Raw genomic sequence first — 111,777 nt, 5'->3', positions numbered from 1 at the left:
ACCGCTGGCGAACACCACACCGAACAGGAAGTCGTTCCAGATCTGAGTGAACTGCCAGATCAGGCAGACCATGATCGTCGGCACCGACATCGGCAGCAGGATGCGCCCGAAGATGGTGAAGAACCCCGCGCCATCCAGCCGCGCGGCACGTACCAGGGCATCGGGAATGCTCACGTAGAAGTTGCGGAAGAACAGCGTGGTGAAGGCCAGGCCATAGACCACGTGAACCAGCACCAGCCCCGCGGTGGTGTTGGCCAGGCCCAGCTTGCCGAGGGTGAATGACGCCGGCAGCAGGATCACCTGGAACGGCAGGAAGCAGCCGAACAGCAGCAGGCCGAAGAACAGCTGCGAGCCACGGAAGCGCCACATCGACAACACGTAGCCGTTCAGCGCGCCCAACAGCGTAGAGATGACCACCGCCGGCACGGCAATCTTCACCGAGTTCCAGAAATAGCCGCCGACGCTGTCCCAGGCGCTGATCCAGCCGGCCAGGGTAAAGGCCTCCGGCAACGACAGCAGATTGCCAGCACGGATGTCGGCCGGGGTCTTGAAGCTGGTCAGCAGCATGACCACCAGCGGAACCAGATAGACCGCACAGGCCAGCAGCAGGGTTGCATGGATCATCAGGCGGCTGGGGCTGAAGGGCTTGTGCCCGACGACACTAGTCATGGCGCTTGTTCCTCAGTTCCGAATACAGGTAGGGCACGATGATGGCCAGCACGGCGCCAAGCATGAGCATTGCGCTCGCCGCCCCCAGGCCCATCTGGCCCCGGGTGAAGGTGTGGGCGTACATGAACATCGCCGGCAGGTCGGAGGCGTAGCCGGGGCCGCCGGCCGTCATCGCCGCGACCAGGTCGAAGCTCTTGATGGCGATGTGGGCAAGGATCATCAGCGCGCTGAAGAACACCGGGCGCAGGCTCGGCAGCACGATGCGCAGATAGATGCTCGGCAGGCTGGCGCCGTCGACCTGCGCGGCGCGCACGATCGACTGGTCGACCCCGCGCAGCCCGGCGAGAAACAGCGCCATGACGAAACCGGAGGCTTGCCATACCGCGGCAATCACCAGGCAGTAGACGACCCGATCCGGGTCCACCAGCCAGTCGAAGCGAAAGCCTTCCCAGCCCCAGTCGCGCAGCAGCTTGTCCAGGCCCAGGCCCGGGTTGAGCAGCCATTTCCAGGCCGTCCCGGTGACGATCATCGACAGGGCCATGGGGTACAGGTAGACGGTGCGGATGAAGCCTTCGCGGCGGATACGCTGGTCGAGCAGCACAGCCAGCAGCACGCCGATCGCCAGGCTGATGGCGATGAACAGCCCGCCGAATGCCAGCAGGTTCTTGCTGGCCACCCACCAGCGGTCGTTTTCCCACAGCCGCAGGTATTGCTCGAGCCCGACCCACTTGTAGCTCGGCATGAAGCGCGAGTTGGTGAACGACAGGACGAAGGTCCAGAAGATGTAGCCATAGAAGCCGACCAGCACGATCAGCATGCTCGGTGCGAGCACCAGCCTGGGCAGCCAGTTCTGCAGCGCATCGAGCGGCGAGGCCTTGGCGAAGACAGCGGTTGAGCTCATGGAAGCCGCTCCGGTGAAGTGAATGTCGTCCCGCTGGCTTTCTTTCGAGTGCAGGTCGCCGTGGCGCCTGGGGCACCGGGTGAAAGCCAGGGGGGATGGGGCCGCGCCAGGCGGCCCTGTGCTTACTGGACGGCCTGGATGGCGGCCGCCAGTTGCTGCACGGCCTTCGCCGGATCGGCGTCCGGATCGTTGAAGAAGTTGGTCACCACGTCGAACACCGCGCCCTGCACGTAGCTGGAAGCGGCCATGCCGTGCGCCAGGCTCGGCTGCAGGCCAGGCCCCTTCGCCGCCTCCTTGAAGTCGGCCATCGACTGTTGGGCGCAGCTGTCAAAGGCGCTCATGTCCTCGTCCAGACGCACCGGGATCGAACCCTTGTTCTGGTTGAAGAACTGCTGGAACTTCGAGCCGAGCACGGTTCGCGCCAGGTCCTGCTGGGCCTTGCGATCTTCTGCATCGTTCAGCTTGAACATCGCCAGCGAGTCGACGTTGAAGGCGAAGCTGCCCTGGGTTCCAGGGAACGGCAGGCACTGATAGTCCTTGCCGGCCACCTTGTTCGCCGCGGTCCACTCGCTCTTGGCCCAGTCGCCCATGATCTGCATGCCGGCCTTGCCGTTGATCACCATGACGGTGGCCGCGTTCCAGTCGCGCCCGGCGGCATCGGCATCGATATAGCCACGCAGCTTCTTCAGCGCCGCGAAGGCCTCGACCATCTTGTCGCCGGTGAGCGTCTGGCGGTCGAGTTCGACGAACGCCTTGTGGTAGTCCTGCGGGCCGAGGACGCTGAGCACGATGTCCTCGAACACGGTGCCGTCCTGCCAGGGCTGGCCACCATGGGCGATGGGCACGAAGCCGGCCGCCTGGAGCTTGTCGGCGGCAGCGAAGAATTCGTCGAGCGTCTTTGGAGGCTTCGCACCGGCCTTGGCGAACACCTCGGGGTTGATCCACAGCCAGTTGACGCGATGTACGTTGACGGGCACGGCCACATAGGCGCCGTCGTACTTCATGATGCCGGCGATCTGCTTCGGCAGGATCTCGTCCCAGTTGTTTTCCCGGGCGACGTCGTCCAGTTCGGTGAGCAGGCCCAGTTCGCCCCACTCCTGGATATCCGGCCCCTTGATCTGGGCCGCGGCCGGCGGGTTGCCGGATACCGCGCGGGTCTTCAGCACGGTCATGGCCGCTTCGCCGCCACCGCCGGCGACGGCGAAATCCTTCCAGGTGTGGCCCTGGTCTTCGACCAGTTGCTTGAGGGTGTCGGCCGCGCGCTTCTCGCCGCCGGACGTCCACCAGTGAAGCACTTCGACTTCGCCGGCATGGGCAGCGAACGGCAGGAGGGACGCCAGGGAAACGGCAGCGGCAAGACGGGTGATCGCTTTCATTGCTTGGTCCTTTCTTGTTGTTATCCGAGGCAAGTCGATGCTTGCGTTGCCTGGATTCTAGGCACGCCCGCTGCGCGCTCGGGTAACGAAGGGGCGGGAGTTGGTCACAGGCTCGTTACATTCATGCAGGTCGGGTCACCGCGGCAGCGCCAAGGTCACCCGCAGGCCGCCCTCACGCAGGTTCTGCAGGCTCACCTCGCCGCCGTGGGCGTGCGCGATGTTGCGTGCGATGCCCAGCCCCAGACCGTAGCCCTGCTGCTGCGCCGCCAGCCGGAAGTGCGGCTCGAAGATCTTCTCCAGACGCTGCTCGGGTACGCCCGGCCCCTCATCATCGACATGCAGGGTGAACAGTCGCCCGTCGTCTTCGATACGCAGATGCGCGCGCTCGCCGTATTTGAGTGCGTTGTCCAGCAGGTTGCCAATACAGCGCTTGAGCGCCAGCGGTTTGCCGGGATAGGGCGCCACCGCCCTGCCCTCCAGGGTCACCCGGCCATTGCCGGCGGGTGCCAGATAGGGTTCGGTGACGGTATCGAGCAGCAGGTTGAGGTCGACCGGCTCGATGTTCTCGTGGATATCGGTGTCCTTGACGCACTGCAGCGCGCCCTTGACCAGCAGCTCGAGTTCATCCAGATCGCGGCCGAACTTGGCCTGCAGCGCCTCGTCCTCCAGCAGCTCCACGCGCAGGCGCAGGCGGGTGATCGGCGTGCGCAGGTCGTGGGAGATGGCGCTGAACAATTGGCTGCGCTCGTTCAGGTAGCGGCCGATGCGCTCGCGCATGCTGTTGAACGCGCGGCTCACCTCCACCACCTCGCTGCCGCCATGCTCGGGCAGCGGCTCCACTTCGCTGCCCAGCGACATCTCCCGCGCCGCCCGTGCCAGGCGCTTGAGCGGGCGACTCTGCCAGTGCACCAAAAGACCGATGAACAACAGCAGAAAGCTGCTGGTCAGGACGATGAAGCCGATCTGCTGCGCCGGCAACCCCTCCTGCTCCAGGCTGACGTAAGGCGCCGGCATCAGCGAGGCCAGGTACAGCCACTCGTTGTCGGCGATCTGGATTTGCGTCACCAGCACCGGTGGGTCCAGCGGTTCGAGACTCAGTGCGTAGTGCGCCCAGGAGCGGGGCAGTTCGTCCAGGCTGATCTCGCCATTGAAGATTCGCAGGTCGTCGGGGCTGACGAACTGCACCGAGAGGTCGATCGCCTTGCCCAGGCGCTGGCGCAAGGCGCCTTCCACCGCCTGCAGCACGGCCCGTTTGCGTGGCGTCTCGGGCAGCACCTGCATGTTCAGCGGGCGCTCGTTGAGCGAAACGAAGAAGCGCGTGCCACCCATGCTGCGTAACTGATCGAGCACCAGCGGGCGATAGCCCAGCGGCAGGGAGCGGAAGTAGCTGACGCTCGCGGCCATGGAATGCGCCAGGCTCCGGGCAGCGGTGAGCAGGCCCTCCATCTGGCTGGCCCGTAACTGCGACACCCAGATCACGCTCGACAACGCCTGGGCCAACAGCACCACCAGCAGGGTCAGCAGCAACATCCGGCCGAGCAGCGAGCGCGGCACCGGCAGCCGCCAGCGCCGCCTGCTCGGCTCGGCGCTCGCCTGCTCCCCGCTCACGCGCGCTGCCCGTCGCCGCATGGCACCACCTGCGCCGCCAGCAGATAACCCGAGCCACGCACGGTACGGATCAGCCGGGGTGCCTTGCCGGTATCGCGCAGGCGCTGGCGCAAACGGCTGACCGCCATGTCAACGATGCGCTCGAGCGGCATCACTTCCCGGCCACGGGTCGCGTTGCCGATGGTGTCGCGATCGAGGATCTGCATGGGATGGTCGAGAAACAGCTTGAGCAGGGCGAAGTCGGCGCCGGAGAGAAATACCTCCTCGCCATCCAGGTGATGCAGCCGATGGCTGACCAGGTCGAGGCGCCAGTCATCGAAAGCCAGGACATCGCCGGCCGGCCGCTCCTGGGCGAACTGGGCGCGGCGCAGCAGCGCCTTGATCCGCGCCAGCAGCTCGCGCGGGCTGAACGGCTTGCCGAGGTAGTCGTCGGCGCCCAGCTCCAGGCCGATCACCCGGTCGGCCTCGTCGGAGCTTGCGGTCAGCATGATCACCGGCATCTGCGCCAGACGCTGATGTTCGCGCACCCAGCGGCAGAGGCTGAAGCCGTCTTCGTCGGGGAGCATCACATCGAGGATCACCAGGTCGGCGGGCTGCTCCTGAAGTGCCAGGCGAAAGCCGGCGCCATCGCCCACGGTACGCACCTGGAAACCGGCGCGGCTCAGGTAGGTTTGCAGCAGCTCGCGGATCTCCTGGTCGTCGTCGACCAGCAGAATGGATTTTACGGGTTGGCTCACGTCCATACCTTCTTGTTATGAACAACACGCGTAGCTTAGCGCGCCGCCCCGGGCCGGCGAACCGCCACCGCCCGTTGCTTGCGTCCCACTCAGGCGAGGCCGGCCTGGCGCCCTTCCATCGCCTGCTGCAGTGCTTCGCCGGCACCCAGCAACCCGGGATATTCGGCACGCACCAGCCACACCGGGATGTCGTCGAAATAGCGGCTCATCAGGCCCTTGTCGCGCAGGCAGCGGGCAAAGCCGCTGGCCAGGAAGAAGTCCGCGAAGCGCGGCACCATACCCCCGGCGATGTAGACCCCGCCTCGCGCGCCCAGCGTCAGCACGTTGTTGCCGGCGACGCGGCCGAGGAAGCAGCAGAACTGTTCGAGCACCTGTCGGGCATAGGGCTCGCCGGCCAGCGCGGCCTCGGTGACCTCGGCAGGCGAGGCCAGCACCGCTTCGCGCCCGTCGAGGGCACAACTGGCGCGATAAAGCGTGAGCAGGCCGCTGCCGCTGAGAATGTTCTCCGCACTGACATGCCCCTGCTGGCGATGCAGGTGCTGCCAGAGTTCGGCCTCGCGCAAGCTGCCGATCGGCAGGTCGACATGCCCGCCCTCGCCCGGCAAGGCGCGCCAGAGACCGTCGCCGAGTGGCAGCAGGGTACCGACGCCGAGCCCGGTGCCTGGCCCGATCACCAGCCGGGGGCGCTCGGGATCGGCACTGCCGGGGCAGACCTCGGTCAGCTCCTCGGGACGTACCCGAGTCATGCCCAGTGCCATGGCATAGAAATCGTTGATCAGCAGCAGTTCGCTGAGGCCGAGCTCACGACAGAAATCCGGTCGGTTCAGCCGCCAGTGGTTGTTGGTGAAGCGGAACTCGTCGCCGCGCACCGGGCCGGCACAGGCCAGGCAGACTGCGTCGACCTCGGCAAGCGTCTGGCCAAGGTCCTCCAGATAGGCACGGATCGCCTGTTGCGGCGTGGCGAAATCCGCCGTTGCCAGCACCCGTACCGCTTCGAGCCGCTGCTCGCGCCACAGCGCGAACCGGGCATTGGTGCCGCCAATGTCGCCAACCAGACCAAGCTTCACTTCAGCGTCTCCAGGCTGGAGGTGAAGGCGCTGGCACCGCGCTCCGCGGTGCTGAAGGCACCGCGCATGAAGGCGAACAGCTCGCGACCGCAACCAATGCCCTTGTCCTCGGGCGCCGGCGCGGCCTCACGGACGGCCCACTCGGAGGCATCGAGCAGCACGTCGAGGGTGCCCTTCACCCCGTCGACGCGCACCAGGTCGCCGTCGCGCACCTTGGCCAGTGAGCCACCGTCTATCGCCTCGGGGCACACGTGAATGGCGGCCGGCACCTTGCCGGAAGCCCCCGACATACGCCCGTCGGTCACCAGAGCGACCTTGAAGCCGCGATCCTGCAGCACTCCGAGGAAAGGCGTGAGTTTGTGCAGTTCCGGCATGCCGTTGGCCCTTGGGCCCTGGAAACGCACCACCGCGACGAAATCGCGTTCCAGTTCGCCGGCCTTGAAGGCCGCCGCCAGCTCGGCCTGGTCCTGGAACACCCGCGCCGGCGCTTCGACGATCTGATGCTCAGGCGCCACGGCCGACACCTTGGTGACACCGCGGCCAAGATTGCCGACCATCACCCGCAGGCCACCCTCGGGCGAGAACGGTCGGTCCGCCGGCCGCAGAATGCTTTCATCCAGGCTCTGCGAGGTGCCCTCGCGCCAGGCCAGCCGGCCATCGTCGAGGTAGGGCTCGCGGGTATAGCGACGCAGGCCATGCCCGGCCACGGTATTGACGTCCTCATGCAGGAGGCCGGCCTCAAGCAGCGTCCGCACGAGGAAACCCACCCCCCCTGCGGCGTGGAAGTGGTTCACATCGTCCTTGCCGTTGGGGTAGACCTTCGCCAGCGTCGGCACCACCTCGGAGAGGTCAGCCATGTCCTGCCAGGTGAGCTGGATACCGGCCGCCTGCGCAATGGCGGGCAAGTGCAACGTGTGGTTGGTGGAGCCGCCGGTGGCATTGAGCGCCACCACCGAGTTGATGATCGCCTTCTCGTCAATGATCTTGCACAGCGGCAGGAAGGAGCCGCTCTGCCGGGTCATGCGCGTAACCTGGCGTGCGGCCTCGCGGGTAAGCTCATCGCGCAGCGGTGTGTACGGATTGACGAACGAGGAACCCGGCAACTGCAAGCCCATGATTTCCACCACCATCTGGTTGGTGTTGGCCGTGCCGTAGAAGGTGCAGGTGCCTGGGCTGTGGTAGGACTTCATCTCCGAATCGAGCAGCTGCTCGCGGGTCGCCTTGCCCTCGGCGAACAGCTGGCGTACCTCGGCCTTCTCCTTGTTCGGGATGCCCGAGGGCATAGGCCCGCCCGGCACGAATACGGTCGGCAGAAAGCCGAAACGCAAGGCACCGATCAGCAACCCCGGCACGATCTTGTCGCAGATGCCAAGGCACAACGCCGCATCGAACATGTTGTGCGACAGCGCGATCGCCGTGGCCATCGCGATCACTTCGCGGCTGGCCAGGCTCATTTCCATCCCGGCCTCGCCCTGGGTCACGCCGTCGCACATGGCCGGCACCCCGCCGGCGAACTGGCCGACCGAACCGATGTCACGCAGCGCCTGCTTGATGATCTCGGGAAAGTGCTCGTACGGCTGGTGCGCCGATAGCATGTCGTTGTAGGCCGACACGATCGCAACATTGGCCTCGTCCATCAGCCGCAGGCGCTGCTTGTCCGTCGTCGAGGCGCAGCCTGCGACCCCATGAGCGAAGTTGGCGCACTGCAAACGGCCTCGCTGCGGCCCTTCGCTGGCAGCCGCTCCCATCATCGCCAGGTAGCGTTCGCGGGTGGGACGGCTGCGTTCGACCAACCGTTCGGTTACCTCAAGCACACGAGGATGCATGTCACGACTCCGCATTTGTTATTAACTTTTAAAAAATTCTGCCAGCCATCTTGCGGCATTTCCACCTTTCGTTTGCATATTTGTTGTTTAAAACAAGAAAAACGCCAGGGCGGCTTTCAAAGCACATCAGGCGTGGGTTTTGAACCGCATCGGTCGGGCAAGCGAGCTGGCCGCGCTCCGGATGCGCCGAGGCGCACTGCGTTTGCATTCGCCTGCCTCTAACCATAGGCCAGAGCGCCCAAGGCGGCGGCTTCACCCGACAACCCTGGCAGCACCCGCACACCGGGGGCAGTGCCAGCGGCGAACGGGCGCGGCGACGCCATGGCGAGTTCGACAGGGAAACGCGGCAGATATTCTGACCGCGAACACATGAACGCAGCGTCAGCGGTGCTCGCCGCTCTCGCCAGAGCTGGCCGGAACGGCATCGCCGTCCGGCTCCGCGTCCGCCTCGTCTGCCGATGGTTCCGCCGGCGCAAGGTCGTCGAAGTCGGTCTTCAGGCCCGTCTCCATGTTGTCCAGCTCAGCCAGCAGCGTGCGGAAACTGGTCTGCTCGCGCTCGCTCTGCGCTGGCGATTCGTCCGCAGCCTGGTCGGCTCTGGCCTGCAGCGAAGCCGGCACCGCGGCGTCGTCATCCTCGAGCACGGTGCGCGGCCCGAGCTCCATCTCACGGAGCACGGCCAGCGGAGGCAGCTCATCGAGATTCTTCAGGTTGAAGTGATCGAGAAATGCCTTGGTGGTGGCGAACATCGCCGGTCGCCCCGGCACGTCTCGGTGACCAACCACGCGCACCCACTCGCGCTCGAGCAAGGTCTTGATGATCTGGCTGTTGACCGCAACCCCGCGAATGTCCTCGATCTCGCCGCGGGTGATCGGCTGGCGATAGGCGATCAACGCCAGGGTTTCCAGCAGCGCGCGCGAGTAACGCTGCGGGCGCTCCTCCCAGAGGCGACCGACCCAGGGCGCGAACCGCTCGCGCACCTGCAGACGGTAGCCACTGGCGACTTCCTTGAGTTCGAAGGCCCGCCCGCGACAGGATCTTTCCAGCACCTCGAGCGCCTTCTTCAACTGGGCCGATGAAGGCCGCTCGGCCTCCTCGAACAACTCGGCCAGCCGCTCCAGTGATAGCGGCTTGCCGGCGGCGAGCAGAAAGGCCTCGAGCAGCGAGGCAAGCTCCTTGGGTTCGCAAAGATCCAACGATCGGTTACCTCGGCTGGTCAGTCGCTGCGACTGCGGACATGGATGGGCGCGAAGGGCTCATTCTGCACCAGCTCGACGAGCGATTCCTTGATGAGTTCGAGCACGGCCATGAAGGTCACCACCACGCCGAGCCGCCCCTCCTCCACGGCGAACAGCTCGACGAACGGGACGAAGCCGCCACCTTTCAGGCGTTCGAGCACCTGGCTCATGCGTTCGCGCGTCGACAGCGCCTCACGGGTCACCTGGTGGCTCTCGAACATATCGGCACGGCGCAGCACTTCGGCCATCGAAACCAGCAACTCCTCCAGGCTCACCTGTGGCAGCAGCTTGCGCGCCCTCGCCTCGGGTGCGTCCAGCCGCGGAACATGGAATTCGCGACCGAGACGCGGCAAGTCGTCGAGGCCTTCGGCCGCCGCCTTGAAGCGCTCGTATTCCTGCAGCCGGCGGATGAGTTCGGCGCGCGGGTCCTCCTCCTCGTCCGGTGCCTCGCTGGACCGCGGCAACAGCATGCGCGACTTGATTTCCGCCAGCATCGCCGCCATCACCAGGTACTCGGCAGCCAGCTCCAGGCGCACCGACTTCATCAGCTCGACATAGCCCATGTACTGTCGGGTGATCTCGGCGACGGGGATGTCGAGTACATCGATGTTCTGTTTGCGGATGAGATAGAGCAGCAGGTCGAGCGGCCCTTCGAAGGCCTCGAGAAAGACTTCCAGCGCATCCGGCGGGATGTAGAGATCCTGCGGCAGCTCGGTAACGGCCTCGCCGTAGACCAGCGCCAGCCGCAGCTGTTCGCCGGGCGCGGCGTTCTCGGCCTCCTGCCGATCGGTAGCGATCGTCTGCTGCATGCGGTCTCCCGGGCGCTCGCCCGACTCAGCGGTGGTTCAGGCCCATGGCCTGGCGAACCTCGACCAGCGTGTCGCGTGCTTCGTCACGCGCGCGCTCGGCACCTTCGGCAAGAATGCTGCGCACCAGGTCGGGACTCTGTTCGTAATCCAGCGCCCGCTCGCGGAGCGGTGCCAGCTCGGAGGCGATCGCGTCGATCAGCGGCGCCTTGCATTCCAGACAGCCAATGCCCGCACTGCGGCAACCCTGCTCGGCCCATTGGCAGACATCGCTGGACGAATGGGTCAGGTGCATCGGCCATACCGGGCAGCGCGTCGGCTCACCGGCATCCTCGCGATGAACACGCGCCGGATCGGTCGGCATGCGCCGGATCTTTTCGTCGATCTGCTGCGGCGTATCGCGCAGAAAGATGGCGTTGCTGCCGGAGTTCGACATCTTGGCGCCATCCAGGCCGGTGAATCGCGGCGTGTCGCTGAGCACCGCCCGCGGCTCGGGCAGGATCAGCTTGCCGCCGCCCTCGAGAAAGCCATACAGGCGCTCGCGGTCGCCGATGGTGATGGTCTGCTGCTCCTTGACCAGCGCCTGCGCGGTATTCAGGGCCTCGACGTCACCCTGCTCCTGGTAGCTCTTGCGCAGGCTGAGATACAGGCGCGACGCCTTCTTGCCGAGGCGACGGATTGCCGCCTCGGCCTTGAGCTCGAAATCCTCTTCCCGGCCGTAGAGATGGTTGAAGCGCCGGGCGATGTCACGCGCGAACTCGACGTGCGGCAACTGGTCAGCGCCAACCGGGACCAGCCCTGCACGGTAGAGCAGGATGTCCGCCGCCTGCAGCAGCGGGTAACCCAGAAAGCCATAGGTGTCGAGTTCACGGCCCTGCAGGCGCTGCTGCAGTTCGCGATAGGACGGCACGCGCTCGAGCCAGCCAAGCGGGCAGATCATCGACAGCAGCAGATGCAGCTCGGCATGCTCGGGCACGTGCGACTGCACGAACAGCGTGGCGGAACTGGGGCTTACACCGGCAGCCAGCCAGTCGATCGCCATCTCCTGCAGGTAGCGGTTGATGTCCGCGCTGCTCTCGTAATGCGTGGTCAGTGCGTGCCAGTCGACGAGGCAGAAAAAGCAGTCGTATTCGTGTTGCAGCCGCGTCCAGTCCTTCAACACTCCATGGTAGTGGCCCAGGTGCAGCGGGCCGGTCGGCCGCATGCCCGAAACCAGGCGCCGCTGAAAATCGATCGAACTCAAAATGCTGTCCTTGTCGCTAATCGAACTGCCTGCATGTGGAATGTCACAGCATGAACGGAGCCGGATCGCCGGCACCGACGCGCAGCACCTCCGGCTGATCGTCCACCAGACTGATGACAGTCGAGGCTTCGAGACCACCGTAACCGCCATCGATGATCAGATCCACCTGGTGCTCGAGCACGTCGCGCATCTCGTAGGGATCGCTCATCGGCAGTGTCTCGCCGGGCAGGATCAGGCTCACGCTCATCAGCGGCTCACCCAGTTCGGCCAGCAGCGCCTGCGCAATCGGCTTGTCCGGCACGCGCAGACCGATGGTGCGCCGCTTGGGATGCAGCAGCATGCGCGGCACCTCTCGGGTGGCCGGCAGGATGATGGTGTAGAGCCCGGGAAGGTTGGCCTTCAACAGACGAAAGGCAGCCGTATCGACCTTGGCGAAGACGCCGAGCTGGGACAGATCGCGGCAGGCCAGGGTGAAGTTGTGCTTGTCGTCCAGCTGACGAATCCGGCGAATGCGCTCGATGCCCGCCTTGTTGCCGATGGCGCAACCGATGGCATAGCTGGCATCGGTCGGATACACCACTACGCCGCCGTTGCGGATGATTTCCACCGCCTGCTTGATCAGCCGCGGCTGCGGATTGTCGGGGTGAATCTGAAAGAACTGACTCATTGCTACTCCCTGTCAGCCGGCCGCCGAAAGCCGGCTGTGGCCAAAATGCCGCCACAACGGCGATAGATCATCCGGCAGCGCGCGATACAGCCCCAGCTCCGACCATTGCCCCGGCCCGTGAAAGTCACTGCCGGCCGTTGCCATCAGGCCGAACTCGCGCGCCAGTATCGCCAGGCTGCCAACCTGCTCGGCCGGCTGCATGCCGTTCGATACCTCCAGCGCGTGGCCACCGGCCTCGGCGAAGGCGATGACCAGCCGCCGCCGCTTGCTGCGGGTGAACTCGTATTGCCAGGGATGCGCGAGGCTCACCCAGGCACCGGAGTCGAGCAGGGTGGAGACCGTCTGCTCCAGCGCCGGCCAGTGCTGTTTGACGTCGCCAAGCTTGCCCGCCCCGAGCCATTTATGGAACGCCTCGCCACGGTCACGCACATGCCCGGCACGCACCAGGGCCTCGGCAAAATGCGGGCGGGCAGGCGCGTTGCCGCTGTCGCCCAGCTCCTGCTGAATTGCGCGAGCGGCTTCGAGCATGCCGGCCATCCCCTTGTTCTCCAGGCGCTGCGCGATCAGGCGCGCCCGCTGCCAGCGCCCCTCGTGCAATGCCGCGACGGCCTGTTGCAGCGCCGGTGCCTGTGGCTCGAAGCCATAGCCCAGCACATGAATGGTAGCCCCGTTCCAGAGGCAGGACAGCTCGATGCCCGTGACCAGCGAGAGCCCCAGGCCATCGGCTGCCTGGCGCGCTTCGGCCAGGCCGTCGAGCGTGTCGTGATCAGTCAACGCCAGCAGACGCACACCTTGCGCCTGGGCACGGGCGACGACCGCGGCTGGCGCCAGCGTGCCATCGGATGCCGTGCTATGGCAGTGCAGATCGACGGTCATCAAAGCAGAACTCTCCAGAGGGCCGGGCGCCCGGCGCCACAACAGGTAAACAGGCGCCGAGTTTAACGCCGGGCGCTACGGCTGTCCGATCCGGCTGCGGGCGGACGCCTTGCAGGTTCGACCAGTGGTGCGCACAGAGGTGCGACCATGGCGCCAGAGGCGCTTCGCCGCGGCAACTTTTCCGCGCCGGTCGGTTTGCTATTATCGCCGCCTCTCACCTCTCGCGCCTGCCCGCCGTGGCCGGCCGCCGAACCCAAGGAGTCACCATGCTGTATGCCATCATCGCTACCGACGCCCCCGGCTCGTTGAAGGACCGCCTTGCCGCCCGCCCCGCCCACCTTGCCCGCCTCGAGCAGCTCAAGGAGCAGGGGCGCCTGGTGCTGGCCGGCCCGCACCCGGCCGTCGACAGCAACGACCCCGGCGAAGCGGGCTTCAGCGGCAGCCTGGTGGTCGCCGAGTTCGACTCCCTGGAGGCGGCACGCGAGTGGGCCGAGGCCGATCCGTACAAGGCCGCCGGGGTATACAGCGACGTGCTCGTCAAGCCCTTCAAGAAAGTGCTGCCCTGAGCCGATAGCGGACCAAGCCGGCGCATCACCTCGATGCGCCCACCCCGGAAAGGAGTCCCGATGCGCCCCGCTCCGCTACTGATCTCGTTGGCCCTGGCGTCTGCGCCTGCCCTGTCCTTTGCGCAAGAGGCTGTAGAAGCGCCGGTCCCCGCGCCTGAAACAGCCGAAGCGAGCGCTCCGCAGGCGCCCCCCGCAGCCGTGGTGCCCCAGGTACTCGATTTCGACATCGAGGCGACCCGGGCTTCCCTCGCGCGCCTGCGCCAGGAGAACCAGCGCCTGAAACTGCAGCTGCAGGCCTCGCAACAGGCGCCGGCCGCACCCGCGCCGCTGCTGGGCGACGATCAACAGTGGTTCGTGACCGGCGCGGCGGTCGGTGTGATCAGCTTCATCCTCGGATTGCTGCTCACCCGTGGCCGCCGGCGACGCGAATGGCTGAACTGACCCGACGACCATGACCGAACTTCTGCTGATCGACGACGACGAGGAACTGTGCGAACTGCTCGGCAGCTGGCTGACCCAGGAAGGCTTCGCGACCCATGCCTGCCATGACGGCCAGAGCGCACGCAAGGCGCTGGCCGAGCGCCAGCCCGCGGCGGTCGTGCTCGATGTGATGCTGCCCGACGGCAGCGGCCTCGAACTGCTCAAGCAGTTGCGCAGCGACCACCCGAACCTGCCCGTGCTGATGCTTTCGGGCCGCGGCGAGCCGCTGGATCGCATTCTTGGCCTTGAACTCGGCGCAGACGACTACCTCGCCAAGCCGTGCGACCCCCGCGAGCTGACCGCCCGGCTACGTGCGGTGCTGCGCCGCAGCCAGGCACCGGCTGCGCCGACGCAGCTGGAGCTTGGCGATCTCTGCTACAGCCCGGCGCGCGGTGTTGCCAGCATCGACGACCAGGACATCAGCCTTACCTTGTCCGAAGGCCGGATTCTCGAAGCGCTGCTTGCACAACCCGGTGAACCGCTGGACAAGCAGGCCCTCGCGCAGCTGGCCCTGGGCCGCAAGCTCACGCTTTACGACCGCAGCCTGGACATGCACGTCAGCAACCTGCGACGCAAGCTCGGGCCACACGCCGATGGCCGGCCGCGGATCGTCGCGCTGCGTAGCCGTGGCTACCTGTACGCGCCCTGAGGTCTTTACCCAGGCTTTACCGAGCGCTGACCGCAGCTGACCTTGCGCCCCCTAGACTGGGCTCCATCCGGTGCAGACGCCCGACTACGGCACGCGGCACCGGCCCCCAGAAAGGAGAATGACATCATGCGCAAATCCCTGACCGCCCTACTGCTCGTCGCCGCCCTGCCCACCCTTGCCTTTGCCATGCCTGATGCCGGCCACGGCGAGCGCCAGGGCAAGCGCGCCGGTCACCTGTTCGAGCAACTCGATCTCAGCCGCGACCAGCAGCGCGAAATCCGCCAGCTGATGGGCCAGCAGATGAAGGCTCGCCACGAGATCACCCAGCGCTACCTCGACAAGCTCCCGGCCGCCGAGCGCAAGGCCATGCAGGACGAGTTGGCCAGCAGCCAGGACAAGATCCGTCAGCAGATTCAGGCCCTGCTCAAGCCGGAACAGCAGAAGCAGTTCGACGACATGCAGCGGAAAATGGAAGCAAAACGTGCCGAGCGCGAGGCGTTTCTCAAGTGGAAGGCCGAACAAGGCGCGAAAAGCTGATCGATCCATCATTCTGACCGCCCGTCGTCGAGCAGCCGCTGAGGTGGCTGCGTCGGCGGCGGGCTTTGCCGTGGAGGCCGACCGTGCGTTCCCTGTTCTGGCGAATCTTCGCTACCTTCTGGCTGGCTATCGCGCTGGTCGCCGGCCTGGCCCTGCTGCTGGGCCATGCATTGAATCAGGACGCCTGGATCCTCAGCCGGCACCCCGGGGTGAACCGACTGGCCCCGACCTGGACGGCGGTCTACGAGATGCACGGCCCCACGGCCGCTCAGCTGTATCTCGAGGAGCACCGCCGACGCTTCGGCGTCGACGTTCAGGTGCTGGCCGAGAACGGCCAGCCGGTGATCCGCGGCACCTTTCCGGCACGCGCGGCGATCTTCGAGGCACGCCAGAGCCGTCGCGACCAGAGTCTGCCCTGGCGCCGCCTGACCGACGACTACACCAGCCCGGCCACGGGCGCGACCTACCTGTTCATCTATCGCATTCCCTATACCGAATTGCAGGCCTGGCACCGCGGCAGCCTGCTCTGGCCGGTCAGCGCGCTGGTGATCGCACTGGTGGTGCTCGCCGGCTTCAGCCTGCTGCTGACGCTGTCGATCACACGTCCACTCGACCGATTGCGCGGCGCCGTCCACGACCTGGGCCAGACGACCTACCAGCAGAACTCACTGGCGCGGCTCTCGCGTCGCCGCGATGAGCTGGGCACGCTGGCGCGCGACTTCAACCGCATGGGCGCACGCCTGCAGAGCCTGATCAGCAGCCAACGCCAGTTGCTGCGCGACGTGTCGCACGAGCTGCGCTCGCCACTGGCCCGCCTGCGCATAGCGCTGGGACTGGCCGAACGCGCCACACCCGAGGAACGCGAAGTGTTGTGGCCGCGCCTGCGGCGCGAATGCGACCGTCTGGAGGCGTTGATTCAGGAGATTCTCGAGCTGGCCAGGCTGGACGCCGACCCCGGCGATCGCGTCGCGATTGCGCTCGAGCAGCTCTTCGAGCAGCTCAGGGAAAACGCCCGTCTGGTTGCACCAGGGCAGCGCATCGACAGCCGGATCGAGCCGGGCATCGCCCTGCGAGGCTGGCCGGACATGCTCGAACGCGCCCTGGACAACCTGTTGCGCAACGCCCTGCGGTTCAACCCGGAGGGCGAACCGATCGAGATCAGCGCGAAAACCATGGGCGACAACCTCGAACTGACCATCCGCGATCATGGCCCCGGCGTCGACGAGGATCACCTGCCGCAGCTCAGCGAACCTTTCTTCCGCGCTCCCGGACAGACCGCCGCCGGCCACGGCCTGGGCCTGGCCATCGCCCGTCGCGCGGCCGAACGGCATGGTGGCAAGCTGCTGCTGAGCAATCATCCGCAGGGCGGTTTCGTCGCCACACTGCAGCTGCCGCTCAGCGCGGCGACAAGCGCATGAGGGTCAGCTCGACGCGCCTGGCCACGGCGAAACGAAATCGACCGGATCGAGCTCCGGCGCGGTGCGCACGCGGCCTTCTGGCGAACCCAGGTAGATAAAGCCCAGTAGACGCTCGTCGCCGCCGAGGCCGAGCCGGCTGGCCACCTGCGCATCGAAGGCCAGCTCGCCGCTGCGCCAGATTCCGCCGAAGCCCAATGCCTGCGCTGCCAGCAGCAGGCCATGTGCGGCACAGCCGGCAGCCAGCAGTTGCTCGCTGTGTGGCACCTTTGGGTGCTCCTGCAATCGTGCGATCACCGCCACCAGCAAAGGCGCCCGCAGCGGCATGCGGCGCGCCTTTTCCAGAGCCTCGTCGGAGGCCTGTGCATCGCGCTGGCGTACTGCCTCGGCGAACACCTCTCCGAGCCGCTCACGGCCCTCGCCCGCGATGGTAAGAAAACGCCAGGGCCGCAGTTGCCCGTGGTCCGGGGCTCGCAGGGCGGCACGGAACATCAGATCGAGTTGCTCGGCATCGGGAGCCGGCTCGCACAGGCGCGCCACCGAAACACGTTTGAGCAGCAGGTCGAGCGCTTCCATCTCTAACTCCTCGGTACGTTGGCCGACATTCTAGTGGTGCCGGCGGCAACAGGTACAACCGCAAGGAGTCGGGCAATGCCTCAGGCGACGCGATCCGGTGACAGATGAGGCTGCAGCGGCGGCACCAGCGGCGGCAGGCCATGCGCCGCGCGTGCCGCATCGCAGCGCTCGTTCGGCTCGCCGTTCTCCCACGCTGCCTGGAACTCGCGGCAGGGCGACGAGCGCTGCTCGTAGACCGTGCAGCGCACGCCACAGCCCACCTCGCCGAGCAGGCTGACACAACGGGCCGGCTTGCTCTCGGTGCCACGCATGGCCACGTGGAAGGGGCTGATCTGTACCGTCAGATCGTCCGGCACGGTACCGCCGGAAGAGGCGCACTCGCCCCAGAAGAAAGACACACGAAAGTGCGCGCAGCAGGCGCCGCACGTAAGGCAGGGATTGTTCGCGGACATGGAAGTGACTACGAGGAAACCGGAAAGGGCCGGCGCCCGAGCGCGCTATTCTAGCCATCGGCAAGCACTTGGGAAGGCCCCGCCGCTGAAGAAAAATTCTCCCGCCGACAGGAAGCGCCGAGCGGTTTACTGGCGCAGCCGCGCAGGTAGAATGTGCGGCCTCGTTTATCCAAGCCGAGCCCCTCAATGGCACTGCCGACGCTGCGCACTATCGGATTCATCCTCGGCATTTTCCTCGTCACCCTCGCGGCCAGCATGAGCGTTCCCATGGGCGCGCTGCTGGTGTTCGATCGCACCGAGGAGCTGGACGCCTTTCTCTGGGCCAGCCTGATCACCTTTGGCTGCGGTTTTGCGCTCATCGCGCCGGGCAAGCCGGACAACGCCAAGCTGCGCCCGCGCGACATGTACTTCCTGACCACCATGAGCTGGCTGGTGGTCTGCTGTTTCGCGGCGCTGCCGATGATGCTGCTGCAGCACATCAGCTATACCGACGCCTTCTTCGAGACCATGTCGGGCATCACCACCACCGGCTCCACCGTGCTGTCCGGGCTCGACAGCGCATCGCCCGGCCTGTTGATGTGGCGTTCGATCCTGCACTGGCTCGGCGGTATCGGCTTCATTGGCATGGCGGTGGCGATCCTGCCGTTGCTGCGCGTCGGTGGCATGCGCCTGTTCCAGACCGAATCCTCAGACTGGTCGGAAAAGGTCGTGCCGCGCTCGCATGTCGCCGGCCGCTACCTGATCGCCATCTATGTGAGCTTCACCGCTGCGGCTTTCATCGGCTTCCGCCTGGCCGGCATGAGCAACTTCGATGCGATCAACCACGCCATGTCGACGGTTTCCACCGGGGGGTTTTCCACCTCGGATGCCTCGATGGCAAAGTTCAGCGCCGCCTCGCACTGGGTCGCGGTGGTCTTCATGATCCTCTGCAGCCTGCCGTTCACACTGTATGTGGCAATGCTGCGCGGCCACCGCACCGCGTTGTTGCGCGACGAGCAGGTTCAGGGGTTTCTGGTGATCGTAACCGGGGCCAGCCTGCTGCTCACCGCCTGGTACTGGGTCAATCATGACGAGTCGCTGATCGACGCCCTGCGCATGGTGACCTTCAACGTGGTTTCGGTGGTCACCACCACCGGCTTCGCAGTCGGCGACTACAGCCTCTGGGGCGGCTTCGCGATGATGGCGTTCTTCTACCTGACCTTTCTTGGCGGCTGCTCGGGCTCGACGACCGGCGGGCTGAAGATCTTCCGCTTCCAGGTCGCCTATGTGCTGCTGCGCGCCAACCTGCGCCAGCTGATCCATCCGCGCGCGGTGATCTCGCAGCAATACAACGGCCACAATCTGGACGAGGAAATCGTCCGCTCGATTCTGACCTTCTCGTTCTTCATCACCATGACCATCGGCCTGCTCGCCCTGGCGCTGGCGTTCCTCGGGCTGGACCTGGTCACTGCGCTGACTGGCGCCGCCACGGCGGTATGCAACGTGGGCCCCGGGCTGGGCAACATCATCGGCCCTGCCGGCAACTTCTCCACGCTGCCCGACGCGGCCAAGTGGCTGCTCGCGGCCGGTATGCTGCTTGGCCGGCTAGAGATCATCACCGTGCTGGTGCTGCTCACGCCGGCGTTCTGGCGTCACTGACGAGGGGCTTCGCCGGCCTCCTGCCCGCGGCGGAACAGGCGCCCGCCGAGACTGACCAGCGCGAGCAGCAGCGCTCCGGCGAGCACACCGAACAATGCGTTCAGCAGCGTCGGCAGCAGACCGCCGAGAACGCTCCCGACATAGGGAATGGCCAGACTCTGCTCGGCACTGTTTTCGATCCAGTGATGCACGGCGCCGATGCCGTGGCTGAGAATGCCGCCGCCAACCATGAACATCGCCGCGGTGCCGACGACCGACAGCGTTTTCATCAGCCAGGGCGCCAGCGCCAGAATGCCGCGCCCGATGCCCTGCAGCGCTGCGCTGCCGGCCTTGCTCAGGGCCAGGCCAAGGTCATCCAGCTTGACGATGCCGGCGACCAGGCCGTAGACGCCGAGCGTCATGATGATTGCGATTCCCACCAGCACGACCACCTGCTGCGACAGCGGTGCATCGGCCACGGTGCCGAGGGTGATGGCGATGATTTCCGCGGAAAGGATGAAGTCGGTGCGCACCGCACCGCTGATCTTGCGCTTTTCGAAGGCGACCATGTCCACCGCCGGGTCGCACAGCGCCTCCCTCGCGCGGTTGCGCGCCTCGCCGTCATCGTGCAGGAAGCGGTGCGCGAGTTTCTCGAAGCCTTCGTAGCAGAGAAAGGCGCCGCCAAGCATCAGTAGCGGCGTGATCAGCCAGGGCGCCAACGCGCTGATGACCAGGGCCGCCGGCACCAGGATCGCCTTGTTGCGCAGCGACCCCTTGCACACCGCCCAGACCACCGGCAGCTCGCGGTCGGCGCGAACGCCGGTGACCTGCTGGGCGTTGAGGGCCAGGTCGTCGCCCAGCACGCCAGAGGTTTTCTTGGCGGCGACCTTGGTCATCACCGAGACGTCGTCGAGAATCGAAGCGATATCGTCGAGTAGAGCGAGCAGACTGGAAGCCAATTGATCACCACGTCGAAAGGGTCAGAGGAAGCGCCATCGTCAGCGCCTGACAGTTGATATGGCCATTGTGCCCGACGCAGGTTCCTCGCTGTCGCCGCGCAGCGCACGGTATTCACCCGGTGTGAGCCGGTACCAGCGTTTGAAGGCGCGAAAGAACGCGCTCGGGTCGGCAAAGCCGAGCAGGTAGGCTATTTCCAGCAACGCCATGTCCGCCTGCGCCAGGTATTGCCCGGCCAGTTCCTTGCGCGTTTCGTCCAGCAATTGCTGGAAGCTGCTGCCCTCCTCCTGCAGCCGTCGCTGCAAGGTGCGCTCGGACAGATGCAGCGCTTGCGCGACCGCCTCGCGGCGCGGCTCGCCGCCAGGCAGCAACCGGCACAGCACCTGTCGTGCACGATGGGTGGTCGGGTTGCCGGCGAAGCGTGCCAGGTAATCGCCAGCGAAACGATCATGCAGTTGCGCCAGCGCCTCGTTGGCCGTGGGCAGCGGTCGCTCGAGGTCTTCGGCGGCGAACACCAGACGATAGTCTGGCCGGCCGAACCGCAAGGGGGCCTGGAACAACTGCGCATAACGCTGCTGGCTGGCCGGCGGCTCGTCGCGGAACTGCACCTCCAGCGGATGCAGCGCGTCGCCGGCCAACCAGCGACAGAAGGCCAGGCAGCCAGCCAAGGACGCTTCGCCGGCCTGCCGGCTGGCCGTCAGCGTGTCGCCATGAACGGTCAGCGCCAGGGCATAGGCGCCACCCTCGCGACACAAACGCAAGTCTGCGCCCTCGGCAATGATCCGCTGATAGCGCACCAGCCGCTCCAGGCCCTCCTTCAGCGTCCGACTGGCCATCAGCGCATAGCCCACCACATGCAGACAGCCCGGATGGGTGACCTGCGCCAGGTTCAAGCCAATGGAAGGGTCGCCGGATCGCTCGACCGCGCGCCGCCAGAGCCGGGTCATGTCGTCCTGAGCTATGCGTCCGTCGGGGTCGGCCAGGACGCCGTAGTCCAGGCCGAGCTCGGCGAACAGGCTGCGACTGTCGAGACCGGCACGCTCCAGCGCCAGGGCAATGGCGCCGGCCCAGCTCGAGGACGTGGTGCGTAACTGCTTCATTGTTCTTGTTCCGTCGTACGGTCGGTCGCGGTGCCACAAGGCTACTAAACTGGCACCGGCAGCCACTGGCCTGCAAGCCTGTCGTTGTTAGGGTTACAGGGCCTACCCGACGCGCCGCGTGGCGGCGCCATAACAACAGGAGGTTGCCATGAGCACCCAGACCGCCGAGCGTTTCGCCAGCTTTTCCGAGTTCTACCCGTTCTACCTTGCCGAGCACAGCAACCGGACCTGCCGTCGCTTGCATTTCATCGGCAGTCTTCTGGTGCTGGGCATCCTTGGTTATGCGCTGGCTTCGCAACAATGGCGCTGGCTTCTGGCGATGCCGCTGGCCGGTTATGGTTTTGCCTGGGTCGGCCACTTCCTGTTCGAGAAAAACCGCCCGGCCACCTTCAAGTACCCGCTGTACAGCTTCATGGGCGACTGGGTGATGCTGCGCGACATGCTGATCGGTCGCATCCGCTTCTGACCGGCCGTCAGCGCAATCGGCGCTGCCCGTTTGGCGAGCGGACGGCCCTTGGTTATCATCGCCTGCGCGGTGGCGCGGCCGCTCTGGATCGAAGCTTGCATTCGACGACAGGATGACCGCATCGCACATCCAGACCGTCAGAGATTCGTCGCGGATGGCGATCGAGCGCCGACACGAAGGCGTCGTTAACTTCAGGGAAGCAAGCTAGATGAGCACCATCTCGGCCGAACGCCGGCACGGCCTCGCCACCCGCACGTTGCGTGAATACTATTCGCGCGTCCTGGCCTATCTGGCCTGCGCGGCAACGCTAGCCGCCGGCACCTACACGCAGTTCTTTTCGCTCGACCTGCTGTGGATGGTGCCCTACGCACTGCTCTATCCGCATCTTGCCTACCACCTGTCCTACCGTTTCAAGCGCGACCACGCCGAACGCACCTCGCAGGTCCTGCTCTGCCTGGACGCTTTCAATGCCGGCGCCGGCGTCGTGCTGCTCGATTTCGCGGTGGTGCCAAGCCTGATGTTCATGCTTACCCTGTGCTTCAGCGCGCTGGTGGTGGGCAGCCTGCGGCACCTGCTGCTCGCGCTGCTCTGCGCGACGCTGGCCATCGCCGCCGGCTGCCTGCTGACGCCGGTGCAGCTGCTCGGCACCACGCCGCCGCTGGTCTCGCTGGTCAGCGTGCTGGTCACCTCGCTGTACATCTGCGCCACGGCGTACTACGTCCACCAGCAAGGTATCCGGCTGGCCCAGGCGCGCACCGAGATCGAACTGGAACAGGCCAAGGCCGCCCGCCTGGCGCGCAATCTCGCCAAATACCTCTCGCCTCAGGTATGGGAGTCGATCTTTTCCGGCAAGCGCAGCGTGAAACTGGAGACCCAGCGCAAGAAGCTGTCGGTGTTCTTTTCGGACATCAAGGGCTTCACCGAACTGTCCGAGGAGCTCGAGGCCGAGGCGCTGACCGACCTGCTCAACAACTACCTCAACGAAATGTCGAAGATCGCGCTCAAGTACGGCGGCACCATCGACAAGTTCGTCGGCGACTGCGTCATGGTGTTCTTTGGCGACCCCACCAGCCAGGGCGCGAAGAAAGATGCGGTGGCCGCGGTCTCCATGGCCATCGCCATGCGCAAACACATGAAGGTGCTGCGCCAGCAATGGCGGGCGCAGGGCATCACCAAGCCCATGGAAATCCGCATGGGCATCAACACCGGCTACTGCACGGTCGGCAACTTCGGCGCCGATACCCGCATGGACTACACCATCATCGGCCGCGAAGTGAACCTCGCCAGCCGGCTGGAAAGCGCGGCCGAAGCCAGCGAGATCCTCATCTCCCACGAGACCTATTCCCTGGTGAAGGACGTGATCATGTGCCGCGACAAGGGACAGATCAGCGTCAAGGGCTTTTCCCGCCCGGTACAGATCTATCAAGTGGTCGATTTCCGCCGCGACCTGGGCGCAACGTCCAGTTTCGTCGAACACGAACTGCCGGGCTTCTCGATGTACCTGGACACCAACGGCGTGGAGAACTTCGACAAGGAGCGCGTCATCCAGGCGCTCAACCAGGCCGCACAGAAGCTGCGCGACAAGGTCATTCTCTGAGGGAAACGGCGCTACACTCGGCGCCTTGCCCCCAGGAGACCCTGAAGGTGAGTGCCATCCTCTCGCTGCGTCGCTACAAGCACGATGTCATCGCCCACAGCCACGATCATGTCCAACTGGTATTCGGCCTGCGCGGCCGGCTGGACATGGAGATCGCCGGCCGCGGCAACCCGGTGATGCAGCAGATGGTCGCGGTGATTCCGCAGACGACGCACCATGCCTGCGGCAGCCCTGCCGGCAGCGACTGCCTGGTGCTCGACATTCCGGACGATGCCTGGCTCGAACGCCTGGGCGCGGCGACCGAACCCAGCCGACGACTGCTCGAGCGCCCCGCCGTGCACTGCCTCGCTCCGTCGCAACAGCCTCTGCTGGACTGGCTGGCACGCAGCGCAGTAGGCGACCCCCTGCTGGCCAGCCAGGGCGCCGCGCTGCTGCTGACGCTGCTCGCCAACGAGACCTCCAGCCAGATATCTGGCTCCGAGCAGCCGCTCCTGCAGCTGTTCGGTTTCATCGATCGCCACCTGGCCCATCCGCTACAGGTCACAGACCTGGCACGGCAGATCGGCCTCTCGCCTTCGCGGCTGCATGCACGCTTCCTCGCCGAGACCGGCAGCACGCCAATGGCGTTCATTCGCCAGCGCCGCCTGCAGCGCGGGCGCCAATTGCTGCAGACAACGAGGCTTCCGGTCGGCGAAATCGCCGCGCGGGTCGGCTACGCCTCGCAAAGCGCCTTTACCGCAGCGCTGGCGCGCGCGTTCGGCGACACACCGCGCGCACTGCGCCGCGAGGCGCGCGACAAATAGCAGGACTGGCGCGACAGACCCGCATGGCCCGGCCTGCCACCATGCGGGCTCCCATGAAAGCAGGAGAACAGCCTTGGAACTCATCGACTGGGCCGACTTCGAACGCGTCGACCTGCGCGTCGGCACCATTCGCAGCGCCAAGCCCAACAGCCGGGCGCGCCAGCCGACCTACGTGCTGGAGGTCGACCTCGGCCCGCTCGGCATCAAGACGTCCAGCGCGCAGCTGACGGGGCATTACCAGCCCGCCGAGCTGATCGGCCGCCAGGTGCTGTGCGTCTGCAACTTCCCGCCCAAGCGCGTCGCCGGAGTGCGTTCGGATGTGCTGATCACTGGCGTGCATGACGCATCCGGCCGGGTAGTGCTCGCCGGGTTCGACCTGCCGCTGCCGGCGGGAGCGCGCCTGGCATGACCCCGCGCACCGCCCTGCTGTCGATCCATCTGGGCGCATTGATGTTCGGCCTGTCCGGGATCTTCGGCAAACTCGCCGGCAGCGCCCCGCTGATGATCACCTTTGGCCGCGGCGCCTTCGCGGTGGCGATCCTGCTGCTGGTCGCACTGCTGCTGCCGCGTAGCGGTGAACGCCCGGACTGGCGTCGCTGCCTGGGTCTCGCCGCTGGAGGGTTGCTGCTCGGCGCGCACTGGCTGACCTTCTTCATCGCGGTCAAGGTCGCGGGCGTGGGCATCGCCACCCTGGGTTTCGCCAGCTTTCCGGCCTTTACTGTGCTACTCGAAGGCGTACTGTTCCGCGAGCGCACGCGCCCGGCCGAGTACGCCATGGTCGGCCTGGTGTGCATCGGCCTGTTGCTGGTCACGCCGTCGTTCGAGCTCGCCAGCACCGCGACCAACGGCCTGCTGTACGGCGTGCTGTCCGGCTTGCTGTTCGCCCTGGTGTCGCTGCTCAACCGGGCCGTGACGCGCGGCATCGACCCGGTGCAGTCGGCGCTCTGGCAGAACCTGACGATAGCGCTCGTCCTGTTGCCCTTCGCCGGCCCGGCAGTCACCAGCGTGCCGCCACGCGACTGGCTCTGGATCGCCTTGCTCGGCGTACTCTGCACCGGCCTGGCGCACAGTCTGTTCGTGGCCAGCCTGAAGGTGCTCAAGGCCCGCACGACCTCGGTGATCTTTGCGCTCGAGCCGGTCTACGGGATCGCCATCGCCTGGTGGCTGTTCGCCGAGCAGCCGAGCCTGCGAATGCTCGCCGGCGGTGCGCTGATCATCGTCGCGAGCATTGTCACCAGCCGCCTGAAGAGCTCGTCACCCCCAGAGCCGGGCGTTGCCTGAGCGAATCAGGGGCGGTCGTTGTGACCGAGCGAACGCCCCGGATCGATCTGGTCACGCACCCGCTGCTTGAGCACCTTCGCCTCGGGGAATCCGCCGTCGAGCTTGCGCTCCCAGATCTCCCGGCCATCGCAGGTGATGCGGAACACACCGCCCGTGCCGGGCTCCAGGCAAACGCGACCCAGATCATCGGCAAAGGTCGAGAGCAGCTCCTGCGCCAGCCAGGCCGCCCGAAGCAGCCACTGGCACTGGGTGCAATAGGTGATGACGATTTCCGGTCTTGCGGCAGCCATGGCACGGCTCCTCTCGTGGCGGGGGACCTATAATGCCCGACCTCCGCCCTCTCCTGCTCTCTGGGTCGCGCCATGTTCCGCTCGCTGATGATCCTGCTGTTCTGCTGTCTGCCCGCCCTCTCGAACGCGCAGGATGCGCCGAGGACCGGCCTGGTCCTTTCCGGCGGCGCGGCGCGGGGGCTCGCCCATATCGGCGTGCTCAAGGCACTCGAGGAACAGGGCGTGCGCATCGATGCCATCGCCGGCACCAGCATGGGCGCCGTAATCGGCGGGCTCTACGCCTCCGGGTATACGGTAGCCGAGCTGGAACAGCTGGCCCGAACCCTGGACTGGCGTCAGGTGCTGTCCGATGATCCGCCCCGCCCGGACGTCCCCTTCCGACGCAAGCAGGATGACCGCGACTTTCTGGTCAAGCGCAAGCTGAGCTTCCGCGACGATGGCAGCCTGGGCCTGCCGCTGGGGGTGATCCAGGGGCAGAACCTGGCGCTTCTGCTCGAGCGGCTGCTGGTTCACGTGAGCGACACGCGTGACTTCGATCGCTTGCCCATCCCGTTCCGCGCGGTGGCCACCGACATCGCCAACGATCAAAAGGTGATCTTTCGCAGCGGCCATCTGCCCCAGGCGATTCGCGCCAGCATGTCGATTCCCGCCGTGTTCGCCCCGGTGGAAATCGAGGGCCGCCTGCTCGTCGATGGCGGCATGGTCGACAACATCCCCATGGATGTCGCCCGGGACATGGGCGTCGATCGGCTGATCGTGGTGGACATCGGTACCCCGCTGATGCCCCGTGACGAGCTGCTCACCGTGGTCGACGTACTCAACCAGTCGATCACCATGATGACGCGACGCAACTCCGAGGCCCAACTGGCAACCCTGCGCAGCGAGGACCTGCTGATCCAGCCACCGCTGGCGGCCTATGGCTCGACCGATTTCGGCAGCACCGAACAGCTGATGGATGCTGGCTACCGCGCCACGCGTGCACTGGAAGGTCGCCTGGCCGACTGGCGCAGCCCCACCGGCGGCAACCCGGCACTGACACTGGCGCGCAGCGCCGAGCCGCGCGCACCGGAGATAACCGCGATTCGCATCGAGAATGACTCCAAGGTCTCGGACGCTGTCATCCGGCGGCACATCCGTCAGCCGCTCGGCGAGCCGCTGGACCTCGGCGACCTGCAGAAGGACATGGGCACGCTCTATGGCCTGGACTATTTCGAGCAGGTCGAGTATCGCGTCGAGCATGGCCGGAGCGGCAACACCCTGGTGGTCAATGCCAAGCAGAAACGGGCTGGCACCGACTATCTGCGACTAGGCCTGAACCTGTCCGACGATTTCCACGGCGACAGCGTCTACAACATCGGCGCGAGCTTTCGCAAGAACGGCATCAACCAGCTCGGCGCCGAGTGGCTCACGCGCCTGCAACTGGGCGATCGCCAGGAGCTGTTCAGCGAGTTCTACCAGCCGCTCGATGCCGGCTCACGCTGGTTCGTCGCGCCCAATGCCTTTCTCGAGGCGCAGAACGTCGAGGCCATCCTCGACAATGATCCGATCGCCGAATACCGCCTGCAGCGCTATGGCTACGGCCTGAATCTCGGGCGGCAGATCGCCAACAACGGCGAGATCCGCTTCGGCATTGGCCAGGCCTGGGGCGATGCCGACGTGCGGATCGGCGAACGCGATCTGCCCGACTTCAGTTTCAGCGAGGGTTATTACGAACTCCGGTATTCGTTCGACACGCTCGACAATGTCGACTTCCCGCATGAGGGCGAAGACATCGGCCTGACACTGCGGCAATACACGCCGGGCCTCGGCTCGGATGAGCGCTATCGGCAGTGGCAGCTGCGGCTGGACAAGGCCCTCAGTCACGGACCGAACACCTGGGTGCTCGGTGGCCGCTACGGCCGCACGCTGGACGACGCCGAGGTGGTCACTTCGAGCTTCCTGCTCGGCGGTGCGCGTCAGCTGTCGGGTTTTCGCCAGGATGCCGTCGCCGGGCAGAACATCAGCCTTGGCCGGGTCGTTTACTACCGGCGCATGACGCCACGCGCATTTCTGCCGCTGGACTTCCCCGTGTACCTCGGCGCCTCGCTGGAGCGCGGCCGGGCTTGGAACGAGGGCAACGCGTTCGATAGCGGTTATATCAACGCCGGCAGCGTCTTTCTGGGCTACGACACGCCATTGGGCCCACTCAACATCGGCTACGGCGTGAACGACGAGGACGAGCAGGCGCTTTACCTCGACCTCGGCCGCAGCTTCTGACTCAGCGCTTGTTGAGGTTGGCCAGGATGCGTGCGTGGACCTGCTGGCATTTGCGCAGGTCCTCCTCCGGGATACCGGCGAACAGCTCTTCGCGGACCTGCGTGGAGATCGCTTCGATCCTGCGGATCAGCGGCAGCGCCGGCTCACCGAGGGAGATCCGCTTGGCGCGCCGATCCTCGGGCGAAGCCTGACGGTGCACCAGGCCCTGCGCTTCGAGACTGTCGAGCAGGCGTGCCAGGGTCGGCCCTTCCACGGCGACGCTCTGCGCCAGCTCGCGCTGGGTGGGGAGATGATCAAAACGGGCGAGGTGCAGCAGAACCAGCCAACGGGCCTGTGAGAGGCCCAGGTCGGCCAGACGCCGATCCAGTTCGGCGCGCCAGCCACGCGACAGTTGAGCCAGCTGCATGGCAAAGCGGTGTTGCTCGGTAAACATGAGGTCTGGGTTTCCAGAATTGCTAATTATTAGCGAGCTAACCACAGCCTCGAAACGCAGGCAAGACTACCAATGGCGTGATGCAATCAGCGCCAATGGCCACCCACCGCTGCAGCGCGCTACAGATCAGGCGTAGCGGCACATTGCTCCTGCAGGCCTGACGCAGCCGGTTACAGTTCGAACTCCGCCTGCAGGGCCGCACGCACGCAATACAGCACCGCATCGGGCACGCGGCCGGTGAATAGCGGGGCCACCTCGGCGACGCCGGGAAGCTCGCCTTCGCCGTCGAGAAAAGCCGCCTGGATCTCCTCGAGCAGCGCCTCGGGCAAGTCGAGCGCCTGCTCCAGGCTCAGCTGCTGCGCACTGATGGCTTCGGCCAGCATGGCGTAGACATTCTTCTCGGTGCAGTCGAGCTGCCGCGCGATCTGCGTTGGCGTCATGCCGGAGCGAGCCAGCGAAATGAGCTCGTGGCGCAGATCGCCGGCACTTCGCTCGACCTTGGCACCGCCCTGCAGCACATCGAGAAACGCCTGGCCGTAGCGCTCGAGCTTGCGCGCACCGACGCCGCTGACCCCAGCCATGTCGGCAAGCGTGCGCGGGCCGCTACGCAGCATTTCCAGTAGCGTCGCATCCGGAAAAATCACATAAGGCGGCACGCCATGCTCTTCGGCCAGTTTGCGACGCAAGCTGCGCAGCGCTTCCCAGGTCTCGCGCTCCTCCTGGCGGACAAGGCTGCTGGCGGGGCTGGCACCGCTGCGCGGCGCCTTGCTCGCAGCGGGTTCACGGCGCAGCTCCAGGCGCACCTCGCCACGCAGCAACGGCCTGCAGCTCTCGCTCAGGCGCAAACCGCCGTAGCCCTCGAGATCGACGTCCGCCAGACCGCGTGCGACCAGCTGACGAAACAGCGTGCGCCATTCGCCTTCGGAGAGCGTCTTGCCGACGCCGAACACCGAGAGCTGCTGATGGCCGAAGCTGCGGATCTTCTCGTTGTCCTTGCCAAGCAGGATGTCGACCAGATGGCCAACCCCATAACGCTGTCCGCTGCGGTAGATCGCCGACAGCGCCTGACGAGCCGGCTCGGTGGCATCCCAGGTCTGCACACCGTCGACGCAGTTGTCGCAATGGCCACAGGGCTCGGCGAGCACCTCGTCGAAATAGGCCAGCAGTGCCTGTCGCCGGCAGCGGGTCTCCTCGCACAACGCCAGCATGGCGTCGAGCTTGTGCAGCTCGACGCGCTTGTGCTGTTCATCACCTTCGGAATTGGCCAGCATCTGTTTGAGAAAGACCACGTCCTGCAGGCCATAGGCCATCCAGGCATCGGCCGGCAGGCCATCGCGCCCGGCGCGCCCGGTTTCCTGGTAATAGGCCTCCAGCGACTTGGGCAGGTCCAGGTGAGCGACGAAACGCACGTTGGGCTTGTCGATGCCCATGCCGAAGGCAATGGTTGCCACCATGATCAGGCCTTCCTCATTGAGAAAGCGCTTCTGGTGATAGGCGCGCAACTCGTTGGGCAGCCCCGCATGGTAAGGCAGCGCCGGAAAGCCCTGGGCGGAAAGAAACTCGGCGACCTCCTCGACCTTCTTGCGCGACAGGCAATAGACAATGCCGGCATCGCCGCGGCGCTCGGCGAGAAAGCCCATCAGCTGCTTGCGCGGCTGATCCTTGGGCAGGATGCGGTAGAAGATGTTTGGCCGATCGAAGCTGGACAGAAAGCGCTCGGCATCCTGCAGATGCAGGCGCCGAACGATCTCCTCGCGGGTCCGCTTGTCGGCAGTGGCCGTCAGCGCAATGCGCGGCACCTCGGGAAACAGCTCGGCAAGCTGGCCAAGCTGCAGGTACTCGGGGCGGAAATCGTGGCCCCACTGCGACACGCAATGCGCTTCGTCGATGGCGAACAGCGCAATGTTCAGTCGCTGCAGAAAGGCCAGCATGCGCGGCTGCACCAGGCGCTCGGGTGCCAGGTACAGCAACTTGATCTCGTTGCGGCGAATACGCTCGGCGATATCACGCTGCGCGTCGGCCTCGAGCATGGAGTTGAGCGCTACCGCCGGCACGCCGAGTTCATCCAGCGTGGCGACCTGATCCTCCATCAACGCGATCAACGGCGAGACCACCACGGCCAGCCCGTCACGCAACAGCGCCGGAACCTGGTAGCACAGCGACTTGCCCCCGCCGGTCGGCATCAGCACCAGGGCGTCGCCGCCACGGGCGACCCGCTCGATGATCGCCGCCTGATTGCCGCGAAAGGCGTCGTAGCCAAAAACGTCTTTGAGGATGCGTTGTGCCTGGTCGAGCATGCCGGTCTCCGAAACAAGGCGCGCAGTATACGTCAGGTGTCGCCCCGGGTCCGTCGACGGGCTGCCGCCGGTCGTGCCGCAGCCTTCGCATAGCGCTCGTCGGGCCGGCGAGTGGCCTCTGCTTCGCGGCTCGTCTAGAATCCGCCTGAATTCGTCCCCAAGGTAGTTCCCGATGTCTTTCGCTGAGCAACTCACCCGCCTGCAGGTCTTTCTCGACGCCGACGACCTGCACGAGGAAGCACTTGATTACATCGCCGCACATGGCTACCTGACCGCCCTGTCCATCTGCTCCGAGCAGGTACCGGAGCGCGAGTGGATCGACGCGCTGTTCGCCGAGCCGCCGCACTATCAGGACGACACCGAGCGCGAGGCCATCGAGGCCACGCTGGTTCAGCTCAAGGCGCACATTGCCCGCCAGCTCGCCAGCGACGAGGACATGGAGCTTCCCTGCCAACTCGACCTCGGTGACGAGCCGGACGAATCCGACCTTCGCGGCTGGTGCATCGGCTTCATGGAAGGCGTTTTCCTGCGCGAGGAAGCCTGGTTCGAGGAGGCCGAAGAGGAAGTCAGCGAATTGCTGCTGCCGATCATGGTCGGGTCCGGCCTGTTCGATGAGCAGCCTGAGTTCGCCGAGATCGCGGCCAGCTCCGAACTGGTGGCCGAGATGGTGTCGCAAATTCCGGAAATCCTCACCGCGCTGTACCTGATCTGCCATGCGCCCGAGGAAAAACCGGCCCTGCTCAAGCCTCGGCGCCACTGACACAAGGCCAGCGCCATGGCCCACCGCGACGTGCAGCGCTATCGCAACCCGGTGTTGCGCTATGCGCTGCTGACGGTAGGCTGGCTGGCGGTTGGTCTCGGGGTGATCGGCATCTTTCTGCCGGTCCTGCCTACCACTCCCTTTCTCTTGCTTGCCGCCGCCTGCTTCGTGCGCAGTTCGGAGCGGTTCTACCTGTGGCTGGTGAACCATCCGAGCCTGGGGCCCTGGTTTCGCGATTACCTGGAAGGCAATGGCATTCCGCTACGCGGCAAGGTCTACACGCTCGTGCTGATGTGGGCCAGCATCGGCCTGTCATGCTGGCTGGTACCGCTGTTCTGGGCACGTATCGGCATGCTGCTTAGCGCGTCACTGGTGACGCTCTACATCCTTCGCCTGAAGACACTGGACGTTTCTGCCCGCCCCTGAGTCGCTAGCCCGGCGCATCGGGGTGATGTCGCCGGTAAAGCTCCTCGCCCATTGCACTGATCTGCCCGTCGATCAGAGCGTCGAACGGCCGCAACAACGCATCGAAGCGCTGCGTACCTTCCAGCAGGTTTAATGCGGTCGCGATCGCCTCCACTGTCGCCAGCGCGCCAGGCTCTGGCGCCTTGCGCAAACGATAGCGCGAGGCCAGCCCTTCCGGCAGGGCAATGCGCGGCAGCGCCGCCAGCCAGGGATTCAGATAGAGCAGCTTTCTCGCCTTGCGCCAGGTGCCATCGGGTACGATCAGGCGCAGCGGCCCGGCGGCAACCAGCGACGACGGCGCGAGCGCATCATCGGCAGGGAACAACAGGTAGCTTGGCAACTCGTCCGCTGGCGGCGCAAAGCTCTCGCCAACGCGCAGCTCGGCATTGCGCAGCCCGAGCGCAGCCAGGCGCGCCGTATTGAGCGCATGCCGTGCCTCGCTTGGGTGCTGCAGGATCAGGACCTGCACGTGGCTCTCGAGCGATGGAATCAGCGCACACAGACAGCGATCGGATGGGCGTTGGCAGCGGGAGCAGGACGGTCGGGACATGGTTCACCTCGGCGGCGAGTCTGCCACAGCCGGGCCGGAGCCGGCAGAGCGTCTATGCTTGCAGCCGCACCCTTCGCCGAGAATCCGCATGATCACCGTCCACCATCTGGAACATTCCCGCTCGCACCGCGTGCTCTGGCTGCTCGAGGAGCTAGGGCTCGCCTACGAGCTACGCCGCTATGCGCGCGACCCGGATACCCTGCTCGCCCCGGCCGACCTCAAGGCGGTGCACCCGCTCGGCAAGTCCCCGGTCGTGACCGATGGCGACCTGACTGTCGCCGAGTCTGCGGCGATTCTGGAGTACCTGCTGGATGCGCATGATGAAGGCCGTCTGCGGCCTTTACCGGGTACGCCGGCTTATTTGCGCTATCGCTACTGGCTGCACTATGCCGAGGGCTCGGCCATGCCGCCGTTGCTGCTACGGCTGGTATTCGATCGCGTGGCGCAGGCGCCGATGCCGTTCTTTGTCCGACCTATCGCAAAGGCGATCGCCACCAAGGCCAACAAGGCCTTCATCGGCCCGCAGTTGGACCTGCACCTGGATTATATGGAGGCCGAACTGGCCAAGACCCGCTGGTTCGCCGGCGACGAATTCAGCGCGGCCGACATTCAGATGAGTTATCCGATCGGAGCGGCCGCTGCCCGGGCCGGCCTGAACGAGAGCCGCCCGCGACTGATGGATTATCTGGCACGCATCCAAACGCGTCCGGCTTACCAACGGGCAACCGAACGCGGCGGACCGCCAATCCCCGGGCAGTGAACGCCGGCCGCGGCGGCGGCAACTCAGCGGCGACGCGGCCGGGCGGCGGCGCGCTGGGCACGTACCGGGATCGGCTGCATGCGCGGCGGCTCGACCAGCCCGAGGGTGACTGCCATTTTCCAGATGATTTGATTGAGCCGTGCTTTCATGGTCGAACCCTCCTGCTTGAAACGGGTCACAGCGCAGCCATGCTGGCTTTTACCGAGCATAATCCAAGTTTCGATGCCTCGCCTGTTCCTTTTCGCGCTACGGCGGCTCGTGCCCCGGCGTTGTATTACCGGCCTTTTCAATTGCGACCGGCGGACGGCCCAGGCGTTCAGCACCTCTTCAACCGGCGAGCCTCATCACTGTCTTTCGCCGCGCCGGCGATAAGGAAAGACGTCGATCACCTTGCCGGCCAGAATCGCCTGTTGCAGGCCTTTCCAGTAATCCGCGTCGTACAGTTCGCCATGCAACTGGGCGAACAACTGCCGTAGCCGGGCATCGGTAAACAGAAAGCGCGGGAATTCCTCGGGAAAGACGTCGTTCGGCCCCACCGAGTACCAGGGTTCGGAGGCCAGCTCGTCCTCCGGGTAGCGCGGCGGCGGGATATGACGGAAGTTCACTTCGCTGAGGAAACAGATCTCGTCGTAGTCGTAGAACACCACGCGTCCATGGCGCGTGACGCCGAAATTCTTCAGCAGCATGTCGCCGGGGAAGATGTTCGCCGCCGCCAGCTGCTTGATCGCCAGGCCGTAGTCATCCAACACCTCGCGCCGCTGCTGTTCACTGGCCGTTTCCAGATAGATATTCAGCGGCGTCATGCGTCGCTCCGTCCAGCAGTGCCGCACCAGCACGCTGTCGCCCTGGACCTCGACCGTCGACGGCGCGACCTCGAGCAGCTCGGCCAGGCACTCGGGCTCGAACTTCGCTTTGGGAAAACGGAAATCGGCGAACTCCTGCGTATCGGCCATGCGCCCGACCCGATCGACACTCTTGACCAGCCGGTACTTCTCGATGACCGTTGCGTGGTCGACCATCTTCGTCGGCGAGAAGCGGTCCTTGATGACCTTGAATACCGTGGTAAAGCCCGGCAGCGTGAACACACTCATCACCATGCCACGCACGCCTGGGGCCATCACGAAACGGTCGTCCGTATTGGCCAGGTGATTGATCAGCGCCCGATAGAACTCCGACTTGCCGTGGCGATAGAAGCCGATCGAGGTATACAGCTCGGCGATGTGCTTACCCGGCAGGATCCGCTTGAGAAAACCGATGAACTCGGCCGGGACCGGCACCTCGACCATGAAGTAGGAGCGCGTGAAGGAAAAGATGATCGACACTTCCGCCTCGTCCGTGATCGCACCGTCGGCAATGATCCCCTCGCCTTCGCGGTGGATCAGCGGAATCGCCAGCGGCCACTGCTCGTCGGGGGTGAAGATACGCCCGATGAGATAAGCGCCCTTGTTGCGGTAGAGCACCGAGACGAACAGCTCGACCGTCAGCTCGGGGTCCTTGCACACCCAGTCGGGCAGCGATTCGCACAGCTGCGCATGCAGCTGACGGAGATCGCTGGCCCGGTCGACATAGGGCACCGCGAACGCGTAGTCGTCGAGTATCCGTTCGAGCACGCCAAGCAGGTCGCCGTTCGGCCTGTAGCTGCGCGTCTGCGCCACCCGTTCGCGTCCGGTCGCCGACGGCCGGGTGGTGTGGATGAACATGGTGCCATCGCTGATGCAGTCGTGGCTGAACAGCCCGCAGAAGATCGAGTTGTACCAGGTCTCCGACAGCTCGTCGTCAAAGCGCGGATCGATCAGTTCTATGTAGGCGCTCTTGACCTGCGGCCAGCGTTCGACCTGCAGCAACTCGTCACGCGCGAAGGTCGCGAGCAGCCCGTCGCGCGTCTCGCTAACCTTCTTTTCATAGAGGTTGATCCGCTCGGCGGAGGCGCGCTGCGCCTCCTGCCAGTGAGCGCCTTCGAAGCGCGCCCGCGCGCCCTCGGTGATCAGGCGAAAGCACTCGCGATAATCGTCGAAGCCAAGGAGTATCTGCCGGGCAATCTCGGTCGCGGGCCATTGCGTCGCCATGCGGGAACCTCAGGAAATCATCAGCCGAGCTTAGCCAGCCATCGGCGGCCCGAAAAGCCGGAACACGACGAACCCGGCCAACGGGCAGCGACAGCCGGCCGCTGCGTGTTTACTGCACCAGTTCCTGCTCGCTGAACATGTCGGCAAACAGCATCGAGGACAGGTAGCGTTCGCCGGAGTCGGGAAGGATCACCACGATATTCTTGCCTTGCATCTCCGGCCGCTCAGCCAGACGCACCGCGGCGGCCATCGCGGCGCCACCGGAAATACCACAGAGAATGCCTTCCTCGCGCATCAGGCGCAGCGCCATGCTCTTGGCTTCCTCGTCGTCGACCTGCTCAACCCGGTCGACGATCGACAGGTCGAGATTCTTCGGCACGAAGCCGGCGCCAATGCCCTGGATCTTGTGCGGGCTGGGCTTGACCTCTTCGCCCGCCAGGGTCTGGCTGATCACCGGCGAGCCGCTCGGCTCGACCGCGACGCTGAGAATCTGCTTGCCCTTGCCGTGCTTGATGTAGCGCGAGATGCCGGTGATGGTGCCGCCGGTGCCAACCCCGGCTACCAGCACGTCGACGCCACCGTCGGTGTCGTTCCAGATTTCCGGACCTGTGGTCTTTTCATGGATCGCCGGGTTGGACGGGTTCTCGAACTGCTGGGGCATGTAATAACGCGTCGGATCGGATGCGGCGATCTCCGAGGCCTTGTCGATCGCGCCCTTCATGCCCTTGGCCGGCTCGGTCAGCACCAGCTCGGCGCCGAGCGCCTTGACCACCTTGCGCCGCTCAAGGCTCATCGAAGCCGGCATCGTGAGAATCAGCTTGTAGCCTCGCGCCGCCGCGACGAAGGCCAAGCCGATGCCCGTATTGCCCGAGGTCGGCTCGACGAGGGTCATGCCGGGTTTGAGCCGGCCACTTTCCTCGGCATCCCAGATCATTCCCGCGCCGATGCGGCACTTGACCGAATAGGCGGGGTTACGGCCTTCGATCTTGGCCATGATGCTGACGCCCTTGGGCCCTAGGCGATTGATCATGACCAGCGGCGTATTGCCGATCGAACGTGCGTTGTCTGCGTAGATGCGGCTCATCGGGTGTCCCTTCAGAAGAATCAGATCAGGCCGGAAAGCCTATGCCCAGCCGGGGCGGTCGTCCAGCCGAACTCGCCCCAGCCCCATGCGGTCCACCGAGGGAACCCGAGCCGTCGGATCTGCCATGAAACGCCGCTATCTACCCCTTTGGCTTGTCGCCGCCCTCGTCCTGCTGTTGCTCGTACTGCACCTGGCGCTCCCGGTACTGGTGCGCAACTACCTCAACGAAACGATGGCCGAGATGGGCGATTACAGCGGCCATGTCGACGATGTCGACCTGGCCTGGTGGCGAGGCGCCTATCCTTTGCAAGGCCTACGGATCGAAAAGCGCGACAAGCAGGTGCAGGCCCCACTGTTCAAAGCGCCCGAAATCGACATTGCGATCAGCTGGCGCGCGCTGTGGCAGGACCGCGCGATCGTCGCCGAAGTCACCTTCGAGCGCCCCGAGCTCAATTTCGTCGATGGCGGCGACAAAGGTGAGTCACAGAGCGGTGAAGGCGTCGACTGGCGCGACAAGCTCGAAGAGCTGCTGCCGATCACACTGAACGAAATCCGCGTGGTCGATGGCCAGGTGTCGTTTCGCAACTTCGCATCCGACCCGCAGGTGCACGTCTACGCCAGCGATGTTGATGCCTCGCTGTACAACCTGACCAACACGCGGGGCGAGGATGGCAAGCGCGTGGCGACCTTCGAGGGCACCGGCAAGTTGTTCAACCGTGACCCGATCGAGGCCAGCGCCCGTTTCGACCCGTTCACCGAATGGCAGGACTTCGAGCTGAACCTGCGAACCACAGGCGTCGCACTTACCCAGCTCAACGATTTCAGCCAGGCGTACGGCAAGTTCGACTTCGCAGGCGGCACCGCCGATCTGGTGATGGAAGTCGAAGCCACCGATGGCCAGCTGAGCGGCTATATCAAGCCACTGCTGCGCAACGTCGACGTGTTCGATCTGGAGCAGGACGTGGAAAACGACGACAAGGGCTTTTTCCAAGGTCTGTGGGAGGCGGTGGTCGGCGGTGGCCAGGAGGTGTTGCAAAACCAGCGCAAAGACCAGTTCGCCACGCGTATCGAACTGTCCGGCAGTACGCAGTCGGCTGACATGAGTCCATTCCAGGCATTTATCGCCGTGCTGCGTAACGCCTTCGTGCAGGCCTTCACCGCGCGCTTCGAGCACTCGCTGGACGAGGGGCAATGAAGGACGTCGGACATTGCTGGCGATCATTCAGTGACTGAATGATCGCCTCGCGTTCACAGACAGCCACCCTTCCCTTATAGTCGACCCCCTGTCCCTCAACGCCTGCATGCCAGGCCGGCCAAGGAATTCGCGATGAAATTCGAAGGTACTCAGTCCTACGTCGCCACCGACGACCTAAAGCTCGCCGTCAACGCGGCCATCACCTTGCAACGACCCTTGCTGGTCAAGGGCGAGCCGGGCACCGGCAAAACCATGCTGGCCGAGCAGTTGGCCGACTCCTTCGGCGCCAAGCTCATCACCTGGCACATCAAGTCCACCACCAAGGCCCACCAGGGCCTCTACGAATACGATGCGGTCAGCCGTCTGCGCGATTCGCAGCTGGGCGTGGACAAGGTCCACGACGTGAAGAACTACATCAAGAAAGGCAAGCTCTGGGAGGCCTTCGAGGCCGAGGAGCGCGTCATTCTGTTGATCGACGAGATCGACAAGGCCGACATCGAGTTTCCCAACGACCTGCTGCAGGAACTCGACAAGATGGAGTTCTATGTCTACGAGACGAACGAAACCATCAAGGCCAGGCAGCGCCCGATCATCATCATCACCTCGAACAACGAGAAGGAACTGCCGGACGCCTTTCTGCGCCGCTGCTTCTTCCACTACATCGCCTTTCCCGACCGCGAGACGCTGCAGAAGATCGTCGACGTCCACTACCCCGGCATCAAGCAGTCGCTGGTCTCCGAGGCGCTGGACATCTTCTTCGACGTGCGCAAGGTCCCCGGCCTGAAGAAAAAACCCTCGACCAGCGAGCTCGTCGACTGGCTGAAGCTGCTGATGGCCGACGAGATCGGCGAAGCGGTGCTGCGTGAGCGTGACCCGACTCGCGCGATCCCGCCGCTGGCCGGCGCACTGGTGAAAAACGAACAGGACGTGATGTTGCTCGAACGCCTGGCGTTCATGAGCCGGCGCGCAAGCCGCTGACAGCGCCTGTCGTCGGTCGGCCAGCCGGCGGATTCGCCGCTCGCAGCGGCGTCGTCTAACGTCAGCTGAGACACGGCAGCGTCGCTGCCGAACCGCCGACACCTGCTGGAGAAGAGCCATGCAAACGCATACCGGAAGTTGCCTGTGCGGCGTGGTGCGCTATCGCATCGACGCACCGATAAACGCCGTGAGCCACTGCCACTGCAAGATGTGTCGCAAGGCGCACGGCGCGGCCTTCGCCAGCTATGCCGGCGTGCCTCTGGATGCGTTCCACCTGCTTTCCGGCAAGGATCAACTGGGCGTCTATCACTCGTCCGAACACGTGACCCGTACGTTCTGCATCCGCTGCGGATCGAACCTTCAGTTCGTCGACAACCGCGAGCACGAACTGGGCGTCGCGGTGGGCACGCTCGACTCACCGCTGCCTCCACCCACGCAGTCGCATATCTATGTCGGCTCGAAGGCGGACTGGTACGAAATTGCCGACGACCTGCCCCAGCACCCTGCCGATAGTTAACTTGATTGCACGTGCCAGCAACGGCACGCCCGAGGTTTAGTCATGCTGCTTGGCCTGTTCAACGAAATGCGTGCCGCCAAGGTTCCGGTCTCGGTACGCGAACTGCTCGATCTGATCGACGCGCTCAAGCACCGTGTGGTGTTTGCCGACATGGACGAGTTCTATTTCCTCGCGCGCACCGTGATGGTCAAGGACGAGCGCCACTTCGACAAATTCGACCGGGCGTTTGGCGCCTACTTCAAGGGTCTCGAAGACCTGGACCGGCACATCGAGGCACTGATCCCCGAAGACTGGCTGCGCAAGGAGTTCGAACGCCACCTCAGTGACGAGGAGCGCGCCCAGATCCAGTCGCTCGGTGGTCTGGACAAGCTGATCGAGGAGTTCAAGAAACGCCTCGAGGAGCAGAAGGAGCGCCACGCTGGCGGCAACAAGTGGATCGGTACCGGCGGCACCAGCCCGTTCGGCTCAGGCGGCTACAACCCCGAGGGCATCCGCATCGGCGATGCCGGCAAGCGCCAGGGCAAGGCGGTCAAGGTCTGGGATCAGCGCGAGTACAAGAACCTCGACGATCAGGTCGAGCTCGGCACGCGCAACATCAAGATCGCCCTGCGCCGACTGCGCAAGTTCGCCCGCGAAGGCGCGCACGACGAACTCGACATCGACGGCACCATCGACCACACCGCGCGCGACGCCGGCCTGCTGAATATCCAGATGCGCCCCGAGCGCCGCAATGCGGTCAAGCTGCTGCTGCTGATGGACATCGGCGGCTCGATGGATGCCCACGTCAAGGTTTGCGAAGAGCTGTTTTCGGCCTGCCGCACGGAGTTCAAGAACCTCGAGTTCTTCTATTTCCACAATTTCATCTACGAGTCGGTGTGGAAGAACAACTTCCGTCGCATGTCCGAACGCACCTCGACACTGGACCTGCTGCACAAGTACGGCCCTGACTACAAGGTGGTCTTCGTCGGCGACGCGGCGATGGCGCCTTATGAAATCACCCAGGCCGGCGGTAGCGTCGAGCACTGGAACGAGGAAGCCGGCTACGTCTGGATGCAGCGCTTCATGGAAAAGTACAAGAAGCTGGTCTGGATCAACCCCTACCCGAAGGACACCTGGGGCTATACCGCCTCGACCGGCATCGTTCGCGAACTGGTCGAGGACCGCATGTACCCGCTGACCCTGAGCGGGCTGGAAGAAGGCATGCGTTTTCTTGCCAAGTAGCACGACCGTGCAGGCGCGCTCAGCGATAGATTCGCTGGCGCCTGCGGCGTGACCGGAACGGATAGCTGAGCCCGAGCAACAGGCTCTCGACGAGCCAGGCCAGCAACAGCGCCAAGCCGATGCCCCAGGCCACCGCGTCCGGCGCCAGCAGCACACGGAATTCGTAGCTGCGCCAGACCTCCTGGCGCAGCGAACGCTCGGCGCCCATCAGCACATGCCAGGCGCGGGCATACCAGGGATGTTGCATCGCCTGCCACTCGCGCTCGAGCAGCGCGGCGCGCTGCACCAGTCGATCGACGCTGGCCGCATCGCTCTGGATCACCGGATCGTCGCTGCCACGGTAGTGCTCGACCAGGGCGTCGAGATCGCCATCGAAGAAGCGCCGCGCGGTGTCGTGGAAGCCGCGCAGTGCCTCCTGTGCTTCCAATCGGCGGGCCTCGACGTGACGGGTATAGGCCTCGAGAAAGCCCGGTACCTGGACGCCGACCAGCAGGCCCAGGGCGAACAGCGCGAGGCGAAGGTAGCTTCTCAACATGCCGGCACCTGCCCACTGGCGACACAATGGCCCAGGCGCCAGAGGCTCCATTGGCCGGGCGCGTGCAGGTCCCACGCTTCATTGTCGGTCAGCGGCTCGGTGGCCAGCACGGTCACCACGTCGTCCGGCGTGGTCTCGGCGCGGAAATCCACCTTGAGCTCGGCATCACGCAGCTGCGCCGGGCCGAACGGTGCTCGGCGAGTGATCTGCGCCAGCTTGGTGGTGCAGAAACTGAACAGCCATTCGCCGTTGCTCAGCAGACAGTTGAACACACCGCGGGTCCGGTACTCGCCGCACGCCTCGATCAGCAGCGGCAGCAGCGACTCGGCAGGTGCCGGGCTGGGGAACTGGTCGCGTATCCGGTTGAGCAGATCGCAGAATGCCGCCTCGCTGTCGGTTTCTCCGACCGCCCGATAGAAGCCTTCGGCCGGATAGAAATCGGCCAGCTGACCATTGTGCGCGAAGCACCAGTACTGCCCCCACAGCTCGCGGGTGAACGGATGGGTGTTGGCCAGCGACACCGTTCCGACGTTGGCGTGCCGGATGTGGCCGATGACCACCTCGCTCTTGATCTGGTAGCGCTGCAGCATCTTCGCCACTTCCGAATCGCAGCTGGCGACCGGGTCCTGGAACAGGCGCAGGCCGCGCCCCTCGTAGAAGGCGACGCCCCAGCCGTCGCGATGCGGGCCGGTGCGCCCGCCACGCTGCATCAGGCCGGTGAGACTGAAAACGACATCGGTGGGGACATTGGCGCTCATGCCAAGCAATTCGCACATGCCGATACTCCGCGAGAAGGTCGTGAGCTAAGACGAGGACCTAGAGCCTGGGTTCGGTTCGCACGTAGCGGCCGTGCGGCACGTAATCCTGCGGTTCGCCCGCTGCCAGCCGCTCGCGCAGGGTGCGCGGGTCCTCGTCCTCTTCCTGCGCCTGCTCGGTACGAGCGGCCCGGCGCTGGCGCGCCTTGCGTTCGATCGGCCAGCGCACCAGCACCAGCAGCAGGTACAGCGCAAAGGCGATCACACCGTAGAGCGCCAGGTCGGCCACGGCGCGCCAGGCGTTGTTGCCGACATCGAGCAGAATGTCCATCGCCGTGATGGCGATCGCCGGAGCGAACTGCTCCTTGGCGGGGTCGACGATCGTCGGCGTGAACAGCAGCACCGCAACGATCAGCCGCAACGGCTCGCGCAGGGCCCGCCACATCCAGCCGGTGAAGCGGAACCACACCAGCAGGCAACCCAGGGCAGCGACCAGATACACGCTCCAGGCCAGCAGATAGTCGTTGTGAAACATCTCCATTCAAATACTCTCGCAGCGCAAAAGGCGACCCGGCACACAAGGGCGGCATGATAGCAGCCCGACGCCGGTCCGGTGGTTCGGCGCGACCATGCAACACTGGCGCATCGCCCGCCGGGCTCGTATAACGGCAGCCATCAGAACAGCGCTCGCGCCACTGCGGGCCATAATTGCCATACGCAAGCCGAGGAGAATCACCATGCCCTACCAGAACATACTGGTCGCCACCGACCTCCACGAGGAGTGCCATCCGGTCGTCGCGCGGGCGCAGGATCTGGCCAACAGCAGCGGCGCCAAGCTGATGCTCGTCCACGTCATCGAGCCGATGGCCATGGCCTTCGGCGGTGACGTGCCCATGGACCTGTCGACCCTGCAGCAACAGCAGTTCGATCAGGCACGGGACCGCTTGAATGTCTTTGCCGAGCAGTACCCTGGCCTGCTCCCCGAACATCGCCACATCGCCTACGGCCAGCCGCGTCAGGAAGTCCACCGGCTGGCCAAGGAGCAGAACTGCGATCTGATCGTCGTCGGCAGCCATGGCCGGCACGGCTTGGCATTGCTGCTGGGTTCGACCGCCAACGACATCCTGCACGGTGCGCCATGCGACGTGCTGGCGGTGCGCCTGAAAAAGTCCGAATAAAGCAACGGCCCCGCGCATCCGCGGGGCCAGCAGGCGTCTCAGGCGACGACTTCCACCTCGTCGCCTGCAGCCATCACCATCGGGCGGATTTTCTGCAGCTGGGTTTCCAGCGAAACGGTCAGGCTCGAGGCCATCGAGAAGAAGGTCAGGAACGCCTTGAGGTTGGAGTCGCCCTTGCAGGTGTCGTGAATCCGTTGCCAGAACGCCTGATTGACCAGCTGCAACTGCTGGAACGAACGCACCAGGCCACGCAACTCCCAATCGGCATGACGACCCTCGCGCAGGTTGAAATATTGCCGCGCCAGGTACAGCGACACCGCGCGCAGTACGAACTCCCGATTGTTGGCAAACGGCAGATGCTGCTGCGCCATCGGCTTGAGCCGCGCCAGGACCGGGCAGGCGCTGGTTGCCATGATCACGCCGAGCAGCGCGCGCAAGCCCTCTTCCAGCCCAACCACCTTGGTGTACTCTCGCTCCGGCGTACGGACCCAGACCAGCGCCTTCTGCACGGCCGGCAGGCCCTGGAAATCCTCGATCACGCGGTGCAGATCGACCGCTGCGGGGCAGTGGCTGAACTGTTCGCGACTCAGCGGGCAATTGGCACAGCGCTGATGCTCCAGCCGCGTCCAGTGCGGCGCCTGGGCCTCCGCCTCACGATCGTAGCTACGATCCAGTTCGATCCGGTAGCTGAAATCGTGCTCGTCATCCAGGGTGATTCGGTACTCGATAGCCATCTATGCTCCATCATCGTGACTGCGACCGGCGCAACTTAATAGGCGCCGATCGGGCCAGCATTGACCCATCTCACTTGGCCATCAGTTCGCCATCTCTGCCATCGAGAATGGCGACCGCGCCTCATTCTTCCAGCTCGGCCCAGCGCTCGACCAGCGTATCGAGATCCTGTTGCAGGCTTTCCAGCCGCGCCAGCGTAGCCCCGGTCACCTCGCTCGGCTGCTGGTAGAACGCCGGCGCGGAGATCTCGGCCTGTACGGCGGCGATGGCCTGCTCCACCTCGTCGATCTTGCCGGGCAAGGCATCGAGCTCACGCTGCAGCTTGTAGCTGAGTTTCTTCTTCGCGGCAGGCTCGACCTGCGGCGCCGTCGCCGGCGTGCTGGCCTCGGTTGCCTGCGGCTTGTCGGCCCGACTCTCGGCACGCTCGGCGATGCCGAGCAGCTTTGGCGAACCGCCCTGGCGCAGCCAGTCCTGGTAACCGCCAACGTACTCGCGCACCTCCCCGTCGCCCTGGAACACCAGCGTGCTGGTGACCACGTTGTCGAGAAAGGCCCGGTCGTGGCTGACCATCAGCACAGTACCGGCAAAACCCAGCAGGACCTCTTCCAGCAGCTCGAGCGTCTCGACATCGAGGTCGTTGGTCGGTTCGTCGAGCACCAGCAGGTTGGCCGGCTTGCTGAACAGGCGAGCCAGCAAGAGCCGTGCCCGCTCGCCGCCCGAGAGCGCCTTGACCGGCGTGCGCGCGCGCTGCGGGCTGAACAGGAAGTCGCCGAGGTAGCTCAGCACGTGGCGATTCTGCCCATCGATGCTGATGAACTCGCGGCCTTCGGCAAGGTTATCGATGACCGTCTTCTCCAAGTCCAGCTGGTGACGCAATTGGTCGAAATACGCCACTTCCAGCTTGGTACCGATGTGGATGCTGCCGCTGCTGGGCTGCAGTTCGCCGAGCAGCAGCTTGAGCAGCGTCGTCTTGCCCGAACCGTTGGCCCCGAGCAGGCCGATGCGGTCGCCGCGCTGCAACACCATGGAGAAGTCACGAATCAGCGGCTCGCCACCGGGGTGGGCGAAGCTGACGTGTTCGGCGACGATCACCTGCTTGCCGGATTTGTCCGCCGATTCGAGCTGGAAGCTGGCCTTGCCCTGGCGCTCACGCCGCTCGCTGCGCTCGGCGCGCATCGCCTTGAGCGCTCGGACGCGGCCTTCGTTGCGGGTGCGTCGTGCCTTGATGCCCTGGCGAATCCAGACTTCTTCCTGGGCCAGCTTCTTGTCGAACAGCGCGTTGGCGGTCTCTTCGGCTGCCAGCTGCTGCTCCTTGTGAACCAGGAAGCTGGCGTAATCGCCGTTCCAGTCGATCAGGTGGCCGCGGTCGAGCTCAAGAATGCGCGTGGCCAGGTTCTGCAGGAAGGCACGGTCGTGGGTGATGAACAGCACGGCGCCGTTGAAGCCCGCCAATGCGTCTTCCAGCCAGGCGATGGCACCGATGTCCAGGTGGTTGGTCGGTTCGTCTAGCAGCAGCAGGTCCGGCTCGGACACCAGCGCCTGGGCCAGCAGCACACGCCGGCGCCAGCCGCCGGAGAGTTCGGCCAGGGTGCGGTCGGCCGGCAGCTGCAGGCGGCTCAAGGTGCTGTCGACCAGTTGCTGCAGGCGCCAGCCATCCTTGGCCTCGAGGGCCTGCTGCACGTGCGTCAGCTTTTCCAGGTCGGCATCGTTCTGGATGTTCATGCTCAAGTGGTGATACTCGGCGAGCAGCTCACCGACTCCGGCCAGCCCCTCGGCCACGACATCGAACACGGTACGTTCGTCGGCTCGCGGCAGCTCCTGGGGCAGCTCGCCGATCTTCAGCCCAGGCGCGCGCCAGATCTCGCCGTCATCGGGCTGCCGCACACCCTTGACCAGGCTCAGCATGCTGGATTTGCCGGTGCCGTTGCGGCCGATGACGCACACCCGCTCGCCACGTGCGATCTGCCAGGACACCCTGTCCAGCAGGGGCGTGGTGCCATAGGCGAGGGACACATCGGCGAACTTGAGCAGGGTCATGACTACCTCCGGAAAACAGGGCGCGCATTCTAGCAGACGGCAAGGCGAACCCGGCCCTGGCTCAGCTCTCGCACAGCCGGCCCGTGCCGTCTACGTTGCGGCCTGGATGTCGTTCGTCGGCGGCGTTGTTTTCTCGCGCCGGCCAGCCGATAGCACGTTTAACTGCCTCGGGCGGCAAGCTAAGCTAGTGCCCGTGGTCCCCCGCTCCATCTGCCCCGGAAGTTTCATGCGCAGTCGACTCCCCCGCCTCCTGCTGTCCCTGCTGATCACCACCCTCGCGCTCCAGGCTACCGCCGCGAGCCTGGAGCAGCAGCGTCGCTACTACGACGAAGCCAAGCGGGCGCTGGAGAAAGGCGACAGCGGGCCTTATCGTCGCTATGCCTCCGTACTGCGGGATTACCCGCTGGAGCCGTACCTCGCCTACGACGAGCTGACCGCTCGCCTGAAAAGCGCCAGCAACGCCGATGTCGAGAAGTTTCTCGCCGAGCACGGCGACCTGCCCCAGATCGGTTGGCTCAAGCTGCGCTGGCTGCGCCTGCTGGCCGCGCGTGGCGACTGGAAGACCTTTCTCGCCTATTACGACCCCAAGCTCAATTTCACCGAACTCGACTGCCTGTTCGGTCAGTACCAGGTCAGCCATTCGGTCGCCGAGGGCGACAACACCGCGGAGAAGCTCTGGCTGGTCGGCAAGTCGCAGCCGGAGGCCTGTGACGCACTGTTCGAGATGTGGCAGGCACGCGGCGGGCTCACCGAGGAGCGTCGCTGGAAACGCACCAAGCTGGCCGTGGAGAACGGCAACTATGGCCTGGCCAGCTACCTGATCAAGCAGCTCACCAGCCACCGGGCCTATGGCGAGCTGCTGCTCGAAGTGGCGCAGAAACCTCAGCTACTGAGCCAGACCGAGCGCTTCGCCAGCGGCAACACGGCCATGGCCGACGTGGTCTCGATCGGCCTGCGCCGCCTGGCCCGTCAGGATCCGGAAAAGGCGCTCGGCCTGCTCGACAGCTACGCCCGGCGCATGGCCTTCTCGGCCGAGGAGAAGGTTGCCATCGCCCGGCAGATCGGCCTGACGCTGGCGCGGCGCTTCGACAGTCGCGCCCTGCAAGTCATGGCCGAATACGACCCCGAACTGCGCGACAACACCGTCAGCGAGTGGCGTGCGCGGCTGCTGCTGCGCCTGGGCCGCTGGGACGATGCCTACGCCCTGACCAGTCGCTTCCCCGAAGACCTGGCCAAGACCAACCGCTGGCGCTACTGGCGCGCACGCAGCCTGGAGCTGAAGGAACCGAACAGTCCGCAAGCCATCTCGCTCTATGCCCCGGTCGCCAAGGAGCGGGACTTCTATGGCTTTCTGTCGGCCGACCGTATCCAGGCCCCGTACAAGCTCAACCACCAGCCTTTGAACCTGCCGCCAAAGGTGATGCAGAAGGTGCGCAACACCGCCGGCATCCGGCGGGCCCTGGAATTTCATGCCCGCGGACAGATCGTCGACGGCCGTCGGGAGTGGTATCACGTCAGCCGCCTGTTTGACCGCGACGAGCTGGTCGCCCAGGCGCAGCTGGCTTACGAAAAGGGTTGGTACTTCCCGGCGATCCGCACGATCAGCCAGGCCCAGTACTGGGACGACCTGGACATCCGCTTTCCGATGGCCCATCGCGGCACCCTGGTCAAGGCCGCTCGCGCACGCGAAATCCACCCCAGCTGGGCCTTCGCGATTACCCGACAGGAAAGCGCCTTCATGGCCGACGCACGTTCGCACGTCGGTGCCACCGGGCTGATGCAGCTGATGCCGGCCACGGCCAAGGAAACCGCGCGGCGCTTCGGTATTCCGCTGTCGTCAACCCAGCAGGTACTCAACCCGGACGTCAACATCCAGCTCGGCACCGCCTACCTCAGCCAGATCTACAACCAGTTCAACGGCAACCGGGTCCTTGCCTCGGCCGCCTACAACGCCGGCCCCGGGCGGGTTCGCCAGTGGTTGCGCAACGCCGAGCATCTCTCGTTCGACGTCTGGGTCGAGAACATCCCCTTCGACGAGACCCGCCAGTACGTGCAGAACGTGCTGACCTACTCGGTCATCTACGGGCAGAAGCTCAATACACCGCAGCCGCTGGTGGAATGGCACGAGCGTTACTTCGAGGGCCAGTGAGCCCTCACTCGAGCACTTCGACGGGCATACCGACCGCCAACTCGCCAGGTCGCTCGGCGATCAGGTTCTGGCCGAAGAACACGCCACCCTCGCCTTTGCGGTAGCCCAGCAGCGTGGTCAGCGGCTCGCGGTCCGCTGCGCGCTCGGCGGTCAGCAGGTCGATCGTGGGGATCACGCAACGCGAACAGGGCTTGACCACCCGCAGCTCCAAGTCGCCGATACGGATGCGTTTCCAGCGGTCCTCGGCATACGGTTCGGCTCCGGCGACCACCAGGTTGGGACGAAAGCGCAGCATCTTCAGCGGACGTCCGACGCGCTCGATCAGATCATCCAGCGAGGCCTGGCCGATCAGCAGGAAGGGAAAACCGTCACTGAAGGCCGCTCGCTCGCCCGGCCGGGCATAGTTCCGGTCGATCTGGATGCCCTGCTCGGCCGGCAGATAAACCAGGCGGCACGGGCGCTGCAGCCAGTCGCTCAGCCAGGCGGCCGCGGCATCACCGGCATCCGGCACACTGAGCGTCTCCTTCCAGATCAGCACACCGCAGCGCGGGCTGTCCGCGCCGGGAACCTTCACTTCGATAGGCGATTGGCCCGGCGCCGTCAGGCCCAGTGTGTCGGCTGCCAGCCAGCGCGCCTGGAGCAAGGTCATCTGCGGCAGCAGGCGCTGGGTCAGGAAGCGCCCACTCTGCGCATCGACCAGCATCCAGCGCCGATCGCCGACCAGACCAAGCGAGTCGGTTCGTGCCGCTGACAGGGACTCGCCAGCGGCCGACTTGAGGGCAAAGCGGTAGATCGAGGAAAGCTGCATGCGACGCCTCCAACGGCAGGGAAGCGCCGCAGCATAACGCAGGCCGCGTCAGTGCGGTTCGTCGCGCTGCAAGCGATCGCGCACCACGTCGACGAGCTTTTCCGGCTGGAACTTGGAAAGGAAGTTGTCGCAGCCGACCTTCTGCACCATCGCCTGGTTGAACGAACCGGACAGCGAGGTGTGCAGCACCACGTAGAGGTCGCGCATGCGTGGGTCATGGCGGATCTCGGTGGTCAGCCGATAGCCGTCCATCTCCGGCATTTCGGCATCCGTGAAGACCATCAGCAGCTTGTCGGTCAGCACTTCACCGGCATCGGCCCAGGCGCGCAGCATGTTCAGCCCCTTGAGGCCGTCGGTGGCGGTATGGATCGTCACGCCGAGCTGCACCAGGGTATCGCGCAGCTGGGCCAGGGCGACGCTCGAATCGTCGACGCAAAGCACTTCGCGACCGCGCGCGCGCTCGAGCAGCGGGTCGGCCAGGCGTTCGGCCGGAATGCTGGTGTCGTAGGGGACGATCTCGGCGAGGACCTTCTCCACATCAATCACCTCGACCAGCTCGTTCTCGACCTTGGTGATCGCGGTGAGGTAATGCTGGCGGCCAGCGGTGCTCGGCGGCGGCATCACCTCGTCCCAGTTCAGGTTGAGAATGCGGTCGACGCTGCCAACCAGAAACGCCTGCACGGTACGGTTGTATTCGGTGACGATGATGGTGCTGCGCTCATCGGGCACCAGCGGGCGCAGGCCGATCGCCAGGGACAGATCGATCACCGGCAGCGTCTGGCCGCGCAGGTTGATCACCCCGCACACCGAGCTGTGGCGATGCGGCATTAGCGTCATCTTCGGTAGCTGGACGACTTCCTGCACCTTGAACACGTTGATCGCGAACTTCTGCCGCCCGGCCAGCCGGAACATGAGGATTTCCAGGCGGTTCTGCCCCACCAGACGGGTACGTTGATCGACTGAGTCGAGAATTCCGGCCATGGCGGACTCCTTGGTTAACGCGGGATACCGAGGTATCGGCCGCGTCGCGCCAGGCTTTACCGTTGCAGGCGGATTTCTCGCAGCCGGCGTCAGTTGCCGACAAGCAGCGGGGAGCCGGCCGGCAGGTGCATGCGCAATGCTCGCGGGCGCACGCCGAAGCGCAGCTGCTCGCCGAGCACCGGCTCGCCATCGAGATTGACGTCGATCGGCTGCGGGGCGTCGATCTCCAGCCAGGGCACCCGCGCGCTGACTGAAACAGCGTCGACCCCGAGCAGCCCGCCGCTGAGCAGCGTGCCGAGCGTACCGACGGCGTCGTCCGGCGCCGGCACGATGCACACATCGAGCAGGCCGTCATCCACTTGTGCCTGCGGGCACAGCAGCTGACCGCCGCCGGCCTGCCTGCCGTTGCCGACGCCAAAGGCCAGAAAGTCGCCTTCCCAGTCGAAGCCCGGCCCGCGGAACCGGCCGTGCGCCGAGCCGATCTCTGCGAAGCGCGTCAGCCCGGTCAACAGGTAGGCGCCGCCGCCCAGCACACGCTTGAGCTCTTCGGAGGTACTGGAGGTGACCCGGCTGCCGAATCCGCCGGTGGCCATGTTGACGAACGGCTCACCGTTCATCTCGCCGAGGTCGATGAGTACCGGCGGCTCATCGAGCAGGGCAAGCGCCTCCCCCGGCACCAGGGAAATGCCGGCGGCGCGCGCGAAGTCGTTGGCGGTACCCAATGGCATCAGCGCCAGGCTGGCATCGCTGCCACTGGCGACGAGCGCCTGCACCGTCTCGCGCAAGGTTCCGTCGCCACCGCCGGCGATCAGCGTGCGGTAGCCGGCAGCCAGCGCTTCATGCACCAGGCGCTCGGTATCACCCGGCTCCCAGGTCACGCGTACCGCCAGCTCCCAGCCGAGTTCACGCTGCAGCGTGACCGCCTCGCGAACGTCGGCATTGGACGCCTGCTTGCCGTGCAGGATCAGCAGTGCCTTGGGTGGATTCATCGAACGCATCCTTCTGCGGTTGTTGCGCATGAGACTGAACCCGGAAACGAAAGTTTGTGCCGTGCTGCGTCGCCCGGAATTAATCCAAAACTTCGATAGGACGCGCCCAACGCGTTCACCTTCGTCGCCTAGCAGGCAACCGCTCTAAAAGCGCCCTTCTATTCATTTCCCATACAAATCAGTCACTTACGCAGGCAAATCGAAGTTCGTTATTTTTCCGACGACACGACGAGAGCGACTGAACTCCTGTTGGGCCCCAGGGTCGGAGCAGGAGTCCCGAGTCGGTTGCGATAGCGGCCTGCCATCAAGGCCGGCATCCGCGGGCGATTAATTCGAGCGTTGAGTCAGCTGCTTTAGCTGAGGAAGGAGCCTTGTAATGCGTTTACAGTCCGTTGGAACCCTTGAGTATGCTCACCCAAGCTTCGTTGATTACTTTCTCGCCAGCATCCGGCTGATTCACGGCCTGACGGCGATCCTGCCCGGGCTCCTGCTGCTCCTTCTGCTGCCCGATCTGCCGTCGTCCGGCGGTCCGTTCAGTGCCTTTCTGGTGTTCTTCGGGGTGATCTCGGTGATCATCTTCCAGTCGCTGGGCATCTATAGCGAGGAGGTGTTCAGCACCCTGTTGCGCTTCCGCATCATGCTGCTGGCCTGGGCCGCCGCGTTCAGCCTGCTGATCTTCATGCACCAGGGCATGGGCATGTTCAGCTACCTGCAGAGCGAGCACCTGGCATTCTGGTTCTTCACCAGCCTGGCGCTGTTCGGTGCCGAACGGCTGGCCATGCTTTCGCTGTTCCGCCGCCGCATGGCGCGCGGCATGTACCTGCAGAACGCGGTGATTCTCGGCGGCACGGATAACGGTATCCGCGTGGCCGAATACCTGCAGCACAACCGCGACATCCGCACCGGCGTGCTCGGCTTCATCGACGACCGACTGGAACGCCTGCCGTCCGAGCTGGCGAACCTGCCGCTGCTGGGCAACACCCGTGATCTGGAACGCATGATCCGCGAGGAAAAGGTCACCCAGGTCCTGGTCGCCCTGCCCTGGTTCGCCGACAGCCGTATCGGCCAGGTCATCGACCACCTGCGCCAGCTGCCGGTAAACGTGCTGCTGGTACCGGACATGGTTGCCTTCCGCCGGGCCAACAAGCGCATCACCGAGGTTGCCGGCCTGCCGACGCTGATCGCCTCCGACGTGCCCCTGCGCGGCTGGTCGCCATTCTTCAAGCGCCTCGAGGACATCGTGCTGTCGAGCATCGCCCTGCTCTTCGCGGCTCCGGTGATGCTGGTCGTGGCGCTGGCGATCAAGCTCGACTCGCCCGGCCCGGTGCTGTTCAAGCAGAAGCGCTACGGCTACAACAACCGCCTGATCGAAGTGTTCAAGTTCCGCTCGATGTACCACGAGAAGAGCGACGCCAACGCCGACCGGCAGACCACGCGCGGCGACGACCGCATCACCCGCGTCGGGCACTTCATCCGCAAGACCAGCCTGGACGAACTGCCACAGCTGCTCAACGTGTTCCTCGGCAGCATGTCGATGGTCGGCCCGCGCCCGCATGCCACCGCGACCAAGGCCGCTGGCGTGCTGTTCGAAGAAGCCGTGGCCGAATACTCGGCACGTCATCGGGTCAAGCCAGGGATCACCGGCTGGGCACAGATCAACGGCTACCGCGGCGAAACCGACACGCTCGAGAAGATCGAGAAGCGCGTCGAGTACGACCTCGACTACATCGAGCGTTGGTCCGTCTGGTTCGACATCTACATCCTCCTGCGCACCGTTCCCGCGCTGCTGTCGAACAAGGACGTGTACTGATAACGCGCCCGCGCCGGTCACCCGCAAAGGGCCGTCACACATGGCTCGCCGGCGCCGCGATCAGGGAGGAACTAATGGCGACAGACACTATCTCATTTGCGTTCCAAATCGGCGGGCCCTCGCGGGCCGGCCGGTGAGGCAGAGTTTTTTATGTTCAACAACATTCTCATCGTCTGTGTCGGAAACATCTGCCGAAGCCCGATGGCCGAAGCGATGCTCCAGCACAGGCTCAGTGGAAAGGGCCTGACGATCAGTTCGGCAGGTATCGGCGCACTAGTAGGTAACCCGATGGACAAGACCGCACACGAGGTTTTGCAGGAGCACGGGCTGGAGCATACGGCCCACCGGGCGCGGCAGGTGGATGCCCACATGCTGCACGAGGCCGATCTCATCCTCGCCATGGAAAACAGCCACATCCACCACATCCGCCAGATGGCACCCGAGGTCCATGGCAAGACCTTCCTGATCGGCAAATGGCGGGACGACATGGAGATCCCCGATCCCTACCGCCAGTCCAAGCCTGCATTCGATCACGTACACACGCTTCTGACGCAAGCCGTCGAAAGCTGGATTCCTTACCTGAAATAAAGAAGAAGGAACTTCAATGACCACCATGCCTCGCCCGATCTACGAGACCAAAGAGGAAAAGGACATTGACCTTGCCCACCTCTTTGACACCTTCATCAACAACCGCGTGCTGATCCTTGGCATCACCGGCTTCTTCGCCGCGCTGGGCATCGCCTATGCGCTGCTGGCAACCCCGGTATACCTGGCCAGCGCCATGATCCAGATCGAACCGAAGACCGGCCTGCCCAGCCTGACCGATGTGGTCAACACCAACCCGCCGGTATCTCCGGCACAGACCGAGATCGCCCTGCTCAAGTCGCGCTCGGTCGTGGGTGGCGCGGTCGAGAACCTGAACCTGGACATCATCATCAAGCCGCACCACTTCCCGATCATCGGCGGCTTCATGGCACGTCGCTTCGAGCCGACCGAAGAGAACGAGCTGGGCTGGTACCCGGCCGGCTTCGACGCCTATGCCTGGGGCGGCGAGAAGCTGAAAATCACGCTGCTCGAAGTGCCGGACAAGATGCACGGCGAAGAGCTGACCCTCGAGGCCGCGGAGAACAACGGTTTCATCCTGCGCGATACCGATGACGAAGTGGTCGCCCAGGGCGTGGTTGGCGAACCGGTCGAGACCGAGGACTACCGCATCAACGTAGAAGAGCTGCTGGCGCGCCCCGGCACCACCTTCACGGTGATCAAGAACCGCACCTACAACACCACCGAGGACTACCAGAACCGCCTGTCCGCCGGCGAGCATGGCAAGCAGTCGGGCATCGTCAACGTCACCCTCGAGGACACCAACCCCGAGCAGGCGGTACGCGTGCTCGAAGAAGTGGCCAGTCGCTACGTCCAGCAGAACGTCGCACGCAACGCCGCCGAAGCCACGCAGAGCCTGGAGTTCCTCGCCGAGCAGGTTCCGGCCGTACGCAAGAAGCTCGAATCGGCCCAGACGGCGCTGAACAAGTACCAGACCGGTTCGGGCACCGTCGACATCACCGCCGAGACGCAGTCGGTGCTCGATCGCATCGTCGACCTGGAAAAGCAGATCTCCGAGCAGAACCTCAAGCGCACCGAGATGGAGCGCCGCTTCACCCGCCAGCACCCGAACTTCCAGGCGCTGATGAACCAGATCAGCCAGCTGCAGGCGCAGAAGGCCGAACTGGAGAAGCAGATCGGTACGCTGCCCTCCACCCAGCAGGAGCTGCTGCGCCTGACGCGTGACGTGGAAGTTTCCTCGGAAACCTACTCGATGCTGCTGAACAAGACCCAGGAGCTGGACATCATCCGTGCCGGCACCGTGGGCAACGTGCGCATCATCGACCACGCTGCCGCGGACCTGGAAAACCCGGTCAAGCCGAACAAGCCGCTGGTGGTTATCGTGGCGACGCTGCTCGGCCTGATCCTCGCCACTGCCTTCGTCTATGTCCGCGAAGCGCTCAAGCGCGGCGTGGAAAACCCCGAAGACATCGAGCGCACCGGCACCCCGGTCTACGCGGCGATTCCGTTCAGCGACAAGCAGTCGGCCATCGAGAAGCGCCTGGCGAACTTCAAGCGCGACAAGAGCACGGCTTCCTACCTGCTGACGGTGAACGACCCGGCGGATCTGGCCACCGAAGCGATGCGCAGCCTGCGCACCAGCCTGCACTTCGCCATGATCGAGGCGAAGAACAACGTGCTGATGATTACCGGCCCGAGCCCGGCGGTCGGCAAGTCGTTCGTCACCACCAACCTCGCGGCGGTGATCGCCCAGTCCGGCAAGCGCGTGCTGCTGGTCGACGCCGACATGCGCAAGGGCTATCTGCACAAGGTCATGCGCTGCGACGGCAACAAGGGTCTGTCCGACATCCTGTCCGGCCGCATCACCCTGTTCGACGCGATCCAGAAGACCCAGCTGAACAACCTGCACGTGATCACCCACGGCCAGCTGCCGCCGAACCCGTCGGAACTGCTGATGCACGAGAACTTCTCCCGTTTCGTCAAGGAAGTCGGGACCATGTACGACCTGGTGATCTTCGACACCCCGCCGATCCTGGCCGTTACCGATGCGGCGCTGGTCGGCAGCCAGGCCGGCACCACGCTGATGGTCACCCGCTACGGCATGAACGGCGTCAAGGAAATCGAAGCCGCCAAGCGCCGCCTCGAGCAGAACGGCCTGCTGGTCAAGGGCGTGATCTTCAACGCCGTGGTCCGCAAGGCATCCACCTACGGCGAGTACGGTTACTACCAGTACGAGTACGTGAGCAAGTGATGCTCCGGGCGATGCGGCTGCCCGCCGTATCGCCCCGCAACGCGAGCCACGGCTCGCAGTTTTCCAGTCGCCTTTCCTGAGTCAGCAGTCTCAGCGGAAGGCTATTGCCCGAAGGCAGGCAGTTCGATGATTCCTCGCACAACTCTCCGACAGGTGACGCGCCTGGTACTGGCGGCGGCACTGGCCGGTTCGGCGCCCTGGGCGGCCGCGCGCGACGAAGGCGGCAGTGCCGGTATCGACCTGATCGGCGTGAACCTGTCCGGCGCCGGCTTCGCCCCGCATGTGGTCCCGGGCAAGCACGGCACGAACTACTTCTACCCCGAGAAGCGCCACTTCAAGTACTACGCCGACAAGGGTATCCGCCTGATCCGCTTCCCGTTCATCTGGGAGCGCGTGCAGCACAACCTTGGCGAAGACCTGGACGGCGAACAGCTCCGGCTGCTCAAACGGACCCTCGACTTCGCCATGCAGCATGGGCAGAAAGTCATCCTCGACATGCACAACTACGGGCGCTATCAGGGCCACCTGATCGGCTCCAGCGACGTGCCCTACGCGGCCTATGCCGAGGTCTGGCAAAAACTGGCCAAGCGCTTCGGCGGGCACCCGGCGCTGCTCGGCTACGACATCATGAACGAGCCGCACGGCACGGTCGGGCTCTGGCCGGGCGCGGCGCAGGCGGCGGTCGATGCCATCCGCGAAGTCGATCAGCAAACGCTGATCTTCGTCGAGGGCGAGCGCTGGTCGAGCGCCTATCACTGGCCGCTGGTCAACGCCAACTTCCTGGTCAAGGACCCGGCCGAGCGCATCGTCTACGAAGCGCACCTGTACTTCGACGAGGACTTCTCCGGCAAGTACCTGCCAGGCAAGAGCCGCAACATCGACCCGATGCTCGGGGTCGAACGCGCCCGCCCCTTCGTCGAGTGGCTGCAGAAGCACGGCCAGAAGGGCTTTCTCGGCGAATACGGCATCCCGGACGACCTGCCCGAAGCGAGCGTGGCCATGGACAACCTGCTCGCCTACCTCAATGACAACTGCATCCCGAGCGCCTACTGGGCCGGTGGTCCGGGCTGGGGCCAGTACCGGCTCGCGATCGAACCGCGCGACGGGCAGGACCGCCCGCAGATGGCGATCCTGCAGAAGCACCTTGCCAACGACTGCGCCGCCTTCGGCCCCTCTCCCGCGCCAAGCGCTGACTGATCCTGGAGTACCCACACGATGAAATTCGGACTGCTTTGGCACTCGTTCTCTTCCGGCAACCTCGGCGTCGGCGCGCTGAGCATTTCCAACATGCTGCTGATCGACGAGGCGGCCCGCCGCTGCGGGATCAACGCGGAATTCCTGATCATCGGCTCGTCCGGCCCCTGCGATTACCCGCCGTCGAGCGAGCGCTTCAAGTACGAGTTCATCGAGTTCAACGAGAAGACGCTGCTGAAGAACCCGCACGGTCTGTACAAGGCGATCGCCTCCTGCGACGCGATTTTCGACATTGGCGAGGGCGACAGCTTCTCGGACATCTACGGCGTCAAGCGCCTGATCAAGCTCCTGGTCAGCAAGGGCATGGCGCTCGGTGCCCGCGTGCCGCTGATCCTCTCGCCACAGACCATCGGCCCGTTCAAATCGGACTGGGGCACGCGCGCGGCAGCCTGGGTGATGAAAAAAAGCAGCATGGTCTTCGCCCGCGACCACCAGTCCTTTGCCGTGCTCGAACAGCTCGGCGTGCCCAACCGCGACGAGGTGATCGACGTCGCCTTCCACCTGCCCTTCGAGCGGCAGACCGAGGCGCGCGATCCGGCCCGCCTGGCGGTGGGCATCAGCGTCTCGGCGCTGCTGCACCACGGCGGCTACGAAGGCACCGCCAACCAGTTCGGCCTGCGCGCCGACTACAAGGCGCTGACCGACGAGCTGATCCAGACGCTGTTCGAGCGCGGGCATGAGGTCCACCTGGTGCCTCACGTGATTCCGCTCGGCTTCCCGGCCGAGGACGATTTCAGCGTGTCGCAGGCGCTGCAGAAGCGCTACCCGGCGCTCAAGCTGGCCCCACGCTTCCGCGGCCCGATCGAGGCGAAGAGTTACATCAGTGGGCTGGATTTCTTCATCGGCGCGCGCATGCACGCGACCATCGGTGCGTTCTCCGCAGGCGTGCCGGTCGTGCCGCTGGCCTACAGCCGCAAGTTCGCCGGGCTCTACCAGTCGCTCGACTACCACCGCGTGGTGGACCTGAAAACCGAGACGACCGAAAGCGCGCTGACCGCCGTGCTGGCGCACCTGGACGAGCGCGAACAGCTCAAGGCCGAGGTCGCCGCCAGCGGCGCGATCATCCGCCGCAAGCTGGATGCCTACAGTGATGCGCTCGAGCGCATCCTGCTGTCGCTGCACCAGAGCCAGGCGGTCTACCAGAGATAACCATGCGCGATCATGCCCTGATGGGAGTCACCACGGCGGCCCGTACCGCCGTGCAGCTGGGCACGCTACTGATCCTGGCAAGGACGCTCGGCCCCTCGGACTTCGGTTTCATTTCCATCGTCATCACCTGGTCGACCATCGTCGCCCTGGTGACCGACTACGGCTTCGGCATGCGCGCGCTGCGCGACATCGGCGCCGAGCGCGAGCGTGCCGGCGAGATCATGTCGGCCAGCCTTGCCGCCAAGAGCGTGCTGGTGCTGCCGGCCTGCCTGATCCTGCTGCCGGTGATCCTCTTCGTGCTCGAGCTGACCAGCGCCGAGCGCATCGCGGCCGTGCTGTTCCTGCTCGGCACGCTGGCCTCGTCCTACGGCGACCTCGCGCTGACGGTGTTCCGCAGCATCGGCCAGTTCCAGCGCGAAACCCGCATCGTCGTGGTGACCGCCCTGTTGCACTTCGTCTTCATCGGCCTGGCCATCCTCTTGCGCAACGAGGTCATCGCCATCGGTATGGCCTTCCTGGCGTCGCGCCTGATCTACGCCGCCGGCGCATTGCGCGCGCTGTCGAAGATCGTGGCGCTGGGCGGCATGCTGCAGACTTCGCGCCGCACGCTGGCCGAACGCTTCCGCACCTCGACGAGCTTCGCCGTGGACAGCGGCGCGACGAACATCTTCGCTCAGCTCGACGTGATCCTCGTCAACCACCTCGCCGGGCGCGAGGCCGCGGGCATCTACTTCGCCGGGTCGCGTCTGGTACAGGGCGCGGTGCCGTTCAGCGTACTGCTGGCCAGCGTGCACATCCCGCGCTTCGCCCATCTGCTGCATCACGACAGCCCGGGCCTGCGCCGCTACGGCGCACGCATCCTCGCCGAATACGTCGGGCTGGGCCTGGCACTGGCGCTGGGCTTCTACCTGGTCGGGCCGCTCTTCACCGATTACTTCCTCGGCGCCGGCTACGCCGAACTCCACACGCTTTGGCTGGCCTTCGCCTGCTTCACCGCGGCGCGCTTCGTCGCAGCCGGCCTGGGGGTGCAGCTGATGGCCATGGGGACAGGTTTTTTGCGCACGTTTGGAATCATTTTCTCCGGCGTTGTCACAGTGACCTGTTACTGGGTCTTCATCCCCCGTCACGGCATACAGGCGGCGCCCTGGGTCTCCACCCTCGGCATGGTCGTCCTGACGCTCATTTACGGTTATGCGGTGCAGAACATCTACCGCAAGCGGCGGGCAGCCGCATGACCGGCATCGTCAAACACCGGGCCGCCGACCGTGGCCCGCAGCTCAAGGGAAGGCTGCTATGAAAGCGCTACTCGATCGTGTCCTGAAAAACGACCTGTGCAGTGGCTGCGGCATGTGCAGCTCGGTGGCGTCCGACGACGCCCTGCGCATGCGCCTGAACGCCGACGGCTACCACCGTCCGGCGCTCAACCCGGCGTATCGGGACAAGGAAATCGCCGATGCGCCAACCACCGGTGCCTTTGCCAAGTCATGCCCGGCGTTGAACCTGGACATCCGGCCGTACAAGTCGAAGAACTACCACCCGATCTGGGGCGAGATCCTCGACACCCTCAAGGGCTACGCGGCCGACGACGAGATCCGCCAGGCCGGCTCGTCCGGGGGCGTGATCTCGGCGCTGGCGCAGTACTGCCTGGACCGCAAGCTGGTCGACGGCGTCATCCAGATCCAGGCCTCACAGCAGGACCCGCTGGAAAACGTGGCGATCATCAGCCGCTCGCGGCAGAACGTCATCGCCTCCTCCGGCTCGCGCTATGCGCCCGCCTCGCCTGCCGAAGCGCTGCGCTGGGTGGCGATGTCCACGGAGAAGTACCTGTTCGTCGGCAAGCCCTGCGACGTCGCCGCGGTTCGCCAGATGCAGGCGCACAACCCGCGGCTGAAAGAGAACATCCCCTACGTCGTGTCCTTCATGTGCGCCGGTACGCCGAGCCTGCATGGCACCGAGCAGGTGCTGGAAAAACTCGACGCCAAGCGCGAGGACGTCACCGCGTTCCGCTATCGCGGCGACGGCTGGCCGGGCCTGACCAAGGCCACGCTGAAGAACGGCGAAGCACGCACCATGACCTACAACGACTCCTGGGGAAAGGTGCTCAACCGCCATCTGCAGACGCGCTGCAAGATCTGCCCGGACGGCATCGGCGAGTTCGCCGACATCGTCTGTGCCGACGGCTGGGAAGGCGATGAAAAGGGCTACCCGTCGTTCGAAGAACGCGAAGGCAATTCCTTGATTCTGGTCCGTACGCCGAACGGTCGCGAACTTTTTCGCAACGCCGAGGCCGATGGTGTTGTCAAAGCCGAGGCCTTCGACACGGGCAGCATCTTCGCGATCCAGCCGTTCCAGTACTACCGGCGCACGACGATCCTGCCACGCCTCTGGGCGATGAAGCTGCTGATGTTGAAAACCCCGAGCTACAAGGGCTTCGAGCTCGGCAAGGGGATGCGGGAGATCGGTCTGTATCAGAGTTTCAAGGCCTTTACCGGCCTGTTGGTGCGCCGCAAGAAGATCAAGCGCCGCGCGCTGGAAACTGCGTGATCCAGCCGGCGAACAAGGAACCCAAACCTAAGGATTCAGGTTGATGACGACTTTCAGTTCACGCTTCCTTTTCTTTCCGCTGCTGTTTCTGGCGATCGTGCTGCACTTTTCGGTGTTCGGCGAAAGTCCGCACAATCCCTACGGCCTCAAAGGCATCAACGAAGCCTTTCTGGCGATCTGCATGGTGTTCGCCTTTCTGCTGATCCTGGCGCAGTCGGAGGAAGCCTCGCGCGAACTGCGCATCCTGATGTACTACTGCCTGTACACGGTCGTGGTGTTCCAGCTGCTGCCGGCCGTGTTCGCCTACTTCACCTACGGCCAGCCGATCGTCTACGGGCTGATCGAGGAGCGCCGGGTGCTGTTCTGCCTGGGCTTCGCGCCGCTGCTGTTCCTGTCCAAGCGGGTCAGTACGCTGCAGTTCGAACGTGCGCTGATCTACGCGGCACTGTTCGCCGCGTTTCTCTCCTGGTGCTTCAAGTTCGGTGTGATCCCGGACATGCGCGCCGAAGTCCGCTCCGACGACCGCCCGGACCGCTCGTCCATCGGCCCGTTCCTGATCTGCTTCGGCTATTTCTACTGCATCCAGCTGTGGCACAAGGCGGCGTCGCCGATCAACGGTGCCAAGCGCAGCCGCACGCTGTATCTGATCCTCGCCGCGCTTCTGCTGCTGACCCTGGTATTCGCCACCCAGACCCGCCAGCTGATCGTCCTCTGCCTGGCCTTCACCCTGTTCTGCCTGCGCGCCAAGGCCATCGTCTGGGCCGCCTCGCTGTGCGTACTGCTGTCGCCGCTGTACTTCTACCCGAGCCTGCTGGAGGTGCTGGGCCTGAACGTCGACTTCTACAGCCAGTCGGTGACCAACGTGGAGGACGGCGCCCGGCCCATCACCATTGCCGCCATCATGCGCCACCTGGACCTGGTCAACTGGCTGCCGAGCGGTTCGCTTTCGCTGATGTGGCGCGACGGCTTCATCCCCTACTTCGGCGAGCACTTCTTCCTCTCCGACGTGGGCATCGTCGGCACCCTGTTCCGCTTCGGCTTCCTCACCTTTCTGATCATTCCGCTGACGCTGCTGGTCTACCAGCGCATCGCCAAGAACATCGACCGCGACCTGAGCTTCATCTACGCGGTGATGCTCGCCTACTTCGTGATCTGGCCGCTCAACGGCCTGATGGAGTACGGCCAGCCGGTCATCGCCATGCTGTTCGTCATCCACTCCCTGAGAGCCCGTCACCTTCGCAGCCAGGAAAGACTCTATGAACGTCGCACTTATTCTCAACTACAAGGCAGCTACTGAAACCATCAGCTGCATCGAGAGCCTGCGCACGCATTGTCGGGTGATCGACCACATCATCGTGATCGACAACGACTCGCAGGATGGCTCGCTGGTCGCCTTCCAGACCTGGCAGCAGGAGCAGGCGGCGCATAACGTCACCGTGCTCGCCAACCCGGAAAACAACGGCTATGCCGGTGGCAACAACTACGGCATCCGCTGGGCCCAGGCCAACCTGCCGGTCGAGCATTACTGGATCGTCAACAACGACACCTATGTCGACGAAGACGCCTTTTCTCCGCTGCTCGAGGAGCTCAAGCGCAACGACCGGCAATTCGTCGGCTCGGTGATCCTCAGTGCCGACGACGGCCACTTGGAATGCTACGGCGGCGGCAAGCTCTATCCGCTGCTGGGCAAGGCCAAGCTGCTCGGCAAGGGGCAGACGCTGGAGTCCATGGCCCAGCAACAGGAGCAACCCGACTACCTGATGGGCTGCAGCCTGGCGTTCTCCGCCCGCCTGCTCGAGCGCATCGGTCTGATGGACGAGGACTACTTCATGTATTCCGAGGAAGTCGACTGGCAGTTCCAGGCCCGCAAGCTCGGCGTGACGATCAAGGTGGTGCCGCAGAGCCGGCTCTACCACTACGGCTCGCTGAGTTCCGGCGGCCGCTCGGCGTTCTACCACTACTACCGCAACCGCGCCGCCACGCGATTCAACAAGCGCTTCTACGGCGCGCCGTTCGCGCTGGCTTCGGCGTGTTTCCTGTCGGCGATCACGCTGATCAAGGAGTACAACCACCCGGCCCTGGCCTGGTCCGGCATCAAGGGCGCCTTCAAGGGAGTAACGATGAGTGTCGAGTAAAACGAACCATGCATTCGGTGTGGACTTCTATACCGGCAGCAAGGCCGCCTTGCTCGCGACCATACGCGAGGGCGTGAAGCAGCCCTATTCCTTCGTGGTCACGCCCAACGTCGATCACCTGGCGCAGCTGCAGAACAACCCTTCGTTGCGCAACGCCTACGCCAAGGCACGCCTGCGCCTGTGCGACAGCCGCATCCTGATACCGCTGCTGCACCGTCTGGGCGTGCCGGTCGAAGAAGTCATTCCTGGCAGCGACCTGACCATCGACCTGCTGCGCTGGGCCGATCGCGACAGCTTAAGCGTGGTACTGATCGGTGCGACCGAGGCCGAATGCGCACGGCTGCGGGCGCTCTACCCGCGCATCACGCTGCATCACCACAACCCGCCGATGGGCTTCATCAACGACCCGCAGGAAGTCGAGCGGTGCCTGCGCTTCGTCCGCGAGCATCCCTCGGAGCTGGTGTTCTATGCGGTCGGCGCGCCGCGGCAGGAAATCCTTGCCAGCTCCATAGAAAGCCACGAGCGCACCGGCATGGGTTTCTGCATCGGCGCTTCCATTTCCTTCGCCACCGGCACCGTCAAACGTGCGCCGCGCTGGATGCAGAACTGCCGGCTGGAATGGCTGCACCGCATGCTGTCCGAGCCGCGCCGGCTGGTAGGCCGCTATCTGCACGACGCGATGTTCATCGTGCCGGCCTATCGCCGGGAAAAATCGGCTCGGCCGCAGGGCGCGCGCGCTCTGAATCAGGACGTGTAGCGAAACAGCGAAAAATTCGATGCAAGCACTGGGGAACGGCGTTGAACCAGCCTTGAGCGAGACGGTCTATCGGTACTGCAGATCGAGCACTGGCAAAAAGACATCGCCAGGCCATTACCTGCAGCGTGCCGCTCTCGCCACAAGCCCTGCAGGGATGGGCAGAACAACAACGGTGCCGGTGCTGAAGTCCGGCCAGGGTCAGAAGGAGAGACAACTTTGACTACCCACTGTGGGTCGCTGATGAGTGTGAACCGATGACGCTCAGCTTCGACCGATGCGGGAGCCTCGCCCCGCAAATCGCCTTGCATCACCTCGAAAACGCCGCCTCACACCGTGAGCTTCAATAACTCCGTCAAGGATGAATCCCATGAAACCACTATTTGCTATCGCACTGACCTCCGCCCTGGCATTGCAGGGTTGCGCCTTCGCTCCCGGCCAGTACCTGGATCCGGATGACTTCGACAACGGCGGCGTGACCGAAGACGGCACCGTCGAGCTGATCCGCATCACGCCGGACCTGCTCAAGGGCGACCTGGCCTCCGATCGCGGCACTTCCAGCAAGCAGGAGCTGCTGAGCTACAAGCCCAGCGACTACCGGATCGGCGCCAATGATCTGCTCTACATCACAGTGTGGGATCACCCCGAGCTGACCGCACCGTCCGGCCCGCAGCAGCAGATCGACGCCAACGGCCGCCTGGTGCGCCCGGACGGCACCCTGTTCTACCCCTACATCGGCAACGTGCAGGCCGCCGGCAAGACCATCGAGGAGCTGCGCCGCAACATCGCCCAGCGTCTGACCAACTACATCGACAGCCCGCAGGTGGATGTCAGCATCCTGCGCTTCGGCAGTCAGCGCGTGGTCGTCTCCGGTGCGTTCAACACCGCCGGCGAAGTCCCGCTGACCACCGCGCCGATGACCATCGTCCAGGCCATCGGCCAGGCCGGCGTCGATACCGATACCGCCGACCTCACCGGGCTGGTGCTCAAGCGTGACGGCCGCGAGTACATGCTCAACGTCGACTCGCTGAACCGCGCCGACTCCTGGCTGAACCAGGTCTACCTGAAGGACGGCGACCAGCTGCACCTGCCGTACAACGATCAGAAGAAAGTCTACGTACTCGGCGAAGTGACCCTGCCGCGGGCCATGACCTTCAAGGCCACCAGCCTGAACCTGATGGATGCGCTCGGCTCGGCCGGCGGCGTTCGCCAGGACACTGCCGATGGCGATGCCATCTACGTGATCCGCGGCGCCGAGAACATCGCCACCGAAAAGGCCAAGGTGTTCCAGCTCGCTGCCGCTTCGCCGACCGCCTTCGCGCTGGCCAAGCACTTCCCGCTGCAGCCGCAGGACATCGTCTTCGTAGGCCCGGCCAACATCACCCGCTGGAATCGCTTCATCAGCGGACTGCTGCCGTCGGCCAGCATCGTCGGTACCGGTGCCGCGGCGGACTACAACCTGTCCCGCTAAGCTCGGCCCACCGGGCACAAAAAACCCCGCCAACCTGGCGGGGTTTTTTCGTTTCGCCGGGCTGGCGACTCAGAACAGCGTCCAGGTGTAGGTCAGGATCAGCCGGTTCTCGTCGATGTCGGTGCGGTAGTTCGAACGCGCAGTGACGTTGCGCACGCGCACACCGAGCCCCCTGAGGGCGCCGCTCTGTACCACGTAGCCGACGTCCAGGTCGCGCTCCCAGTCCTCGCCCTCGCGCGCGCTGCCGGTATCCACGTTGTCGCCCTTGAGATAACGCACCCCGGCCACCAGGCCCGGCACGCCCATGGCGGCGAAATCGTAGTCATACCGCAGCTGCCAGGAACGCTCGTCGGGCGAGGCGAACTCATAGGTCGGCACCTCGTTGCCCAGCGGGCTGACGGTGACGAACAGCCGCGGGAAGCCATCGTCGCCATACATGGCCTGATAGCCCAGATAGAACGTATGCCCACCGCGCCTGGCCGAGAACAGCGAGTAGAACGCCTGGTTGTCGAGGCGGCCGATCAGCTGGTCGCCATCTTCGGTCGAGTCGTAGTAGCCGAGATTGGCAGCCAGGGTCCAGTCGCCCAGCGGCTGGCTGTGCTTGAAGCTGACGTGGCGCTGGTTGTAGATGTCCTCGAGCTGCGCGTACCAGAGCCCGACGCTGGTGCGCTTGGCATTGAAGGCGTAGTCGGTACCGGCATAGTTGAAGCGGTCGGACGTGGCGCTGAAGTTCGGCCGATAGCCGATGATGGTGGCCATCTCGCCATCGCCGGCCTCGTTGCGCAGGCTTGTCGAGCGCAGCTGCCCGCCCTGCAGGGTCAGCCCCTCGATCTCGTTGGAAACCAGCGAGGCGCCCTGGTAGGTGTTGGGCAGCAGACGGTTGTCGGTGAGCGTCAGCACCGGCAGGTTCGGCTGCAGTTCGCCGACCTTGAGCACGGTGTTGGAGACGCGCAGCTTTGCCGCCACACCCAACCGGCTGTAGTCGTCGGGCGCAGGATCGCCATAGCCGCCCGGCAGCAGCCCGCTGCCGGCACGGTCGGGGCTGGAATCGAGCTTGATGCCCAACAGGCCGATGGCATCGATCCCGAAGCCCACCGGCCCTGGTGTGTAGCCCGATTGCAGGTTGAGGACGAAGCCCTGGGCCCACTCCTCCGCCTTCGACTGGGTCGACGGGCCGACGATGTCGGAGAAGTCCCGGCTGAAGTAATAGTTGCGCGCCTGCAGCGTGGCGCTGGCGCCCGCGAGCAGGCCCTCCTCGGCTGCCTGCGCCGTCTGGACGCCGGCGGCGCCGAGGCTGATGGCCAGGGCAAGGCGGGAAAACATCGCTTTGTCAGTCATGGAATCGCTCTCTTTTGTTGTTGTTTTCAGGTGCAGGCCGCCGTGCGCTCCCGAGGCGGGAGCACAGTGGCGATCAGGTGGTCAGCGAGTCGGTCAGCGGGACGCGGCGCGGCCCGGTTCCTTGCACGGGCTGGCCGGCGACGCCTGCGCCAGGCCTGGACTGCGCCAGCTCAGCAGCAGGTGCGTGACGAGACCGAAGATCAGGCCCCAGAAGGCCGCCGAGAGACCGAGAAAACTCATGCCCGAGGCGGTGACCAGAAAGGTCACCAGCGCGGCCTCGCGATCGGCCGGGACCGACATCGCGCCGCTGAGCGCGCTGCCAATGGCCCCCAGCAGGGCCAGCCCGGCCAGCGCGGCAATCAATGCCTGCGGAAAGGCGGCGAACAGCGACACCACGGTCGCGCCGAACACGCCGAAGATCAGGTACACCACGCCACCCACCACGCCGGCGACGTAGCGCCGAGACGGGTCCTCGTGGGCGTCGCGGCCGGTGCAGATCGCCGCGGTGATCGCCGCCAGGGTCAGCCCGTGACAGCCGAAGGGCGCCAGCAGCAGCGAGCCGAGCCCGCTGCCGCTGATCAGCGGGCTCGCCGGCGTCGCGTAGCCGGCGCTGCGCAGCACCGCCATACCGGGCACGAACTGTCCGGTCAGCGCCACCATGATCAGCGGGAAGGCGACGTTGAGCATCACCTGCCAGTCGAACTGCGGCGCAATCCACTGCGGCGTCGCCAGCCCCAGCACCACGGCATCGGGGCGCAGCTCACCGGTGCCCAGCGCAACCGCCAAACCCACCGCCAGCACGGCGAACACCGCGTAGCGCGGCATCATGCGCTTGCCAAGCAGGTACGCACTGAACATCGCCAGCACCAGCAGCGGCGCCGATTCCAACGAGGCGAACAGCCCGGTGCCGAAGCGAAACAGGATGCCGGCCATCATTGCGGCGGCGATCGCCGCCGGGATATGGCGGATGATGCGGTCGAACGTACCGGACAGCCCGACCAGCAGGATCACCAGCGCCGTGGCCAGGTAGGCGCCGACGGCCTGGCCGAGGCTGATCTCCGGCAGCAGGCCGATCAGCAGGGCCGAGCCCGGCGCCGACCAGGCGATGACGATGGGCGCGCGGTAGCGCAGGCTGAGCAGGATGCCGAGCACGCCGCTGCCGATGGAGATCGTCCAGATCCATGACGACAGCACGGTGTCGGCAAGGTCCGCGGCATGCGCAACCTGGAAGATGATCACCAGGGGTCCGGCATAGGAAATCACGGTCGCGATGAAGCCGGCGACCGCGGCCGAGAGTGAGAAATCTCTGAGCAACGCTTTCATACCGCCTCGCAAGGAATTCGGGCGTGCCTCTTCGGGCCGCTCTTGTTTTTCAACGGGGCCGGCGACAGAGGCTGTCGTCCGGCCTCGCCCACCTCATGTGGGCGTTGCGGCCGGCGGGCAAGCCGTCGGCCGGGTTCGCTCAGGCCTCCTGCAGTGCACGCGGGCGCTTGCTGCGCTGTTCCGCGGTCGGGCTCGGCGCGGCCTGCAGCTGGAAGTCGAAGTCCAGCTCGGCGAAGCGCCCCGCGACGCCGCGCGCCTGCGCCTGCTCGGCGTCGTCGATGAAGCGAATGTCGCCGACCAGGCCGTCGCGGGTGGCGTAGGCGAAGTCATCCCACAGGTACTGGTCGCCAGCCAGGTTGATCTGCGTGGTCAGCAGGCGATAGCCGGGGGCGGAAACGAAGAAGTGGATATGCGCCGGGCGCTGGCCATGCCGGCCGAGCAGGTCGAGGCATTCCTGGGTCGGGCCTTGCGGGTCGCACCCGTAGCCGCAGGGCACGATGCTGCGCGCGCGGTAGCGGCCGTCGGCGTCGGTGACGATGCGCCGACGCAGGTTGAAGTCGGACTGGCTCTTGTCGAAGTACGAGTAGTTGCCCTTGGTATTGGCATGCCACAGGTCGACGGTGGCGCCGGCGACCGGGTTGCCCTCGGCGTCCAGCACGCGGCCCTGGAGGAACATAACGGTGGCTTCGTCCAACTCGCTGCCGTCGTCCATCCGCGCCTCGCCCTGGCAGATCGGCGCGCCGGCCACGTAGAGCGGGCCTTCGATGGTGCGCGGGGTGCCGCCGGTCAGGCCGATCTGCTCGTCCTTGGCGTCCTGCAGCAGGTCGAGGAAGTGCTCCAGGCCGAGGCCGGCAACCAGCAGGCCGGCTTCGTGGCGACCACCCAGGCGGTTGAGGTAGTCCACCGCCAGCCAGAACTCGTCCTGGGTCACTTCGAGGTCCTCGATGATCCTCGCCACGTCATTGACGATGCGCAGCATCAGCTGCTTGACGCGGGAATCACCGCTGTCGTTGTTGTAGCCGCTGACCTCCTTGAAGAAGTCCTGAACTTGCGCGGTCTGGGAGATTTTCACGGTCATTTTCGTTTCCTCGAATTGTTCTTGTGAGGTGCGGGGCGCGGTGATCAGCAGTCATCGGCATGAATGGACGAAGGGTGGCGACACAGGCCGGTCACCTCGATGTCCATGTAGGGGAACAGCGGCAGCTGCATGAGGGTGTCATGCAGCGCCTCGACGCTCTGGACGTCGAACACGCTGTAGTTGGCGTACTGGCCGGCGATGCGCCACAGGTGGCGCCAGGTGCCCTCGCGCATCAGGCGCTGGGCCAGTTCCTTCTCGTCGGCCTTGAGCTGCGCGGCACGCTCGGCAGGCATGTCGTGCGGCAGCTTTACGGTCATCTTTACGTGGAACAACATCGCAAGGTCCTCCTCGGAATCACGAGCGGGCGAAGCGCTTGAGGCGCTCTTCGTCAAGGGTCAGGCCCAGGCCCGGCGTACGCGGGACCTGCAGCTGGAAGTCGCGGTAGACCGGCGGCTCGGTGACGATCTCTTCGGTCAGCAGCAGCGGGCCGAACAGTTCGGTGCCCCAGGTCAGCTGGCGCAGGGTGATGAAGGCGTGCGCCGACGCCAGGGTGCCGATCGCGCCCTCGAGCATGGTCCCGCCGTAGAGCGCGATGCCGGCGGCCTCGGCGATCTGCGCGGTTCGCAGCATGGCCCGCGGCCCGCCGTTCTTGGCGATCTTCAGGGCGAACACGCTGGCCGCGCCGTCGGCCGCCAGGCTGAAGGCATCCTCGACGCTCTCGATGGATTCGTCGGCCATGATCGGCGCCGGGCTGCGCTGGTTCAGGCGCACCTGGCCGGCACGGTTGATACGCGAAATCGGCTGCTCGATCAGGTCGATGCCGTTATCGCCGAGCACCTGGCAGGCGCGGATCGCCTGGGACTCGTCCCAGCCCTGGTTGACGTCGACACGCACGCTGGCGCGCTCGCCGAGGGCTCGCTTGATGGCGACCACGTGCTTGAGGTCATGGGCCACCTCGTTGGCACCGATCTTCAGCTTGAACAGCCGATGACGACGCAGATCGAGCATCTGTTCGGCTTCGGCGATATCGCGGGCGGTATCGCCGGAAGCCAGCGTCCAGGCAACCTCCAGCCCGTCGCGCACACGCCCGCCGAGCAGCTCGCTGACCGGCAGCCCGAGGCGCTTGCCCTGGGCATCGAGCAGCGCGCTTTCCAGGCCGGACTTGGCGAAGGTGTTGCCCTTGGCCGCCTTGTCCAGACGCAGCATCGCGGCGTTGACGTTGGTGGCGTCCTGGCCGACCAGCAGCGGCGCCAGGTGGCTGTCGATGTTCTGCTTGATGCTCTCCGGGCTTTCGTTGCCGTAGGCGAGCCCACCGATGGTGGTGGACTCGCCGAGGCCTTCGATGCCGTCGGAGCAGCGCAGGCGGATCACCACCAGCGTCTGCTGCTGCATGGTGTGCATGGCCAGCTTGTGCGGGCGGATGGTCGGCAGGTCGACGATGACCGCCTGGATGCTTTCGATCTGGATGTCGTGCATGTCCGTATCCGTTGAGAAAGGTCGAATCAGGCCTTGGCGCCGGCCAGCGCCGCGCCCGTCACCGCTTGCCGCGGGCGGCTCAGGGCGAACACCGTCATCGCCAGCGCCGCGATCGCACCGGGGATGGCGAAGGCCATGAAGTTCAATTGCAGCGGCAGGTTCACGGCCATCAGCGCACCGCCCAGCAGCGGGCCGACGATGGCGCCGTTGCGGCCGATACCGGAGGCCCAACCCAGCCCCGTGGAGCGGATCGACAGGCCGTAGAACTGCGCCGCGCAGGCGTAGAGCAGGATCTGCGTGCCGATGGTGGTGGCGCCGGCGATGAAGATCAGCCCATAGAGCAGCGGCGTCGGGCTCTTGAAACCGAGCAGGCTGATCGACACGGCCGCCGCGACGAAGAAGCCGATCATCACCTTGACCAGGTTGAAGCGATCGCCCAGCCAGCCACCGACGATCGCCCCGGCCATGCCGCCGAAGTTCAGTGCGAGCAGGAACGAGAGACTCGAACCCAGGCTGTAGCCGGCGCCGGCCATGAGCTTGGGCAGCCAGGAGCTGAGTGCGTAGACCATCAGCAGGCAGCAGAAGAACGCCACCCAGATCGACAGCGTGCGCACCGTGCGGCCTTCCTTGAACAGGGCCAGCACCGAGACGCTGGCGCCCTTGACGTCGGCGACTTCCAGTGCGGCATCGGCCGGCAGTCCGGCCGTCGGGTCGACCCGCTTGAGCAGCTCGCGCGCTTCGGCCTGGCGCCCCTGGCGCACCAGAAAGCCGACCGACTCGGGCAGGTAATAGAGGATCACCGGCAACAGCAGCAGCGGCACCGCGGCGGCGAAGAACATCAATTCCCAGCCGAAGCGCGGCAGCATGTAGATGCCGACGCCCGCCGAGAGCATGCCGCCGATCGAATAGCCGCTGAACATCACCGCCACCAGCGTGCTGCGCAGGCGCTTGGGCGCGTACTCGTTCATCAGCGCCACGGCGTTGGGCATAAGCCCACCGCAGCCGAGCCCGGCGATGAAGCGGAAAATGCCGAATTCGGTCGGGCTGCTGGCGAAGCCGTTGAGAATGGTCGCCGAGCTGAACAGCGCGAAGCAGATGGCGATGCCCTTCTTGCGGCCGATGCGGTCGGCCAGGGTGCCGAAGCCCAGCGCGCCGAACATCATGCCGAACAGCGCATAGCTGCCCAGCGCGCCGGCCTGCATCGGCGTCAGCCCCCACTCCTGCATCAGCACCGGCAGGACCACGCCGTAGATGAACAGGTCGTAACCGTCGAAGATCAGTAGCAGTGCGCACAGCGCCATCACCATCCAGTGAAAGCGGCTGAAGCGCGCGTTGTCGATGATCTGGTTTGTCTCGATCGTACGCATGGCTTGACTCTCTTTTGTTGTTGTTCTGAATCGTCTGCGGGCGGAGCCGGCCTCAGCCGAGGTCCCCGCCGCCTACCGGCAGGGTTACGCCGGTGATGTAGGAGGCCTCGTCCGAGGCGAGAAAGAGGATCGCGCCGACCTGCTCGTCGAGCGTGCCGTAGCGCTTCATCAGGCTGCTGTCGATCGTCTGGTCGACGATCTGCTGGTACCAGCCCTTCTCCTGTTCGCTCTGCTCGGCGGCGTTGCGCGGGATGCGCCGCGGCGGCGCCTCGGTGCCGCCCGGCGCCGTGGCGTTGACCCGCACACCGCGCTGCGCGGTCTCGAACGCCAGGCAGGCGGTCAGCGCGTTGACGCCGCCCTTGGCCGCGCCGTAGGGCACGCGGTTGACGCTGCGCGTGGCGATGGAGGAAACGTTGACGATGGCACCGCTGCCCTGCTCGAGCATCTGCGGCAGCGCGGCGTTGCAGCACCACAGGGTGGGAAACAGCGAGCGCCGCACTTCGGCCTCGATCTCCTGCTCGCGGTAGTGCTCGAACGGCTTGGCCCAGATGGTGCCGCCGACGTTGTTGATCAGAATGTCGAGCCGACCGAAGCGCTCGACCGCGGCACGCATGACCCGCTGGCAGTCGCCGTACTGCTCCAGATCGGCGGTCAGACAGAGCACCGCATCGGGCCCGGCCAGCTCGTGGATCAGCTCGGAGCGGTCCACCGCGACGACCTTCGCGCCTTCGGCCAGCAGCCGCTCGGCGACCCGCCGGCCGATGCCCTGGGCGGCACCGGTGACCACGGCAACCTTGTTGTGGAAACGTGTGTTCATCTACCTTCCCTCGATGCTCGAAGCGATGCACAAGCCCCTGTGGGAGCGAGGCTGCTCGCGAAGTTTTTCGGTGCGGTGATCCAAGCACCGGTGCCGATCCCTTTTTCGCGGGCAAGCCCGCGCCTGCCAGTCCGTGCAGTTCATGCCCTTATGCGCTGGCGGCGAACTTCTCGTAGTAGAAATTGGCCGGCTCGATGCCCTGCTCGCGGATGAACTGGCTGACCGCCTCGACCATCGGCGGCGGCCCGCAGAGGTAGATGTCGACTTCGCCATCGTTGAGGTGCGTCGGCTCGATGTGCTGGGTGACGTAGCCCTTCTGCGGGTAGGCGCTGTCCGGGCTGGCCACGCAGGCGCTGAAGGTGAAGTTGGGGATACGCGCGGCGAAGTCGGCCAGGCGCTCCATCTCCACCAGGTCGTGGTCGTGGGTCACACCGTAGACCAGGTGCACCGGGTGCTCGCTGCCTTCGTCGGCGATCTTTTCGAGCATGGCGGTGAACGGCGCCAGGCCGGTGCCGCCGGCCAGCAGCAGCAGCGGGCGCCTGATCTCGCGCAGGTAGAAGCTGCCCAGCGGCCCGTTCAGTTCGAGGCTGTCGCCGGCCTTGGCCAAGCTGCTGAGGAAGGAGCTCATCAGCCCGCCGGGCACGTTGCGGATCAGAAAGCTCACCTGCCCGCCCTTCTGCAGCGAGCTGAAGGAATAGGCGCGGGTCTGCTCGGTGCCAGGCACCTTGAGATTGACGTACTGGCCGGGCAGAAAGGCCAGCCGGCTCAGCGATTCGCCGCGGATCGACAGCGCGATGGTGCTTTCCGAAAGCTGGCGCACCTCGCTGATCGCCGCCTCATAGCTGCCCTGCGGCGCCTTGCACACCGCCGAGGACGCCGGCACGCGGACCACGCAGTCGCTCTCCACGCGCATCTGACAGGTCAGCACGTAGCCTTGGGCGACTTCGTCGTCACTCAGCGCGTCCTCGATGAACTCCTCGCCGAGGTCGTAGAGGCCGGACTCGGCCTGGCACTTGCACGCGCCGCAGGCACCGTCACGGCAGTCCAGCGGGATGTTGATGCCCTGGCGATAGGAGGCGTCGGCCACCGTCTCGCCGGGGTTGATGTCGATGAAACGGGGCAAGTTCAACGCGATGGTATGCGTCATGCTGCACCTCGCTTGCACGGGCCGGGGACCAGGCGGGGGCGGGCCTCACGGCCCGGGCCAGCGCCTGGGTCGTGGTTCAGATGTGGTAGACGTCGATGATCTGGCGCACGTAGTCGTTCTTCAGCACGACCTTCTTGGCCTTGATCAGCAGGTTCTCGGCGCGCGTGTCGAGCGTGTAGAAGCTGGTGCCGTAGAACTGGTCGACCGTCTTGTAGCGGAAGCTCAGGGTGTGCCAGTTGAAGCGCACCTTGCAGTAGCCCTCGCCCTGCTCCACCAGCTCGATGTTGCTGATGTTGTGCGAGGTCCGCGTGTCCGGGATGGTCGCGCTGGAGCGCTCGGTGCGGATGCGGAACACCCGGTCTTCCAGGCCGCCGCGGTTGCCGTACCAGATCAGCGAGATCTCGGTCTGCGGGTTTTCGGTCAGGCGGTCGCGATCGTCCCAGGCCGGCATCCAGAAGGTCGCATCCGGTGCGTACTGCTCCAGCCAGCTGTCCCAGTCCTTGTCGTCGAGGTAGCGCGCCTCGCGGTAGAGGAAATCGCGCGCGGCTTCGTAGGAGACGGTCATTTACGCGCCCTCCACATGAATCAGCTGATCGGCTTCGCGCTCCAGCGCCTTGACCATCTGCTGCTGCCAGTACTCGTGCTGGCGTACGAACAGGCCTTCGTCTCGGTGCGCACGCCGCTGAGCGCCGGCTTGAGGTCGATCTGCACGGCGGCTTCATCCGGGCCTTCGATCCAGTGTTCGGCGCCGCGCGACATGTCGTTCCACTCCATGGCACGGCCCTGGTAGCCGGCCTGGCAGGCGCGGAATTCTTCCAGGTCGTCCGGCGTGGCCATCCCGCTGACGTTGAAGAAGTCCTCGTACTGGCGGATGCGCCGGGCACGCGCCTCGGCACTTTCACCCTTGGGGGCGATGCAGTAGATGGTGGCTTCGGTCCGGTCGACCGAGATCGGCCGGGCGATGCGCAGCTGCGAGCCGAACTGGTCCATCAGGTACAGGTTCGGGTACAGGCAGAGGTTGCGCGAGTGGCCGATCATCCAGTCGGCACGCGCCTCGCCGAATTCGGCGACCAGGCGCTCGCGCTGGTTGAACAGCGGGCGATCCTCGGGGTTGTCCCAGCGGGTCCAGAGCAGCAGGTGGCCGTTCTCGAAGGAATAGAAGCCGCCGCCCTTCTTGCCCCAGCCGCCGGCGCTCATGGCACGGATGTCGTCGCCGGCTTCCTTGAGCTTGCGCTGCTGCTGGGTAGCCGCGTAGTTCCAGTGCACGGCGGTGACGTGGTAGCCGTCGGCGCCGTTCTCGGCGGTCAGCTTCCAGTTGCCCTCGTAGACATAGCTGGACGAGCCGCGCAGCACTTCCAGGCCATCCGGTGACTGGTCGACCACCATGTCGATGATCTTCCGCGCCTCGCCGAGGAAGTCTTCGAGCGGCTGCACGTCGGGGTTCAGGCTGCCGAACAGGAAGCCGCGGTAGGACTGAAAGCGCGCGACCTTTTTCAGGTCGTGGGAACCGTCGCAGTTGAAGCTCGACGGGTAGCCGGCCTCCTTCGGGTCCTTGACCTTGAGCAGCTTGCCGGAGTTGTTGAAGGTCCAGCCGTGGAACGGACAGGTGTAGCTGGACTTGTTGCCGCTCTTGAAGCGGCACAGCACCGCGCCCTTGTGGCTGCAGGCGTTGATGAACGCGTTGAGCTCACCCTCCTTGTTGCGCGCGATGATGATGGGCTGGCGGCCCATGTTGGTAGTGAAGTAGTCGTTCTTCTCCGGGATCTGGCTTTCGTGGGCGAGGAATACCCAGTTGCCTTCGAAGATGTACTTCAGCTCCAGCTCGAACAGTTGCGGGTTGGTGAACATCTCGCGCTTGTTGCGGTAGATGCCCTTTTCCTTGTCTTCTTCCAGCAAGGACTGGAGATAGTCGAATCCGAGGGTCATGGCCGGGCTCCATTGTTCTTGTTGCCTACGGGGCCAAGGTTAGGGAGCCGGTGCGGCGGCCAATATCCGCTTTCTGCAGGACCCTCATCCGTTTCTTGCAGACCGATGACAGCAGCCGTGATGGGCGGTCAGCCCGCAGAAAGAGCGCAACGCAAAAAAAAGCCGGCGCACCATCGGTGGCCGGCCAGGGGGGACGCAGCGGAGAACGGATACGTCAGTGCGTGCGACGCAAGGTGTCCGAAGGGAGCTCGCCAAAGGCGTTGCGGTAGCTTTCGGAGAAGCGCCCCAGGTGCAGGAAGCCGTAGTCCATGGCGACCTCGGTGACGTTGCGCACGCCGCCCTCCGGGTCGCTCAGCGAGCAGCGCACGCGCTCGAGCTTGCGCTGGCGGATGAACGACTTCGGCGTGGTGCCGGCCTTGCGCTCGAACAGCACATAGAGCGAGCGCGGGCTCATGTGCGCCAGCTCCGCCAGTTGCTCGACGGTGATGTCCTGTTTGATGTGTTCTTCGATGTAGTCGACCAGGCGACCGAAGGTCGGGCAGCTTTCCAGGCCTTCGCGGCTGACGTTGTTGGTCAACAGGCAGAGCAGCTTGCTGGCGATGATGCGGCTGTACTGCTCCTGCACCAGACCGACGCTGCTGGCGCTTTCGGCCTCATGGCAGACCAGCCCGAGCAGGCTGTCGAAGCCGTCGATCTGCTCCAGGCGGTAGCGGCTCTCGGCGAAACGGATGCCTTCGCGCGGAGCCTTCCAGCGGTTCTCCAGGCAGGCCTGCTCGAGAAACGCGGCGGGCAGCTTGACGATCAGCTTCTCGCAGTCGTCCGAGTAGGTCAGGTCGACCACGTCATCGGGGTTGATCAGCAGTAGCTCGCCGGGGGTGAACACGTGCTCCTGCCCGCGCCCGCCGCGCCAGAGGCAGTGGCAGCGCTGCAGCACCTGCAGGTGATAGAGGTTTTCCAGCGCCGGCGAGGTGACCTGCACGCGCCCGCCATAGCTGATCTGGCACAGGTCGATGCGGCCGAACTTGCGATGGCTCAGGCTCGCTTCCGGCCGCGTCTTGGCACTGAGGCGAATGCAATGCGGGCCGACATGCTCGTTCACGTAGTCGGAAACCGCATGCGGGTCGGCATGATCGAAAATCCTGCTCTTCAGTTTCAGCAGACTGTCCATCGGTGGCACCTGATTATTTTTGTAATGGTTCCGGAGCTTCCCTGCGGCGCTCCGGAGCACGCTGATTGCCTGGTTAGTAGACACCGCGCGGGGCCTGCTGGCGACTGCCTGCAGCCGAATTTGGTCGATAGTCGAACAGCATCGGATTACAAACTATTACGAAGCAGCGGTACCGGACCGTTCCGTCAGCCGCGCAGAAAGCCCAGGATCTGCGCCGTAAAGCGCTCGGCGGCTTCGACGTTGGACAGATGTGCGGCCTCGAACACGACCAGCTGCGCGCCGGCGATGCGTGCCTGCATGAAGCGCCCGTCCTCCGGGGTGGTCACCGCATCCCTTTCGCCGCAAACGATCAGCGTCGGTCGGGCGATGGCACCGAGCTGGCCACGGAAATCGGCATCGCGCACCGCGGCGCAGTTGGCGGCATAGCCCTCCGGCGAGGTGCTGGCAACCATGTCGGCGATGCGCGAGGCCTCTGCCGCGGCGCGTTCGCGGAAGGCGTCGGTGAACCAGCGGCCCATGGCCGCGTCGCGCATCGCCGCCATCGCCTGCGCACCGCCAGCCAGGACGCTCTCGATGCGCTGATTCCAGCCCTCCGCCTCGCCGATCTTCGCCGCGGTGTTGCAGATCACCAGGCGCTGCAGACGCTCACCGGCATGGATACCCAGCCACTGGCCGATCAGCCCGCCCATGGACAAGCCGCAGAAGGCAAATGTCTCGATACCCAGTGCATCGAGCAGCCCCAGCACGTCGCGGCCGAGCTGTTCGATGCTGTAGGGCCCCGGCGTGACGCCCGAGCCGCCGTGGCCGCGGGTGTCGTAGCGCAGCACGCGAAAGTGCTCGGCCAACGCGGGGACCTGTGCGTCCCACATGTGCAGGTCGGTGCCCAGCGAGTTGGACAGCACCAGCACCGGGGCATCCTCGCGGCCATCGAGACGGTAATTCAGGCGGATATCGTTCAGTTGCACGGTCGGCATCGTGGCTCTCGCTTCAATCAGGGTTGGCTTGGTCGGTGCGCCGGCCACGGGACCGGCGCAGACCGTCACAGTCTAGTTGGGGGTCACGCCAGCGGGCCGGACACGCGCTCCAGCGCCAGCGCCAGGCCCTGCCCGACGCCGACGCACATGGTCGCAAGGCCGAAGCGGCCGCCGCTGCGTTCCAGCTGATGCACCGCCGTCAGCACCAGGCGCGCACCGCTCATGCCCAGCGGATGGCCGAGGGCGATGGCGCCGCCATTGGGGTTCACCCTGGGGCTGTCATCGGGCAGGCCGAGATCGCGCGTGACGGCGAGTGCCTGAGCGGCGAAGGCCTCGTTGAGTTCGACCACGTCGAAGTCCTCGACGGCCAGGCTCAGCCGCTCGCACAGGCGGCGCACGGCCGGTACCGGGCCGACGCCCATCACCCGCGGCGCAACGCCGGCACTGGCCATGCCGAGCACCCGGGCGCGCGGCGTGAGCCCGTACCGCTTCACCGCGTCGGCGCTGGCCAGGATCATCGCCGCCGCGCCGTCGTTGACGCCCGAGGCGTTGCCGGCAGTGACGGTCTTGGCCTCACCGTTGACCGGCCTGAGCTTGGCCAGCGCTTCGGCGCTGGTATCGGCGCGCGGATGCTCATCGGTGTCGACGACCGTTTCGCCCTTCTTGCCTCTGATTACCACCGGGACGATCTCCTCGGCGAAGTAACCGGCTCGTTGCGCTTGGGCGGTGCGCTGCTGGCTGCGCAGGGCGAAGGCGTCCTGGTCGGCTCGGCTGACCTGCCAGTCGTCCGCGACGTTATCGGCGGTCTGCGGCATGGCATCCACGCCGTACATGTCCTTCATCTTCGGATTGATGAAGCGCCAGCCGATGGTGGTGTCCTCGAGCTTCTGGCTGCGGCCGAACGCCGTGTCGGCCTTGCCCATCACATAGGGCGCGCGGGACATGGATTCCACGCCGCCGGCGATGGCCAGCTCCATTTCACCGCAGGCGATGGCGCGAAAGGCCGTGCCTACCGCATCCATGCCCGAGGCACACAGGCGGTTCAGGGTCACGCCGGGCACCGTCTCCCGCAAACCGGCGAGCAGAGCCGCCATGCGCGCAACGTTGCGGTTATCCTCGCCGGCCTGGTTGGCGCAGCCCATGAACACCTCGTCGATCGCCGCCGGGTCGAGCCCCGGGTTGCGCTCGAGCAGCGCCTTCAGCGGCACGGCAGCCAGGTCGTCGGCACGTACGCCGGCCAGGGCGCCGCCGAAGCGGCCGATGGGCGTGCGCACCGCATCGCAGATGAATACCTCGCGCATCACTCTTCTCCTCCCGGCCGACCATGTGCGGCGGCCGTGCGGGATTCGAGGGCACGCAGCGCCGTGAGTTCTTCGGCGCGCGGCGCCTCGGTGGTGGCCAGCTCTTCGGCAAAACGGATCGGCCAGCCGGTGTTCTCGATCACCTGCTCGCGGCTCACCCCCGGGTGCAGCGCGGTGACGATGAACTCATGGGTGCCGGGCTCGGGCTCCATGATGCACAGGTCGGTGATGATCGCCACCGGCCCCTTGCCCGGCAGACCGAGCTGCTTGCGATGTTCGCCGCCCTCGCCGAAACCGACCGAGGTGACGAACGCCAGCCGGTCGACGAAGGTACGGTGCGACTGCTTGAGGATGATCAGCACCTCCTTGGCGCTGCCGGCGATCTCCGGTGCGCCACCGGCGCCCGGCAGGCGCACCTTGGGCTTGTGGTAGTCGCCGATCACCGTGGTGTTGATGTTGCCGTACTTGTCGACCTGCGCCGCGCCGAGAAAGCCCACGTCGATGCGCCCGCCCTGCAGCCAGTAGCGAAAGATCTCGCCGGTGGGCACCACGGTGTCGGCGGTCTCGGCCAGTTCGCCGTCACCGATCGAAAGCGGCAGCACGCTGGGCTTGGCACCGATGGGGCCGGATTCGTAGATCAGCACCACGTCCGGGGCGTGGGTGAGGCGCGCCAGGTTGGCGGCCTTGGACGGCAGGCCGATGCCGACGAAGCAGACGCTGCCATTGCCCAGGCGGCGGGCGGCGGGCACGGTCATCATTTCATTGGTGCTGTAGGCGCTCATCAGTTGGCCTCCCCTGCGAGCTTTTGCTGGAACTCGGCGAAATCGGCCGTGCCGCGAATGTAGCTGTCGATCCAGGCGATGAACGCCTCGCGGTCGCGGGCGATCGGGTCCCAAGCCTGGTAGAAGCGGTTGTCGCGCTCGTAGTAGCCGTGCGCGTAGGACGGATGCGCACCGCCCGGCACCACGCAGACCGCGGTCAACGCCCAGGTCGGCAGCACGCAGGCGTTCATCGGCGCATTCAGGTCGTCGACGATTTCCTCGACGGTGACGATGCAACGTTTGGCGGCCAGGGCGGCCTCCTTCTGTACCCCGAGAATGCCCTGGATCAGCACGTTGCCCTGGCAGTCGGCCTTTTGCGCGTGGATCACGGTGACGTCCGGGCGCACGCTGGGCACGGCGGCCAGTACTTCGCCGCTGAACGGACAGGTGACCGACCTGATCAGCGGGTTGACCTTTGGCAGGTCGGAGCCGGCATAGGCGCGCAGCACGGCGAACGGCAGGCCCGAGGCGCCGGCGACGTAGGCATTGGCCAGGTCGGCGTGGCTGTGCTCCTCGATCTCCAGCGGTTGCGGCCACTGCTTCTCCACCGCATCGCGCAGGCGGTGCAGCGAGCCGACGCCGGGGTTGCCGCCCCAGGAGAAGATCAGCTTCTTCGCGCAACCGGCGCCGATCAGCAGGTCGTAGACCAGGTCGGGCGTCATGCGCACCAGGGTCAGGTCTTTTTTCGCCTGGCGCACGATTTCGTGCGCGGCCGCGGTAGGAATCAGGTGGGTGAAGCCTTCGAGGGCGACGGTGTCGCCATCGCCGATGAAGCGACGGATCGCCTCGGAGAGCGTGAGCAATTCAGCCATGGGAGGTCTCGCGTGGTTTGGTGCGTGGACCAAACGGTAACGAGAGACGGCGCAGGCGAACAATACGGTAATCGGTCATACCGTTCGATTATCGAACAGATATTCCCGTACGTTTTGCGCGAGTCAGTGGAACAGGCGGGTACTGAGTTCTTCGCTCGCTTGCAACAGCACCGGCAAAAACCGCGTTTCCAGCTCCTTGCGCGACACCCGGCTGACGTGGGTCCCGACATTCAGCGCGGCGAGTACCTGGCCGGCCGAATCGTGCAGCGGCACCGCCAGCGAGCGCAGCCCGGTCTCGAGTTCCTGATCGACGATCACCCAGCCCTGGCGGCGGATTTCAGCGATGTTCTCGCGCAGCGCCTCGGGCGTGTGCAGGGTGCGGCTGGTCTTGATCTGAAGATCGGCCCGCGCCAAGTAGTCTTCCAATGCCGCATCGCTCAGGCCGGCCAACAGGACCCGCCCCATCGAAGTGCAATAGGCCGGCAGCCGGCTGCCCACCGACAGATCCACCGAAATCAGCCGCTGCGGCGTGGCCGAACGTGCCAGATAGAGCACCTCGTCACCCTCGAGCGTGGCCATCGAGCAGGCCTCGTGCAGCTGATCGCTGAGGCGATCCAGGATCGGCTGGGCCGTCACCGCCAAGGGCGTCGAAGACAGGTAGGCATGGCCAAGGGTGAGGACCTTGGGCAGCAGGGACCAGGTTCGACCGTCCGTGGCCACGTAACCCAGTTTCATCAGCGTGAGCAGGCAGCGCCGTACGGCGGCGCGGGGAATTTCGGTGCGGTGGCTGATCTGCGCGATGGTCAGTTGCCGCTTGCGCTCCTGGAACGCATGGATCACCGCCAGGCCACGGGCCAGCGAGGTCATGAAGTCGGGATCGCCGGTGAACGCCTCGATTCGCCGGGCCGGCGAGGCGATGATCGGACGAGCCAGGGGTAGATTGCTTGGTGTGTGCTCGCTCATGTGAAGCTCCCTGTCGAAGTCGACCGATTATCGAACCAGTGTTCGATCAACGTATAGCTCAGTTTTGCCCCGGCGCACTCAACGCCTCGACGATGCGGCACTCGCGCACGGAACTCCGGTGACAGCCGGCCAGCTGCGCCAGCTCGGCCTCCAGCCGCTGCAGGTCGGCGATACGCTGGCGGACTTCGGCGAGGTGGTGCTGGACCAGCCGGTCGACTTCGGCACAGGGTTGACTGGGGTTCTCCGCCAGTCCGGCCAAGGTGCGGATTTCTTCCAGCGAGAACCCCAGCTCGCGGCCACGCTTGATGAAACGCAGGCGGCCAATGGCTTCATCGGGGTAGCTGCGATAGCCGGATCCGGTACGCGCCGCCGGTGCAAGCAGGCCTATGCGCTCGTAATAACGGATGGTCTCGACGTTCACCCCGGTGTGCTGGCTCAGCTTTCCAATCGTCAATGGCATGGCTTGACCCTGTAGCGGCTACAGGGTTTAGCGTAACCCCGGTCAGTAATCTGGAGCCACCACATGAGCGGATGTTCGTGCAGTCATAGCAACACCAGCGGCGCAACGAGCGCCCGCTATCGGCGCATCCTGTGGGTCGCCCTGGCGATCAACCTGGGCATGTTTCTCGTCGAGATCGGCGCGGGCCTGCATGCCGGCTCGGTGTCGTTGCTCTCCGACTCGCTGGACTTCTTCGGCGATGCGGCCAACTACGGCGTCAGCCTCTGGGTACTGGGCCTGGGCGTGGCGATGCGCGCCAGGGCCTCGTTGGCCAAGGCAGTGACCATGGGCAGTTTCGGGGTGTTCATTCTGAGCATGGCGGTCGCCAACTTCGTCGAGGGCAGCGTGCCCGATGCACCCACCATGGGCGTGGTGGGCGTCATCGCCCTGCTGGCCAACCTGCTGGTCGCCGCCCTGCTCTATGCCTATCGCGAGGGCGACAGCAACATGCGCAGCGTCTGGCTGTGCAGCCGCAACGACGCGCTGGGCAACCTCGCCGTGATGCTCGCGGCGCTGGGTGTGTTCGGTACGGGTTCCGGCTGGCCGGATCTGATCGTCGCCAGCCTGATGGCCCTGCTCTCGATCAGTGCTGCCGTGCAGATCATCCGCCATGCGCGGCAGGAGCTGCGCACTCAGCCCGTCACGCTTGGCCAGGGCTGAGCGGCACGACGCGTTGCCCGCCGGCTGCCTAGAGCCCTCGCGCCGGCTCGAGCGCGAGCAGCGCGAAACCACAGAGGATGCCGACCAGGGCGATCAGCCAGCCGATACGGTGCGCACGGTTCTTCTGTGCCTGCCGGACCGGGTCCAGCGGTTTTTTCTTTCTCATCGTCCACCTGCTCTGTCACGCCCGCGCGACCTCGCGCGGGCGGCAAGCATGCCCGGTCGCGCCTGCCGGGGGAAGCCCGTGCAGCGCGAGACCGTCAGCCCAGCGGGCTTTCGCCAGGGCTGTCAGGCACATCAGGCTTGTCTTCGTCGGCGTTTTCCGCTGAATCGGGTACATCGCCGTATTCGTCGTAGTCCTTTGGCGTCAGGCCATCTTCGAGCGGGTGTTTTGGATCGGTCATGTGCTTCTCCCGGCGGCGGCCGCGACGTGCGGCCCTGGACGTTGGAGCCCGGCCAGGCGCCCCGGTTCGGGCCGCCGGATCATGGGGCGCCGAACAGGCCCGTCCAGTAGATGTTCGCGTCGCTTTGCGGATCAACCGCATAGGCGCCACCGAAATCGCGGAACTGCGGGTTCATCAGGTTGGCGCAATGGCCGGGGCTGGCCAGCCAGCCATCGACCACCTTGCGTGCATCGCCCTGCCCGGCCGCGATGTTTTCCCCTACCTGGCGCCCCTCATAGCCGGCCAGCTCGGCGCGATCGCCGGGCGTGCGGCCGTCCTGGCCCAGGTGGCTGAAGAAATTGTCGTTGGCCATCGCCCGGCTATGGCCGCCGGCCGCCTCGGCCAAACTGCCGTTCCAGGCGAGCGCCGACGCCGGGGCAAAGCGCTGGTCGCCACACTGGCGCGCACTGGAGCGGGCCTGGTTGAGAAGTTCGAGCATCTTGCGCCCTTCGGCTGCGGAATCACCCAGATGCCCATCGAGCAGCGGGCGCGCCAGGGTGATGCGCCAGTCGCGCTGAAGCCGACTCACGCCGATATCGACGAACTGCGGATCGAGCAGGACCTTGCAGAAACTCTCACGCAGCGCACGCATGGCCGCTTGGGCGTCGCGCGGGCCTGACAGGCTGATCGCCTGGACGTTGACCATGGGGTAGCCCGCGCGCCCGAGCAGCTCCTGCAGGTCGCCCGGCGCCTCAACCGGCAGCGAGAGCCGGGTGTCCTCGCTCAGCGGCGGGAGTTCCTCGCTGGAGCGTTCGCCACAGCGTTGCGGTTCGCTGCGGTAGAGGTTGATCGACTCGATCAGCTGTTTCGCTTCATCGGCGCCGGCTTGGCTGATCCAGCCGGCCAGCAGAACAAGGACCCAGAAGACACGCATGCGGACTCTCCGACAGGGATGGCGCATCGGCCATCCTGTCGGCGGCCGATGCGAGGCAGAGCGCCATCCTGCGATACGCCGGCCGGCTTGTCACCTGCCCGCCAGGCGCCCGCCCTTCAGGCCGCGCGCACCTGGCGCACGCGGAATACCATCCAGAGCAGGAGCACCCAGAACGGGATCGCATAGACCGACATGCGGATGCCGGGAATCCACAGCATGATGACCAGAATGGCGGCGACGAAAGCCAGGCACAGGTAGTTGCTCAGCGGATACCAGAAGGCCTTGAAGCTTGGCTCCACGCCGCGTTGTTGCATGGCCTTGCGGAATTTCAGATGGGCCAGGCTGATCATTGCCCAGTTGATCACCAATGCCGCGACCACGAGGGACATCAGCAGCTCCAGGGCATTCTGCGGCACCAGGTAGTTGACCAGCACGCAGGCGAGGGTCACCAGTGCCGACACCCCGATGGCCAGCACCGGTACGCCGCGGCGGTTGACCTTGAGCAGTGCACGCGGCGCATCGCCCTGCTCCGCCAGACCGTAGAGCATGCGGCTGTTGCAGTAGACGCCACTGTTGTAGACCGAAAGAGCGGCCGTCAGCACCACGAAGTTCAGCAGATGCGCTGCAGTGTCGCTGCCGATCAGCGAGAAGATCTGCACGAAGGGGCTGCCGCTGTAGGGGTCGGCGGCCGAGCCGAGGGTTTCCAGCAGGCTGTCCCAGGGATAGAGCGCCAGCAGCACCGTCAGCGCACCGATGTAGAAGATCAGGATGCGGTAGACGACCTGATTGATCGCCTTGGGAATGACCGTCTTCGGATCGGCGGCTTCCGCCGCGGTGATCCCCACCAATTCCAGACCGCCAAACGAGAACATGATGATCGCCAGCGCCATCACCAGGCCTTCGATGCCGTTGGGAAAGAACCCGCCGTGGCTCCAGAGGTTGGTGATGCTGGCCTGCTCGCCGCCCTGGCCGCTGAAGAGCAGGAACAGGCCGAGCAGGATCATGCCGATGATCGCCACCACCTTGACGATGGCGAACCAGAACTCGGCTTCGCCGAACGCCTTGACGTTGGTGAGATTGATCAGGTTGATCAGCACGAAGAACGCAGCCGCCGTGACCCAGGTCGGGATCTCGGGCCACCAGAACTGTACGTACTTGCCGACGGCCGTCAGCTCGGCCATGCCGACCAGCACATAGAGCACCCAGTAGTTCCAGCCTGACAGGAAGCCGGCGAACGGCCCCCAGTACTGATGGGCGAAGTGGCTGAAGGAACCGGCAACCGGCTCCTCGACGATCATTTCGCCCAGCTGGCGCATGATCAGAAAGGCAATCAGGCCGCCGATCGCGTAGCCGAGGATCATCGACGGTCCGGCGCTGCGCAGCACGCCGGCGGAGCCGAGGAAAAGCCCGGTGCCGATGGCTCCGCCCAGCGCGATGAGCTGGATATGCCGGTTCTTCAGCCCGCGCTGAAGCGGGCCGGCGTGTAGGGTGTCGCGGTTCATGGACGTCACCTTGCGTTATCCGTGACGGGAAGACATCGCCGCGCCAGTGCGGCGGCGGAGAAATGACAGGGGCTTGCGGCCGATGCCGTGCGAGCCTGGACCCGGCCAGGCGAAGCGGCGGCATTGTACGTCATCACCCGCCGCGCAGGTAAAACGCCAGCTGCGACCCAGCCGCCCGGTTTTCCGCGGGTGCAGGCCCAGTCGCCTGGCCGGCGTCAGTGCCGCGGAGGCTCGAGACGCGCCAACGGAAACAGACGCTTGAAATTCTGTGTCGTCTGCCCGGCGAACGCCTCGAAATCCTCGCCGCGCAGCTCAGCCAGAAAGCGCGCGACCTCGTAGACATACTGCGGCAGGTTGGCCTTGCCACGGTGCGGCACCGGCGCCAGATAAGGCGAGTCGGTTTCCACCAGCAGGCGGTCGGCAGGCACCCGGCGCGCCACCTCGCGAAGCGCATCGGCATTGCGAAAGGTCACGATGCCCGACAGCGAAATGTAGAACCCGAGATCGAGCGCCGCATGCGCCATGTCCCAATCTTCGGTGAAACAGTGCAGCACGCCGGCCTGGGGCAAGGCGGCTTCGCGCAGCAACTCCAGGGTATCGGCGCGCGCTTCCCGGGTGTGCACGATGACCGGCTTGCCGGTCCGGCGCGCTGCCTCGAGATGCAGGCGAAAGGCTTCGCGCTGGCGTGGCGCAGCATCCGGTTCGTAGTGATAGTCCAGCCCGGTCTCGCCGATCGCCACCACACGCGGGTGCGCCAGTTCGGCGAGCAGCCAATCGAGCGCCGGCTGTTGGTCGGCTTGCAGATCCAGCGGGTGAATACCTACGGAGCAGTCGACATCAGCGTAGCGCTCGGCGATCGCCTTGACCGCGGCGGCATTGTCGGCGCTGACGCCGATACAGAGAAAATGCCCGACGCCACGATCGCGCGCCGCCTGCAGGGCGGCATCGAGCGAGCCGTCATGCTGCGCCAGGTCGAGTCTATCGAGGTGGCAATGGGAATCTACGAGCATTGAAACACCGCTGTTCGACGAAAAGCGGCGATTGTAAGGCAGGCGGCGCCAATGGCGAGCCCTACATGGTGTGGGTCGGACGATCGGATTTGAGTGCGCCGGCCAGGTAGGTCTCTATCTTGTTGCGCGCGGTGGCGTCACCCTCGTTGAACTGCACACCGATGCCAGCGGCCCGGTTGCCCTGCGCGCCCTTCGGCGTGATCCATACAACCTTCCCGGCGACCGGAATCTTCTCCGGCTCGTCCATCAGGTTGAGCAGCATGAACACTTCGTCACCGAGCTTGTAGCTCTTGTTGGTGGGGATGAACAGGCCGCCATGCTTGATGAACGGCATGTAGGCGGCATAAAGCACCGACTTGTCCTTGATCGTCAGCGAGAGGATTCCATTTCGCGGGCCAAGATTGGCAGGCAGGCTCATGCGGTGCTCCCTTGCAGCGTTGACGGTCGATTCTATCTGCTGCCCGGCAGGCTTGCCCACTGGACCAGCAGTGCTTCGAGAAGCAAGACACGGTTGAGGTTGGCCTTGCCGAGCACATTCTGGCGCTGTTCGAGCAGCCAGCTTTGCATACCGAGCACGGCCGGGCGCGACGACTTGCCGGCCAGATACTGCAACACCTTCTGCATATCGGCCGCGCCCAGCGCCGCTTCATCGCCGGTCATCTGATAACGCAGCAACAGGTGCGCCCACTCGCAGAACCAGTCGAACAGCAGTGGCAGCGGCACGGCGTTCCAGCTTTCGGCCAACTGGCTCGGCGCCTGTTGCTGCTTGAGCAACTTCTTCACGCCTTCGACGATCAGGGCGCGCTGCTCCAGCGCACCCTGCGCATGCAGCCGCGCGGCCCTGAGCGGAGAATGGCCCGCCAGGGCGAGCAGATCCTGGCGGACCTCCGGCGACAGGTCGGGGAGCCGCGCAGCGAGCCACTCGAGGCTCTCTTGCGTACTCGGCAGCGGGCAGGCCTGTTGCACGCAACGGCTCTTGATGGTCGGCAACAGCCGGCTGGGCTGGTGGCTGATCAGCAGCAGCACGGTATCGCCGGAGGGCTCTTCGAGACTCTTGAGCAGCGCATTGGCCGCATTCAGGTTCATCGCCTCGGCCGGTTCGAGCAGCACCACCTTGCGCCCGCCGAGCTGCGCGGTCTGTGTGACGAAGCCAACCAGCTCGCGGACCTGGTCGACCCGAATGGCCTTGTCGGCCTCCTCGGGCTCGAGCACAAAATGATCCGGATGCGTCTGTGCCGCCAGCAGCTGGCAGCTCTTGCAGCGCCCGCAGGCATCTCCGGCGTGCGGTGCCTGGCAGAGCAACCGCGCCATCAGGCGCTCGGCGAAAAGCCGCTTGCCGATGCCGGCCGGCCCATGCAGCAAGTAGGCATGGGCGTGGTGCTCGCGGCTGGCCAGCTGCTGCCAGACCCGCTCCTGCCAGGGCAGCGCCTCAGCCATGGATACGCTCCAGAAGCTGCGGCAGCAGCCCGGCGATCCTCTGCTGCACCGCATCGAGCGGCTGTGCGGCATCGAGCACGCGATACCGTTCGGGAGCCTGAGCGGCGCGCTGTAGGTAGGTACTGCGCACCGCCTCGAAAAACTCCAGGCGTTCCTGCTCGAAGCGATCCAGGCGGCCCCGTGCAGCGGCACGCGCCAGCCCGACCTCGACCGGCAGGTCGAACACCAGGGTGAGATCGGGACGCAGCGCGCCTTGTACGAAGTCTTCCAGCAATTCGATCCGTTCGGCCGGCACCCCGCGACCGCCGCCCTGATAGGCGTAGGTCGCGTCGGTGAAGCGATCACAAAGCACCACCGCGCCACGTGCCAGGGCCGGGCGCACGACCTGCTGCAGATGCTGGGCGCGGGCCGCGAAGACCAGCAGCAGTTCGGTATCGCTGGCCATCGGCTCGTCCGCCGGTGCCAGCAGCAGTTCGCGGATGCGTTCGGCCAGCGGAGTGCCACCCGGTTCGCGGGTCAGCACCACGTCTACGCCGTGCTCGCGGAGCAACGCCGCCAGGTAGTCGCGGTTGGTACTCTTGCCGGCGCCTTCCGGGCCCTCGAGGGTGATGAAAAGGCCGCTCATTGGGCTTCTCCGCTGGCTGCCGGAGCCGGTTTCGGAGCCGGGCTGGATCGATAATCGGCGCGACGGTTGAGCTGGTACTGGCGCACCGCACGGTTGTGCTCGTTCAAGGTTTCGCTGAAAACGTGGCTACCATCACCGCGCGCCACGAAATAGAGCGTCTTGCCGGGTGCCGGATGCAAGGCGGCATGAATGGCCTCGCGACCGACCATCGCGATCGGCGTGGGCGGCAGACCTGCAGTGGTGTAGGTGTTATAGGGCGTGGGGGTGCGCAGGTCCTTGCGTGTGATGCGGCCGCGATAGCTGTCGCCCATGCCGTAGATCACGGTAGGGTCGGTCTGCAGCAGCATGCCGCGCTCCAGTCGGCGCACGAACACACCGGCTATCTCGCCGCGCTCGTGTGGCACGCCGGTTTCCTTCTCGATGATCGAAGCCATCACCAGCGCCTGGTAGGCATCCTTGTAGGGAAGGCCCTCGGCGCGCTGCTCCCATTCTTCCTGCAACACACTCTCCAGGCGCGCCGCAGCACGCTTGAGCAGGTCCAGATCGCTGGTACCTCGGGTGTAGTTGTAGGTATCGGGAAAGAACTGTCCCTCGGGATGCAGATCGGGCTTGCCGAGTCTGGCCATGATCTCGCGCTCGTCCAAGCCCGCGAGCGACTGCTCCAGCTTCGTTTGCGCCCGCAATGCGGTCAGCAGCTGGCGGAAATTCCAGCCCTCGACGAGCGTGAGGCTGTACTGCACCACCTCCCCTTTGCGCCACAGCATGAGCATGTCTCGCACGCTCATGCCCGGCGTCAGCTGGTATTCGCCGCTGTGCAGGGTCTGGCCGGACAGATTGAGCCGCCAGTAAATTCGCAACCAGAAGGCGTCGTCCAGGAGCCCTTCGTTTTCCAGCCGTAGAAACAGCCCGCCCGGCGTATCGCCAGGCTGCACCTCGAGCAAAACGGCTTCATCCAGCGCGAGCGGTTGCTCCAGCGCGGCATGCTGCTTCCACAGTGCAAAACCGAGCACAAGGCCGGCCAGCACAGCCATGCCCAGGAGAGAAAGAGAAATCTTGCGTATCACGTGCCACTCGTTGAATCAGCGAGAACGGCCTGCAGTTTACGAGTCACCGCTCCGGGCGACCAGCGACGCGCATCGAGCGAATGAACTGGCCAGATACCGTAGAGGCTGTTGCACATGAACACTTCGTCAGCCGCGAGCAGTTCCTCATACTCGAGGTCGCGAATCTCCAGCGGAAGGCCAAGTGCAGGAGCGGCATGCTCGATAATGTGCGCGCGCATCACGCCGGCGACGCCGCAGCGCGACAGATCAGCCGTGAGCAGGCGCCCCTCGCAAACCAGAAACAGATTGCTGAAAACCCCTTCGATGACCCTGCCGCCCAGGTCGCGCATCAAGCCCTCGGCGTATGCAGGATCGGTCCATTCGGCCCTGGCCATTACCTGTTCGAGACGGTTCAGATGTTTCAGACCGGCGAGCACCGGCTGCTCTGCCAGGCGGGTCGCGCAGGGGTACAGGCCGATGCCGTCCTGCGCATAATGCGCGGGATAGCTAGGCGATGCCGAACCCAGCAGGATCCGCGTCGGCTCCGCCCCGGCGTTCGGCGCGTAACCGCGCTCACCAATACCGCGGGTAACTATCAGCTTGGCGACACCCTCGCCAAGCTCGGCCGCGAACAGGCGAACCTCCAGCGCCAACCGATCCAGATCACAAGGGATACGCAGGCGCCCCACCCCGTGCTCCAGACGTTGCAGATGGCGCTCGAACAGCTTCGGCTGCCCGGCCTGGACACGCATGGTCTCGAACAGCCCGTCACCATAGGCCAGGCCTCTGTCGCGAACGGGCACCCCCTCGGCGGGCTGCCCGTTCACCCGGCACAGGCTCACTCGGAGAACCGGCGGAACACCAGCGAGCCGTTGGTGCCGCCAAAACCAAAGGAGTTGGACACGGCAACATCGATCGGCATCGGTTTGGCCTGATGCGGCACGAAATCCAGGTCACAGCCTTCGTCTGGGTTTTCCAGGTTGATCGTCGGCGGAGCCACCTGGTCGCGAATCGCCAGAATGCTGAAGATCGACTCGACCGCGCCCGCAGCACCGAGCAAATGACCGACCATCGACTTGGTCGAGCTGACCGACAGACGATAGGCGTGCTCACCGAAGACGCTGCGAATCGCGGCGGCCTCAGCCATGTCGCCAGCGGGCGTCGAGGTGCCATGGGCGTTGATGTATTGCACCTGATCGGCGTTGATTCCGGCGTCTTTCAACGCGCTGCGCATGCAGCGTGCGGCGCCGGCACCGTCGTCCGGCGGCGAGGTCATGTGAAACGCATCGGCACTCATGCCGAAACCGATGACCTCGGCGTAGATCGTCGCACCTCGCGCCTTGGCATGCTCGAGTTCCTCGAGGACCAATGCACCGGCACCGTCGGAGAGCACGAAGCCATCCCGATCACGGTCCCACGGGCGACTGGCTGCGGCCGGATCGTCGTTGCGCGTGGATAGAGCTCGTGCAGCTGCAAAACCGCCGATACCCAGGCCACAGGCAGCCATTTCCGAGCCACCGGCTACCATGACATCTGCCTCACCGTACGCGATGTTCCGCGCCGCCATGCCGATGCAGTGCGTACCGGTGGTGCAAGCCGTGGCAATGGCGTAGTTCGGTCCCTGCAGGCCCAGATGAATTGACAGGAAGCCGGACACCATATTGATGATGGATCCGGGCACGAAGAACGGCGAAATCCGTCGCGGCCCCTGATCGATGAGCGCACGGCAGCTGTTCTCGATGTTCGTCAGCCCACCAATGCCCGAACCCATGGCCACGCCAACGCGCTCTCGATTGGCATCGGTGATTTCCAAACCGGAATCACGGACCGCCTGAAAGCTGGCTGCCAGGCCGTACTGGATGAACAGATCGAGTTTGCGCGCCTCTTTGGCAGGCAAGTACTGCTCAACCTCGAAGCCTTTGATCGAACCACCGAAACGGGTGGAATAGGCGGACAAGTCCGTGTGTTCGATCAGGCCGATACCGCTGCGACCGGCCAGGATGCCCTGCCAGGTGCTCGGCACATCGTTACCCAGCGGCGAAACCATGCCCATACCGGTAACCACGACGCGTCTACGCGACACAGCAAACTCTCCTATACCTGGATTACTCGGAGCCCGGCGAACACTGCGCCGGGGCGCTATCCCGGCCGCAGAACTCGGCCCGTTATCGATAGCCCATCAAAGAAAAACCGCACTACCTCATGCAAGGCAGTGCGGCTTTCCTTTCGTTCGAAACCGGATTACAACTTACTGCGCGTGCGCGTTGATGTAATCGATGGCTTCTTGAACGGTGGTGATCTTTTCTGCTTGCTCGTCCGGAATTTCGGTTTCGAATTCCTCTTCCAGAGCCATTACCAGCTCGACGGTGTCAAGAGAATCGGCACCCAGGTCTTCGACGAAGGAAGCGCTGTTGGTAACTTCCTCTTCTTTGACGCCAAGTTGCTCAGCAACGATCTTCTTGACGCGTTCTTCGATGGTGCTCATACCTTGTTTTCACTCCTATGGAAAAATCAGGCAGCTGGTCTGCGCGGTAGTGTATAGAAAGCGTTTTCCGCATTTCAAGCTGGAAGCAGGCAAGCATGGCCCGGCTTCCAACCTATGTCTATAAATTTGCCGTGATCGCTAGCGAACAAAGACAGCCGTGAGACTGTCGCATCCCGCGTGGCGTCACACTCAACTCATGTACATGCCGCCATTCACCGGCACCGTAGCGCCGGTCACATAGGCAGCGCCATCCGAAGCGAGGAAGGCGACTACCTTGGCGATCTCTTCCGCCTGACCGAGACGGCCCAACGGAATCTGCCCCAGCAGCGCATCGCGCTGAGCCTCCGGCAGCTCACGCGTCATGTCGGTATCGATAAAGCCGGGCGCCACAGAGTTCACGGTGATGCCCCGCGAACCGACTTCGCGCGCCAGCGCTCGGCCGAACCCCTCCAGGCCAGCCTTGGCGGCGGCGTAGTTTACCTGCCCGGCGTTACCCATGGCACCAACCACCGAGCCGATATTGATGATCCGCCCCCAGCGAGCCTTGGTCATGCCCTTGAGCACGGCCTTGGTCAGGCGATACAGGCTGTTGAGGTTGGTATTGATCACGTCGTGCCACTCGTCGTCCTTCATGCGCAGCATGAGGTTGTCGCGAGTGATGCCGGCGTTGTTGACCAGGATGGCGGGCTGCCCCAGATGCTGCTGGATATGCTCGAGCGTCGAGCGCACCGACTCATCATCACCTACATCCAACACCAGGCCGGCACCTTCGATGCCATTGCTCTTCAGGGTTTCGGCAATTCGCTCAGCCCCTGCCGGAGAGGTCGCCGTGCCAATGACGATTGCGCCCTGACGCCCCAGCTCCAATGCGATGGCCTGACCGATTCCGCGTGTAGCGCCGGTGACCAGGGCAACCTTACCTTGCAGACTCATTGTGTTTCTCCTTGGTTACGCCAGCGCCTGTCGAGCTGCGGCGAAAGATTCGGGGGTGTCCAGATTGTAGGCGGTGACGCCCTTGACACAGCGCTTGTTGAGCCCCGACAGCACCTTGCCCGGGCCACATTCGACGACGTCAGTCACGCCACGATCCGCCAACACCACCATCGACTCTACCCAGCGAACCGGACTGTAGAGCTGAGCGAGCAGATCGGTTTTCAGGGTTTCGAGATCGGCAACGACCGCTGCGCTGACGTTCTGTACCAGCGGGATCTGCGGAGCCTGCCAGGCCAGCGCAGCCACCGACTCGGCAAAGCGTTCGGCGGCAGGACGCATCAGCTCGCAGTGCGAGGGCACGCTGACCGGCAATGCCATGGCTCGCTTGGCACCGCGCGCCTTGCACGCCTCGATCGCCCGCTCTACCGCAGCAGCGCTGCCAGCAATCACGACCTGGCCCGGGGCATTGAAATTCACCGCGCTGACCACCTCACCCTGCGCGGCTTCGGCGCAGGCCGCCAGCACGTCGGCGTCTTCCAATCCGAGGATGGCGGCCATACCGCCCTGTCCGGCCGGGACTGCCTGCTGCATCAGCTGACCACGCAACTCGACGAGCTTGACCGCATCGGCAAAGCCCAGACTGCCCGCTGCGACCAGCGCTGAGTACTCGCCCAGACTATGACCGGCAACGAATGCCGGGCGCGGACCGTCTTCGGCAAGCCACAGACGCCACAGCGCGACCGAAGCGGTCAGGATAGCCGGCTGGGTCTTGTCGGTCTGATTGAGCTGCGCCTCTGGCCCCTGCTGCGTCAGAGCCCAAAGATCATAGCCAAGGACAGTCGATGCTTCGGCAAAGGTATCGCGGATAACGGCCTGCTGGCTGCCAAGTTCCGACAGCATGCCCAGCGACTGGGAGCCTTGCCCCGGAAAGACGAAAGCGAGTGATGCAGTCATGAGCGACTCTCTTGTGGTTCCGAATGAATGCGCCTGCATGCAGACACAGCGATTTCAGTTGGATGACGTACCGCCGGAAGCAGTCACATCACCGCCTGCGGTCGTATGGGGGCGCATCAGCTGATCGAGGCGTATGCGCAGAAGCCCCGGCAAATCGTGCTCGATATCCAGCGCCGCGCGACGGATCGCCGCCTTGAACCCCTCTTCCCCTGCCGAGCCATGGCTTTTGACAACCACGCCCTGTACACCGAGAAAGCTCGCTCCGTTGTATCTGGCAGGACGGAAATCATCACGCAGCCGACGCAGCAAAGGCAGCGCCAGCGCTCCGACCAGGCGTCCGCGCCAGGACGAGGTGAACAACCCCTGCACACGCGCCATGACCATCTCGGCCAGCCCTTCGCTGGATTTGAGCACGACATTGCCGACAAAGCCGTCACAGACCGCCACATCCGCCTCGCCACGATAAAGCCCATCACCCTCGATGAACCCTCGGTAGTTAAGACTTTCCCCAGCCTGCTGAAGCAACTGAGCAGCGGCCTTGACCTGCTGATTGCCTTTGACGTCTTCGATCCCGACGTTCAGCAAGGCGACACGTGGATTATCGACACCCAGCGACTGTGCCGCGGCTGCTCCCATGACTGCGAACTGGTAAAGCTGCTCGGGCTCGCAGTCCACGTTCGCCCCAAGGTCAAGCAGCAAGCAGGCGCCTCGTGAAGTCGGCAACAGAGTCGCCATGGCGGGCCGGTCGATACCGGGCAGCGTCTTCAGCACCTGACGAGCCAGCGCCATGAGTGCTCCGGTATTACCCGCACTGACCAATGCATGGGCCTGGCCGTCGCGCAACAACTCGAGGGCGACACGCATCGACGATTGCGGCTTGCTGCGTAGCGCTTGGGAGGGGCGCTCATCCATGCCGATGACCTGATCAGCAGCCACGACACGCAGCCGCGACCGATCGACCGAGCCAGATCGTGCGATGAGTTCTTCTATAACGGAGGGTTGGCCAACAAGGGCCAGGTGCAACGCAGGGTCTTCAGCCAGACAGGAGATGCTGGCCGGAACAATGCAGCGGGGACCAATGTCCCCGCCCATTGCATCGATCGCGATGATCGGAGCGGACAAGTTACTCGTCAGCGCCCTTGTCGATCACTTTGCGACCGCGGTAGAAACCATCCGGGGAAACGTGGTGGCGCAGGTGTACTTCACCAGTGCTCTTTTCCACGGACAGGGCGTTCGCCTCGAGCGCGTCGTGCGAACGGCGCATGTCACGGGCGGAACGGGATTTTTTGTTCTGCTGAACAGCCATTTTGGATCAACTCCTAAACGTTTGGGTCACGCTTTAACTGCGCCAGAACGCTGAACGGGTTGGACCGCGTCACCTCGTCCTCTGTCGACTCAGGCTCATCGAGCCCAGCCGGCGGCTGGCAAATTTCAGGGTCATGGAGTGGAACAATCGGCAGAGCAAGCAAAAGCTCGTCCTCGATCAGCGCCAGCAGATCCAGCGGATCCTCTCCCACTTCCAGTACGTCATACTCCCTGGGAAGGTGGTCACTGCTCGCGCCTTCGTTCACACCGGCATAAGTGCACTCACTGTGAACAGGCAGAACAACCGGCCCCAGACAACGCTGGCATATCATTTTGACGTCAACGTCCAGCTCGCTGCGGATGATCAGGGCTCGCTGCTCATCACGTCCGAAATGGAGACGAACATGGGCGAGGCCTTCATCATCCTCCAGAGCATCGGCGAGCCGCTTCAGCTGAGACAGCTGCAAGTTTCCATCGAGCGTTGCGTCTCGGTCGGCCAACTTGCGCGGATCAACGTGCGGAGGTATCGGTCCTTTCAACATAAGCGCGGCATTCTAGGGTCGCGCCCCGGAGCTGTCAAAGGAATTCCATCCCCGCCGACCGAGCGCATGCAGTCGCGACCGCGCTCGTATATATAAGGAGGAAAAACCCAGGAGAAACCATGCAACCCCTACTGCTTGCCTCAAGCTCACGATACAGACGCGAACTGCTTGAACGACTCGGATTGCCCTTTCAATGCTGCGCGCCCGATATCGACGAAACTCCAGCGCCCGAGGAACCCGCCGAACAACTGGTTCGCCGCCTGGCGCGCGAGAAAGCCATGGCTCTGGCCGACACGCACCCGAACCACTTGATCATCGGTTCCGACCAGGTCGCCGTACTTGGCAATCGGATTCTCGGCAAGCCGGGCAATCACGCCGAAGCCTTCAGGCAGCTTTCCGCAGCGAGCGGCGCATCGGTTCGCTTTCTCACCGGCATTGCCCTGCTCGACGCGGCGACCGGAACACTGCAGCTGGACTGCGTCCCGTTCACCGTTCACTTCAAGCAGTTGAGCGACGCGCAGATCGACCGCTACCTGCGCGCAGACACGCCATACGACTGTGCCGGCAGCTTCAAAGCCGAAGGACTTGGCGTCAGCCTGTTTCGATCGACCGAGGGCCCGGATGCAACAAGCCTGATTGGCTTACCGCTGATCCGTCTGGTCGACATGCTCAACGCCGCCGGCTTCGAGATACCCTGAGCGATCGGATCAGCGCAGCGCAGGCCCCTGCAGCCCCATCCACATTGCAAGCTCCTGCGCAACGCCGGCACCCAGCTTCTTGGTAAAGCGGTCGAGCGGCGACTCCTTGACCGTAAAGTCAGCGAGTTCCGGTTCGCCAATGATTTCGCGGGCGACGTAGGAGGTGCTACCCAAGCCATCGACCAGGCCGAGCTCGAGCGCCTGCTCGCCGGACCAGACCAGACCGGAAAACAGCTCGGGGTGCTCGCTGTCGCGCAGCCGATCACCACGCCCCTTCTTCACACTGTCGATGAACTGACGATGCGTGGTCGCCAAAACTTCGCGCCAGAACTGCGTCTCTTCCTGCTTCTGCGGCTGGAATGGATCAAGAAAGGCCTTGTGCTCGCCCGCGGTGTAGACACGGCGCTCCACACCCAGACGCTGCATGGCATCAACAAAACCAAAGGTCGCTGCTGTCACTCCGATCGAGCCAACCAGGCTGGACTTGTCCGCATAGATCTCATCTGCGGCGCTGGCAATGTAATAAGCACCGGACGCGCCCAGATCAGCGATGACCGCGTAGAGCTTGATCGCCGGGTATTCGGCCCGCAACCGGCGAATCTCGTCATACACGTACCCCGACTGAACCGGGCTACCCCCCGGGCTGTTGATCCGCAAAATCACGCCCTTGGTGTTGGAGTCCTCGAATGCCGCGCGCAATGCGCCCACGATGTTATCGGCGCTGGCCGACTCCTCATCGGCGATCATGCCGCGAACATTGATGACCGCCGTATGGCTCTCAGCGCGCGCACCATCACCGCCCATCTCCATGACCGGCGAGAAGATCAACAGCGCCCCGAACAGATAGACGAAGGTCAGCAGCTTGAAGAATATCCCCCAGCGTCGCGCTCGACGCTGCTCCTGAATACCTGCCAGCAAGGTCTTTTCCAGCAGTTTCCAGCTACTGCGATCATCCTTGCCGCTCACCTCGGAAGAGGCCTTCCACTCATCGGTCATACCGCCCTCTCAATCACACCGCGCCAGCCATTCATCCAGCTCGGAGAAATCATCAACGACCAGTCGCGGGCACCACTCTCGCAGCACCGCTTCAGACTGAGCCCCGTAACTCACCGCCACGCTATCCACGCCTGCTCGTTGCGCCATCTGCATGTCAAACACCGAGTCGCCGACCATCAGCGCCTGCCCTGGCTGATGCCCCGTGAAAGCCAGAATCTCGTGAAGCATCAGAGGATCGGGCTTGCCCGCCGTCTCGTCCGCACACCGCGTCACATCGAAGAAATCCAGCCAGCCCTGCCCCGCCAGAACGCGATCAAGCCCACGCCGCCCCTTTCCGGTCGCTACAGCGAGCAGATGACCACGCTCGCGCAGCTGCGCCAACGTATCAGCGACCCCCGGATAGAGAAGCGACGGCTCGGACTCGAGCGCCAGATAGTGATCACTGTAGGCAGCGCGAAAATGCTCGACGAGCCGCCCATCATCGATCACATGGGGATACAGGACGCAAAACGCTTCAGACAACGAAAGACCGATGATACCTCTGATCGCCTTGTCGCTTTGCGGCGCCAGATCGCACGCAGCCTCTGCGACGTGAATGGACTCGACGATCCGCGCGATGGAATCCACCAGCGTGCCATCCCAGTCAAAGATCAACAGCGGATAACGGTTAATCACCCAGCCGCTCCAAGGTCCTGCCCCATACTTCATCGACCGGCGCTTCGAGCGTCAGCTCGCCCCCTTCGGGCAATGGCACTCGCAGCGAGTAGGCATGCAGAAACAGCCGCTTGCCTCCCAGCTCGCGAATAACGCGACTGAATTCCTCGTCACCATATTTATTGTCGCCAGCGATCGCGTGGCCGGCATGCCTCGCATGCACGCGGATCTGGTGAGTTCGCCCGGTAACCGGCTTGGCCTCGACCAGCGTAGCGAAATCACCGAAGCGCCTCACCACACGAAACAGGGTCAGCGCCTCCTTGCCATCGCCCGATACCTCGACCATGCGCTCACCCGAACGCAGCGTGTTTTTCTGCAGCGGCGCACTGATCTGCTTCTTGGACGCCTCCCAGCGACCGCGCACCAGCGCAAGGTAGCGCTTGTCGACGCCATCGCTGCGCAGCGCCTGATGCAGGTGCCGCAACATGCTGCGCTTCTTGGCGACCATCAATAGACCGGACGTATCACGGTCCAGGCGGTGCACAAGCTCCAGCTCGCGCACATCGGGACGCAACTGACGAAGCACCTCGATGACGCCATAGCTCAGCCCACTCCCGCCATGCACGGCTATTCCGGCAGGCTTGTTGATTACAATCAGCGCCTTGTCTTCGTAAACGATGCAGGCCTCGAGCCGCTCCAGCAGCCCCTGCGCCAACGGCTCGGGCTCGTCTCGCTCGGCCAGCCGCAGCGGCGGGACGCGAACTACATCACCAGCCTGCAATTTGTACTCGGGCTTGATTCGCCCCTTGTTCACGCGAACCTCCCCCTTTCGCAAGATGCGATAGATGAGCGTCTTGGGAACACCGCGAAGCTGAGTACGTAGGAAATTATCGATGCGCTGGCCGGCAAGCTCCGGCGACACCTCGAGCAACTGCACGCCCGAGGTCTGAGAGGGGGTATTGGTCATCGCGGCATGATACCAATTTCGTCTATTTGAAGCACTCTGGCATTGCTGTTATAGTCGCGAACGCCGCCAAAAGCGGTCAGGCCGGAATGCAAGCGATACGCCATTCCGACTCGTTGAAAAAGGTTCGAGGACGTGAGGCCGTCCGACGGGGTTTCCTGAGTTGCAGGCAAACACCGAAATTAGCCTTGAAGACATGATGCGTGCCCTCAATGGGGAATCGCGAAATCGACAACCGCTCTGGATTCTGCGGGCGGCACCCGATTTTCAAAGTATGCGTGTTGGGTGGAGACGCACAGTAACCGATGGCGTAGCACAGGCTTGTTAGACGCTTAGTTTCGTCCGCTATCGGTAGCTGATTCCTCCTCCCCGCATTGCTTCTGTTCAGACAGCAAGCAGGAGACGTCGTCGCGACGCCGGCCTTTTCTGGCCCCACATCGCTAGACACTGGAGTGCCTTACAACCATTCCTGACGCACCTGACACCGACCGCGAGAGTCGTGTGTGCCGAACGCGGTTTCCGGATGCCACGGAAACCGACGGTACTACATGAAAAGAATGCTAATAAACGCAACTCAGCCTGAAGAGTTGCGTGTCGCACTGGTCGATGGCCAGCGCCTGTTCGACCTGGATATCGAATCCGGGGCCCGCGAGCAGAAAAAGGCCAATATCTACAAGGGTCGTATTACCCGCGTGGAGCCCAGCCTTGAGGCTGCCTTCGTCGATTTCGGCGCCGAGCGCCACGGTTTTCTGCCGCTCAAGGAAATCTCCCGCGAATACTTCTCCAAAACGCCAGAAGGCGGCCGGGTCAACATCAAGGAAGTTCTGAAGGAAGGCCAGGAAGTCATTGTCCAGGTCGAAAAGGAAGAGCGCGGCAACAAAGGTGCAGCGCTGACCACCTTTATCAGCCTGGCAGGCCGCTATCTGGTGCTGATGCCGAACAACCCGCGTGCTGGCGGTATCTCGCGCCGTATCGAGGGTGAAGAACGCAACGAGTTGCGCGAAGCGCTGAACGGACTCAACGTCCCGGCCGACATGGGCCTGATCGTCCGCACGGCCGGCCTCGGCCGCTCCAGCGAAGAACTGCAGTGGGACCTCGATTACCTGCTCCAGCTGTGGAGCGCCATCAAGGAAGCCTCCCAGGACCGCGCCGCGCCGTTCCTCATCTACCAGGAATCGAACGTCATCATCCGCGCGATCCGCGACTACCTGCGCCAGGACATCGGCGAGGTACTGATCGATAGCGTCGAAGCACAGAACGAAGCACTCTCCTTCATCCAGCAGGTCATGCCGCAGTACGCGAGCAAGATCAAGCTGTACGAAGACAGCGTCCCGCTGTTCAATCGCTTCCAGATCGAAAGCCAGATCGAAACCGCCTTCCAACGCGAAGTGAAACTGCCATCTGGCGGCTCCATCGTAATCGACCCGACCGAGGCGCTGGTTTCGATCGACATCAACTCGGCGCGCGCAACCAAAGGCGGCGACATCGAGGAAACCGCCTTGCAGACCAACCTGGAGGCGGCCGAAGAAATCGCTCGCCAACTGCGTCTGCGCGACATTGGCGGCCTGATCGTCATCGACTTCATCGACATGACACCGGCCAAGAATCAGCGCGCCGTCGAAGAGAAAGTGCGCGAAGCACTGGAAGCCGACCGCGCCCGTATCCAGGTCGGCCGTATTTCCCGCTTCGGCCTGCTGGAAATGTCGCGTCAACGTCTGCGGCCGTCGCTCGGCGAGACGAGCGGCATCGTATGCCCCCGCTGCAACGGCCAAGGAATCATCCGCGACGTAGAATCGCTTTCCCTCGCCATTCTGCGCCTGATCGAAGAAGAGGCTCTGAAGGATCGCACCGCCGAAGTCCGCGCGCGCGTGCCCTTCCAGGTAGCGGCCTTCCTGCTCAATGAAAAGCGCAACGCGATCACCAAGATCGAGCTGCGCACGCGAGCGCGCATCTTCATCCTGCCGGACGATCATCTCGAAACTCCGCACTTCGAAGTGCAGCGCCTGCGTGACGATAGCCCCGACATCATCGCCGGCAAGGCCAGCTACGAGATGGCTCAGACCGAGGCCGACGAGGTTCAGCCGATCAGCTCGACGCGCACACTGGTCCGCCAGGAGGCCGCCGTTAAAACCGCGCCTCAGCGTACCGCTCCGGCACCGACTCCGGCCGAACCCGTTGCCGAAACCCCGGCCGCGGCACCCGCACCGGCGACGCCAGAGCCCAGCCTGTTCAAAGGGCTGATCAAGTCGCTTGTTGGCCTTTTCGCCGGCAAGCAGGAGCCTGAGGTAGCTGCCGTCACCGAGCAGAAGCCCGCCACCAGCCGCCAACCGCGAAACGACGAGCGTCGCTCCGGCCGTCAGCAGAACCGTCGCCGCGATGGGCGCAATCGGGACGAAGACCGCAAGCCGCGCGAAGAACGCCAAGCGCGCGAAGAGCGTCAGCCTCGCGAAGAGCGTGCTCCTCGTGAAGAGCGTCAGCCTCGTCCACCGCGCGAGGAGCGCAAGCCCCGCGAGCAGGCCGAAGGCACCGAGTCCACTCAGCCACGGCGTGAGCGTGCGCCACGTGAAGAGCGTCAACCGCGTGAAGAGCGCAAGCGCGAGCTGCGTGCCCCGCTTGACGAAGCAGTATCGAGCGCCGTCGAGGAGCCGAGTGAACGCAAGCCAAGACCGCCCCGGGAGGAGCGTCGCCCGCGCAACGAGCCGGCTGCGAGCGAAGAGGAAGTGCTGAGCACTCAGGCGGAAGAGACTGCCGAGGAAACCCAGGAAGGTGCCGAAGGCGAGCGCCCGCGCCGCCGCTCGCGTGGCCAGCGTCGACGCAGCAACCGTCGTGAGCGCCAACGCGACGCCAACGGGAATGAAATCGAGGAAATCGACGAAAGCAACGCGCCGGTGAAAACCGAAGAGATCGCAGTCGCAGCCACCGCCGCTGCACTGGCCGCCAATTCAGCAGATACCGAGGCGGCCCAGCCGTCAGCGATCCCTGCCGAACAGCAGCCGGAAGCTGCGGCCGAAGCGGCAACGCTGGGTGCAGAGCCACAGCCTGCACCGCAGGCCGAAGCCGAGCAGCCCGTTGCGCCAGTCGCCGAAATAGAAGCAGAAGTCGCCCCAGCCGTGCCGGTAGCAGAGCCGACCGAAGCACCGGCCACTGAAGCGGCTGCTGTCGAAGCGCCTGCCAGCGAGGTCATCGCACCCGTGCGGCCGGCTGGTCGCGCACCGAACGACCCACGCGAAGTTCGCCGCCGCCAGCGTGAAGCCGAACGCCTCGCACAGGAGGCAGCCAAGGCTGAGGCCGAAGCAGCTGCCCAGCCCGCGCCGGTCGAAGAGCAGGCTGCAGCCAGCCCGGAGATTGTGGTAACGCCGCCGGCCAGCCAGGAAAACAGGACGACCGAGGAGAACGAACGCGCGGAAGCCCTGACCGGCACGCCGGAAGCACCCGTGGTGCTGGCTGAGGACACCGCTCCAGCCGTTGAACCGAGTGAGTCCGAGGGCGGCGAAATGGCGCATCGACCTACCGACGAAGCGACCAAGCAGGACGAGGCTGAGCCCTCCTCCGCGCCGGAAGTTGAGCCGGAACAGGATGACAAGCCGAAGGCCTGACGCCTGGAAACCAGGGCACACGTTGTGTGCCCTGAAACGAAAGAGCCCCGGTATCACCGGGGCTTTTTCGTTTCAGGCAAGACCGCAAGCAGCGGATGTCAAAGCACGTTGGGCTCGATTTCCAACTCGACGGCGAATCGCCTGTACACGTCAGCCTGAATCCGCTGCGCCAAGGCCAATATCTCCTTACCGGTGGCGTGACCGTAATTGACCAGCACAAGGGCCTGGGCGCGATGGACGCCAGCGTCGCCCTCCCGAAAGCCTTTCCAGCCGGCCCGATCGATCAGCCACCCGGCAGCCAGCTTGGCCCGATCATCACCCTGGGGGTAGGCCACGACATCGGGAAACTGTCGTCGCAACCGCTCAAGCTGCTCGGTAGACACGACCGGATTCTTGAAGAAGCTGCCGGCGTTTCCAAGCTCCTTGGGATCGGGCAGCTTCTCGCTCCGTATCGTGCAGACGGCGCGGCTTACGTCGACAGCGGTCGGTTGGGTGACGCCCAACTCCGCAAGCCTCTGCCTGATCGGCCCGTAATCGAGGTGCAACTTGGCATCGTGTGCCAGGCGAAACCTGACGCGCAATATCACGTAACGTCCCGCCTGGCGCTTGAACAGGCTGTCGCGATAGTCGAAGGCACAATCGCTCAGCGACATTTCACAGATCCGCCTGTGCCAGAGATCGTAAGCGGTGAGCCCCTCGAACACATCGCGGATTTCCACGCCGTAGGCGCCGATATTCTGGATCGGTGCAGCGCCAACGGTCCCCGGAATCAGGCTCAGATTCTCCAGCCCCACCAGACCGCGATCTAGCGTCCATAGCACAAACGGATGCCAGGGTTCACCGGCCTCTGCCTCCACGATCACGCCGCCGCAATCCGCCCGCAGGATTCGCCGTCCTCGGTTTGCCAGACGCAACACAAGGGCATCGATATCGCGCGTCAGCAGCAGGTTGCTGCCGCCGCCCAGCGGCATGAGCGCCAAGCCTTCGGCCACGGCAAAGGCGGCCGCAGCCGCGACATCGGCTTCGTCATGCGCCTCGGCGTAGACTCGCGCTCGCTGCTCGAGTCCAAAACTGTTCAAGGCCTTGAGCGAGTGGTCGCGCTCGATACGCAGGGTCACAGCCGCTCCTGCACTTCGTGCAGCAGGCCGTCAGCCGCCTGCTCGATCAGATCCAACACCTGCTGGAAGCCTTCCTCGCCGCCATGGTAAGGATCGGGCACCGCGTCGCAGCCTATGCCATAGCGACGCAAGAACAGGTCGGTCTCGGCCCGGGAGCCGGCTGGCTGCATCGCTTGCAGGTGGGCAAGGTTATCGTGATCCATCGCCAGTATCAGATCGAAGCGCTGGAAGTCGTCTAGCGCTACCTGGCGCGCACGCAAGCCTGACAGCTCGTATCCACGCGCCGCGGCCGCCATGCAGGAACGTGCATCGGGCGCCTTTCCCCGGTGCCAGCCTGCAGTGCCAGCCGAGTCGACCACGACGCGCGCTTCCAGACCGGCATGACGCAAACGCTGACGAAATACGCCTTCGGCAGTCGGCGAACGACAGATATTGCCGAGGCAGACGAAGAGTATCTTCACTGCGCATGCCCCAGCAGGCGGCGAACTCGCTCGAGATCCTCCATGGTATCCACGCCGGCGGGAGGCGGCTCGACGGCATCGGCGACATGGATCCTTTTGCCATGCCAGAGCGCGCGGAGCTGCTCCAGGCATTCCACATCTTCCAGCCAGCAAGGTCCCCAGGCCACGAAGTCAGCGAGAAAACCGGCACGATAGGCGTAGATACCGATATGCCGGCGGTACGGCACACCCGCCGGCAGCTGGTCCCGGCTCGCCGCAAAGGCGTCGCGCGCCCATGGCAGAGGCGCACGCGTAAAGGTCAGCGCCAGACCGTTCATGTCCGACAAGACTTTTACCACGTTGGGATTGAACAGCCCGGCGGCGTCGAGCAGCGGCTCGGCGAGCGTGGCAATCGCCGCCTCGGGATGATCCGCCAGATTGGCCGCAACCTGATCGATCACCGTTGGCGGTATCAACGGTTCGTCGCCCTGCACGTTGACCACGATGGCATCGGCCGCCAGCCCCAGTCGTGCTGCCACCTCCGCAAGCCGGTCGGTACCGGAATTGTGCTCCGGTGCAGTCAGCACGACCTCGGCCCCGAAGCGATGACAGGCATCGACGATGCGCGGATCATCGGTCGCAACCACAACCTGACGTGCCGAACTCTTGCAGGCCTGGGTCCAGACGTGCTGGATCATTGGCAGGCCGGCGATGTCCTGCAACGGTTTGCCCGGCAGACGTGTAGAAGCAAAACGCGCTGGAATGACAACGCAGAAATCCGTGCTCATTTGTCCAGGCGCTCGTCTACATCCAGCGTTCTCGCCTCGCTTTCGAGCATCACCGGAATGCCGTCTCGTACCGGGTAGGCGAGACCATCCGCCTTGCAGATCAGCTCAGACTTGTCATCGGCGAGCTTCAACGGCCCTTTGCACAGCGGGCACGCCAGAATATCGAGCAGTTTGGTATCCATTGCGCAGTCCTTTGGGGGCGTTCGACTGCAGCGGCAGGCGAGCGACTTAGGTGTGGACGGGAATCAGGCGGGCCAGTTGTTCATCGAACCAGGCAATGAAGGCATCGCAGGGCCTGGCCTGCACTTCCAGGTAATACCAGCCGGGACGCGCGAACGCCCGGCATTTGACCGCGTCCTTCTCGGTCATCACCAGCGGCAGCTCCGGAGCAAAACTGAGCTGCTCGGGGGTATACACGGCGTGATCGGCGAAGGGATGCGGAATCGGCCGCCAGTTTAGCGCCTCGAGCGTAGCGAAGAAACGCTCTGGATTGCCGATACCGGCGACCGCATGCACGGCCTGCAGCGATGCCAGATGATTCACCGGCATTACCCGGCCGCTGACGATTTCGACCAGCCCACTCGGTTGCAGGCTGAAGCCGAAGGCATCGGCTTGCGTCGTACCGCCGTTGTACAGTACCGCGTCCACGGACTCCAGGCGGCTGGCTGGCTCTCGCAGCGGGCCAGCTGGCAGGCAGCGGCCATTACCCAAGCCTCGCGCCGCGTCGATCAGGACCAACTCCAAATCGCGGCCCAGACCGTAGTGCTGCAAACCATCGTCACAGAGCACGAGATCGATCGGCTCGGCCTGCAGCAGTGCCTGTACCGCGCGGGCGCGGTCGGGATCGATCATCAATGCGACGCCGGTGCGCTGCACGATCAGCAACGGCTCGTCGCCAGCCGTCCTGGCATCCTGATCGCAAGTGACGCGCCAGGGATGTGCCGGCGGCTGCGCACCGTAACCGCGACTGACCACCCCGACACGTAGCCCGCGGGCCCGGCAATGCTCCACCAGCCACAGGATCAGCGGCGTCTTGCCTGTACCACCGACCGTAATGTTGCCCACCACGACAACTGGAACCGGCGCTCGATAGCTGGCAGTCATGCCCTGCAGGAAACGCTGCCGCTTGCGTGTGACGACCATGCGATACAACGCCTCGAGCGGGCCCAGCAAGGCTAATGCCGGGTGCCCCTGGTACCAGGCGCGCTGAAGTTTTTGCGCGAGCGTCATCAGGGCGCAGCCTGCGCCTCGACCGTGGTGATCCGCAGATGAGCGAAGCCGAGCTTGCCGGCGGCGTCCATCGCAGTGATCACGGCCTGATGGGGTGTCTTGCCATCGGCACTGATGATCAACGGCAGGCTGTTATCGCCGCCAGACTCCTTGCTCAGCGCAGCCATGAGGGCGTCGAGATCGCTTTTGAGCAGCGCCTTGCCATTGAGCGAATAGTTGCCTTCGATGTCGATCACTACTTCGAGCTGCTTGACCTCGGTCTGCTGTGGCGGCGTCCCGCTGGCCGCCTCGGGCAAATCGACCTTCAGCTGGGTTTCTCGGGTGAAGGTCGTGGTTACCACGAAAAAGAGCAGCAGAATGAATACAACATCGATCAGCGGCGCAAGCCCGATATCGACGTTCTCCCGCGGCTTGCGGCGAAACTTCACGGCCGGCCCTCGCTGAGGTCGACATCACGGTCGCCCTGAACCACCTCGACCAGCTTGATCGCCTCCTGCTCCATGCCCACGACCAATTCATCGACTCGCCGGCTGAGAAAACGATGAAAGAACAGTGCGGGAATGGCCACCATCAGCCCCGCCGCGGTGGTGATCAGCGCCTTGGATATGCCGCCGGCCAGTTGTGGCGCATTGGCCATGCCGGAGCCCATGAAGGAGCTGAAAATCTCGATCATGCCCAGCACCGTGCCGAGCAACCCGAGTAATGGCGCGATACCAGCGATGGTGCCCAGGGCGTTCAGGTAGCGCTCCAGGTCGTGGACCACGCGAGCGGCCGCTTCCTCGATGCACTCCTTCATGATTTCCCGCCCGCGCTTGGAGTTGGCGAGGCCCGCGGCAAGAATCTCACCGAGTGGCGAATCGGCACGCAGTTCCTTGAGTTTCTGGTTGCTGAGCTGCTTGTCTTTGATCCACTTCCATACCTGACCGAGCAGGTGCGGAGGCGTGACGCGACTCGGACGCAAGGTCCACAGCCGCTCAGCGATGATGGCGGCCGCAACGATTGAACACAGAATGATCGGCAGCATTATCCAGCCGCCAGCTTTGACCAGCTCCCACACGAGTCGAATCCCCCTCGAAAAAACCGCGTCACTCTAGCACAGGGCCTGCCGCCAGCCGACGGCTGCCGTTCTCATTTTCCCGCCAGAACCGACGCTCCCAGCGTAAACCCTGGGGCGCAGTGAAGCTGCCCAGTACTATGCGCAAGGCGCCGTCCCGAGCCGTGTCGTAGAGCGGTATGCCCGCCTCATCCAAACGATGCAGCACCTCGGAGTGCGGGTGCCCGAACGGGTTGTGTGCGCTACGCGACACCAACGCCGCGCTTGGCGCAACGGCCGAGAGAAAGGCGACAGAAGTCGAAGTGCGGCTGCCATGATGTCCAAGCAGCAACCAGTCGCTTCGAGGGTTAAAGCGGCTGCCGAGCAGGGCCTGCTCGGCGGCGCTGTCCAGATCGCCCGTCAGCAGAATCCGTTCGCCGGCGGCCTCGACCGCCAGCACGCAGGACGCCTGGTTTCCGTCGCCTGCACGCAGCCAGCGCCATGTCTCGAAGCGCACCTCATCCCAGCGCCAGCGTTCGCCGGGCCGGCAGTCCTCTACAGCCGGAAGGTCCAATGCCTGCGCCTCACCGCTTAGCATCCGGCGCACCGGCAAAGAGCGAAGTACCGCCTGGGCGCCACCAGCATGGTCACTGTCGGCGTGGCTGAGCAACAAAAGATCAAGCTGTCGGGTCCCCAGTCGACGTAACGAAGGCACCACCACGCGCTCGCCGATATCGAAGCGACCATAACGGGGGCCGGCATCGTAGAGCAGATCGTGGCCCTGCGTGCGGACCAGGACTGACAGCCCTTGACCGACATCCAGCACATGGATCTCGGCACGTCCCGGAGGGGGCCGTTCGCTGCCGACGAAAAGCAAGGGCAGCATCAGGAGACCGCCGAACAGACGGAACGGAATGCCTGCCGGCAGCAGCAGAATCAGCGCCCCAAGGCTCGCGGCCAGCAGCATCCAGCCGGAGGCTTGCGGCGCGAGCCAGGCCGGCTGCCAGCCAGCGACCCAGGCCAGCAAGCCGAACAAGCCCTGCAATGACCAACCTACCCCATTCAGCAGGCTCTCCCCGAGCCCCAGCGGTAGATAAAGCGCGGCAGTTCCCACAAGGGCAAACGGAACGGTCAGGCTGACCCAGGGTACCGCTACGAGGTTGGCAAGCGGCCCGCTGAAGCTGACCGGAAGCCCGAGCATCAACATCATCGGTAGCAGGCCGAGCGTCATTGCCCACTGCGCACGCAAGAGCGTGCGCCACCAGCCGGCAGCCCCGAGCCGGCCGGCAAAGACCCACACCAGCAACGCGACTGCAGCGAACGACAGCCAGAACCCTGGCTGCAGGCTGACCAGCGGGTTGGCCAGCAGCACCAGGACCAACGCGAGCAGCAAGGGGAACCAGACGCCGAGATGCCGGTAGCGCAGCCGCCAAAGCAGCACTGCCGCAACCATTACACAGGCGCGCTGTACCGGCACCTCGAACCCCGCCAGCCAGGCATAGCCCAGGGCGCCGCCGAAAGCGAGACCGCATGCAACCGGCAGCCACGGCAGGCGCGAAGGCCAGCAGCCCAGACGGTAGAGCAAATGGACCAGCCCATAGAGCAGCCCAGCCAGCATCGCCACATGCTGACCGGAAATTACCAGTAAGTGCACCGTGCCGGTGTCCTGCAGGATCTGCCAATCGCCGGGCGTGAGCCCGGAGTCGTCGCCGACGACCAGCGCCGCAATCGCACCCGAGCGACCATGGGCATCGAGCGCAGCCAGCCGCTGCCTGAGCGCATCGCGCCAGCCGGCGGCCGTGACGGAGGCCGCGACTCGCTCGCCAGCCTTTACCGTACCTGTCGCGCCGATGTGCCTTGAGAGCAGCCAGGCCTCATAGTCGAAGGTCTGTGGATTGACCATTGCGCGAGGCCGTTTCAGACGTGCCGCGAGTCGCCAGCGCTCACCGGCCCGAAGCGCAGGCCCGCCGTGCCAGCCAAGGCGAAGGCGCGACGGCAGGCCGGCATGGCGCGACTGGATATCGGTCAGTTCGAAGCGAACCACCCCGTCGATGGTTGCAGGCAAGCCGACGATCACGCCCTCGAGCCAGAAGGTGCGGCCATCCAGATCGACCGGGAGTCGGTCATCGAGGGCGAGCTGCGCCTGCCAACAGGCCCATACCAGGCCCAAGGCGAAACACGCAAAGGGGCGCGTGCGCTTCCAGCACATCGCGCCAACCGCCGTTGCACCCAGCAGTGCCAACAGAGCGCCTGCCGGCAACTCGGGCAGCCAGCGCGGCACCAGCAAACCCACCGCCAGCGCAGCCATCCCTGTGCGCGCCTTCATATGCCCTCCTGGCAAGCCGGCCGCAGCCGCAGAAAACCTGCCCGCCGCAATCCGTAGCGGCGCACAAGCCTGTGACAAAAGTTCTGTCGGCGAGAGCCTCGGAGCACGGCATAATTACGCGCTCACGTACACCCGAGTCCCGACATGCCGCGTCGTATCTTCAAGCGCTACATGCCCCACCCCGACCGCATCAAGGGTAACAAGTCACTGAGATTTCTTGGCGGCCTGATTCACGATCCCAATCTCTGGCACCTGAACCGCCACTCAGTTGCCCGCGCGATGGGCATCGGCCTGTTCTGGGCAATGATTCCGATGCCCATGCAGATGCTCGCAGCGGCGCTCTGTGCGCTCCCTGCCAGAGCCAATCTGCCGATCGCCATCGGCCTGGTCTGGCTGACCAACCCGCTGACGATGCCGCCGGTGTTTTATTGCAACTACAAGCTCGGCGCCTGGCTGATGGATACACCGGCGATCGGAATGCCAGAGGAGTTGAGCCTGGCCTGGGTGACGCATCTGCTCAGGGATAACTGGCAGCCCCTGTACCTGGGCTCGCTGGTGATGGCTGCGGTTCTGGCCCTGCTGGGCTACTTCGGCACCCAGGCCTACTGGCGCTGGTGGGTCGGCCGCAGCTGGCGTCGGCGCCAGCACGGGCGCCGCTGAGCCTCACTCGTAGCGCAATGCCTCGGCCGGCTGCGTCTGCGCGGCGCGCCAGGCTGGATAGAGGGTCGCCAGAAAGCTGAGCGAAAGCGCCACCGCAGCCACGACCACGACATCCAGTACCTGCAGCTCTGATGGCAGGCTGCTGATGAAATAGACGTCCGAGCTGAAGATGTGCTGGCCCGACACGCGCTCGAGCCAACCCACCAGCGAACTGACATTGAGCGCGCCGAGCACACCCAGCACCACGCCGATCAGCGTGCCACTCAGGCCGATAATGCTGCCCTGCACCATGAAGATCGCCATGATCTGCCGAGGCGTGGCGCCCAGCGTGCGCAGGATGGCGATGTCCGCCCGCTTGTCGGCAACGACCATGATCAGCGTGGCGATGATGTTGAAGGCGGCGACCGCGACGATCAGCATCAGTAACAGCCCGATCATGGTCTTTTCCATCTTCATCGCGCTGAACAGGCTACCCTGCGTCTTCGACCAGTCTTCAGCGTGATAGCCCGGCCCCAAGGTGGCGGCGATCCGGGCCGCGATAGCCGGCGCCTGGTACAGATCGGCGAGGCGCACTCGCACGCCCTGAACCTGCTCGGCCGGCCAGCGCTGAATGGCCGCGGCGTCGGCACGATGGATCATCACCAGGCTGCCGTCGAGATCGGCGCCCACTTTGAATAGGCCAACCACGGTCAGCCGCTGCATGCGCGGCGTGACGCCACCGGGAGCATCACTCGGTTCAGGCACGATGAGCGTCAGCTTGTCACCTACCGAGAGCCCGAAGCGCCTGGCCGTGATCACCCCCAGCACCACGCCGTAGTCACCGGGACGCAAGTCGTCGAGGCGACCTGCGATCATGCGCGAAGCGACGATCGATACCCGCGCCTCGGCGCTTGGCTCGATCCCGCTGATCTGCACCGGCTGCATGGCGCCCTTGTAGGAGAGCATGCCCTCGAGCTGGGTAAGCGGCGCGGCGCCGAGTACCTGCGGCTGCTTCCCGATCCGTGCCGCGAGCGACTGCCAGTCTTCGATCGGTTCCGGGCCGAAGATCGTCGCATGGGGAATCATCCCGAGGATGCGCGCGCTCATTTCACGCTGGAAGCCGTTCATCACCGACAGCACCAGGATCATGGCCAGCACGCCTAGCGCCAGGCCGATCAACGAGGTCAGCGAAATGAACGAGATGTAGTGGTTTCGGCGCTTGGCCCGGGTGTAGCGACTGCCAATGAACAGGCTGAGCGGACGAAACATCATTCAGCCACCAGGCGGCCATCCTGCAGGCGCAGGATCTTGTCCATCTGAGCCGCCAGCTGCGGGTCGTGGGTCACCACCAGAAACGCCGTGCGCAGCGAGCGACTGAGTTCGAGCATCAGCTCCTGAATGCCTTGCGCCGTATGGTGATCCAAATTGCCGGTCGGCTCGTCGAGCAGGACCAGCGCCGGGCGGTTGACCAGCGCACGGGCGATAGCCACACGCTGCCGCTCGCCGCCGGAAAGCTCGGCGGGCTTGTGCTCCAGACGATGGCCAAGCCCTACCCGCTCGAGCAATTCGGTCGAGCGCCGTCGTGCCTCGGAGAGGTCGGTTCGGCCGATGAGCAGAGGCATGCAAACGTTCTCGAGCGCAGTGAACTCAGGCAGGAGATGGTGAAACTGATAGACGAAACCAAGCGCCCGATTGCGCAGCAGTCCACGCTCCTTCTCGTTGAGCGCTGAAAGCTGCTCGCCCGCAAGCCAGACGCTGCCCTCGCTGGGCGTATCGAGCCCGCCGAGCAGGTTGAGCAAGGTGCTTTTGCCGGAGCCGGAGCTGCCGACGATGGCGACACGCTCGCCGGGAAAGAGCTCCAGTTCGAGATTGCCGAGCACCTCGACCGATTCCGGGCCCTGATCGTAGCGTTTGCCCAGGTTGCGGCAACTCAGGACGGCGCTTTCGGGATTTGCAGCATTCATGGCCAGCTCACTCATAACGTAGCGCTTCGGCC

114 protein-coding genes and 1 pseudogene (2 of these 115 running past the window's edge) are annotated in these 111,777 nt (G+C 64.8%); 36 read left to right on the top strand and 79 right to left on the bottom strand.

The genetic code is table 11. The annotated features are described in order from the left end of the window. From CL52_RS07660 to CL52_RS07605, 12 genes are all read right to left on the bottom strand, one after another. On the bottom strand, window positions 1-669 hold the 5' portion of the coding sequence (locus CL52_RS07660; protein WP_041105941.1) for a carbohydrate ABC transporter permease. The gene continues 177 nt to the left of window position 1, outside the view; 669 of the gene's 846 nt are visible here — the first part of the coding sequence; it begins with the start codon at window positions 667-669; its stop codon lies off the left edge, out of view. Continuing rightward, the gene (locus tag CL52_RS07655; RefSeq protein WP_043219575.1) at window positions 662-1,570 is read right to left on the bottom strand and encodes a carbohydrate ABC transporter permease; all 909 of its coding nucleotides are present in this window, start codon (window positions 1,568-1,570) and stop codon (window positions 662-664) included. The genes CL52_RS07660 and CL52_RS07655 overlap by 8 nt, the downstream gene beginning before the upstream one ends. Before the next feature lie 122 nt (window positions 1,571-1,692). After that, entirely contained in the window at window positions 1,693-2,946 is a 1,254-nt protein-coding gene (locus tag CL52_RS07650; protein WP_043219572.1) for an ABC transporter substrate-binding protein, read from the bottom strand. Between the two features lie 135 nt (window positions 2,947-3,081). Beyond that, a complete protein-coding gene (locus tag CL52_RS07645) occupies window positions 3,082-4,476 on the bottom strand; it encodes an ATP-binding protein (protein WP_234458722.1) in 1,395 nt (464 codons plus the stop codon). A 74-nt stretch (window positions 4,477-4,550) separates the two neighbouring features. Next, window positions 4,551-5,291 carry a response regulator gene (locus CL52_RS07640; protein ID WP_043223004.1) on the bottom strand — a complete coding sequence of 247 codons (741 nt, stop codon included), beginning with the start codon at window positions 5,289-5,291 and terminating at the stop codon, window positions 4,551-4,553. 89 nt (window positions 5,292-5,380) lie between these two features. Next, the gene (locus tag CL52_RS07635) at window positions 5,381-6,358 is read right to left on the bottom strand and encodes a glucokinase (protein ID WP_043219570.1); all 978 of its coding nucleotides are present in this window, start codon (window positions 6,356-6,358) and stop codon (window positions 5,381-5,383) included. Beyond that, window positions 6,355-8,184, bottom strand: a complete 1,830-nt coding sequence (gene edd, locus CL52_RS07630; protein ID WP_043219567.1) for a phosphogluconate dehydratase — start codon at window positions 8,182-8,184, stop codon at window positions 6,355-6,357. Before edd ends, CL52_RS07635 begins: the two co-directional genes overlap by 4 nt. A 381-nt stretch (window positions 8,185-8,565) precedes the next feature. Next, window positions 8,566-9,378 (bottom strand): SMC-Scp complex subunit ScpB, encoded by an 813-nt coding sequence (gene scpB, locus CL52_RS07625; RefSeq protein ID WP_043219563.1) that lies wholly within the window; start codon window positions 9,376-9,378, stop codon window positions 8,566-8,568. 20 nt (window positions 9,379-9,398) lie between these two features. Then, the gene (locus tag CL52_RS07620; protein WP_041105955.1) at window positions 9,399-10,229 is read right to left on the bottom strand and encodes a segregation and condensation protein A; all 831 of its coding nucleotides are present in this window, start codon (window positions 10,227-10,229) and stop codon (window positions 9,399-9,401) included. A 25-nt stretch (window positions 10,230-10,254) separates the two neighbouring features. Then, entirely contained in the window at window positions 10,255-11,469 is a 1,215-nt protein-coding gene (locus tag CL52_RS07615; RefSeq protein WP_041105957.1) for a tryptophan--tRNA ligase, read from the bottom strand. Window positions 11,470-11,512: 43 nt separating this feature from the next. Beyond that, entirely contained in the window at window positions 11,513-12,136 is a 624-nt protein-coding gene (locus CL52_RS07610; protein ID WP_041105959.1) for an L-threonylcarbamoyladenylate synthase, read from the bottom strand. A gap of 12 nt (window positions 12,137-12,148) precedes the next feature. Further along, entirely contained in the window at window positions 12,149-13,012 is an 864-nt protein-coding gene (locus tag CL52_RS07605) for a PHP domain-containing protein (RefSeq protein WP_043219559.1), read from the bottom strand. A 266-nt stretch (window positions 13,013-13,278) separates the two neighbouring features. Here CL52_RS07605 and CL52_RS07600 point away from each other — a divergent pair, with 266 nt between their 5' ends. The 5 genes from CL52_RS07600 to CL52_RS07580 all read left to right on the top strand — a co-directional run bounded on the left by CL52_RS07600 (window position 13,279) and on the right by CL52_RS07580 (window position 16,662). Continuing rightward, on the top strand, window positions 13,279-13,578 hold the full coding sequence (locus CL52_RS07600; protein WP_041105963.1) for a YciI family protein: 300 nt from the start codon (window positions 13,279-13,281) through the stop codon (window positions 13,576-13,578). Window positions 13,579-13,638: 60 nt separating this feature from the next. Continuing rightward, window positions 13,639-14,019, top strand: a complete 381-nt coding sequence (locus CL52_RS07595; RefSeq protein WP_043219556.1) for a hypothetical protein — start codon at window positions 13,639-13,641, stop codon at window positions 14,017-14,019. A gap of 10 nt (window positions 14,020-14,029) precedes the next feature. Further along, window positions 14,030-14,707, top strand: coding sequence for a response regulator transcription factor (locus tag CL52_RS07590; protein WP_041105967.1), 678 nt, complete (start codon window positions 14,030-14,032; stop codon window positions 14,705-14,707). Between the two features lie 126 nt (window positions 14,708-14,833). Next, window positions 14,834-15,244 carry a hypothetical protein gene (locus CL52_RS07585; protein ID WP_043219553.1) on the top strand — a complete coding sequence of 137 codons (411 nt, stop codon included), beginning with the start codon at window positions 14,834-14,836 and terminating at the stop codon, window positions 15,242-15,244. An 83-nt stretch (window positions 15,245-15,327) separates the two neighbouring features. Further along, window positions 15,328-16,662 (top strand): sensor histidine kinase, encoded by a 1,335-nt coding sequence (locus CL52_RS07580; protein ID WP_043219551.1) that lies wholly within the window; start codon window positions 15,328-15,330, stop codon window positions 16,660-16,662. A gap of 3 nt (window positions 16,663-16,665) precedes the next feature. On the opposite strand, the gene CL52_RS07575 is transcribed toward CL52_RS07580, so the two are convergent. Together CL52_RS07575 and CL52_RS07570 are read right to left on the bottom strand one after the other, a co-directional pair. After that, the gene (locus CL52_RS07575) at window positions 16,666-17,235 is read right to left on the bottom strand and encodes an NAD(P)H nitroreductase (protein ID WP_043219549.1); all 570 of its coding nucleotides are present in this window, start codon (window positions 17,233-17,235) and stop codon (window positions 16,666-16,668) included. An 80-nt stretch (window positions 17,236-17,315) separates the two neighbouring features. Further along, a complete protein-coding gene (locus CL52_RS07570; protein WP_041105975.1) occupies window positions 17,316-17,687 on the bottom strand; it encodes a YkgJ family cysteine cluster protein in 372 nt (123 codons plus the stop codon). Window positions 17,688-17,873: 186 nt separating this feature from the next. Here CL52_RS07570 and CL52_RS07565 point away from each other — a divergent pair, with 186 nt between their 5' ends. Next, window positions 17,874-19,325 carry a TrkH family potassium uptake protein gene (locus tag CL52_RS07565; RefSeq protein WP_043219545.1) on the top strand — a complete coding sequence of 484 codons (1,452 nt, stop codon included), beginning with the start codon at window positions 17,874-17,876 and terminating at the stop codon, window positions 19,323-19,325. Here the strand turns inward: CL52_RS07565 and CL52_RS07560 are convergent. Both CL52_RS07560 and CL52_RS07555 read right to left on the bottom strand, forming a co-directional pair. Beyond that, window positions 19,319-20,263 carry a DUF808 domain-containing protein gene (locus CL52_RS07560; RefSeq protein WP_043219542.1) on the bottom strand — a complete coding sequence of 315 codons (945 nt, stop codon included), beginning with the start codon at window positions 20,261-20,263 and terminating at the stop codon, window positions 19,319-19,321. The two genes, CL52_RS07565 and CL52_RS07560, sit on opposite strands and share 7 nt — an antisense overlap. A gap of 39 nt (window positions 20,264-20,302) precedes the next feature. After that, window positions 20,303-21,361 (bottom strand): AraC family transcriptional regulator, encoded by a 1,059-nt coding sequence (locus CL52_RS07555; protein WP_052264525.1) that lies wholly within the window; start codon window positions 21,359-21,361, stop codon window positions 20,303-20,305. A 148-nt stretch (window positions 21,362-21,509) separates the two neighbouring features. Here CL52_RS07555 and CL52_RS07550 point away from each other — a divergent pair, with 148 nt between their 5' ends. The 5 genes from CL52_RS07550 (at window position 21,510) to CL52_RS07530 (ending at window position 25,508) form a co-directional block, all read left to right on the top strand. Continuing rightward, a complete protein-coding gene (locus tag CL52_RS07550; RefSeq protein WP_041105981.1) occupies window positions 21,510-21,827 on the top strand; it encodes an Mpo1-like protein in 318 nt (105 codons plus the stop codon). A gap of 208 nt (window positions 21,828-22,035) precedes the next feature. Then, entirely contained in the window at window positions 22,036-23,424 is a 1,389-nt protein-coding gene (locus CL52_RS07545) for an adenylate/guanylate cyclase domain-containing protein (protein WP_041105983.1), read from the top strand. A 56-nt stretch (window positions 23,425-23,480) separates the two neighbouring features. Continuing rightward, complete coding sequence (locus CL52_RS07540) at window positions 23,481-24,227, top strand: helix-turn-helix domain-containing protein (protein ID WP_041106571.1); 747 nt, start codon at window positions 23,481-23,483, stop codon at window positions 24,225-24,227. A 73-nt stretch (window positions 24,228-24,300) separates the two neighbouring features. Further along, window positions 24,301-24,636: a tRNA-binding protein gene (locus CL52_RS07535; protein ID WP_041105985.1), complete on the top strand. Its 336-nt coding sequence runs from the start codon at window positions 24,301-24,303 to the stop codon at window positions 24,634-24,636. Beyond that, the gene (locus CL52_RS07530; RefSeq protein ID WP_041105987.1) at window positions 24,633-25,508 is read left to right on the top strand and encodes a DMT family transporter; all 876 of its coding nucleotides are present in this window, start codon (window positions 24,633-24,635) and stop codon (window positions 25,506-25,508) included. Before CL52_RS07535 ends, CL52_RS07530 begins: the two co-directional genes overlap by 4 nt. A 5-nt stretch (window positions 25,509-25,513) precedes the next feature. Here the strand turns inward: CL52_RS07530 and CL52_RS07525 are convergent, their stop codons facing one another. After that, on the bottom strand, window positions 25,514-25,798 hold the full coding sequence (locus CL52_RS07525; protein ID WP_043219539.1) for an Rdx family protein: 285 nt from the start codon (window positions 25,796-25,798) through the stop codon (window positions 25,514-25,516). 72 nt (window positions 25,799-25,870) lie between these two features. Between CL52_RS07525 and CL52_RS07520 the strand changes: the two genes are divergently transcribed. Beyond that, window positions 25,871-28,054, top strand: a complete 2,184-nt coding sequence (locus CL52_RS07520) for a patatin-like phospholipase family protein (protein ID WP_043219535.1) — start codon at window positions 25,871-25,873, stop codon at window positions 28,052-28,054. A 1-nt stretch (window position 28,055) separates the two neighbouring features. Here CL52_RS07520 and CL52_RS07515 read toward each other — a convergent pair whose 3' ends face one another. Both CL52_RS07515 and recQ read right to left on the bottom strand, forming a co-directional pair. Continuing rightward, complete coding sequence (locus CL52_RS07515; RefSeq protein ID WP_041105993.1) at window positions 28,056-28,487, bottom strand: MarR family transcriptional regulator; 432 nt, start codon at window positions 28,485-28,487, stop codon at window positions 28,056-28,058. A gap of 170 nt (window positions 28,488-28,657) precedes the next feature. Beyond that, window positions 28,658-30,784 carry a DNA helicase RecQ gene (gene recQ, locus CL52_RS07510; RefSeq protein WP_043219532.1) on the bottom strand — a complete coding sequence of 709 codons (2,127 nt, stop codon included), beginning with the start codon at window positions 30,782-30,784 and terminating at the stop codon, window positions 28,658-28,660. Between the two features lie 172 nt (window positions 30,785-30,956). On the opposite strand from recQ, the gene CL52_RS07505 reads away from it, so the two are divergent. After that, window positions 30,957-31,544: a UPF0149 family protein gene (locus CL52_RS07505; protein WP_043219527.1), complete on the top strand. Its 588-nt coding sequence runs from the start codon at window positions 30,957-30,959 to the stop codon at window positions 31,542-31,544. Between the two features lie 15 nt (window positions 31,545-31,559). Beyond that, window positions 31,560-31,970, top strand: a complete 411-nt coding sequence (locus CL52_RS07500) for a YbaN family protein (RefSeq protein WP_041105999.1) — start codon at window positions 31,560-31,562, stop codon at window positions 31,968-31,970. 4 nt (window positions 31,971-31,974) lie between these two features. On the opposite strand, the gene CL52_RS07495 is transcribed toward CL52_RS07500, so the two are convergent. Continuing rightward, a complete protein-coding gene (locus CL52_RS07495) occupies window positions 31,975-32,559 on the bottom strand; it encodes a tRNA-uridine aminocarboxypropyltransferase (protein ID WP_043219524.1) in 585 nt (194 codons plus the stop codon). Between the two features lie 88 nt (window positions 32,560-32,647). Here CL52_RS07495 and CL52_RS07490 point away from each other — a divergent pair, with 88 nt between their 5' ends. Next, window positions 32,648-33,319 (top strand): glutathione S-transferase, encoded by a 672-nt coding sequence (locus CL52_RS07490; protein ID WP_043219520.1) that lies wholly within the window; start codon window positions 32,648-32,650, stop codon window positions 33,317-33,319. A gap of 23 nt (window positions 33,320-33,342) precedes the next feature. Here the strand turns inward: CL52_RS07490 and CL52_RS21615 are convergent, their stop codons facing one another. The 3 genes from CL52_RS21615 to cysK all read right to left on the bottom strand — a co-directional run bounded on the left by CL52_RS21615 (window position 33,343) and on the right by cysK (window position 36,469). Then, the gene (locus CL52_RS21615) at window positions 33,343-33,468 is read right to left on the bottom strand and encodes a PA1414 family protein (protein WP_256363845.1); all 126 of its coding nucleotides are present in this window, start codon (window positions 33,466-33,468) and stop codon (window positions 33,343-33,345) included. A gap of 195 nt (window positions 33,469-33,663) precedes the next feature. Further along, window positions 33,664-35,385, bottom strand: coding sequence for a bifunctional isocitrate dehydrogenase kinase/phosphatase (gene aceK / locus CL52_RS07480; protein WP_043219515.1), 1,722 nt, complete (start codon window positions 35,383-35,385; stop codon window positions 33,664-33,666). Between the two features lie 109 nt (window positions 35,386-35,494). Continuing rightward, window positions 35,495-36,469, bottom strand: a complete 975-nt coding sequence (gene cysK / locus CL52_RS07475; RefSeq protein ID WP_043219512.1) for a cysteine synthase A — start codon at window positions 36,467-36,469, stop codon at window positions 35,495-35,497. A gap of 124 nt (window positions 36,470-36,593) precedes the next feature. On the opposite strand from cysK, the gene CL52_RS07470 reads away from it, so the two are divergent. The 4 genes from CL52_RS07470 to CL52_RS07455 all read left to right on the top strand — a co-directional run bounded on the left by CL52_RS07470 (window position 36,594) and on the right by CL52_RS07455 (window position 40,380). Continuing rightward, window positions 36,594-37,664, top strand: a complete 1,071-nt coding sequence (locus CL52_RS07470) for a DUF748 domain-containing protein (protein ID WP_043219509.1) — start codon at window positions 36,594-36,596, stop codon at window positions 37,662-37,664. A gap of 132 nt (window positions 37,665-37,796) precedes the next feature. After that, complete coding sequence (locus tag CL52_RS07465) at window positions 37,797-38,642, top strand: AAA family ATPase (protein ID WP_041106010.1); 846 nt, start codon at window positions 37,797-37,799, stop codon at window positions 38,640-38,642. A 118-nt stretch (window positions 38,643-38,760) separates the two neighbouring features. Beyond that, on the top strand, window positions 38,761-39,159 hold the full coding sequence (locus CL52_RS07460; protein ID WP_043219505.1) for a GFA family protein: 399 nt from the start codon (window positions 38,761-38,763) through the stop codon (window positions 39,157-39,159). A gap of 42 nt (window positions 39,160-39,201) precedes the next feature. Beyond that, a complete protein-coding gene (locus CL52_RS07455) occupies window positions 39,202-40,380 on the top strand; it encodes a vWA domain-containing protein (RefSeq protein ID WP_041106014.1) in 1,179 nt (392 codons plus the stop codon). Between the two features lie 19 nt (window positions 40,381-40,399). Here CL52_RS07455 and CL52_RS07450 read toward each other — a convergent pair whose 3' ends face one another. From CL52_RS07450 to CL52_RS07440, 3 genes are read right to left on the bottom strand one after another with little or no spacing between them, the layout of a single operon-like run. Continuing rightward, complete coding sequence (locus CL52_RS07450; RefSeq protein WP_043219503.1) at window positions 40,400-40,915, bottom strand: DUF2937 family protein; 516 nt, start codon at window positions 40,913-40,915, stop codon at window positions 40,400-40,402. Further along, window positions 40,909-41,691: a class II glutamine amidotransferase gene (locus tag CL52_RS07445; protein WP_043219500.1), complete on the bottom strand. Its 783-nt coding sequence runs from the start codon at window positions 41,689-41,691 to the stop codon at window positions 40,909-40,911. Before CL52_RS07445 ends, CL52_RS07450 begins: the two co-directional genes overlap by 7 nt. 40 nt (window positions 41,692-41,731) lie before the next feature. After that, window positions 41,732-42,211, bottom strand: coding sequence for a hypothetical protein (locus CL52_RS07440; RefSeq protein WP_041106020.1), 480 nt, complete (start codon window positions 42,209-42,211; stop codon window positions 41,732-41,734). A gap of 196 nt (window positions 42,212-42,407) precedes the next feature. Between CL52_RS07440 and CL52_RS07435 the strand changes: the two genes are divergently transcribed. After that, window positions 42,408-42,848, top strand: a complete 441-nt coding sequence (locus CL52_RS07435; protein WP_041106022.1) for a universal stress protein — start codon at window positions 42,408-42,410, stop codon at window positions 42,846-42,848. A 38-nt stretch (window positions 42,849-42,886) separates the two neighbouring features. Here CL52_RS07435 and CL52_RS07430 read toward each other — a convergent pair whose 3' ends face one another. Both CL52_RS07430 and CL52_RS07425 read right to left on the bottom strand, forming a co-directional pair. Continuing rightward, window positions 42,887-43,582: a DUF6901 family protein gene (locus CL52_RS07430; protein ID WP_041106024.1), complete on the bottom strand. Its 696-nt coding sequence runs from the start codon at window positions 43,580-43,582 to the stop codon at window positions 42,887-42,889. A gap of 121 nt (window positions 43,583-43,703) precedes the next feature. Next, complete coding sequence (locus tag CL52_RS07425) at window positions 43,704-45,617, bottom strand: ATP-binding cassette domain-containing protein (protein WP_043219497.1); 1,914 nt, start codon at window positions 45,615-45,617, stop codon at window positions 43,704-43,706. Between the two features lie 226 nt (window positions 45,618-45,843). On the opposite strand from CL52_RS07425, the gene CL52_RS07420 reads away from it, so the two are divergent. Continuing rightward, window positions 45,844-47,766 (top strand): transglycosylase SLT domain-containing protein, encoded by a 1,923-nt coding sequence (locus CL52_RS07420; protein WP_043219496.1) that lies wholly within the window; start codon window positions 45,844-45,846, stop codon window positions 47,764-47,766. Window positions 47,767-47,770: 4 nt separating this feature from the next. On the opposite strand, the gene CL52_RS07415 is transcribed toward CL52_RS07420, so the two are convergent. From CL52_RS07415 to yegS, 3 genes are all read right to left on the bottom strand, one after another. Next, window positions 47,771-48,574, bottom strand: coding sequence for an MOSC domain-containing protein (locus CL52_RS07415; protein ID WP_043219495.1), 804 nt, complete (start codon window positions 48,572-48,574; stop codon window positions 47,771-47,773). Between the two features lie 48 nt (window positions 48,575-48,622). Beyond that, window positions 48,623-49,555, bottom strand: coding sequence for a chemotaxis protein CheV (locus CL52_RS07410; RefSeq protein WP_041106029.1), 933 nt, complete (start codon window positions 49,553-49,555; stop codon window positions 48,623-48,625). Between the two features lie 89 nt (window positions 49,556-49,644). Further along, window positions 49,645-50,544 carry a lipid kinase YegS gene (gene yegS / locus CL52_RS07405; RefSeq protein ID WP_041106030.1) on the bottom strand — a complete coding sequence of 300 codons (900 nt, stop codon included), beginning with the start codon at window positions 50,542-50,544 and terminating at the stop codon, window positions 49,645-49,647. A 376-nt stretch (window positions 50,545-50,920) separates the two neighbouring features. On the opposite strand from yegS, the gene CL52_RS07400 reads away from it, so the two are divergent. The 11 genes from CL52_RS07400 (at window position 50,921) to CL52_RS07350 (ending at window position 64,476) form a co-directional block, all read left to right on the top strand. Next, on the top strand, window positions 50,921-52,354 hold the full coding sequence (locus tag CL52_RS07400; protein ID WP_041106033.1) for an undecaprenyl-phosphate glucose phosphotransferase: 1,434 nt from the start codon (window positions 50,921-50,923) through the stop codon (window positions 52,352-52,354). Window positions 52,355-52,504: 150 nt separating this feature from the next. After that, entirely contained in the window at window positions 52,505-52,942 is a 438-nt protein-coding gene (locus tag CL52_RS07395) for a low molecular weight protein-tyrosine-phosphatase (protein ID WP_041106035.1), read from the top strand. 16 nt (window positions 52,943-52,958) lie between these two features. After that, the gene (locus CL52_RS07390) at window positions 52,959-55,169 is read left to right on the top strand and encodes a polysaccharide biosynthesis tyrosine autokinase (protein ID WP_041106037.1); all 2,211 of its coding nucleotides are present in this window, start codon (window positions 52,959-52,961) and stop codon (window positions 55,167-55,169) included. 126 nt (window positions 55,170-55,295) lie between these two features. Continuing rightward, a complete protein-coding gene (locus CL52_RS07385) occupies window positions 55,296-56,366 on the top strand; it encodes a glycoside hydrolase family 5 protein (RefSeq protein ID WP_043219491.1) in 1,071 nt (356 codons plus the stop codon). Between the two features lie 18 nt (window positions 56,367-56,384). Next, a complete protein-coding gene (locus CL52_RS07380) occupies window positions 56,385-57,572 on the top strand; it encodes a polysaccharide pyruvyl transferase family protein (protein ID WP_043219487.1) in 1,188 nt (395 codons plus the stop codon). A 2-nt stretch (window positions 57,573-57,574) separates the two neighbouring features. Continuing rightward, window positions 57,575-58,807 carry an oligosaccharide flippase family protein gene (locus CL52_RS07375; protein ID WP_043219485.1) on the top strand — a complete coding sequence of 411 codons (1,233 nt, stop codon included), beginning with the start codon at window positions 57,575-57,577 and terminating at the stop codon, window positions 58,805-58,807. Between the two features lie 58 nt (window positions 58,808-58,865). Further along, a complete protein-coding gene (locus CL52_RS07370; protein ID WP_043219481.1) occupies window positions 58,866-60,116 on the top strand; it encodes a Coenzyme F420 hydrogenase/dehydrogenase, beta subunit C-terminal domain in 1,251 nt (416 codons plus the stop codon). Between the two features lie 43 nt (window positions 60,117-60,159). Beyond that, window positions 60,160-61,413: a hypothetical protein gene (locus CL52_RS07365; RefSeq protein ID WP_043219478.1), complete on the top strand. Its 1,254-nt coding sequence runs from the start codon at window positions 60,160-60,162 to the stop codon at window positions 61,411-61,413. Then, on the top strand, window positions 61,373-62,251 hold the full coding sequence (locus tag CL52_RS07360; RefSeq protein ID WP_043219475.1) for a glycosyltransferase family 2 protein: 879 nt from the start codon (window positions 61,373-61,375) through the stop codon (window positions 62,249-62,251). The genes CL52_RS07365 and CL52_RS07360 overlap by 41 nt, the downstream gene beginning before the upstream one ends. After that, window positions 62,241-63,008 carry a WecB/TagA/CpsF family glycosyltransferase gene (locus CL52_RS07355; protein WP_043219473.1) on the top strand — a complete coding sequence of 256 codons (768 nt, stop codon included), beginning with the start codon at window positions 62,241-62,243 and terminating at the stop codon, window positions 63,006-63,008. Before CL52_RS07360 ends, CL52_RS07355 begins: the two co-directional genes overlap by 11 nt. Before the next feature lie 367 nt (window positions 63,009-63,375). Continuing rightward, window positions 63,376-64,476 carry a polysaccharide biosynthesis/export family protein gene (locus CL52_RS07350; RefSeq protein WP_043219470.1) on the top strand — a complete coding sequence of 367 codons (1,101 nt, stop codon included), beginning with the start codon at window positions 63,376-63,378 and terminating at the stop codon, window positions 64,474-64,476. Between the two features lie 69 nt (window positions 64,477-64,545). Here CL52_RS07350 and CL52_RS07345 read toward each other — a convergent pair whose 3' ends face one another. The 17 genes and pseudogenes from CL52_RS07345 to CL52_RS07265 form a co-directional block, all read right to left on the bottom strand. Beyond that, on the bottom strand, window positions 64,546-65,814 hold the full coding sequence (locus CL52_RS07345; RefSeq protein WP_043219468.1) for an OprD family porin: 1,269 nt from the start codon (window positions 65,812-65,814) through the stop codon (window positions 64,546-64,548). Window positions 65,815-65,907: 93 nt separating this feature from the next. Then, on the bottom strand, window positions 65,908-67,137 hold the full coding sequence (locus CL52_RS07340; protein ID WP_041106056.1) for a benzoate/H(+) symporter BenE family transporter: 1,230 nt from the start codon (window positions 67,135-67,137) through the stop codon (window positions 65,908-65,910). 139 nt (window positions 67,138-67,276) lie between these two features. Then, window positions 67,277-68,215: a catechol 1,2-dioxygenase gene (gene catA, locus CL52_RS07335; protein ID WP_043219462.1), complete on the bottom strand. Its 939-nt coding sequence runs from the start codon at window positions 68,213-68,215 to the stop codon at window positions 67,277-67,279. 44 nt (window positions 68,216-68,259) lie between these two features. Next, window positions 68,260-68,550 carry a muconolactone Delta-isomerase gene (catC, locus tag CL52_RS07330; protein WP_043219460.1) on the bottom strand — a complete coding sequence of 97 codons (291 nt, stop codon included), beginning with the start codon at window positions 68,548-68,550 and terminating at the stop codon, window positions 68,260-68,262. 19 nt (window positions 68,551-68,569) lie between these two features. After that, on the bottom strand, window positions 68,570-69,691 hold the full coding sequence (locus CL52_RS07325) for a muconate cycloisomerase family protein (RefSeq protein WP_043219457.1): 1,122 nt from the start codon (window positions 69,689-69,691) through the stop codon (window positions 68,570-68,572). 26 nt (window positions 69,692-69,717) lie between these two features. After that, window positions 69,718-71,058 carry an MFS transporter gene (locus CL52_RS07320; RefSeq protein ID WP_043219454.1) on the bottom strand — a complete coding sequence of 447 codons (1,341 nt, stop codon included), beginning with the start codon at window positions 71,056-71,058 and terminating at the stop codon, window positions 69,718-69,720. Between the two features lie 52 nt (window positions 71,059-71,110). Then, window positions 71,111-71,875, bottom strand: a complete 765-nt coding sequence (locus CL52_RS07315) for a 1,6-dihydroxycyclohexa-2,4-diene-1-carboxylate dehydrogenase (RefSeq protein WP_043219451.1) — start codon at window positions 71,873-71,875, stop codon at window positions 71,111-71,113. 148 nt (window positions 71,876-72,023) lie between these two features. Continuing rightward, the gene (benC, locus tag CL52_RS07310; protein ID WP_043219448.1) at window positions 72,024-73,022 is read right to left on the bottom strand and encodes a benzoate 1,2-dioxygenase electron transfer component BenC; all 999 of its coding nucleotides are present in this window, start codon (window positions 73,020-73,022) and stop codon (window positions 72,024-72,026) included. 76 nt (window positions 73,023-73,098) lie between these two features. Next, window positions 73,099-73,587, bottom strand: coding sequence for a benzoate 1,2-dioxygenase small subunit (gene benB, locus CL52_RS07305; RefSeq protein ID WP_043219444.1), 489 nt, complete (start codon window positions 73,585-73,587; stop codon window positions 73,099-73,101). Then, window positions 73,588-74,948 (bottom strand): annotated as a pseudogene (gene benA, locus CL52_RS07300) (benzoate 1,2-dioxygenase large subunit). It abuts the gene before it with no gap. A gap of 214 nt (window positions 74,949-75,162) precedes the next feature. After that, window positions 75,163-76,116, bottom strand: coding sequence for a helix-turn-helix transcriptional regulator (locus CL52_RS07295; protein ID WP_043219442.1), 954 nt, complete (start codon window positions 76,114-76,116; stop codon window positions 75,163-75,165). 185 nt (window positions 76,117-76,301) lie between these two features. Beyond that, entirely contained in the window at window positions 76,302-77,090 is a 789-nt protein-coding gene (pcaD, locus tag CL52_RS07290) for a 3-oxoadipate enol-lactonase (protein WP_043219439.1), read from the bottom strand. Window positions 77,091-77,173: 83 nt separating this feature from the next. Beyond that, window positions 77,174-78,394, bottom strand: a complete 1,221-nt coding sequence (gene pcaF, locus CL52_RS07285; protein WP_143008632.1) for a 3-oxoadipyl-CoA thiolase — start codon at window positions 78,392-78,394, stop codon at window positions 77,174-77,176. After that, window positions 78,391-79,173, bottom strand: a complete 783-nt coding sequence (locus tag CL52_RS07280) for a CoA-transferase subunit beta (RefSeq protein WP_043219435.1) — start codon at window positions 79,171-79,173, stop codon at window positions 78,391-78,393. The genes pcaF and CL52_RS07280 overlap by 4 nt, the downstream gene beginning before the upstream one ends. Beyond that, window positions 79,173-80,024: a CoA transferase subunit A gene (locus CL52_RS07275; RefSeq protein ID WP_043219430.1), complete on the bottom strand. Its 852-nt coding sequence runs from the start codon at window positions 80,022-80,024 to the stop codon at window positions 79,173-79,175. Before CL52_RS07275 ends, CL52_RS07280 begins: the two co-directional genes overlap by 1 nt. Before the next feature lie 123 nt (window positions 80,025-80,147). Next, window positions 80,148-80,987 (bottom strand): IclR family transcriptional regulator domain-containing protein, encoded by an 840-nt coding sequence (locus CL52_RS07270; protein WP_043219428.1) that lies wholly within the window; start codon window positions 80,985-80,987, stop codon window positions 80,148-80,150. Between the two features lie 58 nt (window positions 80,988-81,045). Then, a complete protein-coding gene (locus tag CL52_RS07265) occupies window positions 81,046-81,447 on the bottom strand; it encodes a MerR family transcriptional regulator (protein WP_041106068.1) in 402 nt (133 codons plus the stop codon). A 63-nt stretch (window positions 81,448-81,510) separates the two neighbouring features. On the opposite strand from CL52_RS07265, the gene CL52_RS07260 reads away from it, so the two are divergent. After that, entirely contained in the window at window positions 81,511-82,146 is a 636-nt protein-coding gene (locus CL52_RS07260; RefSeq protein WP_043219424.1) for a cation efflux transmembrane domain-containing protein, read from the top strand. A 28-nt stretch (window positions 82,147-82,174) separates the two neighbouring features. Here the strand turns inward: CL52_RS07260 and CL52_RS21325 are convergent, their stop codons facing one another. From CL52_RS21325 to CL52_RS20595, 17 genes are all read right to left on the bottom strand, one after another. Next, window positions 82,175-82,312, bottom strand: a complete 138-nt coding sequence (locus tag CL52_RS21325; RefSeq protein ID WP_165563659.1) for a hypothetical protein — start codon at window positions 82,310-82,312, stop codon at window positions 82,175-82,177. 94 nt (window positions 82,313-82,406) lie between these two features. After that, window positions 82,407-82,550 (bottom strand): hypothetical protein, encoded by a 144-nt coding sequence (locus tag CL52_RS21320; protein WP_167650308.1) that lies wholly within the window; start codon window positions 82,548-82,550, stop codon window positions 82,407-82,409. A gap of 79 nt (window positions 82,551-82,629) precedes the next feature. Then, window positions 82,630-83,463, bottom strand: a complete 834-nt coding sequence (locus tag CL52_RS07255) for a CAP domain-containing protein (RefSeq protein WP_043219421.1) — start codon at window positions 83,461-83,463, stop codon at window positions 82,630-82,632. Between the two features lie 116 nt (window positions 83,464-83,579). Beyond that, window positions 83,580-84,965, bottom strand: a complete 1,386-nt coding sequence (locus CL52_RS07250) for an amino acid permease (RefSeq protein WP_043219419.1) — start codon at window positions 84,963-84,965, stop codon at window positions 83,580-83,582. 215 nt (window positions 84,966-85,180) lie between these two features. Continuing rightward, window positions 85,181-85,975: a TatD family hydrolase gene (locus CL52_RS07245; RefSeq protein WP_041106074.1), complete on the bottom strand. Its 795-nt coding sequence runs from the start codon at window positions 85,973-85,975 to the stop codon at window positions 85,181-85,183. Between the two features lie 61 nt (window positions 85,976-86,036). After that, entirely contained in the window at window positions 86,037-86,393 is a 357-nt protein-coding gene (locus CL52_RS07240; RefSeq protein ID WP_041106075.1) for a PilZ domain-containing protein, read from the bottom strand. A 32-nt stretch (window positions 86,394-86,425) separates the two neighbouring features. Beyond that, a complete protein-coding gene (locus CL52_RS07235; RefSeq protein ID WP_043219416.1) occupies window positions 86,426-87,412 on the bottom strand; it encodes a DNA polymerase III subunit delta' in 987 nt (328 codons plus the stop codon). Then, window positions 87,405-88,037, bottom strand: a complete 633-nt coding sequence (gene tmk, locus CL52_RS07230; protein WP_043219415.1) for a dTMP kinase — start codon at window positions 88,035-88,037, stop codon at window positions 87,405-87,407. Before tmk ends, CL52_RS07235 begins: the two co-directional genes overlap by 8 nt. Next, window positions 88,034-89,101, bottom strand: coding sequence for an endolytic transglycosylase MltG (gene mltG / locus CL52_RS07225; protein WP_043219413.1), 1,068 nt, complete (start codon window positions 89,099-89,101; stop codon window positions 88,034-88,036). The genes tmk and mltG overlap by 4 nt, the downstream gene beginning before the upstream one ends. Then, window positions 89,098-89,916 (bottom strand): aminodeoxychorismate lyase, encoded by an 819-nt coding sequence (gene pabC / locus CL52_RS07220; protein ID WP_043222998.1) that lies wholly within the window; start codon window positions 89,914-89,916, stop codon window positions 89,098-89,100. The genes mltG and pabC overlap by 4 nt, the downstream gene beginning before the upstream one ends. A 2-nt stretch (window positions 89,917-89,918) precedes the next feature. Further along, window positions 89,919-91,163, bottom strand: coding sequence for a beta-ketoacyl-ACP synthase II (gene fabF, locus CL52_RS07215; RefSeq protein WP_043219408.1), 1,245 nt, complete (start codon window positions 91,161-91,163; stop codon window positions 89,919-89,921). Between the two features lie 165 nt (window positions 91,164-91,328). After that, complete coding sequence (gene acpP / locus CL52_RS07210) at window positions 91,329-91,565, bottom strand: acyl carrier protein (RefSeq protein WP_003283670.1); 237 nt, start codon at window positions 91,563-91,565, stop codon at window positions 91,329-91,331. A gap of 189 nt (window positions 91,566-91,754) precedes the next feature. Next, entirely contained in the window at window positions 91,755-92,498 is a 744-nt protein-coding gene (fabG, locus tag CL52_RS07205; protein WP_041106083.1) for a 3-oxoacyl-ACP reductase FabG, read from the bottom strand. 15 nt (window positions 92,499-92,513) lie between these two features. Beyond that, window positions 92,514-93,452, bottom strand: coding sequence for an ACP S-malonyltransferase (gene fabD, locus CL52_RS07200; protein WP_041106085.1), 939 nt, complete (start codon window positions 93,450-93,452; stop codon window positions 92,514-92,516). Window positions 93,453-93,506: 54 nt separating this feature from the next. Then, window positions 93,507-94,574, bottom strand: a complete 1,068-nt coding sequence (plsX, locus tag CL52_RS07195; RefSeq protein ID WP_041106087.1) for a phosphate acyltransferase PlsX — start codon at window positions 94,572-94,574, stop codon at window positions 93,507-93,509. A gap of 1 nt (window position 94,575) precedes the next feature. Further along, window positions 94,576-94,758, bottom strand: coding sequence for a 50S ribosomal protein L32 (gene rpmF, locus CL52_RS07190; protein WP_041106089.1), 183 nt, complete (start codon window positions 94,756-94,758; stop codon window positions 94,576-94,578). 13 nt (window positions 94,759-94,771) lie between these two features. Beyond that, a complete protein-coding gene (locus CL52_RS20595) occupies window positions 94,772-95,299 on the bottom strand; it encodes a YceD family protein (protein ID WP_074519864.1) in 528 nt (175 codons plus the stop codon). A 119-nt stretch (window positions 95,300-95,418) separates the two neighbouring features. Here CL52_RS20595 and CL52_RS07180 point away from each other — a divergent pair, with 119 nt between their 5' ends. Continuing rightward, window positions 95,419-95,997: a Maf family protein gene (locus CL52_RS07180; RefSeq protein ID WP_043219398.1), complete on the top strand. Its 579-nt coding sequence runs from the start codon at window positions 95,419-95,421 to the stop codon at window positions 95,995-95,997. A 9-nt stretch (window positions 95,998-96,006) separates the two neighbouring features. Here CL52_RS07180 and CL52_RS07175 read toward each other — a convergent pair whose 3' ends face one another. The 3 genes from CL52_RS07175 to rluC are packed head-to-tail and all read right to left on the bottom strand — an operon-like array spanning window position 96,007 to window position 98,614. Further along, window positions 96,007-96,993 (bottom strand): S49 family peptidase, encoded by a 987-nt coding sequence (locus CL52_RS07175; protein WP_043219396.1) that lies wholly within the window; start codon window positions 96,991-96,993, stop codon window positions 96,007-96,009. 9 nt (window positions 96,994-97,002) lie between these two features. Continuing rightward, complete coding sequence (locus tag CL52_RS07170; RefSeq protein WP_043222995.1) at window positions 97,003-97,665, bottom strand: HAD-IA family hydrolase; 663 nt, start codon at window positions 97,663-97,665, stop codon at window positions 97,003-97,005. After that, entirely contained in the window at window positions 97,661-98,614 is a 954-nt protein-coding gene (rluC, locus tag CL52_RS07165) for a 23S rRNA pseudouridine(955/2504/2580) synthase RluC (protein ID WP_043219393.1), read from the bottom strand. The genes CL52_RS07170 and rluC overlap by 5 nt, the downstream gene beginning before the upstream one ends. A 545-nt stretch (window positions 98,615-99,159) precedes the next feature. Between rluC and rne the strand changes: the two genes are divergently transcribed. Next, a complete protein-coding gene (rne, locus tag CL52_RS07160) occupies window positions 99,160-102,207 on the top strand; it encodes a ribonuclease E (protein ID WP_200889411.1) in 3,048 nt (1,015 codons plus the stop codon). Window positions 102,208-102,305: 98 nt separating this feature from the next. On the opposite strand, the gene murB is transcribed toward rne, so the two are convergent. From murB to CL52_RS07120, 8 genes are read right to left on the bottom strand one after another with little or no spacing between them, the layout of a single operon-like run. Beyond that, window positions 102,306-103,325: a UDP-N-acetylmuramate dehydrogenase gene (gene murB, locus CL52_RS07155; protein WP_043219387.1), complete on the bottom strand. Its 1,020-nt coding sequence runs from the start codon at window positions 103,323-103,325 to the stop codon at window positions 102,306-102,308. Then, window positions 103,322-103,786 carry a low molecular weight protein-tyrosine-phosphatase gene (locus CL52_RS07150; RefSeq protein WP_043219384.1) on the bottom strand — a complete coding sequence of 155 codons (465 nt, stop codon included), beginning with the start codon at window positions 103,784-103,786 and terminating at the stop codon, window positions 103,322-103,324. The genes murB and CL52_RS07150 overlap by 4 nt, the downstream gene beginning before the upstream one ends. Beyond that, window positions 103,783-104,553 carry a 3-deoxy-manno-octulosonate cytidylyltransferase gene (gene kdsB / locus CL52_RS07145; protein WP_041106105.1) on the bottom strand — a complete coding sequence of 257 codons (771 nt, stop codon included), beginning with the start codon at window positions 104,551-104,553 and terminating at the stop codon, window positions 103,783-103,785. Before kdsB ends, CL52_RS07150 begins: the two co-directional genes overlap by 4 nt. After that, window positions 104,550-104,735, bottom strand: a complete 186-nt coding sequence (locus CL52_RS07140; RefSeq protein WP_041106106.1) for a Trm112 family protein — start codon at window positions 104,733-104,735, stop codon at window positions 104,550-104,552. Before CL52_RS07140 ends, kdsB begins: the two co-directional genes overlap by 4 nt. Before the next feature lie 46 nt (window positions 104,736-104,781). Beyond that, window positions 104,782-105,783, bottom strand: coding sequence for a tetraacyldisaccharide 4'-kinase (gene lpxK / locus CL52_RS07135; RefSeq protein ID WP_043219380.1), 1,002 nt, complete (start codon window positions 105,781-105,783; stop codon window positions 104,782-104,784). Beyond that, window positions 105,783-106,211 carry a flagellar polar localization protein PocB gene (pocB, locus tag CL52_RS07130; RefSeq protein WP_041106110.1) on the bottom strand — a complete coding sequence of 143 codons (429 nt, stop codon included), beginning with the start codon at window positions 106,209-106,211 and terminating at the stop codon, window positions 105,783-105,785. Before pocB ends, lpxK begins: the two co-directional genes overlap by 1 nt. Continuing rightward, on the bottom strand, window positions 106,208-106,840 hold the full coding sequence (gene pocA, locus CL52_RS07125) for a flagellar polar localization protein PocA (RefSeq protein WP_041106112.1): 633 nt from the start codon (window positions 106,838-106,840) through the stop codon (window positions 106,208-106,210). Before pocA ends, pocB begins: the two co-directional genes overlap by 4 nt. A 28-nt stretch (window positions 106,841-106,868) precedes the next feature. Continuing rightward, on the bottom strand, window positions 106,869-109,142 hold the full coding sequence (locus CL52_RS07120) for a DNA internalization-related competence protein ComEC/Rec2 (RefSeq protein ID WP_235366402.1): 2,274 nt from the start codon (window positions 109,140-109,142) through the stop codon (window positions 106,869-106,871). 144 nt (window positions 109,143-109,286) lie between these two features. Here CL52_RS07120 and CL52_RS07115 point away from each other — a divergent pair, with 144 nt between their 5' ends. Then, entirely contained in the window at window positions 109,287-109,802 is a 516-nt protein-coding gene (locus CL52_RS07115) for a DUF2062 domain-containing protein (protein WP_043219377.1), read from the top strand. Window positions 109,803-109,805: 3 nt separating this feature from the next. On the opposite strand, the gene CL52_RS07110 is transcribed toward CL52_RS07115, so the two are convergent. The 3 genes in view from CL52_RS07110 to CL52_RS07100 are tightly spaced (each overlapping or abutting the next) and all read right to left on the bottom strand, a layout consistent with a single transcriptional unit that may run on beyond the window. Continuing rightward, a complete protein-coding gene (locus CL52_RS07110) occupies window positions 109,806-111,050 on the bottom strand; it encodes a lipoprotein-releasing ABC transporter permease subunit (protein ID WP_043222991.1) in 1,245 nt (414 codons plus the stop codon). Continuing rightward, window positions 111,050-111,760 carry a lipoprotein-releasing ABC transporter ATP-binding protein LolD gene (lolD, locus tag CL52_RS07105; protein ID WP_041106116.1) on the bottom strand — a complete coding sequence of 237 codons (711 nt, stop codon included), beginning with the start codon at window positions 111,758-111,760 and terminating at the stop codon, window positions 111,050-111,052. Before lolD ends, CL52_RS07110 begins: the two co-directional genes overlap by 1 nt. Then, on the bottom strand, window positions 111,753-111,777 hold the 3' portion of the coding sequence (locus CL52_RS07100) for a lipoprotein-releasing ABC transporter permease subunit (protein WP_043219374.1). It continues 1,223 nt past the right edge of the window; the window shows 25 of its 1,248 coding nt (coding positions 1,224-1,248); the start codon falls outside the window, past its right edge — the gene reads right to left on this strand; its stop codon occupies window positions 111,753-111,755. The genes lolD and CL52_RS07100 overlap by 8 nt, the downstream gene beginning before the upstream one ends.

Source organism: Stutzerimonas balearica DSM 6083 (assembly GCF_000818015.1).
GTDB lineage: Bacteria > Pseudomonadota > Gammaproteobacteria > Pseudomonadales > Pseudomonadaceae > Stutzerimonas > Stutzerimonas balearica.
Note: the sequence above shows the minus strand (reverse complement) of the source record. Positions and strands in the feature narration are given on the sequence as shown.

Excerpts from the sequence above, each read along its gene's own strand:
- CL52_RS07655 (WP_043219575.1), bottom strand. The coding sequence starts at position 1,570 with ATGAGCTCAACCGCTGTCTTCGCCAAGGCCTCGCCGCTCGATGCGCTG.
- CL52_RS07650 (WP_043219572.1), bottom strand. The coding sequence starts at position 2,946 with ATGAAAGCGATCACCCGTCTTGCCGCTGCCGTTTCCCTGGCGTCCCTC.
- CL52_RS07645 (WP_234458722.1), bottom strand. The coding sequence starts at position 4,476 with ATGTTGCTGCTGACCCTGCTGGTGGTGCTGTTGGCCCAGGCGTTGTCG.
- edd (WP_043219567.1), bottom strand. The coding sequence starts at position 8,184 with ATGCATCCTCGTGTGCTTGAGGTAACCGAACGGTTGGTCGAACGCAGC.
- CL52_RS07620 (WP_041105955.1), bottom strand. The coding sequence starts at position 10,229 with ATGCAGCAGACGATCGCTACCGATCGGCAGGAGGCCGAGAACGCCGCG.
- CL52_RS07610 (WP_041105959.1), bottom strand. The coding sequence starts at position 12,136 with ATGAGTCAGTTCTTTCAGATTCACCCCGACAATCCGCAGCCGCGGCTG.
- CL52_RS07605 (WP_043219559.1), bottom strand. The coding sequence starts at position 13,012 with ATGACCGTCGATCTGCACTGCCATAGCACGGCATCCGATGGCACGCTG.
- CL52_RS07600 (WP_041105963.1), top strand. The coding sequence starts at position 13,279 with ATGCTGTATGCCATCATCGCTACCGACGCCCCCGGCTCGTTGAAGGAC.
- CL52_RS07595 (WP_043219556.1), top strand. The coding sequence starts at position 13,639 with ATGCGCCCCGCTCCGCTACTGATCTCGTTGGCCCTGGCGTCTGCGCCT.
- CL52_RS07590 (WP_041105967.1), top strand. The coding sequence starts at position 14,030 with ATGACCGAACTTCTGCTGATCGACGACGACGAGGAACTGTGCGAACTG.
- CL52_RS07585 (WP_043219553.1), top strand. The coding sequence starts at position 14,834 with ATGCGCAAATCCCTGACCGCCCTACTGCTCGTCGCCGCCCTGCCCACC.
- CL52_RS07575 (WP_043219549.1), bottom strand. The coding sequence starts at position 17,235 with ATGGAAGCGCTCGACCTGCTGCTCAAACGTGTTTCGGTGGCGCGCCTG.
- CL52_RS07570 (WP_041105975.1), bottom strand. The coding sequence starts at position 17,687 with ATGTCCGCGAACAATCCCTGCCTTACGTGCGGCGCCTGCTGCGCGCAC.
- CL52_RS07565 (WP_043219545.1), top strand. The coding sequence starts at position 17,874 with ATGGCACTGCCGACGCTGCGCACTATCGGATTCATCCTCGGCATTTTC.
- CL52_RS07555 (WP_052264525.1), bottom strand. The coding sequence starts at position 21,361 with ATGAAGCAGTTACGCACCACGTCCTCGAGCTGGGCCGGCGCCATTGCC.
- CL52_RS07550 (WP_041105981.1), top strand. The coding sequence starts at position 21,510 with ATGAGCACCCAGACCGCCGAGCGTTTCGCCAGCTTTTCCGAGTTCTAC.
- CL52_RS07545 (WP_041105983.1), top strand. The coding sequence starts at position 22,036 with ATGAGCACCATCTCGGCCGAACGCCGGCACGGCCTCGCCACCCGCACG.
- CL52_RS07530 (WP_041105987.1), top strand. The coding sequence starts at position 24,633 with ATGACCCCGCGCACCGCCCTGCTGTCGATCCATCTGGGCGCATTGATG.
- CL52_RS07525 (WP_043219539.1), bottom strand. The coding sequence starts at position 25,798 with ATGGCTGCCGCAAGACCGGAAATCGTCATCACCTATTGCACCCAGTGC.
- CL52_RS07520 (WP_043219535.1), top strand. The coding sequence starts at position 25,871 with ATGTTCCGCTCGCTGATGATCCTGCTGTTCTGCTGTCTGCCCGCCCTC.
- CL52_RS07515 (WP_041105993.1), bottom strand. The coding sequence starts at position 28,487 with ATGTTTACCGAGCAACACCGCTTTGCCATGCAGCTGGCTCAACTGTCG.
- recQ (WP_043219532.1), bottom strand. The coding sequence starts at position 30,784 with ATGCTCGACCAGGCACAACGCATCCTCAAAGACGTTTTTGGCTACGAC.
- CL52_RS07505 (WP_043219527.1), top strand. The coding sequence starts at position 30,957 with ATGTCTTTCGCTGAGCAACTCACCCGCCTGCAGGTCTTTCTCGACGCC.
- CL52_RS07500 (WP_041105999.1), top strand. The coding sequence starts at position 31,560 with ATGGCCCACCGCGACGTGCAGCGCTATCGCAACCCGGTGTTGCGCTAT.
- CL52_RS07495 (WP_043219524.1), bottom strand. The coding sequence starts at position 32,559 with ATGTCCCGACCGTCCTGCTCCCGCTGCCAACGCCCATCCGATCGCTGT.
- CL52_RS07490 (WP_043219520.1), top strand. The coding sequence starts at position 32,648 with ATGATCACCGTCCACCATCTGGAACATTCCCGCTCGCACCGCGTGCTC.
- CL52_RS21615 (WP_256363845.1), bottom strand. The coding sequence starts at position 33,468 with ATGAAAGCACGGCTCAATCAAATCATCTGGAAAATGGCAGTCACCCTC.
- aceK (WP_043219515.1), bottom strand. The coding sequence starts at position 35,385 with ATGGCGACGCAATGGCCCGCGACCGAGATTGCCCGGCAGATACTCCTT.
- cysK (WP_043219512.1), bottom strand. The coding sequence starts at position 36,469 with ATGAGCCGCATCTACGCAGACAACGCACGTTCGATCGGCAATACGCCG.
- CL52_RS07470 (WP_043219509.1), top strand. The coding sequence starts at position 36,594 with ATGAAACGCCGCTATCTACCCCTTTGGCTTGTCGCCGCCCTCGTCCTG.
- CL52_RS07465 (WP_041106010.1), top strand. The coding sequence starts at position 37,797 with ATGAAATTCGAAGGTACTCAGTCCTACGTCGCCACCGACGACCTAAAG.
- CL52_RS07460 (WP_043219505.1), top strand. The coding sequence starts at position 38,761 with ATGCAAACGCATACCGGAAGTTGCCTGTGCGGCGTGGTGCGCTATCGC.
- CL52_RS07455 (WP_041106014.1), top strand. The coding sequence starts at position 39,202 with ATGCTGCTTGGCCTGTTCAACGAAATGCGTGCCGCCAAGGTTCCGGTC.
- CL52_RS07450 (WP_043219503.1), bottom strand. The coding sequence starts at position 40,915 with ATGTTGAGAAGCTACCTTCGCCTCGCGCTGTTCGCCCTGGGCCTGCTG.
- CL52_RS07445 (WP_043219500.1), bottom strand. The coding sequence starts at position 41,691 with ATGTGCGAATTGCTTGGCATGAGCGCCAATGTCCCCACCGATGTCGTT.
- CL52_RS07440 (WP_041106020.1), bottom strand. The coding sequence starts at position 42,211 with ATGGAGATGTTTCACAACGACTATCTGCTGGCCTGGAGCGTGTATCTG.
- CL52_RS07435 (WP_041106022.1), top strand. The coding sequence starts at position 42,408 with ATGCCCTACCAGAACATACTGGTCGCCACCGACCTCCACGAGGAGTGC.
- CL52_RS07430 (WP_041106024.1), bottom strand. The coding sequence starts at position 43,582 with ATGGCTATCGAGTACCGAATCACCCTGGATGACGAGCACGATTTCAGC.
- CL52_RS07425 (WP_043219497.1), bottom strand. The coding sequence starts at position 45,617 with ATGACCCTGCTCAAGTTCGCCGATGTGTCCCTCGCCTATGGCACCACG.
- CL52_RS07420 (WP_043219496.1), top strand. The coding sequence starts at position 45,844 with ATGCGCAGTCGACTCCCCCGCCTCCTGCTGTCCCTGCTGATCACCACC.
- CL52_RS07415 (WP_043219495.1), bottom strand. The coding sequence starts at position 48,574 with ATGCAGCTTTCCTCGATCTACCGCTTTGCCCTCAAGTCGGCCGCTGGC.
- CL52_RS07410 (WP_041106029.1), bottom strand. The coding sequence starts at position 49,555 with ATGGCCGGAATTCTCGACTCAGTCGATCAACGTACCCGTCTGGTGGGG.
- yegS (WP_041106030.1), bottom strand. The coding sequence starts at position 50,544 with ATGAATCCACCCAAGGCACTGCTGATCCTGCACGGCAAGCAGGCGTCC.
- CL52_RS07400 (WP_041106033.1), top strand. The coding sequence starts at position 50,921 with ATGCGTTTACAGTCCGTTGGAACCCTTGAGTATGCTCACCCAAGCTTC.
- CL52_RS07395 (WP_041106035.1), top strand. The coding sequence starts at position 52,505 with ATGTTCAACAACATTCTCATCGTCTGTGTCGGAAACATCTGCCGAAGC.
- CL52_RS07390 (WP_041106037.1), top strand. The coding sequence starts at position 52,959 with ATGACCACCATGCCTCGCCCGATCTACGAGACCAAAGAGGAAAAGGAC.
- CL52_RS07385 (WP_043219491.1), top strand. The coding sequence starts at position 55,296 with ATGATTCCTCGCACAACTCTCCGACAGGTGACGCGCCTGGTACTGGCG.
- CL52_RS07380 (WP_043219487.1), top strand. The coding sequence starts at position 56,385 with ATGAAATTCGGACTGCTTTGGCACTCGTTCTCTTCCGGCAACCTCGGC.
- CL52_RS07375 (WP_043219485.1), top strand. The coding sequence starts at position 57,575 with ATGCGCGATCATGCCCTGATGGGAGTCACCACGGCGGCCCGTACCGCC.
- CL52_RS07370 (WP_043219481.1), top strand. The coding sequence starts at position 58,866 with ATGAAAGCGCTACTCGATCGTGTCCTGAAAAACGACCTGTGCAGTGGC.
- CL52_RS07365 (WP_043219478.1), top strand. The coding sequence starts at position 60,160 with ATGACGACTTTCAGTTCACGCTTCCTTTTCTTTCCGCTGCTGTTTCTG.
- CL52_RS07360 (WP_043219475.1), top strand. The coding sequence starts at position 61,373 with ATGAACGTCGCACTTATTCTCAACTACAAGGCAGCTACTGAAACCATC.
- CL52_RS07350 (WP_043219470.1), top strand. The coding sequence starts at position 63,376 with ATGAAACCACTATTTGCTATCGCACTGACCTCCGCCCTGGCATTGCAG.
- CL52_RS07345 (WP_043219468.1), bottom strand. The coding sequence starts at position 65,814 with ATGACTGACAAAGCGATGTTTTCCCGCCTTGCCCTGGCCATCAGCCTC.
- CL52_RS07340 (WP_041106056.1), bottom strand. The coding sequence starts at position 67,137 with ATGAAAGCGTTGCTCAGAGATTTCTCACTCTCGGCCGCGGTCGCCGGC.
- catA (WP_043219462.1), bottom strand. The coding sequence starts at position 68,215 with ATGACCGTGAAAATCTCCCAGACCGCGCAAGTTCAGGACTTCTTCAAG.
- catC (WP_043219460.1), bottom strand. The coding sequence starts at position 68,550 with ATGTTGTTCCACGTAAAGATGACCGTAAAGCTGCCGCACGACATGCCT.
- CL52_RS07325 (WP_043219457.1), bottom strand. The coding sequence starts at position 69,691 with ATGCACGACATCCAGATCGAAAGCATCCAGGCGGTCATCGTCGACCTG.
- CL52_RS07320 (WP_043219454.1), bottom strand. The coding sequence starts at position 71,058 with ATGCGTACGATCGAGACAAACCAGATCATCGACAACGCGCGCTTCAGC.
- CL52_RS07315 (WP_043219451.1), bottom strand. The coding sequence starts at position 71,875 with ATGAACACACGTTTCCACAACAAGGTTGCCGTGGTCACCGGTGCCGCC.
- benC (WP_043219448.1), bottom strand. The coding sequence starts at position 73,022 with ATGACGCATACCATCGCGTTGAACTTGCCCCGTTTCATCGACATCAAC.
- benB (WP_043219444.1), bottom strand. The coding sequence starts at position 73,587 with ATGACCGTCTCCTACGAAGCCGCGCGCGATTTCCTCTACCGCGAGGCG.
- CL52_RS07295 (WP_043219442.1), bottom strand. The coding sequence starts at position 76,116 with ATGGACAGTCTGCTGAAACTGAAGAGCAGGATTTTCGATCATGCCGAC.
- pcaD (WP_043219439.1), bottom strand. The coding sequence starts at position 77,090 with ATGCCGACCGTGCAACTGAACGATATCCGCCTGAATTACCGTCTCGAT.
- CL52_RS07280 (WP_043219435.1), bottom strand. The coding sequence starts at position 79,173 with ATGAGCGCCTACAGCACCAATGAAATGATGACCGTGCCCGCCGCCCGC.
- CL52_RS07275 (WP_043219430.1), bottom strand. The coding sequence starts at position 80,024 with ATGGCTGAATTGCTCACGCTCTCCGAGGCGATCCGTCGCTTCATCGGC.
- CL52_RS07270 (WP_043219428.1), bottom strand. The coding sequence starts at position 80,987 with ATGAGCGAGCACACACCAAGCAATCTACCCCTGGCTCGTCCGATCATC.
- CL52_RS07265 (WP_041106068.1), bottom strand. The coding sequence starts at position 81,447 with ATGCCATTGACGATTGGAAAGCTGAGCCAGCACACCGGGGTGAACGTC.
- CL52_RS07260 (WP_043219424.1), top strand. The coding sequence starts at position 81,511 with ATGAGCGGATGTTCGTGCAGTCATAGCAACACCAGCGGCGCAACGAGC.
- CL52_RS21325 (WP_165563659.1), bottom strand. The coding sequence starts at position 82,312 with ATGAGAAAGAAAAAACCGCTGGACCCGGTCCGGCAGGCACAGAAGAAC.
- CL52_RS21320 (WP_167650308.1), bottom strand. The coding sequence starts at position 82,550 with ATGACCGATCCAAAACACCCGCTCGAAGATGGCCTGACGCCAAAGGAC.
- CL52_RS07255 (WP_043219421.1), bottom strand. The coding sequence starts at position 83,463 with ATGCGTGTCTTCTGGGTCCTTGTTCTGCTGGCCGGCTGGATCAGCCAA.
- CL52_RS07250 (WP_043219419.1), bottom strand. The coding sequence starts at position 84,965 with ATGAACCGCGACACCCTACACGCCGGCCCGCTTCAGCGCGGGCTGAAG.
- CL52_RS07245 (WP_041106074.1), bottom strand. The coding sequence starts at position 85,975 with ATGCTCGTAGATTCCCATTGCCACCTCGATAGACTCGACCTGGCGCAG.
- CL52_RS07240 (WP_041106075.1), bottom strand. The coding sequence starts at position 86,393 with ATGAGCCTGCCTGCCAATCTTGGCCCGCGAAATGGAATCCTCTCGCTG.
- CL52_RS07235 (WP_043219416.1), bottom strand. The coding sequence starts at position 87,412 with ATGGCTGAGGCGCTGCCCTGGCAGGAGCGGGTCTGGCAGCAGCTGGCC.
- tmk (WP_043219415.1), bottom strand. The coding sequence starts at position 88,037 with ATGAGCGGCCTTTTCATCACCCTCGAGGGCCCGGAAGGCGCCGGCAAG.
- acpP (WP_003283670.1), bottom strand. The coding sequence starts at position 91,565 with ATGAGCACCATCGAAGAACGCGTCAAGAAGATCGTTGCTGAGCAACTT.
- fabG (WP_041106083.1), bottom strand. The coding sequence starts at position 92,498 with ATGAGTCTGCAAGGTAAGGTTGCCCTGGTCACCGGCGCTACACGCGGA.
- fabD (WP_041106085.1), bottom strand. The coding sequence starts at position 93,452 with ATGACTGCATCACTCGCTTTCGTCTTTCCGGGGCAAGGCTCCCAGTCG.
- rpmF (WP_041106089.1), bottom strand. The coding sequence starts at position 94,758 with ATGGCTGTTCAGCAGAACAAAAAATCCCGTTCCGCCCGTGACATGCGC.
- CL52_RS20595 (WP_074519864.1), bottom strand. The coding sequence starts at position 95,299 with ATGTTGAAAGGACCGATACCTCCGCACGTTGATCCGCGCAAGTTGGCC.
- CL52_RS07180 (WP_043219398.1), top strand. The coding sequence starts at position 95,419 with ATGCAACCCCTACTGCTTGCCTCAAGCTCACGATACAGACGCGAACTG.
- CL52_RS07175 (WP_043219396.1), bottom strand. The coding sequence starts at position 96,993 with ATGACCGATGAGTGGAAGGCCTCTTCCGAGGTGAGCGGCAAGGATGAT.
- rluC (WP_043219393.1), bottom strand. The coding sequence starts at position 98,614 with ATGACCAATACCCCCTCTCAGACCTCGGGCGTGCAGTTGCTCGAGGTG.
- rne (WP_200889411.1), top strand. The coding sequence starts at position 99,160 with ATGAAAAGAATGCTAATAAACGCAACTCAGCCTGAAGAGTTGCGTGTC.
- kdsB (WP_041106105.1), bottom strand. The coding sequence starts at position 104,553 with ATGAGCACGGATTTCTGCGTTGTCATTCCAGCGCGTTTTGCTTCTACA.
- CL52_RS07140 (WP_041106106.1), bottom strand. The coding sequence starts at position 104,735 with ATGGATACCAAACTGCTCGATATTCTGGCGTGCCCGCTGTGCAAAGGG.
- lpxK (WP_043219380.1), bottom strand. The coding sequence starts at position 105,783 with ATGACGCTCGCGCAAAAACTTCAGCGCGCCTGGTACCAGGGGCACCCG.
- CL52_RS07120 (WP_235366402.1), bottom strand. The coding sequence starts at position 109,142 with ATGAAGGCGCGCACAGGGATGGCTGCGCTGGCGGTGGGTTTGCTGGTG.
- CL52_RS07115 (WP_043219377.1), top strand. The coding sequence starts at position 109,287 with ATGCCGCGTCGTATCTTCAAGCGCTACATGCCCCACCCCGACCGCATC.
- CL52_RS07110 (WP_043222991.1), bottom strand. The coding sequence starts at position 111,050 with ATGTTTCGTCCGCTCAGCCTGTTCATTGGCAGTCGCTACACCCGGGCC.
- lolD (WP_041106116.1), bottom strand. The coding sequence starts at position 111,760 with ATGAGTGAGCTGGCCATGAATGCTGCAAATCCCGAAAGCGCCGTCCTG.